The sequence below is a fragment of the Streptomyces sp. NPDC037290 genome (assembly GCF_055603245.1).
Map to the genome: position 1 here is coordinate 253163 of NZ_JBVJVZ010000005.1, position 99361 is coordinate 352523.

The window sequence follows — 99361 nt, forward strand, 5'->3', positions numbered from 1 at the left end:
ATGGCCCGATCCTAGCGAATGCTGACCTACGGGCCACTCGATGCGCGCTCATGGAGAAAGGAGGCTGAATGACGTGACTCAGACAAGCCCCGCCGCAGCCCCCGTCCAGGCCCCGCCCGCCCGGCGCCGCCGCGTGCACCGCGCCTGGTTCGTCGCCGCCGTCACCTTCGTCACGATCATCGGCGCGGCCGCCTTCCGTTCCCTGCCCGGCCTGCTCATCGATCCGCTGCACCAGGAGTTCGGCTGGTCGCGCGGCACGATCGGCGCGGCCGTCTCCCTCAACCTCGCGCTCTACGGCCTCACCGCCCCCTTCGCGGCCGCGCTGATGGACCGCTTCGGCATCCGCCGGGTGGTCGCCGGCGCGCTGACCGTGATCGCCGCCGGCTCCGGCCTCACCGTGTGGATGACGGCGGCCTGGCAGCTGTGGCTGTGCTGGGGCCTGCTGGTGGGCCTGGGGTCGGGTTCGATGGCCCTCGCGTTCGCCGCGACGGTCACCAACCGCTGGTTCACCGAGCGCCGCGGCCTGGTCAGCGGCATCCTCACCGCCGCGTCCGCCTCCGGCCAGCTGATCTTCCTGCCGGTGCTGTCCTGGCTGACCGAGCACCACGGCTGGCGCCCGGCCGCCGTGACGGTCGCCCTGGCCGCCCTCGCCGTCGTCCCCTTCGTGTGGATCCTGCTGCGCGACCACCCGGCCGACATCGGCCAGAGGCCTTACGGCGCACGGGAGTTCATACCCAAGCCCGCGCCGGTCACGGGCGCCGCCCGCCGCACCCTGAAGGTGCTCTCGTCCTCCGCCCGCACCGGGACCTTCTGGCTGCTCGCCGGCACCTTCGCGATCTGCGGCGCCTCCACCAACGGCCTGGTCCAGACCCACTTCGTGCCCGCCGAGCACGACCACGGCATGCCCGTCACGACGGCGGCCTCGCTGCTCGCGGTGGTGGGCGTGTTCGACGTGGCCGGCACGATCGCCTCCGGCTGGTTCACCGACCGCTTCGAACCGCGCCGCCTGCTGGCGGTGTACTACGCCCTGCGGGGCGTCTCCCTGGTCTTCCTCCCCATGCTCCTCGGCCCCGCGGTCCACCCCCCGATGCTCTTCTTCATCGTCTTCTACGGCCTCGACTGGGTGGCGACCGTGCCGCCGACGCTGGCCCTGTGCCGCGAGCAGTACGGCGAGGACAGCGCCATCGTCTTCGGCTGGGTGCTCGCCTCCCACCAGGTCGGCGCGGCCCTCGTCGCCTATCTCGGCGGCCTCGCCCGCGACGTCTTCGGCTCCTACGACCTCGTCTGGTACGCCTCCGGCACGCTGTGCGCGGCGGCGGCCCTGATGTCCCTGGTGATCCGCCGCAGCCCGGTCGCGCTCGCGCCGGCCGTATCCTGAAGGCAGGCTTGCAGAAAGGGAAGTTGATGACACTCGGCATGGTCCTCGGCGACGCGTTCCTCGTGCCCGCCCACGCAGGAACACACCCCCGAGGAGCATGCCGTGTCCCTGGTCCACCGGACCGACAGCGAACCCTTTTCCGCCCGCTGGCACTCTGAGAGCGGATTCCCGCCGCCCCGCCGGCTGATCGTCGCGGACAACCGCATCCGCGCCACCACCGCGTACCGCCACGCCTGTGAGGGCACGGCGCTGCTGTGGCGGGGCGACTACCACGGCGCCCGCCACCTGCTGGCCGCGCTGTCCCGCCGCATCGACCGCAAGGCACCGGGGCCGGCGCCCACACCGGCCGGGACCGCACCCGGACCGTCACCCTCGCGGGCCGCCGCCTTCCACCGCCACCGCCGGTTCCGCGCCCACCGGGCCCGGACCCTCGGCCGCCTGCTGGTCCTCCTGGAAGCGGACCACAGCCTCGCCCTGCGCCGCGCCCCCGACGTCCGCCGCGCCTGCGCCGACGCCTACGGCGCGCCCGACGGCCCCACCCTCGTCCCACTCCGGGAACTGCTGGGCGTGCTGGGCGCGAGCCAGTGGCGCGAGAAGGGCGTCCCCGTCCCGGCCCTCGGCGCAGGCGCCCGAATCCACCCGCACTACGGTGTCTTCGCCCCCGTACGCGGCGAATACGTCGACCTCGTCACCGAGGCACCGCTGCCCGCAGCCGCTACGGCAACCGACGCCGGCTGTGCGGTGTCCGGCAGGTGCGTCAGCCCGAACGCGCCGCGCGGTACCGCCTTCGACCTGGGCACCGGCACCGGTGTGCTGGCCGCCGTGCTGGCCCGGCGCGGCGTGCGCCGGGTCATCGCGACCGACCTCAGCCCACGGGCCCGCGCCTGTGCCACGGACAACCTCACCCGCCTCGGCCTCACGGACCGGGTCACGGTCACCGGCCCGGACCTGTACCCGCCCGGCCGGGCCGCGCTGGTCGTCTGCAACCCGCCCTGGCTCCCGGCGCGCCCCGCCTCCACCCTCGACCAGGGCGTCTACGACCCCGGCGGCGCCATGCTGCACGCCTTCCTCGCGGGCCTGCCCGCACATCTGGAACCCGGCGGCGAGGGCTGGCTGATCCTCTCCGACCTGGCCGAACACCTGGGCCTGCGCACCCGCGCCGAGCTGCTCGGGGCGATCGAGGAGGCGGGCCTGAGAGTGCTGGCCCGCACGGACACCCGCCCCCGCCACCCCCGCGCGACCGACCCGAACGACCCCCTGCACCCGGCCCGCGCGAGGGAGGTGACATCACTGTGGCGCCTGGCGCCGCGCTGACCTCCGGCTCAGCCCGTCCGCCGACCGACGACCAACAGATGCGAACTCGCCGCCAGCAGCTCCGGGTACGGCTCGGCCATGCGTGCCGCAGTCAGCGCCGATGCGAACAGAGCCGTGTCCCGGAAGTCGCCGCCGGTGTTCCGCTCGGCCGCCGCGAGCATGGACCAGGCCGGGCCTTCGATCCCGAAGACCTCGGCGTCGTCGAACCCGGCGGCGGTCACTTCGTCGCGCAGTTGCTCGCCACTGTGGAAGTAGGCCGCTGTGAACGCCTTTCTCCCGTCGTGGGTCTGGGATGCGAGGATCTGGCTGATGCTCTTCTGCATCGGTTCTTTGTGGAGGTGTGCGAACGCGGCGTGCTCGAAGAGACTGGAGTACCGGTTGATGCCGGCCGCTGCCAGCACACCGCCCGGCTTGAGCACGCGGTAGGCCTCGGCGAGCGCCCGCTCGCGGTCGGCACGGTCGATCAGGTGGTACAGCGGGCCGAGCAGCAGAACGACATCGACCGAACCGTCCCCGGCGGTGAGCTCGCGCGCATCGCCGACTTCGACAGTGGCGCCGGAATTCTCGGCCTGTTCGACGTGCCGTGGGATCGGGTCGACGAGATGAACGTCGTAACCGTCCCTGACCAGCCATCGGGCATGGGCGCCGGGGCCGCCGCCGACATCGAGAACGCGGGCCGGTGGCGTTGGCAGATACCGGCGCAGCAACTCCTGGGTGCGCACCATCTCCAGGCATCCGTCGGCCGTGGTGCTCAGCCTGTCCGCCTCGTCGACGGTCTCGGTGTAGAACCTCACGATCTCCGGCGCTAGCTCGGGGAGTGTCATGAGGGCATTCTGGTTCCCGAGCAGTGGACCAGTCCAGTGATCGGAAACATGCCTTATGCCCCTCCTGAAGTACGAGCAGATCGCCGACGATCTACGGGCCCGGATCGCGTCGGGTGAGTACGGCCCTGGCGACATCCTGCCGTCAGGGCGCGATCTCGCCGAACAGTGGGGCGTGTCCAGGGCCACTGTGGTCAAGGCGTACGACGTGCTGAGGGCGGATGGTCTGGTCGAGGCCAGGCAAGGCACCGGATTCACGGTCGTGGAGACACCGGTCGCGCGGCCCGCGGGCGGTCGGCGGACCGGTTCCAGTCGCGTTGCGGGCGGTGCGCCGTACCGGCGGCTGGGCATGCCCGACCGGCGCGTCCCGCCCGCGCACGTGGTGGAAGCTCTCCGTCTCCAACCCGGCGAGACCGCGCTGCGTCGTATGCGTCTGGTGCTGTTGGACGACGGCTCGCCGGGGACGGTCGTCACCGCCTGGTTCCCGCCCGATATCGCCGATGCGGCTCCCCGCCTGGCGTTGCCGGGCCCGATCGCCGAGGGCACCACGCACTACGTGCGCCGCGAAACCGGCCGTTCGCCCTGCGAAGGCGTCGATGTCACCACGGTCCGCCTGGCCAGTAACGAGGAGGCCCGCCTGTTGGAGGTCGAACAGCCGGCAGCCGTGGCTGTTGTGGTTCACACGGCCTATGACCAGGATCATCTTCCGCTGGTGTGCGAAGAGGGCGTCACTCCGTCACCCGTCTTCGAGGAGGTCGAGACATACCCGATGGGGTAGTGGCTCACTCAAGCGGCTTGACTGGACCGGTCCACCGGTCCAGTCTCTTTTTGGCGCTACGTCAGCACGCCGCGAAAGCGGGCGTGTTGTGACCGGCTGCCGACATGACGAAGCCCGGCGACCGCTGACACGGACCCGGGCGCGGCCAACGCTGCTGAGGAGCGTCGACATGGCGAACGTTACCGCCTCACCTGATGCCGTCCCGCGGGGCGGCATGACGATCCGGATCTACACCGTGAACCGCTACGGCACTGTCATCGCGGAGCGCGGCACGGTCAACGTCCTGCCCAGCGACGGGCCTCCGCCACTGAGCACGGCGCTTCCTGCGTGCGGCTGCGCGGGCTGCCGTAGGACTCGGGCAGCCGAGCAGTGAACGCCACGGCCGAGAGCGGCAATGCCACCGTGCCCCTGGACATCGGAACGATCCGCGAGACGGCGGCCATCTTGCTGGGCCCCGACGACGTGCCTGACGCGCTGCCTCCAGCCCCATGCGAGCTGGACACACTCACCGCCATGCTGCGCGGTCACATGGAACTGCTGATCCCCGAGGTGGAGGCGAAAGCCGGGCGACTGCTGCGGGACAGCGCTCTGCGGCACTGCGCGCTCGCCTGCGTCGGTGAAGCGAGGAGAAAGGTGCGGCTCGGAGACGGCTGCACGCCTCCTGTCCGCGTGGCCGTGGCGCGGAAGCTCGCCCGGTGTGTCAGAGCCCTGTGCGATCACTACGAGAACCTGGACGTCGAGCAGTCTTGATGCGCGGCCGTGAAGGCGATCGCCGGCCTGCTCGCGCACGCGGCGCTCGTCTCGGCCCCCGGCCCTCGCCCTGGTGCTGGCGCGGACGCCTGACTGAATCACCCCCATGGCGACCGCAGGGTCAGGGTCGCATCCGACAAACGCCTCTCCCTGTCGTGTGTCGGAAGGCACGGCGGGAGGGAGCGTCGCGGTGCAGCTCTACCGGTCGGTGAGGCGCGCGGGGCGGCTTCCTGCCCATGCCGGCGATTTACCAGCGGGTCGGACGGTGGGAGTCGGCGATGTAGGTGATCTGGTCCGGCGCCCCGGCGACCGGGCCGGCCCGCGGTGATCCGCCGTACATGGCAGGCCAGGGCCTGGTTGGCGCTGTGGGCGGCCAGAACGGGCGGAAACACGATCTCGTTGGCGTGATGCGCTGTCGCTGCGACGGCCGCGTCGACCTTCGGGCGTCTAAGGCATCGCCATCGGTGCGGGCCGCGAAGGACGGCCTTCCCTGGTGGCTGGCTGAGCCGAGGCCCGATGCGCCTCGTCCCCGTGGCCTTTGGCTCGACACGACGCTGCCATGAGGATCTTCGTGCGATAGAACGGAGATCTGATCGCCCACGCTTCCGGGCGAGCGAACGCGGAGGGATTCTGTGGGACTGCGGCCGGACTTGAAGTTGATCGTGGATGGCATGATCAAGGCGTCCATGGGCATGGTGGACACGGTCATGGTCGGCACCCGGGACACCGCCATCGCCCTCTTCCACGAACTCGACCGGCAGCACGGCATGGCCGGCGACGACGATGCGGGACGCGCGTTCGCGAAGGTGTACAAGTCTGCGGCAGCCACAACGCTGGACAAGATCGGCTTCAGCGCTTATGTGATGGGTGAGACCGGTAAGGGGCTGATGCGTACGTCCCGCGAGTTCATGGCACGGGAAAGCAGCGTTGCCTCCGCGATTCTCGGCCAGCAGGTGGATCTGACCGACGGTATGGGCGATCCCGGAGCGGACTGCTCGGAGAGCTTCCTCGGGCTGGGGCAGGAGCTTCCGGAGGTTGTCGGTGACACCGCGTGGTACGACCAGTACGCTCCCGCTGGGATGAGTGACCGTTTCCGCGGCTCGCCGGAGAAGCTGCGGGACGTGGCGGGCACCTGGCGCCGGGGTGCGAAGCTGATGACGCGCTTTCTGGAGGACGCGCAGGCCTGCGCTCACACCGCTGACAAGGCCCACTCCGGCCAGGCCGCTGACGCGTTCCGCAGCTACTTCAAGGGGTTCGTCGGCTTCGCCGCCCCGCCCGAGCAGGCTCACGCGGACGAGCCGCTGGTCGCGAATCTGGTGGCCGCCTGCACCCAGCTCGCCAAGGCGTGCGACCGGTACGCCGATCACGTCGAGTCGGCCAAGGTGAAGATCACCGATGACCGGGCGAACATCTTCCACGTGGACATGCCCTGGGACTCTCCCATGTTCGGCGGCAACGGTGACGACGGCGGCCTCCACGACACCGTGCTGAATGATCCGTGGATCCACCGACTCGGCGATGTGGCTCACGCCCTGGACACCTCCGAGAAGCGCGTCAAACTCCCCCACGGTTCGGACGATCCACCCGGCCTCCCTGGCCTGCCGTTTCTACCGGTCCCCGAACCGGTACCCGTGCCCTTGGCACTCGCGTCGTACAAGGGTGGCCTGCCGGGCGTCGTACCCGCCGTCTACCGGGACCCCGACCCCAACATTCTGCACAGGGACCCGCTGCCGCCGGCGCAGGGCACCACCCAGTTGCTCAGCGTCGCCGACCGGAAGGCGTTCGTGACGTGGGTGAACACGCTTCGGCCCATGGGATTCGGCGGGAGGCCCGATGCAGCAGATCCCGCCAACGCCTACCAGCTGCGGACCGCTGGCTATCCCGAGCGGCTCATTCCGCTGCCCGTCGACGCCCGGAAGGGCGCCATCGCAGCGGATGGCATGCGGCCGGACGATGGCTACATGGTCGATGCCAAGTACGTGAAGGGCACCGACGACGAGTGCAAGAAGAACTCGTTTCGTACGCCGGACACTTTCGCCCTCGAAGACAAATATGACGAGAACGGCAAGAAGAAGTGGAGCCCGAAGGACATCCTCGTCGGCAAGGACGAGAAGGAACTGAACGACTACCGGCTGGCCATGAAGGAGCACAAGCAGATCCGCGGCCTGGAGATCATCACCAACGACAATGACTCGGCCGCCTACTGGCAGACGCTCATGGCGGCAAACAATGTCAAGGGAACCTCCCGGTACGTGCCCTAGACCCGAACGCGAACGATGAAGGACGCCTCCTGCTGTGGACCTCGACGAATACCAGACGACCTACCTGCTCTACGCACCCGTCAAGAATCCCGCCGGCTGGAACCTCGAACTGGCCGCGTTCGGTGCCGCGCTCGACGTCGCGTTCCACGACGTCCGCTACGAGACCGAGCAGGGCCGCCAACTGCGGCTGTGTTTCTGGGCCGTGTCGGATGACGGAATCGTGTTCGACGGTTTCGCCACCAACGAAGGCCGGGACACGGTCGTTCTCACGGACAACACCGCCGCTGAAGCAGCCGTCTTCATCGCCTGGCTCCGCGACACGTTCCTGCCCGCACCGGACCTGATCCGCTTCACCTCGGAGCCCGCCGTAGAGCGGGGCATCGAGTCGGACTGGCGCATGCCCGCGACTGGAGACGTGGCGAGCATCGCTGAGGAACTGAAGCACCACATCCAGGTTGTCGAAGGCTGACCGGCGAGCGGTGCGGCGCATTCCTGGGGCCGGTGAGTCGCCCAGTGCCTGCTGAATCTCCTCGACGCGCCAGGGCTTGGGGAGGTGGGAGGACCCGCCGACCAGGTCCAGCAGTTCCCTGGCGCGTTTCGCCCGGTCGGTGTCGGCATGGGCGGGTCACATGCTGATCCGGGCGAACCGCCCCTGGTGGAACAGCAGTGGCTCGGCCGGTTCCGCCGTGCCGAGGGCCTCCACCCGGCCCACCACGATCAGGTGGTCGCCCCCGGTGTGCACGGCGTGGATCGTGCAGTCGATCCAGGCGGCGGCACCGGTCAGGCGGGGGGAGCCGGAGACGGGCGCACCGTCGTAGGCCACACCTGCGAACTTGTCCGCGCCGCTCACCGCGAAGGCCCGGCACAGGTCGGCCTGGTCGGCGTTGAGGACATTGACGCAGAAGACGCCCGCCTGGGCGATGCGGGGCCAGGTGGTCGACGTGCGGCCCACCATGAAGCAGACCAGGGGCGGTTCGAGGGAGAGGGAGGCGAAGGACTGGCAGGCGAAGCCGGCGGGGGGCGCCGCGGGATCCGCCGCCGGTGCGGTGATCACTGTCACTCCGCTCGCGAAGCCGCCCAGTACCCGCCGGAACTCGGCCGGCTCGACCGGCGCCCGCTCGTCCTCGCCCACGCACCGCAACTCCGGGCGTGGCAAAGGCTCCACGGCCCTTGGGCCCAGGTACCGGACGGCGGCGGCCGCCGCCCCTGCGTGTCCCATCATGCCGTCCATTGAAGCTGACTAGGCGTCAGATAGGAAGGTGCGGGAGAGCCTCGTACGGGCACTTCGTAGGCTGCGGGCATGGGGTGGGAAAAGGGACGGGAAGGGCTCCGGGGCGCGGGGGCGGCGCTTCGGGCCTCGGTGAGTGATCTGGCCGCCGCGATCCCCGTGAACGCGGCGCAACTGCCCGCGGCCGGGCTGCTGTGGTGGATCCGGACCACCAGCCAGGACCAGTACGGCACCGGCTCCGGCGGCGCGTTCGGGATCCTCTGTCCGCTGGTCTTCGCGCCGCTGCTGCTGCCGTTGCTGGGCCTGTTCGTCTCCGTCGTGCTGACACTTCCCGCGGCCCTGCTGGTCCGGCCGGTGCTCAGGTGGTCCGGCGGACCGGAGTGGGCCTGCCGCACGGTCGCGGCAGCGGCCACGGCCGTCGGCTGGGGCGTGGTGACGACGGCACTCCTCGGCTGGCCGTTCGTCACCACGGCCTCGTTCCTCACCGCCCTCGGCCTGCTGCCCGCGCTCGGCATCGCCTACGTCCGCACGCGCTCCTGGTCGAGGTGGGGCCTGTGGTGGCGCTCGGCCCTCGCCTGCGCCGGCATCTTCGCCCTGACGCTCGGCGGCGGACTCGCGGCCTCCGCGACCGGCCTCATCCCCCGGTACGAGCCCCCCGAGCCGACCCCCGCACAGCTCACCGGAGTCTGGCGCGGCGACCAGGGCGCCTGGCTGCGCCTGGGGCCCGGCGGCCGGGCCGAGGCCCGCGGGCTTCCCGCCGAAGCCACGGACAGCGACTCGTCGGCCACGCACCACCTGGACCACGTGGTCTGCACGGGCTTCGGCACCTGGAGGTCCGACCCCGGCACGGACGACACCGACCGCCCCGGAATCCTCCTCCACCTCGACGGCGACTGCGGTGAGGACACCCGCTGGTCCGTCAGCGGCACCGAGGACGCCCTCCAGCTGTACGTCCTCTTCGGCGACCCGGACGCGGGCACCCTGAGGACACTGGACCGAGTCGGCTGACCCTCACCGCCCCCGGAACCGGGCCCCCCGCCGCTCCGCGAACGCCCGCAGGCCCTCCTGGGCGTCCTCGGTCGTCATGTTGATCTCCTGGGCCCAGGCCTCCGCCGCGAAGGCGGTGGTGCGGTCCGTGTCGAGGGAGGCGTTCACCAGGTGTTTGGTGAGGGACAGGGCGCGGGTGGGGGCGCAGGCCAGGCGGGTCGCCCACTCGCGGGCCGTCTTCGGCAGGTCGGCGTCGGGGACGACCCTGTTGACCAGGCCCAGGCGTTCCGCGTCCGGTGCCGGGAGCGCGTCGCCGAAGAACATCAGCTCCTTCGCCCGGTGCGGGCCCAGCAGGCGGGGCAGCAGGTACGCGCCGCCGGCGTCCGGCACCAGGCCCCGTCGTACGAACACCTCGATGAAGCGGGCCGACTCGGCGGCCAGAACCAGGTCGCAGGCGAACGCCAGATGCGCGCCGAGGCCCGCCGCCGTGCCGTTCACGGCGGCGATCACCGGCTTCTCGCAGTCCAGCACGGCCGCGATCAGGCGCTGGGCGCCCCGGCGGAGGACCCGGGCCACGTCGCCGGCCACTCTCTCCGCTCCCCCCGCACCGCCCCGCAGGTCCGCTCCCGCGCAGAATCCCCGCCCCCTGCCGGTCAGTACGACCGCCCTGACCTCCGGGTCGGCCGACGCCTCCGCGAGCACGTCGACCAGCCGGTCCCGCAGGGCCGGGGTGAGGGCGTTGAGGGCCTCCGGGCGGTTCAGGGTGAGGTGGGCGACCTGGCCGCTCCGCTCGGTCTCCAGCTCGCTCATCGGCACACCACCAGCGCGTCCAGCGCGACCGCGCCCTGCCCCCGCGGCAGCACCATCAGCGGGTTGATGTCCAGCTCGGCGACGGTGTCGCCCAGTTCGAGCGCCATGCGCTGGACCCGCAGGATCACCTCCACCAGCGCGTCCCGGTCGGCCGGCGGGCGGCCGCGGACGCCGTCCAGCAGGGCCCGGCCGCGGAGTTCGGCGAGCATGGTGCGGGCCTGGTCCTCGCCGAACGGGGGGACGCGTACGGCGGCGTCGTGCAGGACCTCCACCAGCACGCCGCCCAGGCCCACCGTCACCGTCGGACCGAAGAGGTCGTCGTGCGTCATCCCCACGACCGTCTCCACGCCCTGCTCCACCATCTGGCACACCAGGATCCCGTCCAGCGAGACCCCCTCGTAGCGGGCGATGTCGGTCAGTTCGCGGTAGGCGTCCCGGACCTGGCTGGCCGAGGTCAGGCCGATCTTCACCAGGCCGAGCTCGGTCTTGTGGGCGATCTGGGCACCGGACGCCTTCATCACCACCGGGTAGCCGACCTGTGCGGCGGCGCGTACGGCCCCCGCCGCGCTGGTCACCAGCTGCTCGCGCGGCACCCGGATGCCGTAGGCGCGCAGCAGCTGCTTGGCCGCGTGCTCGCTGAGCTGCTGGCCGGGCCGCATCAGCGCCTCGGCCTTGCGGAAGGAGGGGGACGGGATGCGCGGGGCCTCGTCGAAGGGGGAGTGGTAGTCGCTCACGAAGGCGTGGTGGCGCAGCCAGGCGCGGACGGCCGTCAGGCAGTTGCCCACCGTGCGGAAGGTCGCGACCCGGGAGGAGCCGAGCAGGACCTCGCGGTACGCCGTCTCCGTGCCGACCGGTGAGCCCCACACCACGCACACCAGCTTGTCGGTCTCCTCGGCCGCCGCCACCAGGTCCGCCACGAGCCTGTCGCTGAGGGGCGGGAAGGGGCCGGTGACCGGGCAGATCAGGACCCCGATCGACGGGTCGGCGAGGATCGCGTCGATGATCTTCCGGCCGCGCCGGTCGCCGACCGGGTGCCCCCCGTTGTCCACCGGATTGGCCACGTTCAGGTACTCCGGTATCCACTGGTGCAGTTCGGCCTGCCGCTCCTGGGTGAGCCTCGGCAGCCGCAGTCCGAGCCCGGCGGCCAGGTCGGCGACGTGGGCGCCGGTGCCGCCCGAGATCGAGTACACCGCGACCCCCTCCGCCAGCGGGGCCCGGGCCCGCGCCAACAGGGCGGCGGTGTCCTGGAGTTCGTCGAGGCCGTCGACGCGTACGACCCCGAACTGGCGCATCGCCGCGTCCACCACGTCGTCGGCGCCCGTGAGCTTGCCGGTGTGCGAGGCGGCCGTACGCGCGCCGGTTTCGGTGCGGCCGACCTTCACCGCGACCACCGGCACCCGGCGGCGGGCGGCGCGGTCGGCGGCCAGCAGGAAGGCGCGGCCGTCCTTGAGGCCCTCCACGTAACAGGCGATGGCGCCGACCTCGGGCTGCTCGGCGAAGTACGACAGGAAGTCGGCGGTCTCCAGGTCGGCCTCGTTGCCGGTGGGGGCCCAGTGCGAGAGCCGGATGCCCAGCTCCTGGAGGGCGAAGACGGGGCGGCCCTGGTGCCCGGACTGGGTGATCAGCGCGATGGCGGGCCCGTCGAGGTCGTCCCGGAAGTGCTCGAAGGCGTTCAGGTTGGTGTTGGGGCCGAGCAGGCGCAGACCCGAGCGGCTTACGGCGTCCGCGAGCCGCTGCTGCGCCTCGGCGCCCGCCTCGCCGGTCTCGGCGAACCCGGAGGCGAAGGCGACCGCGAACCTCACCTTGGCCTCCGCCAGTTCCTCGATCACCGGCAGCGGGTCGGCGACCAGCAGGACGGCCAGGTCGACCCGTTCGGGCAGCCCGGCGACGGAGGTGGCGCAGGGGATGCCGAAGACGGACGGGCGGGTCGGATGCACCGGGTGCACCCGGGCGCCGACGCGCTCGGCCCAGGCCAGCAGCTGCCGGGTGACCCCGGTGTTGGGCCGCCCCTCCGCGTCCGAGGCACCGATCACGGCCACCGACTCCGGCCGGAAGAAGCGGGTCAGGTCCGGTACGTCCGTGTACAGCGGGCGTCCGCTGACGTCGAGGTCGTCGACCCGGTCGTGGACGGCGGGTCCGGGCCGGTGCTCGCCGCAGGCGATGACCCGGGCCCGGCGGGAGTCGGTGGTGAGGGTGCCGTGGGTTGATCCAAGCATCGGTCCGCCCCGCTCCTGTGAGACAGCTCCAGTAAACTGACGCACTGTCAGATTACTGAACTGACGCAATGTCAGGAATGGGTCGGACCCGCAAAGTTACCGGCTGGTGCGGAGCTGCTTGGCCGCCGCCTTCGCGATCCTCCCGGCGTCGAGCGCCACCTCCCGGAGCATCCCGCTGATCGGGTTGGTGAACCCGGTGAAGTACAGGCCGGGCGCCTGCGGGGGCGTACGGCCGCCGTGCGCGACGGGCTTGCCGCGGTCGTCCAGCACCCCGAGATGCCCGACCAGACCCTCCAGCGCCCGCGTGTACCCGGTCGCCGCGATCACGGCGTCCGGCTCGATGCGGCTGCCGTCGGCGAGGACGACCTTCCCGGGTTTCCCGTCCTCGAAGGACTCGACGGCGGCCACGATCTCCACCTTGCCCTTGCGCACGGCGTCGATCAGGCCGACGTCCTGGACCGGGACGGCGCCCTGCCTGACCCTGGTGTACAGCCCGGTGTCCGGGCGGGGCAGGCCGTGGGCGGACAGGTCCGGCACCCCCACCTTCGCCTGGAGCCGGCACAGCCGGTCCACGAGCCCGACCGGCAGCCGCCGCACCAGCACGCCCGAGTACTGCGCGGGCCAGCCGAGCGTCGAGCGGCGCACGAGGTGCGGGACGGTACGGACGGCCAGGCGCACCCGCGCCGCCCCGCCCTCCACCAGGTCCACGGCGATCTCGGCGCCGGTGTTGCCGGCGCCGACGACCAGGACGTCCCGGCCGGCGTACGGCTCGGCATTGCGGTAGGCGCCGGCGTGCAGGAACTCCCCGCCGTAGTCCGCAAGGCCCGGCCAGTCGGGGATGCGCGGGGTGTGGTTGTAGCCGGTCGCGACGACCAGGGCGCTGCCGGTCAGCTGGCGCCCGCCGGAGGCGTGCAGCAGCCAGCCGGTGCCGTCCCCGGTGCGCTCGACGCGGAAGACCTCCACCCCGGTGACGATCTCCAGTTCGTGGTGCTCGGCGTACTTCTCCAGGTAGCGGACCACGTTGTCGCGGGAGACCCAGCGCCCGAACTTCCGGGGGATCTTCAGGCCCGGCAGGGTGGACAGCCGTCGGGTGGTGTGCAGATGCAGACGGTCGTAGTGGCCGCGCCAGGAGGCGCCCACCCGGTCGGCCTTCTCCAGGACCACGGCCCGTATGCCCCGGGCGCGCAGCGCGTGGGCGGCGGCCAGGCCGCCCGGACCGGCGCCGATGACATAGACGGGGCGGTCGGCGGGGGTGACGGAGAGGGGGACGGAAACGGAACGGGAGTCGGCCATGCTCGGAGCGTAATCACGCACTCCGTTGATGGGTCTCGGTCAAGACCGGAATTGGTTGCGGATTGATCACGGGTGTAGGAGGAATGGGTGGGGCCGATGGCGTAGGACACCTGGTTGTGGTGATACGGCGATCGGCCCACCCGTGGCTGCCTCCGGGCCTTGTGCCCACTCCGTGGGTGATTCGGGGGGACTCACCGGTGGGCATCCCCTGACATCTGACGTACCGTCAGATTCATGGACTCCATATGGCTGGACGGCGCCCAGTGGCTGGCGGTGCTGCGGATCGGTCTCGGTCTGTGGTGGCTGGAGAGCTGGCGGCACAAGGACAAGAAGGCCTGGTTCGAGCGCGGCAGCGGCATCGCGTGGGCGGCGGACGTGGCGGCGGAACACCGCTGGACGGTGGTGCGCAGGGGGTTCGAGACGGTGGTCAGGCCGTACCCGAAGCTGATGGCGTACCTCGTCGCCTACGCCGAACTCTCCCTCGGCCTCGGCCTGGTCCTCGGCTTCCTGACCCCGATCGCGTTGCTGGGCGGACTGCTGCTGAACGCGATCTACTTCGTGCTGATGATCCACGACTGGGCGGAACAGGGCCAGAACTCGATGATGGCGCTGATCTCGCTCGTCGGCTTCTTCGCGATGGCCTGGCAGAGCTGGTCGCTCGACGCGTGGCTGGGGTGGTTCTGATGGGCACGGCGCGCTACGACCTCCCCGAGCCCGACGCCTTCACTCGCCCCTACTGGGAGGCGGCCGCGCGGGGCCGGCTGCTGATCCGCCGCTGCGGGGCCTGCGGCCGGGCCCACCACTACCCGCGCGAGTTCTGCCCGTACTGCTGGAGCGAGGAGGTGACCTGGCAGGAGGCGAGCGGCCGTGCCGCGCTCTACACCTGGTCCACGGTCCACCGCAACGACCTGCCGCCCTTCGGCGCCCGCACCCCGTACGTGGCCGCGGTGGTCGACCTCGCGGAAGGCCCGCGGATGATGACGCAGGTGGTGGAGTGCGCGACGGAGGAACTGCGGGCCGGACTGCCGCTACGGGTGACGTTCGCGGAGGGGAAACCGGTGTTCCGCCCGGAGGGCTGAGCGCGCCGGTGGGAAAACCGGTGTCCCCTCCGGCGGTTCGCGCCGATCATGGGCCCTATGCGCCCTGACGGCTGGTATCTCACCGAAGACCTGGACGAGTTCCTCTCCCGCGCCGGCGGCTTCCTGCGCTCCCGTCCCGCCCTGCACACGGTCCCGCTGACGGTGACGGACGCACTGCGCCGCCGCGGGCTGCATCTCTACGGCGATCAGGCCCCCCTCTTCGGCCTGCTGGAAGCGGACGGCGGCACGGTGCGGGCCGCCCTGCTGCACACCCCGCCCTTTCCCGTCCACGTCACCGCGCTCACCCCGCGGGAGGCCGACGCCCTGGCGGCCCGGTACGCGGAGCTGGGCCGCCCACTCCCCGGAGTCTCGGGGCCGCAGGAGACGGCGGAGGCCTTCGCGGCGGCCTGGCAGCGGCACACCGGTACGGCGGTCGCCGTCGACAAGCGGCAACGGCTCTACCGGCTGGGCGAGTTGACCGCACCCTCGCCCGGGCCGCGGGGACGGGCGCGGATCGCCGGGCCGGCGGACCGGGAACTGCTGATCCGCTGGTTCGAGGAGTTCCGGGAGATCACCGGCGCCGTCGGCCAGGACGCGGGCAGCTGGGCCGACGCCCGTCTCTCCCACGGCGGCGTCACCTTCTGGGAAACCCACGACGGCACCCCGCTCGCCATGGCCGGAGCCACCCCCGAGACGGCCGGCCAGGTCCGCATCGCCCCCGTGTACACCCCCGCGGACCTGCGCGGACGCGGCTATGCGGGCGCGGCCACGGCGGAGGTGAGCCGGGCGGCGCGCGAGGCCGGGGCCGATGAGATCCTCCTCTTCACCGACCTCGACAACCCGACGAGCAACGGTCTGTACCAGCGCATCGGATACCGGCCGGTGGCGGACTTCACGGTGTGGAGGTTCGGGGGCGTCGAGGGGTGAGGCGGGGGAGACGGACGACCGACGGGGGGACAGCACGATGATCCTGGTGACCGGTGCGAGCGGAAGGGTCGGGAAGGCTCTCCTGGCGTGTCTTCGGACCGAGGGGGCGGCCGTACGGGCGGCCTACCGCGACCCGCGGGCCACGGCCCGGGAGATCGAGTCGGGCGGCCGGGCGGTGACCCTCGATCTCGCGAGGCCCGAGACGCTCGGACCGGCGCTCGACGGGATCGGGACCGTGTTCCTGCTCGGCGCGACGAGCGCCGCCCAGACGACGCACGAACTCAACATGGTCGAAGCCGCCCGTGCGGCGGGCGCCCGGGTGGTCAAGCTGTCGGTCTGGCGGGCCGACGAGGGACTCTCCCCGATCGCCCGGCTCCACCGGCCCGTCGAACGGGCACTGGCCGCGTCCGGTCTGCCCTGGACCGTCCTGCGGCCCAACTTCTATCTGCAGAACTTCCTGAGCCAGCCGTCCATCCGCGAGGCCGGGGAGTTCTCCCTGCCGCTGATCACCGCACCCATCAGCTTCGTCGACACCGGCGACATCGCCCGGGTCGCCGCGCGGGTACTCACCACCGAGGGCCATGACGGCCGCGTCTACGACCTCACCGGACCGCGGGCGCTGACCTACGCCGAGGCCGCGGAGGAGTTCTCCGCAGTCCTCGGCAGACCGGTGCGCTACGTGGGTGTGCCCGACGACCGGGCGCGCGCGGCCCTGCTCGGCCGCGGCATGCCCGAGTTCCACGCCGACGCCCTGATGGGCGTGGCCCGCGCCTACCGCGACGGCGGCGCCGAGACCGTCACGTCGACCGTCGCCGATCTCACCGGCTCCGCACCCCTGGGGTTCGCCGAGTTCGTACGCCGGAACCGCCACTCCTTCGAGTGAGGCCGGGCCCTGACCGCGCCCCGCCCGCGCCGGCCGTCACCACCAGGGCGATGGCCAGGCACTGTGCGGCCGAGGACCAGGAAGCCGACCAGGGCCGCGAAGGCCGCCGGCCCGGCGAGCGGGCGCCCCTCAGGGCCAGAGCAACGTCCTGCTCCAGCCGAACTCCGTCCTCCGGTACTCCAGGCGCACGTGTCGCCTCTCCGCCTCCCCCTGGAAGAACTCCACCGTCTGGGGGTGCAGTCGGTACAGGGTCCAGGTGGGGGACGGCTCGGCCGGGTTCTCGTGCGCCCGGTCCCACGCCGCCTGCGCCGCCTGCCGCAGCTCGTCCAGTGAGGACAGCTCCTCGCTCTGCCGGCCGGTGAGTGCCGCGGCCAGCGCACCCGTCGAGCGGGCGTGCAGATCCGCCTGGCTCTCCTGGACCGGGGCCGCCGACACCGGCCCGCGTACCCGCACCTGGCGGCCCAGCACCGGCCAGTAGAAGGCCAGGGCCGCGTACGGGTGTGCGCTCAGGGCCCGGCCCTTGCGGCTGGAGCGGTGCGTGGCGAAGGACCAGCCGTCCGCGTCGGCGCCGTGCAGCATCACGATCCGTACGTCCGGCTGCCCCGCCCGGTCCACCGTGGCCAGCGACATCGTGTGCGGCTCCGGCTGCCCCGCCGCCACCGCGTCCGCGAACCAGCTCGTGAACAGCGCCAGCGGGGTCGGCGGTGCCGTCTCAGGGTCGAAGGGGCGCAGCTCGGTCGCCCCGGGGGCCCAGACCCGCAGCGAGCGAAGCAGTTCGTGGAGATCCTTTTGTGCCATGGGGCCGAGTATCGCCCGGCGCCCCTCAGCCCCGGGACAGCACCACCGTCCCCGACGAGCAGAACCACCCTCCGGTCCCGGAGGCGACCCCGAGCCGTGGCAACGCGCCGTCCGCCGCCCGCACTTGACGCTCCCCGCACTCGCCCCGCAGCTGCCGTACCGCCTCCACCAGCAGGAACAGCCCGCGCATGCCGGGATGCTGGGCGGACAGGCCGCCCCCGTCCGTGTTCACCGGCAGCTCGCCGCCGCGCACCAGCAGCCGGCCCTTCTCCACGAACGCCCCGCCCTCGCCCTTCGCGCAGAAGCCCAGGTCCTCCAGGGTCACCAGCGTCATGTAGGTGAAGGCGTCGTAGATCTCCGCGAAGTCGATCTCGGCGGGGCGCACCCCGGCCCGCTCGAAGGCGAGGCGGCCGCTGACCGCCGCCGGGGACACCGTGAAGTCCGGCCACTCGGACATGGCCGCGTGCGAGACGTGCTCGCCGGTGCCGAGGATCCAGACCGGTGCCGTGCGACAGTCCCGTACGTACTCCTCGGCCGCCAGCAGGACCGCCGCGCCGCCGTCCGAGCGCAGGCAGCAGTGCAGCCGGGTGAAGGGGTCGGCGATCATCGGGCCGGCGAGGACGTCGTCGACCGTGACCGGGTCGCGGAACATCGCCTCCGGGTTCAGCGCCGCGTTGGCCCGGGCCTGGACCGCCACCTGGGCCAGCTGCTCGACGGTCGTGCCGTGTTCGATCATGTGGCGGCGGGCGGCCATCGCGTACTTGGCGATCAGGGTGTGGCCGTAGGGGACCTCGAACTGCAGGGGGCCGCGGGCGCCGAAGGAGAGGTCGCCCGTTCTGCGGCCCGCCCTGATGTCCGCCCGGGCCGTCGAGCCGTAGACGAGGAGGACGGCGTTCGCGTGGCCCGCGGCGATCGCGTCGGCCGCGTGCGCCGCCATGACCTCCCAGGTGGAGCCGCCGACCGAGGTGGAGTCCACCCAGGTGGGGTGCAGGCCCAGATACTCGGCCACCTCCACCGGGGCCAGCGTGCCGAGGCCCGCGGAGGCGAGGCCGTCGACCACCTCGCGGCCGAGACCGGCGTCCGCGAGGGCGCGGCGGGCCGCCTGCGCGTGCAGGGCGTAAGGGGTGGCGTCGTCGACGCGACCGCAGTCGGAGAGCGAGACGCCCACCACGGCGACTTTCCGGGTTCCCGGAGCCATCAGAGCCCACCTTCCCCTGTGCATATCGTTCCCGGACTCCTAATATGACGGCCCGTCAGATGCGGAGGGAAGAGCCATGGACACGCGCCTCACCGCCGAGCACGACGAGATCCGCCGCACCCTGCGCGAGCTGCTGCACAAACGGTGCGGCCCGGCCGAGCTGCGGGCGGCCGTCGACAGCCCGGCCGGACACGACCCCCTGCTGTGGTCCGCCCTCGCCGACCAGCTCGGCCTGCCGGGACTCGCCCTGCCCGAGCGGTACGGCGGCGTCGGCTGCTCGGTCACCGAACTGGCCCTCGCCTGCGAGGAGACCGGCCGCTGCCTCGCCCCCTCCCCGCTGCTGGCCACCTCCGTCCTCACCGCCCCGCTGATCCTCGCCCTCGGCACCGAGGCCCAGCGCGCCGAGCTGCTGCCCCGTCTGGCCGCCGGCACCCGCACCGCCGCCCTCGCCGTCCCCGGCCCCGCCCTGGCGACCGCGCTCGCCCTGACCGGTGACAACGGCGCCTTCCATGCCGGTGGCGGACGGGCCGGCGGGGTCCAGGCCCGGCGCGCCGACGGCGACTGGCGGTTGTACGGGCAGGTCGACCAGGTGCTGGACGGGCACAGCGCGGGACTGCTGCTCGTCGCCGCGCACACCGGCGGCTTCGCCCGGTCCCGGACCCTGCTGTTCCTGGTGGCCGGGGACGCGCCCGGGGTCGTACGGGCCCGGCAGACCGCGCTCGACGCCACCCGGCCGCAGGCGCGCGTCCAACTCCGCGACGTGCGGGCCGAACTGCTCGGGCAGGAGGACGCGGACGTGCTGCCCGCCCTCGCCGCCCTGGGGGACCCGGCCGCGGCCGTGCTCGCCTGCGAGGCGGTCGGGGCGGCCGACCGGGTGCTGGAGCGGACCGTGGAATACGTCGGGCAGCGCGAGCAGTTCGGGCGCCCCGTCGGGTCCTTCCAGGCGGTGAAGCACCGGCTGGCGGACGTGTACGTGGCGGTGCAGGCGGCGCGGTCCGCCGCGTACTACTCCGCGTGGGCGACCTCGCCGGCGGCGGCCTGCGGGGCGTCGGCCGGTGCCGGGCCGGCGCTCGCCCAGGCGCTGGAGGCGTTGCGCACGGCCGCCGCCGAGGGGATCCAGCTGCACGGCGGGATCGGGTTCACCTGGGAGCACGACGCGCAGCTGTACTTCAAGCGGGCGGCCGGGGACGAGCTGCTGTTCGGGCCCGTGCACCGGCTGCGGGACCGGGCCGCCGAGGCCGCCGGTCTCTTCGCGGGCGGCGGGGCGGCGGTCTGATGGCCGGCCTCGGTGTGCGGTGCGTGCAGCGGGTGTCGTCCACCCGGGTCTTCGCGAGGGTCGCCCCGCATGTGGTGCCGGCGCTCGACCGGGCCGTGCACCGGCTCACCCGGGGCCGGTTCCTGCTCAGCGCCCAGCTGCTGCCCGGGGTGATCCTCACCTCCACCGGCGCCCGCAGCGGGTTGCTCCGCAGGACTCCGCTGGCCTGTATGCCCGAGAGCGACGGCGGGGGCTGGCTGCTGGTCGGCTCCAACTTCGGCCGCACCGGCCACCCGGCCTGGACGCACAACCTGCTCGCCCATCCGGAGGCTTCGATCAGCTGGAAGGGCCGGGACGTCCCGGTCACGGCGCGTCTCCTCACGGGTGGGGAACGGGCGGCGGCCTGGACGGCACTCCTGGAGTTCTGGCCGCCCTACGCCACCTACCAGGCCCGGGTGACGAGGCAGATCCGCCTCTTCCGGCTCACCCCGACGCCCTGAAGGGGTGCGGGGAACCGCCCCGGCCCCCCTCACCGCGACGCCCTACGGGGCGCGGGGAGCCGCGCGAGCGGCCGCGACGGTGCCGCAGCCGCTCGGCGGCAGGTCATCGCGCCCCTGCCGCGCTAGAACGCGGCCAGGCGCTCCACCAGGAGCAGCGCCCCGATCCCCAGCATCGCCGCGCCGGACGTACGTGTCACCGCCCGGGCCGCGGCCGGTCGCGCGGAGAGCAGCGCACGCGACAACGCGCCGACGGTGAGGTAGACCGCGGCGCAGCAGGCCATGTGCAGCAGGCCCAGGGCCGCAGTCTGGGCGGCCACGGGCAGGTGGGTGCCGCGCAGCGTGAGGAACTGGGGGAGGACGGAGAGGTAGAGCAGCAGGCCCTTGGGGTTCAGGCCGCTGATCGTGGCGCCGCGCAGGAAGAGCCTGCGGTCGTCCCCGGTCCCGTCCCCCGCGCCCGGCACCGCCGGGCGGCGCAGCACACCCCAGCCGAGCCACAGCAGGTACCCCGCGCCCGCCACCGTCAGCGCCGTCAGCAGCTTGGGCGAGCCCGCCACCAGGACCGCGAGGCCCGCCGTCGCCAGGGCCGTGTGCAGGGCGTAGCCGCAGACCAGGCCGGCCACCGCGCGCGGCACCGAGCCGCGACGCAGGGCGGTCGTGATGACGTACGCCCAGTCGGCGCCCGGTACGCACACCAGCAGCAGGTCCACGGCGAGGAAGGAGAAGAGCAGTCCCGAATCCATGCTGGGGACATTAGGCGTGAATGGTCCGAAAGTGTTCCCGAAGTTTGCCTGCCACCACGTCTTCTGGGGGAAGATCTGCCTCATGGATGACGTTGACCGGAAAATCCTTGCCGAGCTGCAGCAGGACGGGCGGCTGACCGTGACGGAGCTGGCCGCGCGGGTGCGGCTCAGCGTCTCGCCCTGCCACCGGCGACTGCGTGAGCTGGAACGGTCCGGTGCCATCCAGGGGTACCGGGCGGTGGTGGACGCGGCCGCTCTCGGCCTGAACTTCGAGGCGCTGGTCTTCGTGTCCATGCGGCAGGAGGACCGGGACACGGTCGCCGAGTTCGAGCGGGCGGTCGGCGAGCTGGAGCACGTGCTCGACGCCCAGCGGCTGTTCGGCGAGCCCGACTACCTGCTCCGGGTGGCCACCGCCGACCTCGCGGCCTTCCAGCGGCTGTACGACGAGCGGCTCGCCACCCTGCCCGGGGTGCAGCGGCTGACGTCGACGCTGGTGATGAAGCACGTCGTACGGGATCGCCCGCTGCCCGCGTGAAGTGGTGCACAGCAGAGCGGGCGGCGGCTCACCACAGGTGAACCACCGCCCGCCAGACAGGACTTGGGAACGAGGAAAAGGTGTGTGCGCGGGGGCCGCGTTACTTGCTCGGCTTCTTCCCGGTCACGCCCAGGTGGACCAACAGCGCGAGGTTCGGCTTGAGTTCGGCCTGCTTCACGCCCCACGACGAGAAGCCCTTCTGGTGCGCCGCCACCGCCGCGAGCATCGCGACCAGCGAGCCGGCCACCGCCGCCGGGTTCACGTCCTTGTCGACCCGGCCCTTGGCCTGCAGCTCGGCGATGGATTCCGCGAGGGAGTTGTTCACCGAGTTCAGGATCTTCATACGGAGTTTGTAGAACCGTTTGTCCCCCTCGGCGGCCCCGAGGTCGACCACCCGCAGGATCGCGTCGTTCCTGCGCCAGAACTCCAGGAATCCGTCCACGAGTTCCTGCGCGGTCTGCCATCCCGACTTCCCGGCCCAGGACCGGCCCTCGAGCAGTTCGGTCAATCCCGCGCCCTCGGTCGCCATTTGCTCGGCGATCTCCAGGACGGCGCCCTCGACGTCCGGGAAGTACTGGTAGAAGGTCGCGGGCGAAGTGCCCGCCTTCCGGGCGACATCGATGACCTTGACGTCCCGGTAGGGGGAGGAGCTGAGCATCTCGCTGAGGCAGTCGAGCAGCTTCTGCCGGGTCGCCTGCCCACGCCGGCCGGCCACGCGGCCGTCGACGGTACGCACTTGTCCTGTCATGCCGTCAGCTTACCGAGGGGTGATCGGAGCGCGATTCGGCCGACTGCAAATGGGGTGCATGGGTGCGCTGAGGGTGGTGTGCCTGGTCTGCGGGGTGCGCGCGGCCCGGTTACTTTGACGACATGGCCGAAAACAGGGCATCCGGGAATGAAGAGGCCGAAGAGGCGGGAGAGGTGTACGGGGAGGGTGTGCCCTGCTGGGTGGACGCCCAGCTCGCCGACGTCGAGGCCGGCAAGCGGTTCTACGGTGAGCTCTTCGGGTGGACCTTCGAGGCCGCCTACGGCTCCTCGGTGTGGGCCCTGCTGGAGGGGGCGCCGGTCGCCTCGCTGGCCCCCAAGATCGACGGCCGTATGCCCACCGTCTGGACGGTGTCCTTCGCGACCCCGGACGCCGAGGCCCTCGGCCGGCGGATCACCGCGGCCGGCGGGCAGGTGGTCATGGCCCCGTTCCCGGTGGGCGACCTCGGGATCGCCGCCCTCGCCACCGACCCCGAGGGTGCGGTGTTCGGCCTGTGGCAGCCTGGGCGCCACCGCGGCTTCGGCCGTCGGCACGAGCCCGGCACCTTCGTCTGGGCCGAGCTGTACGCCCGCGACACCGCCGCCGCCAACGCCTTCTACGGCGGCCTCTTCCACGACGCCCTCTTCGGCGCCGGCGCCGAACCCGACTTCGGCCGCGCCGACGTCACCGAGGTGTTCGCGGCCGAGATGCCCCCGCACCTCCTCGCCCACTTCGGGGTCGCGGACCTCGACGCCGGCGTAGGAGCCGTACAGCGGCTCGGCGGCCGGGTGCAGGCGCCACCCTTTGAGACGTCGTACGGGCACGTGGCCGTCGTCACCGACAATCAGGGGGCGTCGTTCGCACTACTGCAGCGCTGATTCGTCCGCTTTGGACGGATTAATGGGGAGACACCCCTATTCTCACCCGGTTCGCAACCAGCCGCCCGGCCAGGAAGAATCAGGGTGCGTGCCGCCACGGCGGTGCGGTGGTGAGACGCTGCACTTCGGTCGCGTACATATGTGGGTGGCGCGGCTCGTACGGGGAGGTGGCAGGCAAGTGGTGGATCAGCTGACGCAGCACGATCCGCGGCGGATCGGGCCGTTCGAGGTGCTGGGCCGGCTGGGCGCCGGCGGCATGGGGCTGGTCTATCTCGCGCGCTCGGCGTCCGGCCGGCGCGTCGCGATCAAGACGGTGCGCACCGAGCTGGCCGAGGACCAGCTGTTCCGCGTCCGCTTCACCCGCGAGGTGGAGGCGGCCCGGGCGGTCTCCGGCTTCTACACGGCGGCCGTGGTCGACGCCGACCCGCGCGCCGCCGTGCCCTGGCTCGCGACCGCGTACGTGCCCGCGCCCTCCCTCGAGGAGATAGTGAACGACTGCGGGCCGCTCCCGGCCCAGGCCGTGCGCTGGCTCGCGGCGGGCGTGGCCGAAGCCCTCCAGTCCATCCACGGCGCGGGGCTGGTCCACCGCGACCTGAAGCCGTCCAACGTACTCGTGGTCGAGGACGGACCCCGGGTGATCGACTTCGGTATCGCATCCGGCGTCTCGAACACCCGCCTGACCATGACGAACGTCGCCGTCGGCACCCCCGCCTACATGTCCCCGGAGCAGGCCAAGGACTCCCGGAGCGTCACCGGCGCCAGCGATGTCTTCTCCCTCGGCTCCATGCTGGTCTTCGCGGCCACCGGTCACCCGCCCTTCCACGGCGCCAACCCGGTCGAGACCGTCTTCATGCTGTTGCGGGAGGGCCCGGACCTCACCGGTCTGCCCGACGAGCTGCGCCCGCTCATCGAGGTCTGCATGCAGATGGAGGCCTCCGCGCGGCCCAGCCCGGCCGACCTGCAGGCCCAGCTGGCGCCCCATCTCTTCGGCTCCGGCTCCGACGACAGCGGCACCGCCTCCGCCTGGCTGCCGGAGAAGGCGGTCGCCCTCATCGAGGCCCGCCGCGGCGGGCGCCCCGCCGTCAAGCCGGCCCCGGTCGCGACCGGCGGCCCGAGCGGAGGCCCGCGCAGCGGCGGCCGCTCCGCCGTGCCCCCGCCGCCCCCGTACGATCCGCCCGTCCCCGTCGGCACCCCCGACAACGGACCGGTCCGGCTGGCCGGCGCCCAGGTGCCCATCGGCCCCGGCCCGCGCGTCGCCGACGCCCGCGCCGCCGCCGTCAAGGCACCCCCGCCGGAGGCCGGCCTGGTCGCCAGCTGGTCCCGCCCGCGCCCCGGCGTCGCCGGCGTCGACCCTGCCGTGGTCCCTGCCGTACCGGCCGCCCCGCCCCAGCCGCCGGAGACGGCGAGCGGCTGGCGGCCCTGGCGGTTCCGCATGTCCAACGAGGTCTGGGGCACCCCCGCCGTCGACGGCGACCTGGTCTACGTCACCTCCTTCGAGGTGCACGCCCTGGACGTGGGCACCGGCCGCCGCCGTTTCAAGACGAGGGACGTGGCCTGGTCGATGGCCGTGGCGGACGGCCGCGTCCACGCCTCCGACGGCCCGACCCTGTTCGCCCTGGACGCCCGCGAGGGCACCGACCTGTGGCGGCTGTCCACGGACGCCTGGGTGTACTCCCTCAAGGCCGACCGCGGCACGGTCGTCACCGGCACCCGGGGCGGCGGCGTGCAGGCCTGGGAGGCGTCGGGCGGCCAGAAACTGTGGGAGATCAGCGGCTGCCAGACCGACTTCGAGTCCCCCGAGGCCGGACCGCTCGTGCACGACGGCACGGTCTACGTCTGGCAGGACGCCCGGCTGCGCGCCCTCGAGGCCCGCACCGGTGAGGAGCGCTGGTCGTACCCGGTGGGCGACGCCGCGTCCTGCGGCGGTGTGCCCGTCCGCCTCGCCCCGGCGCCCGACGGCTACGTCTACGTCTCGGCCGGCACCCGCGTCCTCGCCATCGAGGCGGCCAGCGGCATGGTGCGCTGGCACTTCGAGGCGCCCGCGGTCTTCCTCTGCCCGCCCGCCTTCACCCCCGGCCCCGCGGTGACGGGCGGCGGCGTGTACCTCGCCGACTACCTCGGCACGGTCTACGCCCTCGACGCCACCGACGGCCGGGACCGCTGGCGCATCGCCACCGAGGCCCGCTCCTCCGTCGAGCCGGTACTCGTGGCGGCCGGGCACGTCCATGTCGGCAGCGGCAAGGGCCTGTACACCCTGGACGCGGTCACGGGCACGCCCAAGTGGCGCTTCCAGGCGGGCGGTGACGTGGTGGGCGCGCCCGCGGTGGCCGAGGGCCGCATCCACTTCGGCTCCACGGACCACCTCCTGTACACGCTGAAGGCCGACGACGGCCGGCTGAGGTGGAAGCTGGCGACGGGCGGCGAGATCACCGGGTCCCCTGTCGTCAAGGACGGCGTGGTGTACGCGTGCAGCAAGGACCGGTGCGTGTACGCGCTGGACGCGGAGAAGGGCACGGGGACGGCGCGGACCGCATAGCCGGGGCGGGCGTGACGGCCGTCGTACCGGTGTGTCACGGAAGGGCTCCAGACGGCGGCCGTCCCAGGGCTGACGCTACCCCCGGCGCACAGCGGCCGCCAGGCGGTGTCGCCCGGTCGGTAAGGTCATGTGCATGCCCATGTCGACACGGACGCGCACGCTCAGGTTCACGGCCGTACTGACCCTCGTGGTCCTCAGCCTGACCGGCTTCTCCAGCGGACGGCACCACAGCCGCCACGGCGGCTCGGGCGGCGGGGGCGGGTGCAGCAGCTCCCACCAGGACCACGACACCTCCACGTCGTCCGGCTCGGGGGGCGGGTCGTACGACGAGGACAGCGCGGGCGGTACGACGGGCAGCGCGAGCGGCGGCACCCGCCACCGCCGGCCCACGCACCGCCCCACCCCCACGCCGTCCGGCACCGGCAGCGGCACCCCTCTGGTGGACGGCACGACGCGGCTGATCAGCTGCGCGACCGAGCAGAAGCCGTACGCGACGGTGCGGGTCACCAACCCGAACGGCCGCCGGGCCGGCTTCGACGTCCAGGTCACCTTCATGGCCGACAGCACGTCCATGCTCACCTCGCGGCACACGCGGGTCTCCGTACCGGCCCACGGCACGAACACGGCCAGGGTCCCGTTCGACAAGAGCAACCTCGACCTGCTCGACCACTGCGAGGCGGACCCGAGGGCCCGGCTCGGCCATTAGGGCCTGTCCGGCGGATCATGCCGGAGTCGCGGGGCATGGCACGCTCGACCGCGCCGACACGGCACCGTTGCCCGGAGCCGGCCTGATCCGCCGGACAGGCCCTGGGCCCCGATCCGCCGGACAGTCCCTAGCGCAGCCGGAACTCCCTGTGCCTCCCCGTGAACAGCTCCGCCTGCCGCTCGGCCGGCAGGTTGCCGAGGGCGACGAGATGCGGGGCCTGGGCGAACGCCTGGGCCAGAGCGGCCTCCCTGGCCGCCCACAGCGCCCGCACCGTCCCCTGCACCCCCTGCGCCGGATACCCGGCGATGACGGTGGCGCAGCGCACGGCGGCCGCCAACGCCCCGCCCTCCTCGGTGACTTCGGAGACCAGTCCGATCTCGTGGGCCCGCCGGGCGGACATCCGCTCGGCGGTCCCCATGAGCATCGTCCGGGCCGCCTCCCCGTACGGCATCCGAGCGGCCATCAGCATCGACTCATAGGCGCTGACCATGCCGTACGAGGTGTGCGGATCGAAGAACACGGCCGTCGGGTCGGCGACGACGAACTCGCACTCGCCCAGCAGATAGAAGGCACCCCCGCACGCCATCCCCCGCACGGCGGCCACCACCGGCTTCCACAGGTCGTTCGCCTTGGGCCCGATCCGCAGCAGCGGATCGTCCTGCGAGTACGGCGACGAGGGCTGCGGCACGACGACGTCCCGGTCGATCCCCGTGCAAAAGGCCCGCTCCCCGCTCCCGGTGAGCACGACGGCCCGCACCCCGTCGTCGAACCGCAACCGCCCCCAGACCGCCGTGAGTTCCTCCACCATCTCCAGATCGACGGAGTTGAGCCGTTCGGGCCGCTCCAGCGTGACGACGGCGACCCCGCTGTCCTTGTCGGCGTCGACCCGTACCGTGCTCACGCGAGCACCCACTGCGGCAGCCCGTCGTCACGGAAGACGACCTGCACCCGGGCACCGACCCTGAGGCGCCTGGGATCAAGCGAGTCGAGGCGTGCTCCGGCGTGGCTGACCACATGGCCGACCAGCCGGATCCGCGGGTGCTCCGCCAGTTCCACCACGACGACGTTGTACGGCGCCTGCTCGGCGTAGTCGGGCAGCAGCGGAGGATGCGGCACGACGTACGACCAGATCCGGCCGCGCCCGTCGGTGAGCCGCCACTCGCTCGCGAAGGACTGGCAGTGCGGGCAGCAGGGGCGGGGCGGGAAGCGGGGCTCGTGGCAGTCGCGGCAGGCCTGGACGCGCAGCTCACCGCGGGCGGCGTACTCCCAGAAGGGGGCGCCGTCGGTGTCGGTGACGGGGGTCAGCATGATCAGCTCCTCAGTTCCTCAGAAGCAGGGCGGAGGTGGGCACGCCCTCGCCGGCCGTGACCAGACAGGTGGCGGCGCCGGGCACCTGGGCGGTGCTGGTCCCGCGCAGCTGCCTCACCCCTTCGTTGATGAGGTTGAAGCCGTGCACATAGGCCTCGCTGAGCCCGCCGCCGCTGGTGTTGAGGGGCAGCCGCCCCCCGGTCTCCAGGGCCCCGCCCTCCGTGAAGGCGCCCCCTTCCCCGCGCCCGCAGAAGCCGTACCCCTCCAGCGAGAGCGGGACGAGGGCGGTGAAGGCGTCGTAGATCTGCGCCACGTCGACGTCCTCCGGCGTGAAGTCGGCGTGCTTCCACAGATGCCGGGCGGCGGTCCAGGCGGGGCCGGTGAGGGGGTCGTCGTTCCAGTAGTTGACCATGCCGTGGTGTTGGGCGGGCAGCCCCTGGGCGGCCGAGTGGACGTACACGGGTCTGGTGCGGCAGTCCCGGGCACGCTCCTTGGACACCAGGACACAGGCGAGGGCCCCGTCCGTCTCCAGGCAGTTGTCGAAGAGGCAGAGCGGCTCGCTGATCCAGCGGGAGGTCATGTACATCTCGCGGGTGAGCGGCCGTTCGTACATGACGGCGGCCGGGTTCTGGTTGGCCCGGTTCCGGCAGGCGAGGGCGATGTTGAACAGGTGGTCCCGGGTTGCCCCGTACTCATGCATGTAGCGACGGGTGAGCATGGCGATCTCGTCGGCGGGCCGGAGGAGCCCGAAGGGCCGGGTCCACTGGGCCGGAGTTGGCAGCTGCACGGTGGTGTTGGTCCAGGGCCGCGGCCCGCTGCCCCGCTTCCGTGACCGCCACGCCACCCCGACGGTGGCCTGCCCGCAGGCGATGGCGGCGGCGAGATGCGCGACGGTGGCACAGGACCCGCCACCCCCGTACCCCACCTTGCTGAAGAAGGTGAGGTCCCCGAACCCCACCGCCTTCGCCAGCTCCACCTCGTCCGTCTCCTCCATGGTGTAGGAGGCGAGTGCGTCCACCTCACCGGGCGCGATCCCCGCGTCGTCGAGCGCGGCGAGCACGGCCCGGCAGGCGAGCGTCTTCTCGTCCTCGGGCAGCTGCTTGGCGAACGCGGTCTGCCCGATCCCGACGACGGCGGTGGCGTCCTTCAGTCCGGCTGCTGCCATGGCGTCCCCCTCGTAGCGTCCTGACAGTACGTCAGATTACAGCTAATCTGACGGTCAGTCAGCAATGCGGTACGCAGGGGGCCTGTGATGAGCGACTGGGACACCATCCCTGATCTGGTCCGGTGGTCGGCCGAGCGGTACGCGGACAAGGAGGCGGTGGTCGAGGGCCGCACCAGGGTCACGTACGCCGAACTGGGCGCGCGGGTGGAGCGCGCGGCGGCGGCCTGCCTGGCGAGCGGACTGAAGGCCGGCGACCGGGTCGCCGTCTGGGCCCCCAACTCCCTGGACTGGATCGTCTCCGCCCTGGGCGCGGTCACGGCGGGCGGGGTCCTCGTCCCGCTGAACACCCGCTTCAAGGGCGCCGAGGCGGCGGACGTACTGCGCCGCAGCGGGGCCCGTCTGCTCTTCGTCACGGGCACGTTCCTGGGCACGTCGTACGTGGCGAGCCTGCGCAGGGCGGCGGGGGAGGGGGCTCCCGGACTCCCGGACGCCCGGGGCCCGCTGCCCGGCCTGCCGGAACTGGAGGAGGTGGTGGTCCTGTCGGAGGACGCACCGCCGGACTTCCGCACGTGGAAGGACTTCCTGGCGGCGGGGGAGGGGGTCCCTCCGTCCGAAGTGGACGCCAGACGCCGGAAGTTGGAGGGCGGGGCGCTCTCCGACATCATCTACACGTCGGGTACGACCGGCCGCCCCAAGGGCGCGATGATCACCCACGCCCAGACCCTCCGGGCCTACGAGATCTGGGCCGGCCTGGCAGGACTCCGGCCCGACGACCGCTACCTGATCGTCAACCCCTTCTTCCACACCTTCGGCTACAAGGCCGGGGTGATCGCCTGCCTGATGCGCGGGGCGACGATGATCCCGCAACCGGTGTTCAACGTGGAGACGGCACTGGCGAACATCGCGGCGGAACGTGTCTCGGTCCTCCCCGGCCCACCCACCCTGCACCAGCAACTCCTGGACCACCCGAGCCGTGACGCCCACGACCTGTCGGCACTCCGGCTGGTGGTGACGGGCGCCGCTGTCGTGCCGCTGCTCCTGGTGGAACGCCTGCGCGGTGAACTGGGCGTGGACACGGTCCTCACGGCGTACGGCCTCTCGGAGGCGAGCGGCATCGTCACGATGTGCCGGCGCGGAGACGCCCCGTCGGTCATCGCGTCCACCTCCGGCCGGGCGATCCCGGGAACGGAGCTACGGCTGGTGGACACCACGGGCACGCCGGTCGGCCCCGGTGAGGCGGGCGAGATCCTGGTCCGCGGCTTCAACGTCATGCGCGGCTACTACGACGACCCGGCGGCGACGGCCGAGGCGATCTCCCCGGAGGGCTGGCTCCGCACCGGCGACGTGGGCGTCCTGGACGAGCTGGGCAACCTGCGCATCACGGACCGCATCAAGGACATGTTCATCGTCGGCGGCTTCAACGCCTACCCGGCAGAGATAGAGCAACTGCTCGGCACCCACCCGGACGTGTCCGACGTGGCGGTGATCGGCGTCCCCGACCCCCGCCTCGGCGAGGTCGCCAGGGCGTACGTGGTCCGCAGACCGGGCTCGATCCTCACGTCGGACGACCTGATCGCCTGGTCCCGCCGCGAGATGGCGAACTACAAGGTGCCGAGAACGGTGGAGTTCGTGGGGGAGCTGCCTCGCAACGCGAGCGGGAAGGTGGTGAAGGGGGTTTTGCGGGGGAGAGGGTGAAGGGGAGGGCGGGGTGCTGGACCGAGGCGGCGTTGACGGGGTGCTGTGGGGGCCGCCACACCAGCCCCAGGGGCACGGCAAGCCGAGCAATTGGCAGACTTGGGCCAGCCTGCGAGAGCTGACCCGCCGTCCATTGAGGACGAGAGCGCCCAAAGATGCCAACCTCCGCCGTCCCGCCTTCGGGGCCCTCAGCTGCCAGGACCCCGCGCCGCCAGGCCGACCTTCGAGAGCTGCGATCCCCCCAACCAGCCGACCGGGCGGGACCTGCGGTCACGGGGAATCGCCGGCCAGAGCAGCCAGGGTGGCCCTGATCTCCTCGGCCATGTACTCAGGGCGGTGGAAAACGTCCTCGGCGCTGAAGCGCAGGAGGCTGCGGATCTCCGGACACCTCAGGATCTGGTTGAAGCGGGCGACGTCCCTTCGATGGGCGTCCCGAGTTCCGTGGTAGGCGTACCCCTCGATCTCCACCGCCAGCCCCGCCGCCCGGAACAGGAAGTCGACGACGCGGCGACTGCCGTCGGGGGTGCATAGCTCCGCCTGGCTCTCGGGGCGCAGATCGGCGTCGTACATGCGCAGTCGGGCAACCGTCTCGGCGGGGGAATCGGCGAGCGGGTCGGCCAGGAGCAGCCAGTTCCGGGCTCGGACCGACCCTTGCAAGGTCGTCTCAAGCGCCGCAGCGATCTCGTCCAGCTTGGTGAGCGGTGCGCGACGGACCCGCCCGGCCCTGCGGTACGTCAGCGCCGAGTCCACGGCGACGATCGCCTCGTCCCTGGGGCCGCGCCGGAGCAGGTCGGCGAGCGTGCGGGTGGGGCTGGTGAGCCGTAACCCCTGCCGTTCCACCACGTCCCTCGGGCTGAGCGGTATCCGGTGTACGTGCACGCCGTCGCTCACACCCCGGATGGTGAGCCGCGGGTCGATGAACTCCAGCGGCCCCTTGCGGCTGCCCCCGAGCATCTCGACCCGCCAGAGGGCAGCCGCTGAACCGTGGCTCACGATCAGCCGGGGTTCGCGGAGCAGCACGGCGCGGAGGTGAGTGAGCAGGTCCGGGTCCCGCCCCGGCTCGGCCCAGGCGCCCTGCCGCAGCCGGGTCCAGCCCTCTGCCCGCAGCACACGTGTGAGGCTTCGCCGGGGCCAGCCGGCCTCCACGGCACGTGAGGTGAGCAGCACACCCCGGTCCGCCAGCGCCCTCAACTCCGTCCGCTTCACCCGGGCAAGATCGCAGAATCCACGACTTGCCGCATGGCCTGTGGATAACCGGGCGGGGTCAGCCCTTGAGGCTGGAGTACGGGTCCGCCCTGGGGCCTTCTTCGAGCGGAGGGCAAGACGGTGTGGTGCGCGCTCGGCGTTCACAGAACCTGACTGCCCCTGGACACACCTCGGCCGCGACGGCTCCCCCTCGGCGCCGTCGCGGCCGGTCCCCCGTCGTGAGTGAGGTCTTACGCCTTCTCGGAGCCGGCGTGGTTCTCCGCGGGCTTCAGGATGTCCCCCGCCACCAGGCCGGCGTGGTTCTCGAGCGGCTTGATGGTCTCGCTGCCCGTCGTGCTGCCGGCGTGGTTCTCCAGGGGCTTGGTGGTGGAGCCGTCGTCCGGGTTGCCGGCGTGGTTCTCCAGGGTGGTGATCTCGTTCTTCTTCGAGGTCTCGCTCATCGTCGGCAACTTTCTGTCCGCGTCCTGAAAGGGTGTTTGATCCGTCCGGCGACTCCCCCGAGGGCCGCCGGACGGAATTCGAGGCCGTCACCCTAACGGTGAGACCAAGTGCCGTCTCGTCTGGCCCCCCGCCGCGACGAACCGGCACTCATGAGGATGGCGAGTGGCGATAAACAAACAATGAACGTCACGCCTGGCGGTTCGTCAGGCCGCGGTGGCCGGTGCGAGGAGTGCCCTCACCTGTTCCGCCTCAGCGGCACCTGACCGCTCATGCTCGACGAGAGCTTCACGCCAGCACGCGCGTGCGCGGTCCGTTTGACCTAGGCGGTTGAGCGCTTGCCCCAGCGTCGTCAGCACGTTGGCTCGCATCCAATCACCTCCGATGACCTGAAGGGCGAGAGCCTGCTCGGCGTGGCGTGCCGCCAGGGCGTACTGGCCGGACGCCAGGTGTGCCTCGGAGATACGGAAGTTGGCAGTCCCCTCCCAGAGGCGCTGCCTGTTCTCCTGGAACAGCCGGAGTGCCTCGTGCAGTTGCTCCAGCGCCTCGGTGCCACGACCCGCGGCGTTCAGCGCGATTCCCAGAGCGAGCCGGGCGTTTGCGACGCGCAGCGTCAGACCCAACTGGTCGTAGATGGCCAGCCCCTGCCTCGCGAGCTCCACAGCGCCTTCCAGCCGCCCGAGTTTGACGTAGATACGGGACAGATTGCACAAGGCGCTGGCTTCACCCGGCAGATTCCCGTCGGCACGGTAGTTGGTGATCGCCTCTTGCAGGTGCCGTTCGCCGTCGTCGTTCCGGCCCTGGTAGAGGGCGATGATCCCGCGGTCGTTGGGGGCCCAGCATCGGGGTGCGAGATCGCCCGCGGTCTGTGCCAGCAGGATGGCCAGCCGGGCTTCCTCGTCGGCCTGGCCGAATTTGTCGGAGACCAGCAGTGCGTTCGTCAGCGCCGTACGCGCACGGCCCTCCGCCCGTTGGTCGCCCGCGTCACGGGCCGTGTCCCGCACGGCGACAGCGGTCGTTTCGTACTGGTGGGAGTTCGCGCCGGATTCAGTCAGGTCCTTGGCCACCCACAGCAGATCAACAGACCGCCTCAGCATTCCCTGCCCGGCGCTCTGGCGAACACAGGCCAGCAGGCAGTCGCCCTCGGCGTGCAGCCAGTCGACAGCGGCCTTGGAATCGGCGAAGGACAGGCCGGGGTGCTGCGTGGGCTCGAGGTGGTCCACCAGCCGGTCCCCCGGCCGCTCGATCGCATAGACCCCCGCCGCCGTAGCCAGATAGAAGTCCAGCAGCCGGGACATCGCGGCCTCCCGTTCGCTGGGCGGCTGTTCGTCCCGTTCCGCGCACGCACGCGCGTAGAGCCGGACCAGGTCGTGGAAGCGGTAGCGGCCCGGTGCTGCGGATTCCAGCAGGGACGTGTCCACCAGGGATTCGAGGAGGTCCTCCGTCTCCTCCACCGGGAGGTCCAGGACCGCTGCCGCGGCCGCCAGGGAGATGTCCGGGCCGTCGGCCAGGCCGAGCAGCCGGAACGCCCTCGCCTGGGGCGGCTCCAGCTGGCCGTAGCCGAGCTCGAAGGTGGCCTTGACCGCCAGGTCACCGGCCTGCAGTTCGTCCAGGCGGCGGCGCTCGTCCGCGAGCTTCGCCGCCAGGACCGAGACCGTCCAGGTGCGGCGGGCGGCGAGCCGGGAGGCCGCGATGCGGATCGCCAGCGGGAGGAAGCCGCAGGCCGCGACGACGTCCAGGGCGGACTCACGCTCCGCCGCCACCCGCTCCTCGCCCACGATCCTCGTGAAGAGGGCGAGGGCCTCCTCCGGGGACATCACGTCCAGGTCCACCAGGTGGGCCCCGGCCAGGTCGACCATGCGGACCCGGGAGGTCACGAGTGCCGCGCAGCCCTCCGTGCCGGGGAGCAGCGGGCGTACCTGTGCCGCGTCCTTCGCGTTGTCCAGCAGCACCAGGACCCGGCGGTCGTCCAGGACCGAGCGGTACAGGGCCGCCCGTTCGTCCAGGGAGTCGGGGATCGCCGAGTCCGCCGTGCCCAGGGCGCGCAGGAAGGAGCCGAGGACGGTCTCGGGCTCCGCCGGGCGGGGGCCTGCGCCCTGCAGGTCGACGTACAGCTGGCCGTCGGGGAAGACCGCCCGTGCCCGGTGGGCCACGTGCACCGCCAGGGTCGTCTTGCCGACGCCGCCGATGCCGGCCAGTGCCGAGACCGCCATCACCCGGCCCCCGGCGTCCGGGGACGCCGACGCCAGCACCTCGCTCAGTTCGGACACGAGGGACGAGCGGCCCGTGAAGTCGGTGACCGAGGCGGGGAGCTGGGCCGGGCGGACCGGGACCGACGCGGGTTCCGTCGCCGGGGCCGACGGCTCCGCCAGCGCCGGGTCGGCCTGGAGGATGCGTTGCTGCAGTTCCCGCAGGCCCGGGCGCGGGTCCACGCCCAGTTCCTCGGCCAGGAGGCGGCGGGTGTCGGCGTAGACCGCCAGCGCCTCCGCCTGCCTCCCGCTCCTGTACAGCGCCAGCATCAGCAGCTCGCGCAGCCGTTCCCGGAGCGGGTGCGCCGCCGTGAGCGCCGTCAGTTCCGACACCGCCTCCGCGTGGCAGCCCTGTTCCAGGTCCATGTCCAGGCGGGACTCCAGCAGGCCGAGGCGCCACTCCTCCAGGCGGACCCGCTGGGCCTCGGCGTACGGGCCGGGGACGCCGGCCAGGGCCTCGCCGTCCCAGAGGGAGAGGGCCCGGTTCAGCAGCTCCCGGGCCCGGCACAGGTCGCCGGCCGCCCGTGCCTTCTCCGTCTGTGCCGCCAGGTCCTGCGCGACCGCCAGGTCCAGCGCGCCCTCGCCCGGTGAACGCACCGCGTAGCCGCCGGACTCGCTGACCAGCACACCGGGGTCCAGGATCTTCCGCAACCTGGACGCGTACGTACGCACCGCCGCCAGCGCCTGCGACGGGGGTTCGCTGCCCCACACCGCGTCGATCAGCTCCGGTGCCGTCGCCGTACGGCCCTCGCGCAGCAGCAGGGCGGCCAGCAGGGCGCGCTGCTGGGGGGAGCCCGTGCTGAGCTGCTCCTCACCGCGCCAGGCCCGCACCGGACCGAGCACGCCGAACCGCAGCGCCTCCTGGCCCGTGACGGTCACGGAGCCGGGACGCCGCTGCTCAGGCACTCGCGGCCCACCATCCATGCGTTCGTCCCCCTCGGCATCACGAACAACCCCGTCAGTTTGCCTTGTTCGGGCCGGTTCCGTCAGCCGGGGGAGGCGTCGATCACAGGGCGGCGCTTCGCGGTACACAAACCCCTCACACCCTCTTCGCAAGCCATCGGCCCGGCAGCAGTAGCTGACGGGTCGTCAGATCGGCGCTACCGTGAGGCCATGGAGACCACACAGTTCCCGCTGATCATCTCCGTCGACGACCACACCGTGGAGCCCGCCACCGTCTGGCAGGACCGGTTGCCGGGGAAGTACCTCGACGTCGGGCCCCGGATCGTGCGCGCTCCGCTGCAGGAGATGACCTTCCTGGGCGGGCGGTTCAAACCGGTGATGGGCGCACCCGGCAGCAGCGACGGGCCCGTCGGTGACTGGTGGGTGTACGAGGACCTCCAGCGGCCCCTCACCCGGCTCGACACCGCCGTCGGGTGCGCCAGGGACGAGGTCAAGCTGGAGGTCATCACCTACGAGCAGATGCGGGCGGGGTCGTACGACGTGACCGCCCGGCTCGCCGACATGGACGTCAACCACGTCCAGTCCGCGCTCTGCTTCCCCACCTTCCCCCGCTTCTGCGGCCAGACCTTCACGGAGGCGGCGGACAAGGACCTCGCGCTGCTCTGTGTCCGCGCCTACAACGACTGGATGGTGGAGGAGTGGTGCGGGCCGGACGCGCACGGCCGGCTCATACCGCTCACCCTCATTCCCCTCTGGGACGCCGAGCTGGCCGCGGCCGAGGTGCGGCGCAACGCCGAGCGTGGCGTGCGGGCCGTCGCCTTCTCCGAGATACCGCCGCACCTGGGCCTGCCCTCCGTCCACACCGACGACTGGGACCCGTTCCTCGCGGCCTGCGACGAGACCGGCACGGTCGTCGCCATGCACATCGGCTCCAGCAGCCGGATGCCCTCCACCTCCGCCGACGCCCCTCCCGCCGTCGGCTCCACCATCACCTTCGCCAACTGCTGCTTCTCGATGGTCGACTGGCTGATGAGCGGGAAGTTCGAGCGGTTCCCGAACCTCAGGGTCATGTACGCCGAGGGGCAGATCGGGTGGATTCCGTACATCCTCGAACGGGCCGACGTGGTGTGGGAGGAGAACCGGGGGTGGGGCGGGGTCGCCGGCAAGGTCACCCGGCCGCCGTCCGAGCTGTTCGCCGGGCACGTCTACGGCTGCTTCTTCGACGACGCCTTCGGGCTCAGGAGCCTGGACGCCATCGGGGTCGGCAACGTCCTGTACGAGACCGACTACCCGCACTCCGACTCCACCTGGCCGAAGTCCCGCGAGGTCGGCGAGGCGCAGATGGGACATCTGGCCGGGGACGTGGTCGAGCGGATCGTGCGCGGGAACGCCATCGAGCTGCTGGGGCTCACCCCGGAAGGGCTGTGGCGGTGAGCACCCTGGCGTACGGCATCCAGCTGCCCGTCCAGGCGCAGAGCGCCCTGTTCGCGGAGGGCTGGGAGGCCGGGGCCGGGCCCGCGGACCTGGTGGCCGTCGCCCGGGCCGTGGAGGGTGCCGGGTTCGACTATCTCGCCTGCTGCGACCACGTGGCCGTGCCGCGCCGGCTCGCCCCGGCCATGGGGACGGTCTGGTACGACCCCGTCGCCACCCTCGCCCACCTCGCCGCCGTGACCGAGCGCGTCCGGCTGCTCAGCCATGTGGCCGTGGTGGGGCTGCGGCACCCCCTCGTCACCGCCAAGCAGTACGCCACCCTCGACCACCTCTCCGGCGGCCGGCTGGTCCTCGGGGTCGGGGCCGGGCACGTGCGGGAGGAGTTCGAGGTGCTCGGGGCCGACTTCGAGCGGCGGGGGGCCGTGCTGGACGAGGTGGTCGACGCGCTGCGGGCCGCGCTCGGTCCGGAGGAGTTCCCCGAGCACCACGGGAAGGCCTACGACTTCGCCGGGCTCGGCCAGCGGCCCCGGCCCGCACAGGCCTGTGTCCCGCTCTGGGTCGGCGGCTCCTCTCCCGCCGCCGTGCGCCGGGCCGCGCTGAAGGGCGACGGCTGGCTGCCGCAGGGGGATCCGCGGGACCGGTTGCCCGCCCAGATCGCCCGACTGCGGCAGCTGCGTGAACAGGCCGGGGTCGAGGCGCCGTTCACCGTGGGCGCGATCGCCGAGCCGCTGTACGTCGGGCGGGCCGGCTGGGACGTCGGGCGGCGGACCCTCACCGGGCCGCCGGAGGAGATCGCCGAGTCGCTGCGGGCCTACCGGGCGATGGGCGTGGACCAGGTCCAGGTGCGGTTCCGCAGCCGGAGCCGGGCCGAACTCGTCGAGCAGATCGGGCTGTTCGGGGCGGAGGTCGCGCCCCGGCTGAACTGAGGAGGAGTCCATGGGCAAGCTGGACGGGCGGGTCGTCATCGTCACCGGGGCGGCGCGCGGACAGGGCGAGCAGGAGGCGCGGCTGTTCCGGGCGGAGGGCGCGCGGGTGGTCGTCGCCGATGTGCTGGACGACCAGGGGGAGGCCCTGGCCAAGGAGATAGGCGCGCTGTACGTCCATCTCGACGTCGGCACCGAGGAGGGCTGGCGGGAAGCGGTCGGAGTCGTCAAGGAGGCGTACGGGCGCGTCGACGGGCTGGTGAACAACGCGGGCATCCTGCGGTTCAACGCCCTCGTGGACACCCCGCTGGACGAGTTCATGCAGGTCGTACAGGTCAACCAGGTCGGCTGTTTCCTGGGGATGAAGGCGGTGGTGCCACAGATGGCCGACGGGGGGACCATCGTGAACACCGCCTCCTACACGGCCATGACCGGCATGGCGGCCGTGGGGACCTATGCCGCCACCAAGCACGCCGTGCTGGGGCTGACCCGGGTGGCCGCGCTGGAGCTGGCCGGGCGGGGGATCCGCGTGAACGCGATCTGCCCGGGCGCCATCGACACCCCGATGTCCAACCCGGCCCGGCTGGACCCGGACGCCGACCCGGAGGAGATGAGCCGGGCGCTGGACGAGCTGTACCGCAAGCTCGTGCCGCTCGGGCGGGTCGGGCGGCCGGAGGAGGTGGCCCGGCTGGCGCTGTTCCTCACCTCGCAGGATTCGTCGTACATCACCGGGCAGCCGTTCGTGATCGACGGCGGTTGGCTCGCGGGCGTCTCCGTCATCTGACTCATCGTCAGCTATTGACGCTCCTGGTCCTCGGTGCGACAGTCGGCCGACAGACGATATCTGACGAGGCGTCAGAAAAGCTGGGGAAGGTGAACCGCCTTGGAATTCGGGCTCTTTGTACAGGGATACGTGGGCAAGCGCGCCGAGACCGACCCGCTGGCCGAGCACAAGGCGCTGATGGAGGAGACCGAGTACGTCATCCAGGCGGACAAGTCCGGCTTCAAGTACGCCTGGGCCTCCGAGCACCACTTCCTGGAGGAGTACTCGCACCTGTCGGCCAACGACGTGTTCCTGGGGTACCTGGCGCACGCCACGGAGCGGATCCATCTGGGATCGGGGATCTTCAACCCCCTGGCCCAGGTCAACCACCCGGTGAAGGTCGCCGAGAAGGTCGCCATGCTGGACCACCTCAGCGAGGGGCGCTTCGAGTTCGGCAGCGGACGGGGCGCCGGCAGCCACGAGATCCTCGGGTTCATACCGGGTGTGACCGACATGAACTACACCAAGGAGATCTGGGAGGAGACGATCGCCGAGTTCCCGAAGATGTGGCTCCAGGACGAGTACGCCGGCTTCCAGGGCAAGCACTGGCAGCTGCCGCCGCGCAAGGTCCTGCCCAAGCCGTACGGGAAGTCGCACCCGGCGATGTGGTACGCGGCCGGGTCGCCGCCGTCGTACGCCATGGCCGCGAAGAAGGGGCTCGGTGTGCTCGGCTTCAGCATCCAGAAGGTCTCCGACATGGAGTGGGTGCTGGAGCAGTACAAGACGGCGGTCGTGAACGCGGAGCCGGCGGGGGACTTCGTCAACGACAACGTGATGGTGACGACGACCGCGATCTGTGCGCCGACGCACGCGGAGGCGATCGAGATCGCGGTCAACGGAGGGCTGCACTATCTGCCCTCGCTGGTCTTCCGGTACCACGACACCTTCCCCCGGCCCGAGGGCTTCCCCGTGTGGCCGGAGACGCTGCCCCGGTACACGCCGGAGTTCGTGGAGCTGCTCGTCGAGGAGGAGCTGCTGATCTGCGGCGATCCGGACGAGGTGCTGCGGCAGTGCAAGCGGTGGGAGCAGGCGGGGGCGGACCAGCTGAGCTTCGGGTTGCCGGTCGGAGTGCCGAAGGAGGAGACGCTGCAGACGATCCGGCTGATCGGGGAGCACGTGATTCCCAGGATCGACACGGATCCGGTCCACCGGACTTCGCGGTTCCGGGCAGCGGTCGCCTCGTAAGCGCCGCTGCGGGGCGCGGGTTGTGCGTGGCTGGTCGTGCCCGCGCGGCGGAGCCGCACATCGATACAGCCCCGCGCCCCTCAGGCAGGCATCCCGCACGTGTCTCAAGGAGTTGCCGCATGTTTGATCACGTCATCCGCGGGGCGACCGTCGTCGACGGGACCGGTGCGCCCGCCCGCACCGCCGACGTCGGCGTACGGGACGGCCGTATCGCCCGCGTCGGCCGGATCACCGAAGCCTCCCGCACCACCGAGGACGCCGCCGGCCTCGTCCTCACCCCCGGCTTCGTCGACCCCCACACCCACTACGACGCCCAGCTCTTCTGGGACCCGTACGCCACCCCGTCCCTCAACCACGGGGTGACGACGGTCGCCGCCGGGAACTGCGGATTCACCCTCGCGCCGCTCAACCCCGCCCGTCCCGAGGACGCCGACTACACGCGCCGCATGATGTCCAAGGTGGAGGGGATGTCCCTGGTGGCGCTGGAGGAGGGGGCGCCCTGGAGCTGGCACTCCTTCGGGGAGTACCTGGACGCCCTGGAGGGGCGGATCGCCGTCAACGCGGGGTTCATGGTCGGGCACTGCGCCCTGCGGCGGCACGTGATGGGGCCGGACGCGGTCGGCGGGCAGCCCACCGAGGAGCAGCTGAACCGGATCGTGGGGCTGTTGCACGAGGCCATGGACGCCGGGGCCTGGGGGCTGTCCACCACCCAGTCGTCCACCCACTCCGACGGGGACGGGCGGCCCGTCGCCTCCCGGCACGCGCGGCCGGAGGAGCTGCTGGCCCTCTCCCGCGCCGTCGGCGAGCACGAGGGGACCCAGATCGAGGCGATCGTCGCCGGCTGCCTGGACCAGTTCGACGACGACGAGATCGACCTGCTCGTGGAGATGAGCGCGGTGGCCGGGCGGCCGCTCAACTGGAACGTGCTCACCGTCGACGCGGCCGTACCGGAGCGGGTGCCGCGGCAGCTCAGCGCGAGTGAGCGGGCCCGGAAGGCCGGCGGGCGGGTGGTGGCGCTCACCATGCCCATCCTCACGCCGATGAACATGTCCCTGGGCACGTTCTGCGCCCTCAACCTGATCCCGGGGTGGGGGCCGGTCCTCGGGCTGCCGGTGCCGGAGCGGATCGCCCGGCTGCGGGACCCCGCCGTGCGGGAGCAGATGCTGGGACGGGCCCGGTCGAAGGAGGCGGGCGTCTTCCGGCGGCTGGCGAACTTCGGCCGGTACGTCATCGGGGACACCTACAGCGAGGCCAACCACGGACTCACCGGCAGGGTGGTCGGGGACATCGCGGCCGAACGCGGGCAGGAGCCCTTCGCCTGTCTGGTGGAGATCTGCGCCAACGACGACCTCCGTACGGTGCTGTGGCCGATGCCCACCGACAACGACCCGGCGTCCTGGGCGCTGCGCGCCGAGACCTGGCAGCACGAGGACGTACTGCTCGGCGGCTCCGACGCGGGCGCGCACCTGGACCGCATGTGCGGGGCGCCGTACACCACCCGGTTCCTCGGGGACTGTCTGCGCGGCCGCAGGCTGGTCGGCCTGGAGCGTGCCGTGCAGATGCTGACCGACGATCCGGCGCGGCTGTTCGGGCTGCGGGAGCGCGGCCGGATCCAGGAGGGCTGGCATGCCGACCTGGTCCTCCTCGACCCGGAGCGGATCGACGCCGGGCAGGCGCGGCTGGTGCACGACCTGCCGGGTGACAGTCCCCGCCTGGACTCCCGGGCGATCGGGGTGCGGGCCGTGTGGGTCAACGGCGTCGAGGCGATCCGGGACGACGTGGTGACCGGGGCCGTACCGGGCCGGGTGCTGCGGTCGGGGACCGACACGCGGACGGTGAGCACCCGGTGAGCGACGCGCGGCGGCTGTTCGTCGGCGGGGCCTGGGTGGAGCCGGACGGCGGGCACTACCCGGTGACCGACCCGGCCACCGAGGAGACCGTCGGCTGGGCTCCGGAGGCCTCGCCGGAGCAGGCGCGGGCGGCCTGCGCGGCGGCCCGGGAGGCGCTCGGGGCGTGGTCGCGGACCCGGCCCGAGGAGCGGGCGGCGGTGCTGGGCCGGGCGGCCGGCATCATCCGTGACCGGATGGATCCGTACACCGAGCTGGCCCGCGCGGAGACCGGCGCTACCACCGGGACCGCCCGGGCGATGCAGGTCGGGGTGGCCGCCGCCCGGTTCCGCCGGTACGCGAGCGTGGAGCCCGCCGAGTGGGCGATCGCGCCGCAGATCAACGAGGCCGGGCCGATGGGGCGGGCCGCCGTGATGGGCGCCCTGGCGGTACGGCAGCCGGTCGGCGTCGTCACCTGCGTCACCTCCTACAACAACCCGTGGGCCAACCCGGCCGGCAAGGTCGCGCCCGCCCTCGCCATGGGCAACACGGTGGTCGTGAAGCCCGCCCCGCAGGATCCGCTGTCCGTGTACCGGATGGCGGAGGCGCTGCAGGCGGCCGGGGCACCGCCCGGGGTGGTGAACGTCGTCTCCGGGCGTTCCACGGAGGTCGGGGAGGCCGCCGTCGCGTCCCCCGACGTCGACATGGTCAGCTTCACCGGCTCCACGGCCGTCGGCCGGCGGATCGCCGAGGTGTGCGGGCGGGACATGAAACGCCAGCTGATGGAGCTGGGCGGCAAGGGCGCGGCGCTCGTGTTCGACGACGCGGACATGGCCTCCGCCGTCGCCGGTATCGGTACGACGTTCTCCTTCTACAGCGGGCAGATCTGCACGGCACCGACCCGGGTGCTGGCCCAGCGCGGCGTGTACGAGCGGCTGGTGGAGCAACTGGCGGCATACGCCCGCCGGTTGAAGGTCGGTGATCCCCGGGAGGCGGACACGGTCGTCGGGCCGGTGATCTCGGCCGAGCACCGGGCGCGGGTCGAGTCGTACGTCGAGCTCGGCCGGAAGGAGGGCGCGTCGGTGGTCACGGGCGGTGAACGGCCGCCGTGCGACAGCGGCTTCTATGTGGCGCCGACCCTCCTCGCCGACTGCACCAGCGACATGCGGGTGGTCCGGGAGGAGATCTTCGGGCCGGTCGTCGTGGTGGTCCCGTTCGACGACGAGGAGGAGGGGATCGCCCTCGCCAACGACTCCGAGTACGGCCTCATCGACTACGTCTGGTCCGGCGACGTGGCCCGGGCCTTCCGGGTGGCCCGTCAGCTGCGCGCCGGCGGCGTCGGCATCAACACCGTCGGCCGCAACATGGAGGCCCCGTTCGGCGGCTTCAAGAAGAGCGGCGTGGGCCGCGACGTGGGCTCGTACGCCCTGCACGCGTACAGCGAGGTGCAGGCGATCGTCTGGCCGGGGTGAGAGGAAAGGATCCCTCCAGGCCGGCTCAGACCTCCAGATCCACCCGCACCGTCAGCAGATCCGTGCCGAACGCCCGTACCGCCGCGCTGTTGAAGCGGGGCAGGGTGCGCAGGCGGGCCACCGGGTCGTCGTCGGGGAGGAGGTGGGCGGTGCCGTGGTGCCAGCGGCCGGCGACGCGGACGCGGACCCTCGGGTCGGCCTGGATGTTGCGGACGTACTGGGACTTGTGGCCGAACTCGGAGACCAGCCAGAAGGAGTCGCCGACCCTGCGGCCGCCCACCGGGGTCTGCCGGGGCAGGCCGGAACTGCGGCCCGTCGTCTCCAGAAGGGTCTGGAACGGCAGCCGCCGGTTGAGCGGGTTGGCGATGTGCCGCTGGAAGGCGGTCACCACGCGGTGCTTGCGGTCTGCGGGGGCTGACATGCTGGTCGCTCTCCTGGTGTGACGTCACGGCGGCGTGGCGGGGAGGGTGTGTCGGCTTGGTGCAGGGCCTGTGGCCCACGACTTTCCGCCAACTGTCGCGTGTTAGCCTCCCCCGCAGTTGTGATCATTGCAATGGGGGAGCCTGATGGGCGCGTCTTCGGACGGCTACACGGTGAAGTCCGGGATGTCCGGACAGGCGAACGAACTGGACGCCGCGGGCGACGACGCCGGGAAGATCCGCGAGGCCATCCAGCCCGGCATGTGCTACATGGACGACGCGCTCGGCGGCCCGGACGCCGCCGCGGCGTTCAACGCGTACGCCGCCGCCTGGGAGGCGGAGGTCAAGGCCCTGGAGTCGGCGCTGCACGAACTCGCCGGCAAGGTACGGCTGTCGAAGGGCGCGTACCACGGCAGCGACAGCCTCGTCGGCACGAGCGTCCACAGCGTGGCCGTCGGGGACAGCAACCTCATCAGCACCATGCCCGCCCACGCCGATCGCCCGTCGGCGCTGGCCGGTTACTGAGGGGGCCGGCGATGACCGAGTCCACGGGCGACCGCCGCACGCGGCTGGGCGAGCTGTGCAAGACGATTGCCGGCGCCGACAGCAAGAACGACCTGATCGACGCCATCAACGACGCGCTCGCCGTCTCCGCCCCGGTCGGCAACACGGCGACCCTGGAGTCCCTGGGCAAGCTGTACCAGAAGCAGGACCTGGAGGACCTCTACAAGCGCGTCGACCGGGTGGCCAAAAAAGGCCTGCCGGACGTCTGGGCCGGGAACACGAGTGTTCTCGCCTCGGACGCGGTGGCCGCCGCCGGCGGGCCGTCAACGCGGTGGACCGGGCCTGCTACGGCGGCGGACAGGCGCTGCTCACGTTCGCCGACGCCCTCAAGGACGCCCAGAGCCAGGACAGCGACGGACGGGAGACGCTGCGCGAGGCACTCGGGATACTCGGCAGCAAGGACGGCTGGTTCGACGACCTCTACGAGGACGACGACGAGGAGGCCGTCCGGCTGAAGGCCCGTTCCCTCGCCTCCCTGGGCGCCGACGACATGCACAAGGCCGCGATCGCCGCCGATGACGCTGCCCACGCCGTCGCCAGGGACCTGAACAGGTGGACCGCCGAGGCCCGCATGCGCAAGCTGGGCATCGGCAACCTGACCGCCGTCGACAAGCTGATACTGGCCGAGACCAGCTCCGTCGACGGCGACCCCGTGCTGAACGAGATCCTCACCGCGCACGACCTGGATCGCGCCGGCCGGCGCATGGACGGGCTGAGCGCCGCCGACCGGGCCGCCATGGACCGGATGCTGGCCGGGTCGGACAGCCCGCAGGAGCGGGCGTATCTGATGAAGGCCCTGGCCGCCGGGCACAGCGTGGCGGAGATCGAGCAGTTCCAGGGCAAGATCCAGGGCCACGACCCGGAGTGGCTGCGCAGGCATCTCACGCCGGTCGTCACCGAGGTGGACAGCATGGACGACGAGGGCCTGGCGTCCGACGGCTCCAACAACAACAAGGACTACGTCACCTTCGACGGGCAGCGGTGGATCCAGGGCGGCGACGGCAAGGAGGGCACCTGTGTGGCCTCGTCCACCGTCACCGCCCGCGCCATCGTCGACCCCCTCTACGCCCTCGGCCTGACGGGCGGCCCCAGCGGGCAGGAGGACGACGCCGGGGCCTTCAAGCGGCGCCTGGTGGCCGAACAGCACCGGCTGCACACGGAGGGCCACGGCGGCGACCACTGGGAGGGCATGGGCCCCGACGGGCAGGAGCACATCGACGACAGCACCATCGGCGCCGCCACCGGCGACGACTACCAGCGCCACGACCTGGGGGGCGCCGCCGACCGCAAGGCGGTGCTGACCGATGTCGAGAAGGCGGTCGCGGACGGCCGCCCGGTCCCCGTCGACGTCCAGGGCAAGGACGGCGCCCACGCGATGACCATCATCGCCCAGGAGGGCGACAAGCTGCAGGTCTACAACCCCTGGGGCACGACGACCTGGGTCAGCGAGAACGACTTCATCAACGGACACATGGGCAAGGCAGCGGACAGTGGACTCAACGACGCGTACAGCGTGTACATCCCGACGGCCAAGTAGGCGCAGCGTCCTGCGTCGGGGCAGGGCGGCGGGCGGCGCCGCCCTGGCGGTCGCGCTGCTCACGCTCGTCGCGGGCTGCGGGTCCGGCACCGACGAGCCCGCCACCGTCGCCCACCCCACCGGCAGCCCCCGCATCAGCGCGAAGGTCGGGGAGCGCTTCACGCTCACCGTCCACCAGAACGCCTCCACCCGTGAGCACTGGTACCTCTCCGACCCCAGGCCCGACGCCGCCGTGGTCCGCGAGCGCGAGCAGCACAGCACTCAGGGCTCCCGCGCCAAGCACATGGACGGCGCCGGCAGCAGCCTCACCTTCACCTTCGAGGCCACCGGCAAGGGCAGCACCCGGATCGTGCTGACCCACTGCACGTTCGCCACCACCTGCGACGAGGACGGCGGCGGCACCCCGGCGCCGGCGTCGACCGCACCGTACCGGCAGTCCGCGCCGGAGCGCGTCACCTACACCGTCACCGTCCGCTGAGCCGGCCGACACCACCGACACCGGAACATGAACCCCGCATCGAACCCCGCCCCGCACCCTCCGGACCGCACCGACGACGAGCTGGCCCGGCTCGACATCTCCGTCCTGCTCCGCTACGGCCTCACAGCACCGCCCGGCCCCCGGCGCACCGCCCTGTTCGGCGACGGCGTCGCGGGCGCGGCCGTGCTGCTCGACCGCCTCGGCACCCAGCCGCGCTCGGTGGCCTTCCTCGCCGACACCGTCCGTGCCGGCGGCCTCGCCTACGCCGCCGGGCTCGCCGAGCCGCTGCCGCGCCCGGAGGCGGCGGCTGTCGTACGCGACTGGCTGGCTGCCGGCACCGAGCTGGCGGCCGGTGTCGCCGCCGACGACACCGCCGCCCGCTGGCTGCGTGCCGTGGCGACGGTCATCGAACTGCGCCGGCGGACGAGGCCCGCGGGAAGCTGACCGGGAAGACCGCGTCCGCCGGCCAGTTGGTGGGCTCCAGCAGGCCGTAGCCGCAGCAGATCAAGCAGCCCCGAGGAAGACCGGGTTGGTGAGGGCGGCCGGCGCCCCCGGCACCGGTCCCGCCGCCGTCTCGTGCCGTAGCTCCGCGCGCACGTACGCCGCGTAGGCGGGGGTGGTCTGCCACTCGACGGTGCCCGTGCCCGACACCGGCAGCGGGTCGCTGGTGAACAGCACGCCCTGGTCGGTGACGAAGCGGACGGAGCAGCGCGGGGCGCCCGAGACCTCCAGCCGGACCGTCACGGGCGTGTCGGCGGCCACGGCCAGTCGCTCGCCGATGCCCGCCCGCTGCCCGCGCCCGCCGGTCACCGTGAAGGCGAGGGTGACGTTCTTCGACTCGGCCACGTACGAGCGTCCCGCGCGGATGCCTTCCTGGATGGCCTCCCGGGTCAGGTCGTCGGCGAGCACGACCGTCTGGGGACTGCCGACGGCGTCCGGGTCGCGGTGGGCGTCGCTGTTGCCCATCGCCGGGAGCCAGGCCCGTCCCTGCCGCACGGAGGCGACCAGCTGGTTGTCCCAGTCGGCCAGCGTCACCTCGTCGTCCGGGGTGTAGGGGCCGTTCCACACCTCCACGGCGTCCGCCTCGCCGAAGCCGAACTTCCAGCCGCAGCCGACACAGGTGGCGTGCGGGTGGGCGGGGACGACCAGGCCGCCGGCCCGGCGGATGTCCCGCGCGAAACGGGCCCAGCGGTTGTCCCGGGCCCGGTAGCGCCAGTCCACGAACGTGCCGGGCTCGGTGCCGAGGGCCAGCACGTGGCCGTTGCGGGTGGTGACCTCCTCGCCGAGCATGATCAGGAGGTCGTCACCGGCCTGGTCCGCCCAGTGGGGGTGCGCGGAGTGGGTGTTGTGGTCCGAGGAGTTGATGAAGTCCAGGCCCGCCGCCCACGCGAGGGCCGCGATCTCGGCCGGGGTGCGGCGGCCGTCGGAGTACCAGGAGTGCAGGTGGCAGTCCCCCCGGTACCAGTCACGGCCCCGCCCCTTGGCCCGGGAGGGCGGGTACACCGGCCGCGGGGTCTCACCCGCCTCGCCGTAGGTCAGCGTGATCGTCAGCTCGTACGTCAGGCCCTGGGGCGCCACCGTGTAGGGGCCGAGCGCGACGTACCAGGTGCCCTCCCGCACCGGGCCGGGGATGTAGCCGGGCGTGGCGTCGTCGGCGCGGACGAAGAACTCCGTGCGGGCGCCGCCCGACCAGCCCCGGAATCCCCGGCCGCCCAGCTCGGTGCCCCGCTCGTCGAAGAGTCCGATGTCGAGTGCGTTGCCCTGGGTGCCGGCCGGGACCGGCGGCTTGTCGTAGGTGTAGGAGACCTTGATCTCCCGTACGCCGGCGGGAACTTCGACCGGTACGTACACGAAGTCGGGGGAGCCGGGTGGCAGGGTGCCGTGTGCCGTCCGGGTCTCCTGGCGCTGACCGTCCGCCGCTGCGAAGCTCACGCTTCCCAACGTAAGGGCAGCGGCGGCGCCCGTCACGAACAGCGTGCGTCTGCCGATGCCGTGTGCCTGGTCGGTGTCTTCACCCATGGTGGTCACTCTCCCGTCGGGGCGTGAACTGCCGTGGAAGGGAAGGGAATTGGCAGACGACTATGTGTCATGCACGCGACGTCACGGCAAGAGGGCAAGGGGGTGAACAGGACAGGGAAAGGCCGACCAGTCGGTATGGACAGGGGCGGCCCGGCCCGCTACAGATGGGCCATGCGCATCGCCGTCACCATCTTCCTCACCGACGAGACCATCGGGCCGGTGCGACTCGCCCGCGAACTCGAGCAGCGCGGCTACGCCGGCCTCTACCTCCCCGAGCACACCCACATCCCCGTGGAGCGCGCGACACCGTACCCGGCCGGCGGCGACCTGCCCCGCGAGTACGGCCGCACCCTCGACCCCTTCGTCGCCCTCGGCCAGGCCGCGGCCGTCACCGAGCGCCTCGGCCTCGGCACGGGCGTCACCCTGGTCGCCCAGCACGACCCCATCGCCCTGGCCAAGCAGATCGCCACCCTCGACCACCTCTCCGGCGGCCGTCTCACCCTCGGTCTCGGCTACGGCTGGAACGTCGAGGAGGCAGCCGACCACGGCGTGGAGTGGCGCACGCGCCGCGAACTGGTCCGGGACCGGGTGCGGCTCATGCAGGCCCTGTGGGCCGGGGAACCGACCTCCTACGACGGCGAGTACGCCGCCGTACGGGCCAGCCACGCGCACCCCAAGCCCGTACGGAAACCGCGCGGCCCGGTCACCGGCCCCCGCACCCTCGTCGGCGGCGCCGCCGGGCCGAAGCTGTTCGCGCACATCGCCGAGTACGCCGACGGCTGGCTGCCGATCGGCGGCCGGGGCCTGACCGAGTCCCTGCCGGTACTGCGCTCGGCCTGGGCGGACGCGGGGCGCGACCCGGCCGGGCTGCAGGTGGTCCCGTACGCGGTCCAGCCCACCCCGGGCAAGCTGGCCCATTACGCGGAGTTGGGCATCGAGGAGGCCGTACTGCAGTTGCCGCCGGCGGGGGAGGCGGAGGTGCTGGGGGTGCTGGACGAGTACGGAAGCTTTCTGTAGGCCGGGCTTCCGGTGGCCGGGCGTAGCCCCTTGCTCTGATCACCCCGAACGTATGGTTGAGGGATGACGACTTCCGCGACCTCCGGAACCGGACCGACCGAGAACTCCCTGCGTCGCGCCCTCAAACGCGCCCGGGACGGCGTCGCCCTCGACGTCGCCGAGGCGGCGGTGCTGCTCCAGGCCCGCGGCGAGGACCTGACCGACCTCACCGCGTCCGCCGCCCGGGTACGCGACGCGGGTCTCGAACAGGCGGGCCGGCCCGGCGTCATCACGTACTCGAAGAGCGTCTTCATCCCCCTGACCCGGCTGTGCCGGGACAAGTGCCACTACTGCACGTTCGTCACCGTCCCCGGCAAACTGCGCCGCGCCGGCCACGGAATGTTCATGTCCCCGGACGAGGTGCTGGACATCGCCCGCAAGGGCGCCGCCCTCGGCTGCAAGGAAGCCCTGATCACCCTGGGCGACAAGCCGGAGGACCGCTGGCCCGAGGCGCGCGAGTGGCTCGACGCGCACGGTTACGACGACACCATCGCCTACGTCCGTGCCATCTCCATCCGCATCCTGGAGGAGACGGGCCTCCTGCCCCACCTCAACCCGGGCGTGATGACGTGGACGGACTTCCAGCGCCTCAAGCCGGTGGCCCCCTCCATGGGCATGATGCTGGAGACGACCGCGACCCGCCTGTGGTCCGAGCCCGGCGGCCCGCACCACGGCTCCCCCGACAAGGAACCGGCCGTACGGCTGCGGGTGCTGGAGGACGCCGGCCGCTCCTCCGTCCCCTTCACCTCGGGCCTGCTGATCGGCATCGGGGAGACGTACGAGGAGCGCGCCGAGTCGATCTTCGCCCTCCGCAAGGTCTCCCGGGCCTACCACGGCATCCAGGAGCTGATCATCCAGAACTTCCGCGCCAAGCCGGACACGGCGATGCGCGGCATGCCGGACGCCGAACTGGACGACCTGGTCGCCACGGTGGCCGTGGCCCGGCACATCCTGGGCCCCTCCGCCTGTCTGCAGGCCCCGCCGAACCTGGTCGACAGCGAGTACGAGCGGCTGATCGGCGCGGGCATCGACGACTGGGGCGGGGTGTCACCCCTGACCATCGACCACGTCAACCCCGAACGCCCCTGGCCCCAGATCGAGGAACTGGCCGCGAAGTCGGCCGCGGCGGGCTTCGTCCTGCGTGAACGCCTCTGCGTCTACCCGGAGTTCGTCCGCCGTGGCGAACCCTGGCTGGACCCGCGGCTGCGCCCCCACGTGAGCGCGCTGGCCGACCCGGCGACGGGCCTCGCCCTCCCGGACGCGCCGGTCGAGGGCCGCCCGTGGCAGGAGCCGGAGGAGTCCTTCGCGCCGGCCGGCCGCACCGACCTGCACCGCACGATCGACACCGAGGGCCGCACCGCCGACCGGCGCGACGACTTCGACGAGGTGTACGGCGACTGGGAGGCGCTGCGCGAGGCGGCCGCCCCCGGCATGGCGCCCGAGCGCATCGACACCGACGTACGGCAGGCGCTGCGCACCGCGGCCGACGACCCGACGCGCCTGACCGACGCCGAGGCCCTGGCCCTCCTCCACGCGGACGGCCCGGCGCTGGACGCGCTGTGCCGGGTGGCCGACGACGTGCGCCGGGCGGCGGTCGGCGACGACGTGACGTACATCGTCACCCGCAACATCAACTTCACCAACGTCTGCTACACCGGCTGCCGCTTCTGCGCCTTCGCGCAGCGCAGGACGGACGCGGACGCGTACACGCTCTCCCTCGCACAGGTCGCGGACCGCGCCCAGCAGGCCTGGGACGTGGGCGCGGTCGAGGTGTGCATGCAGGGCGGCATCCACCCGGACCTGCCCGGGACGGCGTACTTCGACATCGCGAAGGCGGTGAAGTCCCGCGTCCCGGGCATGCACGTGCACGCCTTCTCCCCGATGGAGGTGGTGAACGGCGCGACCAGGACGGGCATGTCCATCCGCGAGTGGCTGACGGCCGCCAAGGAGTCCGGCCTGGACACCATTCCCGGCACGGCGGCGGAGATCCTGGACGACGAGGTCCGCTGGGTGCTGACCAAGGGCAAGCTGCCCACGGCCACCTGGATCGAGGTGGTGAAGACGGCCCACGAGCTGGGCATCCGCTCCTCCTCGACGATGATGTACGGCCATGTCGACCAGCCCCGCCACTGGCTCGGCCACCTGCGCACGCTGGCCCGCATCCAGCGCGAGACGGGCGGCTTCACGGAGTTCGTCACCCTCCCCTTCATCCACACGAACGCGCCGGTGTACCTGGCGGGCATCGCCAGGCCGGGCCCGACGACGAGGGACAACCGGGCGGTGACGGCGATGGCCCGTCTGCTCCTGCACCCCTGGATTCCCAACATCCAGACAAGCTGGGTCAAACTGGGCACAGAGGGTGCGGCGGAGATGCTGCGCTCCGGCGCAAACGACCTCGGCGGGACCCTGATGGAGGAGACGATCTCCCGCATGGCGGGCTCGTCGTACGGCTCGTACAAGTCGGTCCGCGACCTGGTGGCCGTGGCCGAGGCGGCCGGCCGCCCGGCGAAGCCGCGCACCACGCTCTACGGCGCGGTCCCGGAGGAACGGCAGCGGGCCGCGGAGGCCTCCGACGGCCACCTGCCGGATCTGCTCCCCGTCCTGGACTGAGTACGATGATCCGACCCCTGACCTGAGAAGGGGCCCCGTAGCGGAGGAGATGCGTCCCGTGGCTGCCCGACTGCCCTCGTGGGCCTGGGTCACCGGTCTGACGGCGGGAGCGACCGCGGTCGTCGTCGCCCTCGCCGTGCAGGCGGACCACGGGCCGCATCCCACGGCCGCCGTGGCCGAGCCGCACGCGTCGGCGTCGGCGGGCGCCCACGCGTCCCCCGCACCCCACTCCCCGGCGCCGCCCGCCCTGCCGGCCGCGTCGGGCGCGGGGCGCCGGATCGTCTACTCGCTCACCGAGAAGCGGGTGTGGCTGGTCGACGCGGCGGGGAAGCCGGCCCGCACGTTCCCGGTGTGGCCGGGCACGGTGAGCCCGCAGCCCGGCCGCTACTCGATCACCCTGCGCACCCCGTCCCTCAAGGGCTCGGACGGCGTCGAGATCGAGCACGTCATGTACTTCACCAAGACCGAGGGCGTGAACATAGCCTTCTCCAACGCCCTGGACGGCTCCTCGCCGCCGCCGGCGGACGGCAAGAAGCTGGGCGGCATCCGGATGCACAAGGAGGACGGCGCCGCCCTGTGGTCCTTCGGCGATCAGGGCACCAGGGTGGCGGTCGTCAGCTAGCCGGCCCCTGCCGGGCGGGCAACTGGTTGACGATCAGGGCGACTCCGCTGAGCAGGAAGATCCGGGTCGCGGCCTCCAGTCCGTTCCAGGTCTTGGACTGCCACATCGAGAACCACTCACCGCCGATCGCGATGAACCCGGCCCCGAAGAGCAGCACCAGCATCAGCAACCCGTAGGTGGAGACGCGCCGGGCGACGTCGTCCTTCCGCCACGCCCACAGCCAGGTCCCCCAGATCAGCACCAGGGCGGCCACGGTCTCCCACACGATGATCGCGACGTACGCCGTGTCCTGGAGCGCGGTACTGGTGACGGCCCGCCACATCAGATCCGGGTCCTTGAACGTGGTGTCCATCGCCAGCACATGCCGTACGAACTGCTGGTTCGTCCCGAAGTCGGTGATGTTCCCGAGGGCGACCAGGGCGATGTAGAGGGCGAGTATGCCGGTGAGCACACCGGCGGCCAGGCCGAGGCCGGAGTTACGTGTGGGGGTGGTGGTCATGGCTGAATTCTCCCTCGGCGAGGGCCCGGTCAGCGCGTGGGCATTGCGCCAGAATGATCCGAGCACGCTACGCCGAGTGAGCGGCGAAGCCGAGGAACTCCGTCCAGGTGGCGCCGTTGACGGCGAGTTGGGTGCCGTCGTCGGTCTTGGAGTCGCGGATGTGGACGGCGGCGGGGGTTATGGCTACTTCGACGCAGTCGGGGCCGTCAGCGCTGCTGTAGCTGCTCTTGAACCACGTCAGCGTGGAGGTGGTCATGCTTCGTCTCCCAGCACTTTCTCGATGAACGCCATCGACTCCCGGGGCGGGAGAGCCTGTGCTCGGATCATTCCATAGCGCATGTCGAGGATCTGTACTTCCCGGGGGTCGCTGACCACTCTGCTGTGCAACTGGACTTCCAAGTGTCCCAGTGTCTTGCCGCTGCGGAGCTTCAGCAGTCGGATGGGTCCGCTCAGCCCGGCATGATCCTGCCGGTCCGTAGGCATCACCTGGATCTCCACATGTGGCAACTTGCCGACATCCAGGAGGTGTTCCAGCTGCCGACGTAGAACCGCTTTGCCCCCGACCGGCCTTCGCAGGGTCACCTCCTCCTGAACGAACGTGATCAGCGGGCGCGGCACCCGGGCGAAGACTGACTTCCGCGCCATGCGCGCTGCGACGAGCCGCTCGATCTCGTCCTCCGTGTACGACGGACGCCGCAGCGTGTACACCGCCTGGGCGTACTCAGCCGTCTGCAACAAGCCATGGATGTGGGAGCTGACGTAAGCCCCCATCTCAACGGCCTCGTCCTCCAGCTTCTTCAGGTCCCGGACCTTCTTCGGATACCGGGCCTTCTCCACGTCCTCCTTCATCGCGGCCAGCTTCCCGCCCGCGCCCAGCACTTCGTCTGCCGCGTCGAGGAACTCGGGCTGCGGTGTACGCACGGCGCGCTCCACCGCCGACACCAGATCTGCGCCGTACCCGATCCGCGCCCCCAACTCCCCCTGATGCAGCCCGGCGGCCTCGCGCCACAGCCTGATCTGCCGCCCGACCGCCCTGAGTACGGCCTCGGCCTCCTCGTCCTCCACCCTCGCCCTTCCTCACGTACGTGCCGTATGAGCACGCCGGCCACCCGGCCAGTCACGCTGCGTACCGTGGTCGTCGCTGTTCAGAGTAGGGAGGGACGGCCACGCTGGGTGACGTGAATGAGAAAACCTGCCTCAGGATCCAGCTCGACTCCGTATCGAGGTGACCGGCCCCCGGGGCGACCGGGTCCCGTGTCTCCCCGACCCGGTGGCCGAGGGGTGCATGGGCCGAACTCGTACCGGGTCGCGGCGGTCCATGACCCGGTGGTTCCCGACCCCAAAAGACCAAAGGACCGGGGAAAGAACCGAACCCACCCCCACCGCCCCCGTCGCTCACTCGCCGGAGTGAATATGCCCAACGCAAGTGGCGCGGCAGGGCAGTTGTGGTGCAGCGTCAGGGACGACAACACGTCCACACATGCATCGGCCCCCGCCGGGACTGGCATCCCAGTGCGAGGGCCTGATCACCGAGGAAGAGGAAACCTTCCCGATGACTGACAAGCAGCCTAACGTGCCCGCGCGTCCGAGGACCCGCCGTTCCTCCGGTGTCACCCACGTGAACGAACCCCACCACGACAACTTCACCGTGGTCGGCAATCACCTGGCCCAGCATCCCGAGCTGTCCCTGGTGGCCATCGGCCTGGCCCTGCACATCCAGTCGTTGCCGGAGGGCGCACCGATCGGCATCAAGACGCTGGCGGCGAAGTTCCCCGAGGGTGAGATCCGGATCGCGGCGGCCCTGCGCGAGCTGGAGGAACACGGATACCTCGCGCGCCCCAGGGAGCGTCTTCAATCGGGGCAAGTGACGACCCGGACGATCTCGTACAACAAGCCGAGGGCCGCGCTGGCAGCCGCGGCCCCGGTTGCCCCCGAGCCCGCCGCCGCTCCGAAGGCTCCCGCGCCACCCGGCGGGGCCACCGAACTGCTCGCCGGGCTCCGGGCCCATGACTCCCGTCTGCTCCTGACCGAACGGGACGTCCAGCGCCTGGCACCGGCCGTCTCCGAGTGGCTGGAGCGAGGAGTACCACCCACCGCCCTGGTGCGCACCCTGACGAGCGGCCTGCCCCAGGACCCGATCAAGCACCCGGCGGCCTTCCTGCGACACCGCCTCACCGCCCAACTGCCGCCCCACCTCCCGGCCGCGCCACCCCGCCCGGCACAGCACCGCCCATCGCCCCTCCAGACCTGCGACGGCTGCGACCGGGCCTTCCGCGCCCCTGGACCGGGCCGGTGCCGCGACTGCCGTATGTCGTCCGCGGCCGTGGCATGAACGCCGCGTCACCGTCCTACCGTCGAGTCCACCGGTACCGTACGAGGACTGAGCCACTCGCACCGAAGGTCACCGTGAGCGCCCAGACCGACGGCCCGTACGGACCGCTGATCCCCATGCCCGAGCTGACGCCGGACGCGTTGCGGGCGGCGGTCGCGCGCATCGCTCCGAGTCGGATTCCGGCGCTGACGCAGCACCTCTTCGAGGCCACGACCAACGCCCAGCAGACCCAGAGTCTCGCGCCGCTGCGTGCCTTCGTCCTCCCCCAGAGGGGGTACCCCCACCTGGGCCGTGTTCATCGCCATCGAACGGCATCCGGACCGGACTGCGCGCCTGCGCGAACTGGAGCGCATCGTGGATGCCGGGGAGCAGGACCCCGCGGCGGCCATCGCGGAGATCCGCGCGATCCGCGAGGCGGCCGAGGCGGAGGCCGGGCTGTGACGGACGGGGCCTGGGACTACAACCCGAGCGCCGAGTACGTCACCGGAGGGCTCCCGCCGGGAGCCGTGGCGGAGGTGGAGCGGCTCGCGACCGAGCCGGCCGCCCTGGGTCACGACGCCGTCAAGGTGGGTCGGCCGATCGACCGCGAGGGCGGGCTCCGCGAGTTCGACATCCTCGGCGGCCGCGGTTTCATCAGCTTCCTCGCCGTGCCCCGCCACGAGTGCGTCTACGTCTGCAATGTGACCTGGTACGGCTGACCCGCACTGGCGGCAGGGGTCAGCGCACCGCCTCGCCCGTCACCACCGGCCGTACCTTCGTCAGCAGCAGGTTCAGGAACTGGTCGGGGTGGCGGAACGACGCGAAGTGGCTCGCCTCGGGGATGAGGGCGAAGTCCTTCAGCGGGGCGGTGAGAGCCTCGTAGAAGCGGCGGGCCGGTTCCGGTGGGGTGAGGACGTCGCTCTCGCCCTGGAACAGGAAGACGGGGAGGCGGAAGGCGGTGCCCTCGGCGTACTCGTCGATCCTCATCGCCTGGGGGCCCAGCGGCTCCGAGAAGGTCTGGGCCTTCAGGTAGGCCCGCAGGTCGCGCAGGGTGTGGAGCGGGGAGAACCACAGGGAGCGGATCACGACCGTCTTCATGGTGTCGTAGGTCAGGGGGTCGGTCGTGACCACCGTCTTCGCGTACTCCGCCCACTCGTGGGCCGACCAGGCGGCGCGGTCCGGCCCCATCGCCGTCATCTGCGCCAGCTGCTTCTTCTTGCCCGCCTCCGCCAGGCGGGCCAGCAGCTCCTCGTAGCCGGAGGTGTCCCGGCCGCCCGCGACGATGTTCTGGTCGGTGCCGATGTACGCCGAGTACCGCTCGGGGTGGTTGCGGGCCAGCCGGAGGCCGGTGACCGTGCCGAAGCTGTTGGCGAGCAGGACGAGCCTGTCCACGCCCATGCGGGTGCGGATGTGGTCCGTGACCTCCAGGGCGTCCTGGTAGAGGCGGTCGAGGGTCAGCTCACCCTGGCCCTCGGGGCCGCCCGCCGTGAAGGTCCGGCCGGCGCCGCGCATGTCCCAGCGGACGATCGTGAAGTGCCGCTCCCAGGCGCGGGTGCGCGACATGAAGATGAGGTTGGAGGAGCCGGGGCCGCCGTGGATCTCCAGGATCACGGGGTTCGTCCGGTCCTCGCCGCGGATGGAGATCCACTGGTCGATGCCGCCGATGCGGACGTACGAGGACTCGTCGATGCCGAGGGGCGTGGTGATCGCCAGCTTCTTGGCGAGGGCGCGGCGCTTCAGGGCGCGGTAGGTGAGCAGCATGGTGTTCCCCCTAAACTGTTTACTGCGTCAGCTGTTGTGCTTACGGTATATACAGTTGTTCGGCGGAGTCAACCGGCTACCGCACCCACGTCGACGGAAGGGGTCTCATGGCGGGACGGAACAAGGAACAGCAGCAGGACGGGCCCCGCGACGCCCGGGCGGCCCTCGCGCTGTTGTGGGGCGAGCAGGAGAAGCCCACCCGCGGGCCCAAGCCGAAGCTCACCCCGCAGCGCATCGCCGCGGCCGCCGCCGAACTCGCCGACGCCGAGGGGCTGGACGCGGTGTCCATGAGCAAGGTGGCGGGCGGCTTCGGGGTCTCGGCGATGGCGCTGTACCGGTACGTCCCCGGCAAGGCCGAGCTCGTCGAGCTGATGGTCGAGTCGGTGCTGGCGAAGGCGCCGGATCTGTCGGGGGTACGGGAGGGCGACTGGCGGGCGGCCGTACGGGAGTGGACACGGCAGTGCGCACGCGTCTACGCGGCCCACCCCTGGCTGCTCGGCGCCACCGCGATGCGCCGCCAGATCATGGGGCCCTGCCAGCTGCGGTGGCTGGACGCGGCGCTCGCCGCCCTGGAGCCGACCGGTCTGGACGGCGGCCGGCGCCACCAGGTCTTCCTGCTGCTCATCGGTCTCGTCCGCAACCTCGCCCAGCAGCACAGCGACCACGACGAGGAGCGGGACCAGGAGTGGAACCGGCTCTCGGGCGAACTGCTCGCCCGGCACGCCGACCGCTTCCCGGCCCTCGCCAAGGCCGTCGCCGAGGGGGCCTTCGAGGCGGGCGGCCCCGATCCGCTGGAGTTCGGGCTGGACCGGATTCTCGACGGGGTCGAAGCGCTCGTAGCTGGGCGGGAATGACCGGCGGGGGGTGATTTGCCCCTGTGAACGGACCGTTCGCCGTCGATTACAGTGCCTAGCGTCGTACGGACGGACGATGCCGTGAGGAGGTCTCGATGAGTGCGACGTCCGGCGCCGTCTGGGGCCGAGCCGAGCAGCAGGACTTCCGCAGCAGGGTGCGCGGCACCCTGCTCGGGGCCGCCGTGGGCGACGCGCTGGGCGGGCCCGCCGATCCGCTGTCCCTGGAGGAGATCCGGGCCGCCTACGGCCCCGAGGGCCTGCTCGACCTAGCCTTCGGACACGGGCGGCGCGGCACCGTCACCCACCACACCCAGCTCACGCTGTTCACCGTCGACGGGCTGATACGCGCCCAGGTACGGCGGGACACCGGCGCCTGGCATCCGCCGACCGATCTGCACCGGGCCTATCTGCGCTGGGCGGCGACCCAGCGGGACTGGGGACCCGACGAGCGCCGCAAGGACGACGGCTGGCTCGCGCGGGAGGAGTGGCTGTACGCCCGCCGCGAGCCGACCCGGGCGCTGCTCGTCGGGTTCGGCGACGAGACCATGGGCACGCTGGAGTCACCGAGGAATCCCGGGGAGCTGGGCCCGGAGGCCGTGGCCCGGTCGGCGCCGTTCGGGCTGCTGGTCGGCTGGGAGCCGCAGCTGGTCGCGCAGCTGGCGGTGGAGTGCGCGGCCCAGAGCCACGGGCACCCGATCGCCTACCTCTCGGCGGGCGCGTACGCCGTGATCGTGCACGCGCTGGCGCGCGGCGAGAGCCTGGACGGCGCCGTGCAGCGGGCCCTCGCCCTGCTCGCCGCCCGGCCGGGCCATCAACCCGTCTCGGACGCCCTGCAGCATGCCCTGGGGGCGGTGCGGCAGGGGATTCCCAGCCCGACGCGGGTGGAGGAGCTGGCGGGCGACGGTACGGCGGACGGGCTGCTGGCGGCGTCCGTGTACTGCGCGCTGGTGGGGGAGGACGTACGGCACGGGCTGTGTCTGGCCGTGAACCAGAGCGGGCCGTCGGCGGCGGCGGGCGCGCTGACCGGTGGTCTCCTCGGCGCCCTGCACGGCGAGACGGCCCTCCCGCCGGGATGGCTGGTGGAGCTGGAGGGCCGTCCCACGGTGCTGGAACTCGCCGACGACTTCGCGATGGAGATGACCCAGGGACCCGCGCTGCACGGTCCCGCGGGGTCCACGCCGGGGTGGCTGGCCCGCTACCCGCGGGCGTGAGCCGGATGACCGCGGGAGTGCGTCCGCCCATGGGAAGCGTCAGCGCCCTGTACCGGTACCCGGTGAAGTCCATGCTCGGTCAGGCACTGACCGACGCGCTGGTCACCGGACGCGGGCTGCACGGAGACCGGGCGGCCGCCGTCCTCGACGAGGCGGGCACGGTCGGCAGCGCCAAACACCCCCGTAAATGGGGCCCGTTGCTCACCTGCCGCGGCAGGACGGCCGCCGACCTGACGATCACCGTGGAACTGCCGGACGGAACGGTCCTGCCCGTCGGCAGCCCCCACCTCGACGCCCGGTTGTCCGCACTGCTGGGCCGTCGTGTCGCCGTGTCCGCCACCCCGCCGGACCACGGGGGCACCCTGGAGCGGGCCGTCCCCGACTACCACGGCGGGCTCCCCGACCGGCTGCGCGCCACCGCGTCGACCGACACCACCGGTACGGCCATCACCTCCGGCAGCGTGGCACCGGGAACGTTCTTCGACTTCGGCACGGTCCACCTCGTCACCACCGCGACCCTGGCCCGGCTGCGCTCCGCCTGCCCGGCCGGGGACTTCGACCCCCGCCGCTTCCGCCCCAACCTCGTCATCGACACCGCATCGGAGGCGGGTTTCGTCGAGGACGCCTGGATCGGCACCCACCTGCGCGTCGGCGAGGCCGTCCTGCGCCCCCGGGTGCCCACACCCCGCTGTGTGGTCCCCACCCTCGGCCAGGACGGCCTCCCACCCGACCCCCGCATCATGCGCACCGTCGCGAGCGAGCACCGCGTACCGGTCTTCGACCTCGGCCGGCTCGCCTGCGTCGGCGTGTACCTGGACGTCGTGGAACCCGGCCCGGTGCGCGTCGGCGACCCGGTCACCCGAGCGAACGGCTCCTGATCAGCACCACCGTGCGGACAGCGGCGCCGCGGTTTCCCGGGGGCGTGGGGGTCCCGCCCGCCAGGTGCCCGCCGCCAGGTGCCGGGCGGGACTGCCCCAGGCCGCTCGGGCGGGGCCTGCGGGCGGGCGGTCCCGCGCGGTGGCGCGGCGGGCGGCCACGGCGTGCAGCACGGCCAGCACCGCGGCGAGTTCATCGGCGTCGGCGCTGCCGCGCACCAGCCGCACGGTGAGCGGCGGCGAGGGCTGTGCGGCACTCATACCGGCTGGTTCCCGTGCTTGCGCTCGGGCAGCCGGGCGTGCTTGGCGCGCAGCATCCGCAGCGACCTGATCAGTACCTCCCGGGTGCGCCGGGGATCGATGACGTCGTCGACGAGGCCCCGTTCGGCCGCGTAGTACGGGTGCATCAGTTCCTCCTTGTACTCCGCGACGCGCCGCGCCCGGGCGAGGTCCGGGTCGTCGGCGGCGGCGATCTCCCGGCGGAAGACGACATTGGCGGCGCCCTCGGCGCCCATCACGGCGATCTCGTTGGTGGGCCAGGCGAAGGACAGGTCGCAGCCGATGGAACGGGAGTCCATGACGATGTAGGCGCCGCCGTACGCCTTGCGCAGCACCACGGAGATTCTGGGCACGGTGGCGTTGCAGTACGCGTACAGCAGTTTCGCGCCGCGCCGGATGATCCCGTCGTGCTCCTGGTCGGTGCCGGGCAGGAAGCCCGGTACGTCCACCAGGGTCACCAGCGGGATGTTGAACGCGTCGCAGAACTGCACGAACCGGGCGCCCTTCTCGGAGGCCGCGATGTCCAGGGCGCCGGCGCTCGCCAGCGGCTGGTTGGCGACGACGCCGACGACCTGGCCGCCGAGCCGGGCCAGGGCGACGATCAGGTTGGGCGCCCAGCGCTCGTACAGCTCGAAGAAGTCGCCGTCGTCGACGACCTCCTCGATCACCCGGCGCATGTCGTACGCCTGGTGCGGGCCGGCCGGGACCAGGTCGAGCAGGGCGTCACCGCTGCGGTCGACGGGGTCGTCGCTCACCTCGTCGGGCGGCAGCTCGCGGTTGTTGGCGGGCAGCAGCGACAGCAGGTGGCGCACGTCCTGGAGGCACGACTCCTCGTCGTCGTGCAGGAAGGCGGAGACGCCGGAGCGCGCCGAGTGCACGTCGGCGCCGCCGAGTTCGTCGTGGCCGACCCGCTCGCCGGTGACGGCGTGCACCACGTCGGGACCGGTGATGTACATCTGCGCGGTGCCGCGCACCATGAACACGAAGTCGGTGAGGGCGGGCGAGTATGCCGCGCCGCCGGCGCACGGGCCGAGGATCACACTGATCTGCGGGATCACCCCGGAGCAGCGCACGTTGCGGGTGAAGATGCCGCCGTACCCGGCGAGCGCGGTCACCCCTTCCTGGATACGGGCGCCCGCCCCGTCGCTGAGCGCGACCAGGGGCGCCCCGGCGGCCTCGGCCATGTCCATGATCTTGTGGATCTTCTGGGCGTGGGCTTCGCCGAGCGCGCCGCCGAAGACCCGGAAGTCGTGTCCGTACACGAAGACCTGGCGGCCGTCGACGGTGCCCCAGCCGGTGACGACGCCGTCGCCGTGCGGCTTCTTCGCCTCCAGGCCGAAGCCGGTGGCCCGGTGCCGGCGCAGGCCCTCGACCTCGGTGAACGAGCCCTTGTCCAGCAGGAGCCCGAGGCGTTCGCGGACGGCGAGCTTGCCGCGGGCGTGCTGCCGCTCGGTGGCCGCCGGATCGGGCCCCGCCGCCAATCGCTCCTGGAAGGAGGCCAGTTCGCCCAGGCGCTCGTGCATGGAGGGCGCGGTCTGCATCGGGAACTCCCTTTCTACACAGCGGAATGCAGGTATCGGCCCACGCTAGGCGGACGGCCTGCCCGGAAAACAGGACGCGCGTCGGAAGTGCAATTCCCCGGAGTCTTTGGAGACAAGCCGGCCGCGTCCATGAGAAATACCTTCAGAAACACTTGGAACGTTTCCGCGTCTCCCTGGTTGCATTCCCCGTCCGAGCCCTCCCGCAGGTCGTTAACTTCGGTTTCCGGTACGTCGAGAGGAGTCGCGATGGCAGAACCCGCACCGATGTCCACGTCCCTGTCCGCCCGCCAGGTCGCGGTGATCGCCGATCCGTTCCCGGTCTCCCGCACCGCCGTGGCCTCACTGCTCCGCCACTCCGGCGCGGTCGACGACGCACAGGAGGCGCCGACCCGGCAGGACGCGCTCGACCTGGTACGCCGGCTGGGGGCGGACATCCTGGTGACCGAGGTCGATCTGACGGCCCGGGGCGACGGCGTGCAGCTGTGTCAGCAGGTCAAGGGCCTCGCCCGGCCGCCGACCGTGCTGATGTTCACCGGCGCCGACGACCCCGCGGTGATCGCCGCCTGCCTGGCCGGCGGGGCCGACGGCTTCGTCCACCGCACGGCGTCGCCGGAGCGGCTCGTACGGGCCGTGGAGGCCCTCGCGGCAGGACGGTCCGTCTGGTACCTGCGCGAGCACGCCCAGGGTGCCCCGGCCGGCGACGCACCGCTGCGCGTCGCCGGGATGACCGCTCGCGAGCAGCAGATCCTCGGCCTGCTGCTGAGCCGGTACTCGAACGACGAGATAGCCGCCGAGCTCCATCTGGCCCGGCAGACCGTCAAGAACCACGTCAGCAGCGTCCTCGGCAAGCTCGGCGTGGCGAACCGGCGTGAGCTGCTGGCCGGCCGGGGCGCACTCGCCGCCGCCTGCTGACGCCGGGCGGTACGAAAGAAGGAGCCGGACGGGACACGTCCGGCTCCTTCCGTCTGCAACGGGATCGACGGGATCAGCAGAGCGGGCCGCCGGCGACGTACAGGACCTGGCCGGAGACGAAGCCCGCCTGCTCGCTGACGAAGAAGGAGACGGCCTGGGCGACGTCGTCGGGCGTGCCGACCCGCCGCACCGGGATCCCGGCGGCGCCCCTCTCCTTGAACTGCTCGAAGGTGATGCCCATCCGCTCGGCCGTGGCGGCGGTCATGTCGGTCGCGATGAAGCCGGGTGCCACGGCGTTGGCGGTGATCCCGAACTTGCCGAGCTCCAGGGCGAGGGTCTTGGTGAAGCCCTGCAGACCGGCCTTGGCCGCCGCGTAGTTGGCCTGGCCGCGGTTGCCGAGCGCGGAGGACGAGGAGAGGTTGACGATCCGGCCGAAGCCCGCGTCCACCATGTGCTTCTGCGTGGCGCGCGCCATCAGGAACGCGCCCCGCAGATGGACGTCCATGACGGTGTCCCAGTCGGCGCCGGTCATCTTGAACAGCAGGTTGTCCCGCAGGACGCCCGCGTTGTTGACGAGGACGGTCGGCGCGCCGAGCCGGCCGGCCACCTCGTCGACGGCGGCGGCCACCTGCGCCTCGTCGCGGACGTCCGCCCCGACGGCCAGCGCCTGGCCGCCACCGGAGGTGATGCGCTCCACGGTACGGGCGCAGGCCGACGCGTCCAGGTCGAGCACCGCGACCGCGTACCCGTCGGCGGCGAGACGTACGGCGGTGGCCGCTCCGATACCGCGGGCCGCTCCGGTCACGACGGCGGTGCGCTGCTGGGTGGTGGACATCAAGTCACTGCCTTTCGGGGAAGGTTCGGCGGTCCGGTTGTAGTTCCTCCGTTATTCCCCGGGAATTTAGTCATTCCGTACCGTGCGGCGAGGCCCGGTGTCTCCAACGAAACACGGTGCGGGCACCTAGGAGTCATTCTCCTTGAAAGCACGTCCGGGTGCGGCCTAGCGTTTTCGTCATACCGAGGCCGCCGCCGAAAAAATGGTGGGGCCGGAATTCAGCACACTCCCCCGGAGGTTGGACATGCCCATCGTGACCGTGCAGCAGGGCCCGCGCGACGTCGAGCTCAAGCGTGACCTGGTCGCCCGCATCACGGACGCCTTCGTCGACGCCTACAAGATCCCCGCGGAGACGGTCCAGGTGTGGATCCAGGAGGTCCCGGCGGACAGCTGGGGCGCCGCGGGCAAGCTCACCGCCGACAACTGACCCTCCCCCTTCCCCCTTCCCCCGGTCACGGTCCCGGACGCCTTCGTCGGCGCCGGGACCGTGGCGTACGGACACCCCTTCCCCAGCCCCGGCAGAAACGGAGAGCACCGTGCGGGACAGCACGACGACGACCATGCCGCCGCCCGCCGCCCTCGACGGCATCGACCCCGAGCGCCTCGCGCACTGGCTCGACCTCCACCTGCCGGGCCGCGGCCCGCTGGGCGAGGTGCGGCCCCTGGCCGGCGGGCGGTCCAACCTGACGTACCGGCTCTCCTGGGGCGGGCACAGCCTGGTGCTGCGCCGGCCCCCGCTCGGCCATGTCCTCGCCACCGCGCACGACATGGCGCGCGAGTACCGGGTGCTGCGGGCGCTCGGCCCGATGGGCGTGCCCGTGCCACGGACCTACGCGCTGTGCGAGGACCCGGACGTACTCGGTGCCCCGTTCTACGTGATGGGCCTCGCCGAGGGCATCACCTACCGCAGCGACGCGGAACTCGCGCCGCTCGGACCGCGGTCGGCCGAGCGCACCACCCATGCGCTGGTCGACACGCTGGCCCGTCTGCACCGGGTGGACCCGGAGCAGGCGGGCCTCGGTGACTTCGGCCGCCCGGAGGGCTTCATGGCCCGGCAGGTACGGCGCTGGCGCCGCCAGTGGGACGCCTCGCGCACCCGGGACGTGGAGGGCGCGGACGCGCTCAACGACCGTCTCGCGGCGAGCTGTCCGCCCTCGGGGGCGGTGGCGGTCGTACACGGCGACTACAAGCTCGACAACGTGCTGCTCGACCGGGCGGACCCGGGCCGGGTCACCGCGGTGCTCGACTGGGAGATGTCCACGCTCGGCGACCCGCTGGCCGACCTGGGAATGCTCTGCATGTACTGGGACGGCTTCGCCGGCATCGCCCGCTCGCCGGTCGCCTCACCCGGCACGCTGCCCGGCTGGCCCGGCCGCGACGCGCTGGTCGAGCGGTACGCCACGCACCGCACGGCCGGGCTCGAACGGCTCGGCTGGTACACGGCGTTCGCCTTCTACAAGATCGCGGCGATCCTGGAGGGCATCCACTGCCGCACCGTGCAGGGCCTCACCGTCGGCGAGGAGTCCGCGAACCTCGCCGACGCCGTCCCGCTGCTCGTGGCCCGCGGCCACGAGGCCCTGGACGCCGCCCGCTGAGACCGTCCCCGCTGACCCTGACCTCCTCACCCTGCAACGGAGTTGCCTGATGGATTTCGCGTACGACGCCCTGACCGAAGAGCTGCGCGCCAGGATGCTCGCCTTCCTGAACGAACACGTGCTGCCCGCTGAGCCCGTCTTCCACGCCCAGCACGCCGCCGGCCACCCATGGGGGCGGCCCCAGGTGCTGCGGGACCTCAAGGACGAGGCGCGCCGGCAGGGCCTGTGGAACCTGTTCCTGCCCGACGAGCGGTTCGGCGCGGGGCTGACCAATCTGCAGTACGCGCCGCTCGCCGAGATCACCGGACGCAGCCCCTTCATCGCGCCGGAGGCCGTCAACTGCGCGGCCCCCGACACCGGCAACATGGAGGTGCTGGCCCTGTTCGGCACCCCCGAGCAGCAGGACCGCTGGCTCAAGCCGCTGCTCGACGGCTCGATCCGGTCGGCGTTCTGCATGACGGAGCCGGAGGTCGCCTCCTCGGACGCCGCGAACATCGCCACCCGCATCGAACGGGACGGCGACAGCTACGTCATCAACGGCCGCAAGTGGTGGTCGTCGGGGGCGATGGCGCCGGAGTGCGAGCTGCTGGTCGTGATGGGCAAGACAGACCCGGACGGGCCGCGTCACCGGCAGCAGTCGATGATCCTGGTGCCGCGGGACACCCCCGGGGTGCGCGTCGAGCGCGGCGTGCACGTCTTCGGCTACACCGACGGGCCGCACGGCGGGCACGGCGAGGTCGTCTTCGACAACGTCCGGGTGCCGGCCCGGAACATCATCGCGGGGGAGGGCGAGGGCTTCGCCATCGCCCAGGCCCGCCTCGGGCCCGGCCGCATCCACCACTGCATGCGGCTGATCGGCATGGCCGAGCGCGCGTTCGACCTCATGTGCGAGCGCACCAGCCGCCGGGTCGCCTTCGGCCGGCCCCTCGCCGAGCAGGGTGTGGTCCGAGAGTGGATCGCCGAGGCGCGCGTGCGCATCGAACAGGCCCGGCTGCTCGTGCTGAAGACGGCCTACCTGATGGACACGATCGGCAACAAGGGGGCCCACACCGAGATCCAGGCCATCAAGATCGCGGTGCCCGCGATGGCCGAGTGGGTCATCGACAAGGCCATCCAGGCACACGGCGGCGGCGGGGTCTCCCAGGACTTCCCGCTGGCGGAACTGTGGGCCCACGCCCGCACCCTGCGGCTGGCCGACGGTCCCGACGAGGTGCACCGTGCCTCACTGGCCCGCCGCGAACTGCGCCGCTACCGAGACGCGTAGGGCTCCGCCCGGTCCGCCGCTTCCCCACCGAGCCGGACTCCCGCACCACCTGAGGGTGACGCGGAAGTCCGGCTCGATGCTGTGCGCCGGGTGCCGGGTGCCGGGTGCCCGGTGTCGGGTGCCTGGTGCTGGGTGTCGGGTGTCAGGGTGCCGATGTCGGGGGCGAGGCCGTATTCCGGTGGCAGGTGTCGGCGTGGGCCTTCAGTCCCAGGCCACCCGGCCGAGCAAGCTCGCCGTCCACACCGAACCTGCGTGCCGTCACCAGCCTGCGTGGCACCCGCACCCGCGCCGGCCCCCGCACCCGCACCCGCGCCGGCCCCCGCACCCACACCCACACCCACAACGACACACGACACCGGCACCGCACATGCCACAGCGACCTGGCGGGGCCAGGTCGCTGGAGCGGGGGCGGGGGCCGGGCCGGCCCGGGCGGTGGGGTCAGCGGGCGGCCCCCGCGGGGGTGTGTCCGAACAGACCGGAGCCGTTCAGCCAGGCGGGGAGCCCGCTGTCGTCGAGCCGTCCGCACCAGGCGACGACCCCGTCGGCGCGCACCACCACGGCCGCCTCGGAGCGGGAGCCCAGCGCCGAGCGCACCGCGGGCGAGGGCACCCGTACGACGTCCAGACCGGGATGTGTGTCCCACCGGGCCGTCAGCCGGTCGGCGGTCGCCGACGAGGAGGGGGCGAGCAGCAGCAGGCAAGGACGCGCGGGATCGAGCAGCCCATGGAGCCACCGCCCGTCGGGCAACCGCACATCGGGCAGCCGTAGCCCCGCCCGCAGCCTGCCGTGGCGCTGCTGCGTCCCGGGGTAGGCGAGCGTGAGCTGGGCCTGGCGGGGCACGACGATCCGGTCGAGCAGCCCGGCGGCCTGGGCGATCCCGATCGCGACGTCACGCAGCCGGCGCCGCCACCCCTTCAGCATCCACAGCCGGGTCTGCAGATCGGTGTCGTCCACCACGCCCTGGGCCACGTGCCGGCGCTCGCGGGCCCAGTCGTCGAGCACGGTCGGCTGCTGCGCGCCGCCCACCACCTGTGCCAGCCTCCAGCCCAGCGAAGAGGCGTCCTCCAGGCCGGTGTTGAGGCCCTGGCCCCCCGCAGGACTGTGGATGTGGGCCGCGTCCCCGGCGATCAGCACCCGGCCGGTGCGGAAGTCCTCCGCGGCCCGGCGGTGGACCCGGAACACTCCGGTGCGCGGCTCGCCCAGCAGACGCAGCGGCACCGGGCAGCGTGCGGCCGCGGCCTCCTGCACGAGGCGCCGGGCGTCGTCGACCGGCGTGTCGGGGGCGACGCTCACGAAGACCCGGTACAGGCCGCCCGGCAGCCCGACCACCACCAGGACGCCGGACGGGGTCATGAAGTAGTGCGCCTCGTCGTGCGCGAGAGGCGTCTCGCACTCCCCGTCGGCCAGCAGGAACTGCTGGGGGTAGGACGCGCCGGCGAAGGGGACGCCGAGGGCCTTGCGCACCGTGCTGTGCGCGCCGTCGCAGCCCACGAGCCAGGAGCACGACTCGGTCCAGGACGTGCCGCCCGCGGACAGCTCCAGATCCACACCGTCCGCCGTCTGGCTCAGGTTCGCCAGCCGCACCCCGAACTCGATCTTTCCGCCCAGGGCCTCGAACCGGTCCCGCAGCACCGCCTCGGTCTCTTCCTGGGGCAGGGACAACGCGTAGGGGTAGCGGGTGCCGGAGAGCTTGTCGAAGCGGGTGCGGGCCAGCCTGCGGCCCCCGGAGTGGTAGTTCTGCGCCCGGATGACGTGTCCGCGCGCCACGATCTCGTCCGCCACCTTGATCCTGCCGAGGGCCTCTATGCCCCGGGGCCACATGATGATGGCCTTGGCGTGGGGGTGCGGACGCTCCTCCTGCTCGATGACCCGTACGGCGACGCCCCGCTGCAGGAGGTCCGCCCCGAGGGTCAGGCCGACCGGTCCGGCGCCGACAATCACCACGTCCGATGGCTGTGTCATGGTCGTCTCCTCCCTTCCTTGTCAGACCAGGGCCGGCTGCTCGGCCTGGCTCCCGGAGCCGGACCGCGTCGCCTCCTCGGCCGCGGGCGCCTTGTGCCGTGCGCCGACGACGGCCACCAGCACGGTCACGGCCGCGCAGAAGACGGCCATGGTCCACAGCGCCCAGTGCAGGCCGTCGGTGTAGGCGCTGCTCGCGATGGCGCGGAAGGAACCGCGCATCCCGCTCGGCACGGTGGCGGCCGGGGCGTCGAGCTGCCCCTGGTTCACCAGGGCGGCCAGCGCGGCGGGGTCGTGCGCGTACCGGCCGGGGAAGGCGTCGAGGCGGTGGCCGAGCTGCATGCGGGTGAAGGTCACCAGCAGCATGCCGACGACGGCGATCGCCACGGCCTCACCGCCCAGGCGCATCGTGTTGAACATGCCCGCCGCCATGCCGGCCCGGGACGGTTCCACGCTGGAGACGGCCGCGCCGTCCTGCACGCCGAAGGCGATGCCGACGCCGATCCCGATGACCAGGAAGGGGCCGAGGGTGGCCCAGTTGCTGATGCCGGGTTCGATGACCGTCAGCCAGGCCACGCCGAGGGCCGGCAGGCCGACCGACACGGTCACCAGGTGCCGTACCGGGATCCAGCGCTGGAGGTAGCCGGTGATCAGCGGGAAGAAGATGGTGGGCACGGTGACCATCAGCAGGTCTACGCCGGCGTGCATGGTGGTCTGCGCGTTGACGGCGGTCAGATAGCTCGGCAGGTAGACCAGCAGCGGCGTGAAGCCGGCGACCATGGCCACGGCGGCGGCGCACAGCGAGGCGAACCGGGGCTGGCGCAGCAGGGAGAGGTCGGCCATCGGGCGCTCCTGGCTGCGTTCGGCGACGACGAAGGCGACGAACAGGACGAGGCAGGCGATGAACCCGCTGACGACCAGCCAGTGATCCCAGCCCAGTTCGGGGCCTTCGAGGAGTGCCGCGATCAGCGCGGCCAGGGCGCAGGTGAGGGTGCTGGTGCCGGCCCAGTCGACCCGGGTGGCCTCCGGGTCACGCGACTCCGGCAGCAGGCCGGACAGGGCGACGACGACGCCACCGACGATCGCGGGGACCAGGAAGATCGCCCGCCAGCCGAAGGCGGTCGACAGGGCACCGGAGACGAACGGCCCGAACGCCTGGCCGATGCCGACGGCCGTGCCGAAGAGGCCGAACGCCTTGGCGCGGGCCGGGCCGGTGAAGATCTGGGCGAGCAGCGCGCTGCCGGAGGTGAGGACGGCGGCCGCGCCCACGCCGGCCACGGCCCGGGCCGCGTCCAGCAGGACGATCCCGCCCGAGAGCGCGGAGACGAGCGACGCCCCCGCGAAGACGGCGCTGCCGACGGCGAAGACCTTCCGGCGGCCGAACCGGTCCGCGAAGGCTCCGGTGGCGAGCATGAAGCTGGCGAACGTCAGGTCATAGCCGTTCACGATCCACTGGCCGGCGGAAAGGCTGTTGTGGAAATCGCTCGCCACGCCCGGCATCGAAATGGAGGCGCCCGTCAGTGAGATCGGGAGAAGAAAGCAGGCGAGTACGACAATTCCGAGACTGAGTGTGGGGTGTCGTACGTCGGAAGGTGAGGTGTCCGTCATCGTATTCCTTGTCGTTGGCGGAGTACCGGCGGGGGGACCGCGGGGGACCTCACCAAGCTACGGACGCGCGACGCGGCGGGGAATTCCTCTTTGGGCGACCCCCGGTGTCACTTTCGAAACCCCTCCGCCCGGCCCGGTACCGGCAGTACCGGATTCCCGGTGAAAGAGTACCCGGCGGCCCATGGCAGAGCATTTCGCGGCTCCTAGTGTTTTCGGCATGACGAACAGTGAATTCGAGATACACCCATCGGCGAGTTCGGCGTCGTCCTTCCTGGCGTCGGGCAACGAGCGCATCGTGGTCACGGGAATCGGTGTCGTTCTTCCGAACACCTCCTCGGTCGACCAGTTCTGGGCGAACATCTCGGGCGGCAGGTCCCAGGTGGGCCGGCTCACCCGGTTCGACGGCGCGCAGGCGGGACTGCCGGTGTACGCGGCGGCCGAGATCAACGGCTTCGACCACCACCCCTTCCTGCCGGAGCTGACGGACGCGCACGCAGCCAAGTACTCGCGGGAGATCCTCATCGGCATGTCGGCGGTCGCCGAGGCCCGCAGGGACGCCGGGCTCGCCGAGGGCGCACTCGACCCGCGCCGCCTCGGCATCATCATGTCCTCCTCCCGGGGGCCGTTCGCCTGGTGGCGCGACGTGCTCACCGGCGCCGACCCGGACGCCTTCGGCGACAAGGGCGCGATGTTCCGCGGCCTGCCCGGCTGCCCCGCCACCCTGTCGGCCATCTACACCGGCGCCCAGGGCCTGGTCACCACCGTCAGCAACGCCTGCGTCGGCGGCCACCAGGCCGTCCAGCTGGCGCTGCGCGAACTGCGCTCCGGCGCCGCGGACGCCATGCTGGTCGGCGGTCACGAGTTCCCGATCCTGCCGGAGGTCGCCGCCTGCTACCGGGCGATGGGCCACGGGGTGATCTCCTCCGAGCGCGACGACCCGAGCCGCGCGGTGCGCCCCTACAGCGACGACCGCGAGGGCTTCGCGCTCGGCGAGGGCTCCGTCGTGCTGTGCCTGGAGCGGGAGTCGGTCGCGAAGGCGCGCGGCGCCCGGATCTACTCCGAGATCCTCTCGGCCGCCTCCCTCAACGAGGCCGCCCACCCCACCACCATGGACCTGACCGGCAAGGTCACCGCCTCGGTCATCGAGGACGCCCTGGCCGACGCGGGCCGCAGCGCCGACGAGGTCGACTACTTCTGCGCGCACGGCACCGCCACCCGCTACAACGACATCGCCGAGTCGCGTGCGCTGCGTGCCCTGTACCCGGAGCGCAGCGCGTCGAAGCTGCCGCCGCTGAGCTCCAACAAGCCCATCTACGGCCACACGTTCGGCCTGGCGGGCATCATCAACGTCGCCGCGACCAGCCTGATGATCCACCACCGGACGATCGCGCCCACCATCAACTTCACCGCGCCCGACCCCGAGTGCGACCACGACCACGTCTTCGAGGGCCCGCGCCCGGCGGACGTCGGCCTCGCGGTGTCCATGTCGTTCGCCTTCGGCAGCCAGACCGCCGTCGTCGCGCTGGGAGCCCCGTCATGAGCCGGCCCCTGATCGCCGCCGACGTGGACGAACTGGTCCGCGCCCTGGTGCGGCCCGGCGACCACGTCCACCTGGCCGGCACCCCGTCCCGCCCCAACGCGCTCACCTACGCCCTGTGCCGGGCCTTCGGCGCGGACGGCCGCCTCACGGTGTCCACCACCGCCGTGCACTCCTCGGCCCACGCACTCGCGCTGTCCGGCGTCGCACACAAGGTCATCGCCGGTTTCGCCGGGGACACCTACCCCTCGCCCCGCCCCAACCCGCTCTACGCGGACCTGGACAAGGGCGAACCGTTCACCTTCGAGGCCTGGTCGCTGCTCAGTTACGTACAGCGGCTGATCGCCGGCGCCCAGGGCGCCCCCTACGCGGTCACCGGTTCGCTGGCCGGCACGGATCTCGCCGAGGGCAAGCCGGACGTGCTGCACCGGGTGCCCGACCCGGCCCGCCCGGGCCAGGAGGTCACCCTGCTCGCGCCGCTGCGCCCCGACGTGACGCTCGTGCACGGCGTGATCGCCGACGAGGACGGCAACATCGCGCTGGTGCCGCCGCTCGGCGAGGGCGCCTGGGCCGCCTACGCCGCCGAGCGCGGGGTCATCGCCTCCGTCGAGAAGATCGTCAGCCGCGAGGAGCTGCGTGCCGTCAACGACCGCGTGCTGATCCCCGGCCAGCGGGTCCTGGGCCTGACCGAGGCGCCGCTGGGCGCCCACCCGCAGGCCCTGCGCACCGGCCGGCTGGCCGGAGTGGAAGGCTACCTGGACGACTACGCCTTCCTCGAGGAGATCGTCGCCTCCTGCCACGGCGAGGAGCGCGGCAGGGACTGGTACCGGACCTGGGTCACCGGACCCGGCTCGCACGAGGAGTACGTGCGGCGCCTCGGTGCCGGCCGGCGTGCCGCGCTGCGGGTTCCGCCGGCCACGGCGGACGACGACTACGACGCCGACATCGAGGCCTGGGCGGAGATCTACCGCTGCGAGAAGGAGGCCGTCGCACGGGTGTCGCCCGCACGGGAGGGCCGGCCGGCCGCCGTCACGCCCGCCGTCGCCACGCCCGCCGCGGCCGGTGCGTCCCCCGAGCCCGTCGACCCGCCTGTCGCCTCCCGCCAGGAACGCCTGATCGTGCTCGGCGCCCGCGCCGTCGCCGACCGGGTGCGGGAGCACGGTTACGACACCCTGCTCGCCGGGATCGGCACCTCGCACATGGCGGCCTGGCTCGCGGCCGAACTGCTGCGGCCCGGCGGACACGACGTCAAGGTCGTGGCGGAGCTCGGCATGTACGGCTTCCGGCCCGAAGGCGGTGACACCTTCCTGTTCAGCCTGCTGCACGCGCCGTCCAGCGAGATGCTGGCCGGCATCCCGGAGATCCTCGGCGGCATGGTCGCGGCCAACCCCCGGGCGCTGGGTGTCCTGGCCGCCGCCGAGATCGACGAGAGCGGCACGATCAACACCAGCCGCGGCGGGGACGGCCGCTGGCTGACCGGGTCGGGCGGCGCCAACGACATCGCCTCCTCCACCGACTGCGTGGTGATCGCCCCGTCGTCGCGCCGCCGCTATGTCACCGAGGTCGGCTACCGCACCAGCCCCGGCCACCGCATCCGCGAAGTGGTCAGCGACTTCGGCCGCTTCGTCCGGGACGGCGCCGAAGGCGGCTTCCGCCTCGCGACCTGGCTTCCCGCCGACGGGGCGGGCGACGACGGCGACGGCCCGTACGAGCTGTCCCGCCAGGCCGCCCGGGCCGTGGCGGCCCGCACCTCCTGGACCGCCGACACCTCCCGCGTCACCGCGGAGAAGCCGGTGACGGCCGAGGAGCTGACCCTGCTGCGCGCCCTCGACCCGGACGGCCGTTTCCGCTGACGTCCCCTCGCGCCGCACACCCCGTACACGCCCCCAGGGGCACGGGGGACCGCACGACCCGTCACACCGGACCGCAGCCGCCCCACAGCATCCCGCACCACCCACCCACGCAAGGAGCCCGACCATGCACACGCGCACCGAAGCCCGCACCTGGACCGGATCCGGCCTGAAGTTCTCCGGCCTCGGCCACTACTTCCCGCGCCACCACCGCAGTCACGAGGGCGAGGTCACCATCGGCGGCCGCACCTACCCGCCCGAGGCCGCGGCCGAACTGGGCGTGCGCGCCCTCCATGTCGCCGCCGAGGACGAGACGCTGGAGTTCATGGCGGTCCAGGCCGCGAACTCGGCGCTGGCGCACGCCGGTCACGAGGCCGGGGACCTGGACCTGGTGGTCCTGGCCAACTGGACGGACCGGCAGTGGATACCGGAGATAGCGCCAGGGGTGGCGGCCGCGCTCGGCGCCCACGGCGCCCTCGCCTTCGACGTCTGCGGCGCCTGCACCGGCTTCGTGCACGGCGTGCAGACGGCAGCCTCGATGCTGACCGCGCACCCCGGCTGGAAGCGGGCCGTCGTCGTGGCCGCCGACCGGTTCACCCGCCGCGCCCGCCCCGGCACCCGTGGCCAGCTGGTCTTCGGCGACGCGGCCGGCGCGGTGGTCCTGGAGAAGGGCGACCCGGACGACCCGAGCGGGCTGATCGACTCGGTCCTCGACTGCGACGCGTCCGAGGCGGACACGGTCGCCGCCCGCGCCCCCGAGGGCTTCCTGCGGCCGAAGCCGGAGCTCATCGACCTGGCGGTCCGCTCCAGCCTGAAGGTCGCCGACAACGTCCTCACCCGCAACGAGCTGAAGACCGCCGACATCGACTGGCTCGTGCCGCACCCCGGCAACAACGCCATCCACGCCGGCGTACGCGACGGCCTCGACCTGGAGCCGGCCAGGTTCCTCACCAACTTCGCGGAGCGCGGCAACACGGGGTGCGCCTCGATCCCGATCGCGTTGTCCGAGTTCTTCGAGAGCGGCGTCATCAGGAGCGGTGACCTGGTGCTGTCCACCGCCGTCGGCTCCGGCTGGTACTACGGCGGCCTTCTCTACCGCCTGTGACCCCTCCCTCCCCTCTTCCCCCTCCCTCGAACTCCAAGGATCCGGTCATGAGTCCCACGTTCCCCGCCCCCTCCCCGTCCCTGGCCGTCTGGACCGACTTCGGAGGTGTGCTGACCCCGCCGGTCGATGTCACCTTCAGCCAGTTCGCCGACCGCGTCGGCGTCCCGCTGTGGGCGCTGAAGGAGTCGATGCGCCTGGTGGGGGAGAAGTACGGCACCGACTCGATGGGTGTCATCGACATACCGCTGATGGACGAGGCGTCCTGGTCGGGCGAGCTGGAGGACGTCCTCGGCGGCACCTTCGGGCTCGTCGCCGACCTGGAGAACTTCGGCGACCGCTGGTTCGCCGGACGCCCCGCCAACAAGGTCTGGGCCGCGCATCTGGAGACCTTCCGGGCCCGGGGCGCGTTCGTCGGTCTGCTCTCCAACCTTCCGCCGTCGTGGGAGCGGCACCGCCGCTTCATGATCGACGACTCGCACTTCGACGACATCGTCTGCTCCTACGCCGTGGGCAGCCGCAAGCCCGACCCCGAGATCTTCCGGCTCGCCGCCGAGCGGGCCGGACTCCCGCCCCACCAGTGCGTGCTCGTGGACGACCTGGAGAAGAACGTGGCGGGCGCCGTCGCCGCCGGCTGGCAGGCCGTGCACTTCCGTGACGCCGACCAGGCCGCCCGCCAGGTCGCGGGCCTCCTCGACGCGGCCACCCCGGTCACCGCCTGACCCCGCACCGCACGCCCCCTCGACCACCTCACAGGAGCCCGACATGTCCGTACTGCCCCTGCCCGTCAAGCCGGCCCGGACCACCGGCGCGGCCCAGATCCTCTCCACCCAGCGCACGCTGTCCCGTCGCCTGGTCCACCGCTCGGCGCTCGCCGAGGTGTTCCTCACCGACTTCCAGTCCGTCGACGAGAACACCTTCCGGGCAGCCGCCCAACTGCCGCCGCGCCACTTCTACTACAGCGACCACACCGGCCGTCCCGCGATGCACGACCCGCTCGCGGTGTTCGAGAGCGTGCGCCAGATGCTGCTGTGCGCGATGCACCTGCAGCACGACGCCGGCCACGACACCAAGTCCATCACCGCGACGGCCTCCATGGAGATCACCGACCTCGAGCCGCTCCTGGTCCGCGGGCCGCTGGACCTGCTCCTGCTCGGCAGCGTGGAACTCGCCAAGGAGTACCAGGGCGCCATCTCGCGGGTGGTGCACCGGGTGCGGGTCATGGTCGGCGAGCGGCAGGCGGGCGTCATCACCGTCGACACCGCGCAGCGCCCCGACGGCGTGTACGAGAAGCTGCGCATGAGCCACCGGTCCACCCCGCCGCCCTACTCCGACACCCTGTCCGCCCACACCGACGGCGTCGCCCCGCCGCCCTGGCTGGTGGGGCGTGAGCAGGCGGAGAACGTGGTCCTGGAGAACGCCCACGCGAAGGACGGGGCCCTGCACGCGCGGCTGCGCGTCCCGGTCGCCCACCCCAGCATGTTCGAGCACGCCCAGGACCACGTGCCGGGCCCGGTGATGATGGAGGCCGCCCGACAGGCCTCGCTGCTGCTCGCCGCCGACCAGGAGGGCCTGACCCCGTCCGGGCTCTATCTGCAGTACGTGAGCGCCGAGTACCTGCGCTTCGCGGAGCTGGACAGCGACATCACGGTGGTCACCCGGCGGCAGCCGGACCCGGTGGACGGCGGCCGGTGGACCGAGATCGCCTTCGTCCAGCAGGACGAGGACGTCGCCCGGATGCGGGTCCGCCTGGGCAGCACCCGCGGCACCGGAGCCGTCGATGCGCGCTGACACGTCCGCCCGGCCGGCGTCACCGGCCCGCCGCCCCGCCCACCGGGCCGGGGACCCCGGCGGCCCGGCCGCGGCCGGCGCCACCGCCGAACCGCCCGAGCCCCGCGACCGGGACGTCGTACGCCCCGGAGATCTGCCCGTCCTGTCCACCACCGGCGCCGGGCCGACCCGGTCGGCCGCGATCATGGAGGTGTCCTCCCCGTGACGAACCCAACCGCTCCCGCCCCCGTGGAGGACCCGACCGCGCCGTTCCGGCTGGACGGCCGGGTGGCCGTGGTGACCGGGGCCTCCAGCGGTATCGGCGCCCATGTGGCGCGGCTGCTGAGCGCGGCGGGCGCCAGGGTGGCGCTGGCCGCGCGCCGGGAGGCCCCGCTCAAGGAGCTGGCCGGTGAACTGCCCGGCTCGCTCGCCGTGCCCTGCGACGTGACCCGGGCCGAGGACCGCGAGCGCCTGGTCCGCACGGTCACCCGGGAGCTCGGCCCGATCGACGTCCTCGTCAACAACGCGGGCCTGTCGGAGACGGTCCCCGCGGAGACGCAGACCGTGGAGAGTTTCGGCGCCATCCTGGAGGTGAACCTGACGGCGGTGTTCGCGCTGAGCCAGGCCGTCGGCAGGGGCATGCTGGAACGCGGCCGGGGTTCCGTCATCAACATCGCCTCCATCTACGGGATGGTGGCCAGCGGCAGTCTTCCGCAGGCCGCCTACACCGCGTCCAAGGGCGGGGTGGTGAACCTGACCCGGGAGCTCGCCGCCGAGTGGGGCGCGCGGGGCGTGCGGGTGAACGCGCTGTGCCCGGGCTGGTTCTGGTCGGAGATGACCGAGTCGATGCTCGGCAGCGACAAGGGGCGGGCGTGGGTGGAACGCCGTACCCCGATGCGCCGGGCCGGCCGGCTCAGCGAGCTGAACGGGGCGTTGCTGCTGCTCGCCTCGGACGCCGGCTCGTACGTCACGGGGGCCGCCGTTCCGGTCGACGGCGGCTACCTGGCGCTCTGAGGGGCTCCGGCGGCCCGCCGCGTACCCCTTCGGAGGCACGCGGCGGTCCTCGAAGAGGGAATGGCCCGCGCAGGTACGCGCTCATAGCATCGACAGGGCGCGGGGAGGGGACCGAGCCGAGCGCCGGTCACCCGGACAGTCCCGGGAACGCGCAGCCGCCCGGCCATCCCCCGCCCGGGACGGCTGCGACCGGCAGGCCGCCTCTCCCCGCGTCTTCCCCTGGCCGCCGCCTCGTCGCCCGCGGTCCTTGTTTTTCGCATCCCACGGAGGGCACCCATCGTGAGCACGTCTGTCTCCACCGGTCGTTTCCAAGGCCGGGTCGCCCTGGTCACCGGGGCGAGCCGGGGCATCGGTCTCGCCGTCGCCGAACGGCTGGTCGCCGAGGGGGCCCGGGTCTGCGTCACCGCCCGCTCCGCCGGGCCGCTGGCCGACGCCGTCGAGCGCCTCGGCGGTCCCCGGCACGCCGTGGCCGTCGCGGGCCGGGCGGACGACGCCGGCCACCAGGCCGAGGCCGTCGAGCGCACGGTGGCCGCCTTCGGGCGGCTGGACGTACTGGTCAACAACACCGGGATCAACCCGGTGTTCGGCCCCGTCCTCGACCTGGAGGAGTCCGCGTGGCGCAAGGTGTTCGACGTCAATGTGCTGGCGGCCCTGGGCTGGCTGCGCCGCGCTCGTGAGGCGTGGATGGGTGAGCACGGCGGCAGCGTGGTGAACATGACCGCCGTGGCGGGCCTGAAGCCGGCGACCGGGATCGGCGTCTACGGCGCCAGCAAGGCCGCGCTGATCCACCTCACCGAGCAGCTGGGCCAGGAACTCGGGCCGCGCATCCGCGTCAACGCGGTGGCGCCCGCCCTGGTCAAGACCCGTTTCGCCGCGAAGCTCTACGAGGACCGCGAGCAGGAGCTCACCGCGGACTACGCGCTGGGGCGGCTGGGCACGCCGGAGGACATCGCCGCGGCGGTCGCCCATCTGGCCTCGGACGACGCCGCCTGGGTGACCGGCCAGACCCTCGTCGTGGACGGCGGACTGTCGTCCGTCGGCGGAGGGATATGACCGAAGGGCCGGCCGGCCGAGGCGTCGTCCCCTCCCTGCCCATGGCCGGCTCAGCCGGCCATGGGCAGGGAGGGCTTGGTGCGGGGGCGGATGAGCTGGAGTGAGGCCGCCTTGTTCACGGCGTCCAGGCGGGAGACCGCGTCGAGCTTGTCGAAGATCTTGCGCAGATGGCGCTTGACGGTGCCTTCGGTGATGCCCAGCCGGGCCCCTATCTGCCGGTTGCTCAGGGCCTCGGCCACGAGGGTGAGCACCTCGATCTCGCGCTCGGAGATCACCGCGGCCCCCTGGCCGGCTCCCTGGGCGGGGGAGGCGAGCGGCGGCACGGACACGGTGACCACGGTGCGCCCACCGCCGGACCGCTCCCGGATGGCCGCGATCAGGGTCTGGCGGCTGGCGCTCTTGTGCAGGTAGCCGCGGACTCCGAGGGCCAGCAACTGACGGACGAGCGCCGGGTGGTCGTCCATGCTCAGGACGATGATGCGCAGCTGGGGCTGGCGCTCCAGCAGCCTGCGCACGGTGGCCCCCGGATCCTCGTTGTGCGGCATCTGGACGTCGAGCAGGGCGACGTCGGGCCGTAGCCGCGCGGTGGCCTGCAGCGCGGAGGCCGCGTCACCGACGTCCGCGACCACCTCGAAGTCCGGTTCGGCCCGCAGGAGTTCGCACAGCGCCTCGCGCAGCAGCGTGTGGTCGTCCGCGACCAGGATGCGGGTCGTGGTGTCAGTCATGGCAGGCCTTCCTCTGCTTGATGGGGACCCAGCAAGTGATGCGGGTGCCGCGTCCGGGGGCGGTGGTGAGGGTGGTGACACCCCCGAGCGCACGGATCCGTTCCCGCATGCCGAGCAGTCCGTTGGTCGAACCGTGTGCGCCGACGGTGGCGGGGTCGAAGCCGTCACCGTCGTCGGCGACCGAGGCGTGCAGACCCTCGGTGTCCCACGTGACGTGGACGGCGATGCGCCGGGCACGCGCGTGGGCCAGGGCGTTGCGCAGGGCCTCGCGGAGGGTGAGGAAGACGGCGTCCCCCGTCGCGGACGGCAGCGCGAGGGCCGGGCCGTCGATCCGCAGGTCCACCCATGGCTCGCTGAGCTCCATGGACCGCAGGAAGTCACGCAGTGCGGTCTCCAGCGGGACGGAGCCGGCCACCGGCCGTGCGTCGCGCAGCGCCGAGGTCATCCGACGGGTCGCGTACAGCACGTCCACGACGGCGGCCCGCACCTGCTCCAGTCGGGCAACGGTGTCCTGGTCGAACCCCGTTGCCGTGGTCTCCAGCATCTCCAGGCGCCGCAGCGCCAGCGCGAGTCCGCTGCCGATCCGGTCGTGGACCTCACGTGCCAGCAGTTCCCGGACATCTGAGTCGGTGTCCCTCACTGGGTCCTCACTTTCCCCCGTTGGCTTGTCCAGTGCTCCTTACACCTCATGAGAATACAGAGCGCTCTCTTTGTTTACTACCGAGAGTGGGCCTCGCCGGGTACACGTCGGGTAAAGAAAACCGAGAGATCGCTTTACTTTGCGGCGGGTGCCGCGGCGATGCCGTGGCACAGGAGGGGCCACAGCCGCGCCATGGCGGCCGCAGCCCCCGGCGGGTGCTCCCGCCCCTGGGGCGTGCGCGGATGCACCTCGACGGCGGTGAGCAGGTGTGTCACCAGCCCGGCCACCGCGGGCGGGTGGGCGTCGTGATGCAACTCCCCTGCCGCTTCCGCCTCTTTGAGCAGCCGGCGCAGCGCGGGCAGCCAGGAGGAGTGCCAGCCCGGTTCGATGTCCGGCCGCTCCCGGGCCAGCAGGGAGGCGGCGCGTACGACGGCGTCCTCGTCCAGGAGCCGGGCGAGCGCCAGCAGCAGTGCGCCGACGGCCTGCAGCGGGGAGGCCTGTGCGTCGTCCGACGTGTCCGCGACCCGCTCGCGGGCGGTGGTCGCGGCCTGCTCGACGATGGCCTCGGCCAGTTCGCTCTTGCTCGCGAAGTGAAAGGTCAGCGCCCCCATGGAGACCCGGGCGGACTTGCTGATCGCCATCAGGGTGGCCCCGTTGTAGCCCTTGTCGTCCACGACATCGGCAGCGGCCTCGATGAGGGCTTCGCGGGTACGCGTCGCCCTGGCCTGCGTTGCCATGCGCCCTCCAGTGATCTCAGGCGGACCGACCGTCCTGGGGAGGACGGTATCCAGATCCTGACATCAAATCAAAGAGATCGCTCTCTATTCTAGAGGGAGGCGATGCGGCACGCGGAAGCCGCCGCCCCCGGGTGGAACCCGGGGGCGGCGGCTGTCGTCACGGAGCCCTCATGGGGCGGCGGCGGGGCGCCCGACGCGGGGCGCCGGCAGTGGGGCCGGTCAGCCTCCGCCCGGTCAGTTTCCGCCCGGCCGGCATCCGCTGCCGGCGTACGCGCCCGAGCGCCGGTACCAGGAGGCGGCACCGGCGAGCCGCTCCAGCGGGCCCGGCCCGGGATCGGTGTCCAGCAGGTCCCAGATCCGGTCGCTGCGGTAGAAGTGGTCCCTGCCCAGCAGGTCCAACTGCCGCTCCCCCCAACGGCCCGGGGTCCGGGCGAGCAGGGCGCGGCACTCGGCCCAGTCGGCGTCGCCGTGCGCGGGTGCGGCGAGCCCGAGTCCGCTCAGGGTCTCGCGGAGCCGGCCGCTGGAGACCGGTACGGGATGGGCGGCGTGATGCACTCCCCGCACCGGGGAGCTCGCGGTGGCGGCGGCCGCGGCCAGCCGGGCCAGGTCGCCCACGTCCACGAGGGAGAGCAGTCCCGTCCCACCCGCCCACTCGGGCGGGACGCGCTCGGTGAGTTCGGCGAACGCCGGGACGACCCAGCGGTCCCCCTCGCCGAGCACCAGGTTGGGCCGCAGGACGAGCGCGCCGGCCGCGAGGGCCGGGCGTTCGGCGGCGAGGCGGCTGCGGCTCGCCGCGGAGACCGGTTCGGCGTCGGCGCCGTCGACGTCGATCCCGCGGTGCGGACCCGCGCCGTACACCGCGGCCGTGGAGAAGTGGACGATCCGGTCGACACCGGCCTGACGTGCCGCCGCCATGACGGCGGTGGTCCCCTCCAGGTTCACCGCCACGCACTGCCGGGCGTCGGCGCCCACGTACGAGACGGCATGGACGACGGCGTCGACTCCCTCGAACGCACGGGACAGGGACGCCGCGTCGGTGACGTCGGCCCGGACGTGTTCCACGGCGTCGTCGCCCGGCCGTCCGGCGGTGCCGCGCACCAGTGCGCGGACCCGCACGGGACGTACGCCGGGACCCCGCCGGGTGATCAGCCGGCGCAGCACCGCGGAGCCGATGAAGCCCGTGGAACCGGTCACGGCGACGGTCCAGGGTCTCACTGGGCGGTCTCCGGCCCCGGTGTGCCGAAGCCGAGGGTGTCGATCACCTCGGGAGCGGCGACCGCGGGCAGGAAGTACCGCCACAGTTCGACGATCCGTTCCCGCAGGTCCTCGTGCCCCGTGCTGATCTGGGAGAGCAGCTGGGTCCCGCTGTAGGCACCCACCAGCACCCGGGCGAAGCCGGCCGGGTCCACTCCGGGGCGCAGCTCGCCGAGCGCTTCGGCGACGATGAGCTCCTCCTTGAACCGGGTGATCCACAGCTGGTAGGCGGCGTCGTCCTGGATGCCGAAGGCACCCTGTTCGACGGCCAGTCGCACGCCGGCCCGCAGCAGGACGTTGCGCTGCAGCTCCTGGGCCAGTTCGAGGGTGAGGTCGATCAGGTGCTGGAGCCCGCTCCGGCCGCCCAGTTCGGGCAGGTCCGCGGCCTGTTCGGCCATGACCGCCTTGGCCAGGTCCTCCTTGGAGCCGAAGTGGAAGTACAGGGCTCCCATGGTGGACCCGGCCCGCTTGATGATCTTGGTGGTGCTCGTGCCGGTGTACCCCCGGAGGTCGAACTCCTCCGCAGCCGCCCTGATGAGGGCCGCCCTGGTCCGCACCGCGCGCTCCTGCTGAGGCTGCGCCACTGGCCCCTCTTTCCATCAAATAAACAGAGTGCTCTCTAGGTTATACGTCACGCACCGTGACTCTCGCAACTCGGCGACGGCAGCCGCGCAACTTGAGTAGTCCATGATCGACACTTTGCACTCCCTTGAGACTCAACAAACAGAGCACTCTTTATGTTTGAGGGGCGGCGGCCGCTGCAACGGCCGCAGCACTCACATACGTCTTAGGGGGATTCCGTATGTCCAGCACCATTCAGCGCGTCCACACCACCGCCCCTACGTGGGCACCGGTGACCCAGGAGCAGGTGCACAAGCACACCGCCTCCGAGGTACTTCTGACGTCGTGGTGCCAGCGCGGGAACGACGCCTTCACCGTTCTGGCCGACTGGCCGCAGAACCACAGCTTCTACGGGCCGCGGCACGGCCTGCACGACCCGATGCTGGTGGCCGAGTCGGTCCGCCAGTGCATACCGCTGCTCAGCCATGTCGCCTACGACGCCCCGGCGGGACACCGCCAGTCCTGGAGCCACTTCAGCTTCGCGCTGACCCCCGCCGCCCTGGCCGCCGGCCCCGGCCCGGCCGAGGTCGAACTCCGAGTCACCTGCCAGGACGTCGTCCGGCGCATGGGCCGGCTGGCCTCGTTGCGGATGCAGGTCGACGTGGTGCGCGACGGTGTCCGGGTCGGTACCACCCAGAGCCGGTTCGCCAACCACGCCCCCGCGGTCTACCGACGCCTGCGGGGGGCCTACGCGGACCTCGGCGGCGCCGTGGCCCGCGCCCTGCCGCTGCCTCCGCCGGCCGCCCCCACGCAGGTCGCGCGCGAGGACTTCGCCGACGTCGTGCTCTCGCCGACCGACTCCCCCCGGCGCAGCCAGATGCGCGTCGACCTCAACCACCCCGTGCTCTTCGACCACCCGGTCGACCACGCCCCCGGCATGCTGCTCCTCGAGGCGGCACGCCAGGCCGCCCACTCGGTGGTGCAGCAGTCGGCGGCGGTCATCGCCATGGACGTGGTGTTCTCCCGGTACGCCGAACTCGACGCGCCCTGCTGGATCCACACCGACCCGCTCCCGGCGGACCGGCCCGGCCGGCACCGGGTCCTGATCACCGCCGTCCAGAACGACATCTGTGTCTTCTCCAGCCTCACCACTCTGGTGAGCCTGCCGGTGAGCTGAGCTCAGCCGAGCCGAGCCGAGCAGGGTGAGCGAGCGGCGGTCTACAAGGGCTGGTGGGGCGTTCCCACGATGTCGTCGCGCGCGCCGGCCGGCACCGGCACGGCCGCCACCGCGTCCCCGTCGGTGTTGACCCTCTCGATGATCGCGAGACGCTCCGGCGTGTCCTCCGGCTTCGCGTACCCGATGGCGACGTAGAGGACGAGGGACACCGCCAGCGGCACCGACACCTGGTACTGCAGCGGCACGCCACCGGAGACGTGCCCGTTGATGGGGTAGTTGACCAGCCAGAACGCCAGCAGTCCGGCCGCCCAGCTGGTCAGCGCCGCCGTGGGGCCGGAGCGGCGGAAGGGGCGGAGCAGACCCAGCATCATCGGGATCGCGATCGGGCCCATCAGACCGGCCACCCACTTGATGACGACCGTGATGATGTCCTTGAAGGCGGGGGAGTTGACCTGGGTGGCCACCGCCATGGACAGGGCCAGGAAGACGACCGTCGTGACGCGGGCCGCGATCAGCCCCGAGCGCTGTCCCCACGCCCGCGCACGAGCGGACACCACCGGCGCCACGTCCCGCGTGAACACCGCCGCGATCGCGTTGGCGTCGGAGGAGCACATGGCCATCGTGTGGGAGAAGAAACCGACGATGACCAGGCCCAACAGGCCATGCGGCAGCAGCTGTTCGGTCATCAGGCCGTAGGAGTCGGAGCCGTCCGGCTTCTGGGCGTGGACCAGCAGCGGGGACATCCACATGGGGAAGAACAGCACGACCGGCCAGACCAGCCACAGCACCGACGACAGCCGGGCCGACCGCTCGGCCTCGCGCGCGCTGCCCGTCGCCATGTAGCGCTGCGCCTGGTTGAGCATGCCGCCGTTGTACTCGAAGAGCTTGATGAAGAGGAAGGCGAGGAGGAACACCGTGCCGTAGGGGCCGACCAGCGGCTTGCCGTGGCCGTGCAGCGCCGGCTGGTTCCAGGCGTCGAGGAAGCCGATGTGCTTGTCGCTCAGCTTCAGGACCACGGCGACGAACATCGAGACGCCGGCGAGCAACTGGATGACGAACTGGCCGAGTTCGGTCAGCGCGTCCGCCCACAGGCCGCCGATCGTGCAGTACACGGCGGTGATCGCGCCGGTGATGAGGATGCCCTGGTTCAACGAGACGCCCGTGAACACCGACAGCAGCGTGGCGATCGCCGCCCACTTGGCGCCCACGTCCACGATCTTCAGCAGCATCCCGGACCAGGCGAGGGCCTGCTGGGTCGGGAGGTTGTAACGGTTCTTCAGGTACTCCAGCGGGGAGGCCACCTGGAGCCGGGAGCGCAGTCGGTTGACGCGCGGCGCGAACAGCTTCGACCCGACGGCGATGCCGAGCGCGATGGGGAAGGACCAGGTGACGAAGGAGGTGACGCCGTAGGTGTAGGCGATACCCGCGTACCCGGTGAACATGACCGCGCTGTAGCCCGACATGTGGTGCGAGATGCCGGACAGCCACCAGGGCATCCTGCCGCCGGCCGTGAAGAAGTCGGAGACGTTGTCCACGCGCTTGTGCGACCAGACGCCGATCGCGACCATCACACCGAAGTAGCCGATGAGTACGGCCCAGTCGAGACTGTTCATGTGCTCGATCGTGGGTGCGGTCACATGAACACGACAAGCAAGGAGAGGGTCAAGTCGCGGTAAAATCGTTCGGTTTGATGACCGCAGTTCACCTACATGAACTCATCCCTGAATGCACCACCCTGCGGCGCGAGAGGGGTCACCGCATCAGCTCCCCCGCGTTGACCAGCAGGGACTGCCCGGTGATGGCCCGGGCGCGGTCCGAGGACAGGAACACCGCGGCATCCGCCACATCCCCGTCGGTCGCCAGCTCCGGCAGCGCCATCCGCTGTGTCAGCCGCCCCAGTACCTCCGCCTCCGGCACCCCTTCCGTCCGCGCGGTGAACTGGACGTACGCCTGCACCGGCGGTCCCCACATCCAGCCGGGCAGCACGGTGTTGACCCGGATCCGGTGCGGCCCCAGTTCCCGCGCCAGCGAGTACATCGCGCTGGTCAGCGCCCCCTTCGAGGCGGCGTACGCGGCCTGCTTCACCTGGGAGGGCGCGGCGACGGCCGACTGTGTCCCGACGAAGACCACCGAACCGCCCCCGCCCGCCCTCAGCGCCGGCAGGCACGCCCGGGTCATCCGCAGGGTGCCCAGCAGGTTCACGTCGATGACCGACTGCCAGGTCGCGAAGTCCGCGTCCTCGATGCCGCCGAAGTGGGAGTCCCAGGCCGCGACGTGGACCACCGCCTCGATGCCGCCGAACCGCTCCACCGCCAGGGCCGCCAGCGCCGCGCACTGGTCCTCGTCGGTGATGTCCGCCGTCCGGTACGCCGTGCGCGTGCCGGCCGGGTCGATCTCGGCGGCGCTCTTGGCGAGGTTCGCCTCGGTGCGCGCCCCGAGCACCGCGTTCCCGCCGTCCCGTACGACGGCCGCGGCGACCTGGTGGCCGAGACCGGCGCCGACTCCCGAGACGACGACGGTCTTGCCTGCGAGCAGGGACATCGGTGCCTCCCGCGGTATGGCGCTTTATCTGATGGAGCGTCAGAGTATGGGTCACGGCAGGAAAGGGGAACCGTATGAGCGACGAGACCCGCAGCGAGCTGTACGGCGAGCTCGCCGCCGTGGGCCCGTACGGCGTGCACCCGGGCCACGCCCTGATCACCATGGTCGAGCCGCACCCCGGCCACGAGTACGCCTACAACCGCTGGTACGAGGACGACCACTACTACGCCGGCGCGATGGCCATGCCCTGGATGTACGCGGGCCGCCGCTGGGTGGCGACCCGGGACCTGCAGCTGCTGCGCCACCCGGAGAAGTCGGCCGTCGCCCAGCCGGTCACCGCCGGCTGCTACCTCTCCACCTACTGGATCACCGACGGGCGCTACGCCGACCACATGAGGTGGACCGTCGCCGTCAACAGGCGCCTGGGCCGCGACGCCCGGGTCTACCACGACCGCACCCACGTCTTCACGGCCTTCCAGGACCACGAGACGACGGTGTACCGGGACGGCGCGGCGGGCCCCCGGGACTTCCACGCCCTCGACCACCCGTACGCCGGGCTGGTGCTGGAGGTGATCGACAGCGAGTCGGCCGGGCAGCGGGCCGAGCTGCTCCGGTGGCTGCGCGGCCGGCACCTGCCCAGGCGGCTGTCCGGCTCCCCGGCCGCGATGGTCACCGTGTTCCGGCCCACCCCGCTGCCCGGCGACCGCATGACCTACGTCCGGCAGGTCGAGGGCGTGGACACCCGGCTGACCCTGCTGTGGTTCCTGCAGAGCGACCCGCGGGAGTGCTGGGCGGACCACTTCACCGGGCTGGACACGGACGTCTCCGGCTCCGGGCTGGGCCGGGTGGAGCTGGTGGCGCCCTTCATCCCGACGATCCCGGGCACGGACACCTACGTGGACCGGCTGCGCTGAGGCTCAGGGTGACTTGAGGGCGTCCGGGCAGGGCGTGCCCCGGGGCAGCTGGTACGGCGCGGCCAGCCGGTAGGTGCCGGGCTTCGGCGCCAGCAGCATGGTCCACTTGTCGCCCTTGGCGTCCTCCGGCGTCTCCATCAGGCACCCGTTGGCGTTGACGTACGTCTTCGCCCTCGTCTCCTGCGGCGCCTTCAGGCTCTTGCCGTGCGCGTCGACGATGCTCAGCCACGGCGAGTACGGGATCCGGATCAGGATCCGCCCGGCCTTGCGCACCCGCAGTGTCATCTCGCCCTGCCCGGCGCGGTCCACCACGGCGTCGGGCTCGGCGAGCGGCGTCGCATCCGTCATCCGGAACAGCTGCCAGTTGGCGTCGCCCCAGACCTGCTTCAGATACGGCATACCGCGCCGGAGCAGTTGCCGCTCGCGCTCGCCGCCGTCGCCGTCCGGGTCGTCCTTCGGCAGGACGACGAAGTGGACGGCCCAGCGCTGGAGCCACTCATGGTAGTTAGCCGAGTTGAGAGTGTCGTCGTAGAAGAGCGGGTTGCGCTCCATGTCCGCCTGCCGGTTCCAGCCCCGGGCCAGGTTGACGTACGGCGCGAGCGCGGACGCCTCGCGGTGCGAGCGGGCCGGGACGACCTCGACGCGGCCCTTCTCGGCGCCGGCCTTCTGCAGCTGGTGGACGAGCGGGGCCAGCTCCCGCGCCCACGCGGCCGGCCTCGTGTGGATGATGTCGTCGACCGTCTTGAAGCCGATCCAGCCGGTGAACCCGAGGAACGCGAGCACGGTCGCGTACCACCTGCGCGACTTCGGCACGGTGAACGGCAGCGCGGCCACCAGCGTCGCCCCGGCGAACAGCATCGGCAGCCGGGAGATGTTCGACCCGATCTGCGAGTTGATCAGCCACACCAGGACCACGCCGACGCTGTAGACGGCGGCGGTCAGCCGGACGGTCACCCACTCCTTCGGCGCCAGGAACAGGCACAGCAGCCCGTACAGCAGGGGGAGGATCACCGAGCCGATCGTCATCGGCTGGGTGCCGGAGAAGGGGAAGAGGAAGTAGGAGGCGGCGACCACCGCCGTCGGGGCGAGCCCCAGCGCCCAGGCGCCCGGCCGTCGCTTCTGCAGGAACAGGGCGGCCGCGACCAGGCCCACGAACAGCCCCGAGACGGGCGAGGCCATGGTGGAGAGACCGGCCAGTGGGGCGGCCACCGTCGCCTTCGCCCAGCGTTTGTACCGCCATCGGTACGGCCAGCAGAAGACGGCCGCGACGGCGCCGAGCGCGAACATCGTGCCGAGACCGAAGGTCACCCGGCCCGAGATCGCGTTGCACAGCAGCGCGAAGACCCCGGCGAGGGAGGTCCACAGCGGGTTCCGCACGGCCCGGCTGCGGATCATGACCAGCGTCAGCAGGCCCGCCGAGACGGTCCCGGCGATCATCATCGTCGTACGGACGCCGAGGACGGCCATCAGGTACGGCGACACCACGCTGTACGACACCGGGTGCATGCCGCCGTACCAGGCGAGGTTGTACGCCGAGTCCGGGTGCCGGCCGACGAACTCCGCCCAGGCGTCCTGGGCCGCGAGATCACCGCCGCTGTTCGCGAACGTGAAGAACCAGATGATGTGCAGGACACCCGCGAGGGCCGTCATGGACAGCACGGGGTGGGCGAGCAGCCGCTGGCGGAGGGGCTCGGCCGCGGCGAGGAGACGCGCGGGTCCGCGCGGGGGGACGACGGGACGATCACTGTCGGCAGGACCGTCCGGCAGGCCGGTGCGGCCGTCCGGGAGGTCGGTGCGACGCTCCGGATCAGCTGTGGACAGACGTATTCGCGGGCCGGATCCCGGGCCCGGATCGGCGTCGTCGGCGCGTGTCGGCTCCGCTGTGGCCACCTGAAGGCACTCCCCGTGTCCCGTCTTTTGTTCTCGGCCGTGTTCCATGGTCTTTCCGGCCGCTTCCCGTCCAGTTCGCGGCCGTGTCCCGCTGACCGCCGACCTGCCCCGATTCGTGACGCTAGCACGCGCGTCTTTTCACGGCGCGGCGCGCCCGTCGCGGGGCCCCTGGGCGGGGCGCCGCGAACGGGGCGCGGGGCGGTTTGGCGGTGGTGCGGTCAGCCCAGACGGGTCAGCTTGGCGCCGAACCCGGGCTCGGCCAGATCCTTCTGCAGGGCCACCGGGACCTTGACCGCGCCGGCCGAGCCGTCACCCACGGTGAGGGTGCCGACCTCCGTGCCGGCCTTCGCCGTGTGCGGCACCTCGCCCGGGGAGAAGGACAGCTTCACCCGCAGCCCCGGCCAGCCGGCCGCCGTCACGTCCTTGGTGGCGACCACCGGGGTACGGCCGCCGAGGCCGTCGTCGACGTACCCGACGACGGCGCCCTTCTTCAGGATCGTCGCCGACGTCAGCGCGCCCTGCCCGGCGCGGATCAGCTGGTCGGCGGCGTTCACCGCCCCGGTGAGGATGGAGTGGTCCTTGGGGTCCGCGGGCTGGCGGATCACGGCGCCGACGATGGTCCGCGTCTCGCCGCCGACGTCCTGCTTCGCCGCGAAGACCAGGTTGCCGAGGGCGGAGCTGGTGGTGCCCGTCTTGATCCCGACGACGTTGTTGCGTCCGACCAGACGGTTCCAGTTGGGGTGGTTGTCCCCCTTGTAGTCGTTGTACGACATCATCGCCGCGACCTCCCGGAAGGCGGGCACGGTCATCGCGGCCTTGGCCAGCTTCACCTGGTCCACGGCCGTGCTGACGGTCGAGTCCGTCAGGCCCGAGGGGTCGGTGTACGTCGTGTTCGTCATGCCGAGGTCCTTGGCGGCGGCATTCATCTTCGCCACGAACGCCTTCTCGGAACCGGCGTCCCAGCGGGCCAGCAGCCGGGCGACGTTGTTCGCGGAGGCGATGAGGATGCCCTCCAGGGCCTCGCGCTGGGAGATCGAGTCACCGGCGGTGACGCTGACCGTGGACTCCTGGCCCGCGTTCGACTGCTGCTCGGCAGGCTTGTCGATCTTTATCTTGGGGCCGTCCGCGCCGGACTTGAGGGGGTGGTCGCGCAGCACGAGGTACGCGGTCATCACCTTCGCGACACTCGCGATCGGCACGGGCTTCTGGGTGCCGGAGGAGCCGAAGGTACCGATGCCCTGCACGTCCAGGGCGGCCTGGCCGTCGGACGGCCACGGTATGTCCACCTTGCCGCCGGTGAAGGTGTACTCGGGCTTCGCCGTGAGGCCGAGCGTGGGCCGGGGGAGCGGGCGGAAGGTCTGTACGACCGCGAAGACGACCGCCAGGAGCAGGACCAGGGGGGTCCAGATCTTGACCCGGCGCACGAGCGTGCGGACCGAGGTCTCCGGGGGCGGCGGCGTGTTCGTCAGCTCCGCGAGGAGGTCCAGCGGGGGCTTCGGGGGAAGCGGCTGCTGGGTGGTGCGCTCGGGACCGACCTGGGGGACGGGGGTGGTGGCGTCCGGCTTGGCGGCCGGGGCGATGTCGTTCTTGAGCGCGACGAACTTGCTGGTGCGCTCGGGGTCGGACTCGGGGGCCTTCGGTGTCTTCGGGGCGTCCGGCTTGCTGCCGAGCTTGAGCATGGTCGTCGGCTGGTCGACCTGCGGAGCCGGCTTGGGGGGTATCGCCTTGAAGACGGTGGTGGGGTGGTCGACGGCATCCTGCGGAGCTTCGGCGCCCTCCGCCTCGGCTTCGCCTTCGGCGCCCTCGCCCTCGCCCTCGCCCTCGGCCTTGGCTTCGGTGTTCGTCTCCTCCGCCTCGGCTTCGCCTTCGGCGTCGGTCTCGTTCCCACCCGCACCACCCGTGCGGGTTTCGTTGTCGGCTGCGGGTGGCCCCTGTGGGGTGTCGTCGCCGTCGGCGTCCTCGGACTCCTCGGCACCGGCGGCGGCCTTGGAGCCGGCCTCGTCCTCGGGTTCGGCGGCGTCGGCCTTCTGCGACGTGGCGTCGGCCTTCTCCGGCTTGGCTTCGGCGTCGGCCGTCTCTGTCTTCGCTTCGGCTTCGGCCTTCTCCGGCTCGGCTTCACCGTCGGCTTCGGCGTCGGCCTTCTCTGTCTTGGCTTCGGCGTCGGCCTTCTCCGGCTCGGCTTCGGCTTCGGCGTCGGCCTTCTCCGGCTCGGCTTCGGCTTCGGCGTCGGCCTTCTCCGGCTCGGCTTCGGCTTCGGCTTCTGCGTCGGCTGTTTCTGGCTTCGCGTCAGCGTCAGGGGTGACGGCCGAGTCGGCTGCGGAGTCGGCGGCAGCCTCCGGCTGCGGTTCCGCAGCCGGCTGTTCGCTGTCCTCGTCCGTGGCCGCCGAGTTGTCCTCAGGGATGTCCGCGGCGCGAACCCACGCCGAGACCGCCTCGCGGAGGGCGTTGTCCTCCTCGGGGGTTTCCTGGGACTTCCCGTCACGTACCGACAGGATCTTCGTCGCGGTGTCCACGCCGCTCGACGAGGAATCCTTTTCGCGGGAGACCGCGAGGCGCGGATCGCGGGCCTCGGGAACCGGACCCGAGCTCCCCGACGTCGGTTCTGCCGACGACTGACGCTGCTTCGACCTGTCGGGGGACTCGCCCGCCACCGATGCCTCCTCCTGCGCCGCACGCCCACGCGCGCGCCCTGTCCGAACCATGTACCAGTGTCCTGTGTGAGGGCTTGGCCCCTGCGGTAGACGAGAACGACATACCTACCGGTTCCCTCACGAACCGGTCACGCACCCTCGACAGACCAATGTGAGAGGGGTCACCCTGTCATTCATCCACGCGGGGAGGCATGGATGGGCAGGAGCCGCAGAACACTTCCGGAGGAGCTTCTGCTGCTGGCACTGGACCCGGCCACGGGTACCACTGCGCAGCCGCAGTCGCTCGACCTCGGTCTGGCCGGTGCACAGCTAGTGGAGCTGGCGCTGGCCGGACGGATAGCCCCAGACGGGGATCGTATCGCCGTGGTGGTGCCACGGCCGACTGGAGATCCGACTTTGGACTGCGCGTTGGAGTTGCTGCGACGGCGTGGCGCTCCCGTGCGGGCTGTTCACTGGATCGGCGGACCTCGCCTGGGGCTCCGTCAGACCTACCTCTCGCATCTGGAGCGCTGCGGCATGGTGCACGCCGTGGCCGGTCAGATGTGCGGGGTGCTGCCGACGACTCGCTATCAGGCGACGGACAACGAGATCAGCCGGGAGATCCGAGCCCGGCTGGACTCCGCGATCCGCACCGGCGTACCGCCGGACCCGCGGACCGCGGCGCTCGCCGCCCTGGCGCACGCCGTCGGACTCGGCAAGCACCTGTATCCGGGGAACGAGGGCAGGTCCTCGCGGTCCCGGTTGCGGGATCTGATCCGGCATGACCCCATGGGCGGTCTTGTCGCGCATGCCGTGATGGACGTGCAGAACGGTGCGGCCGCGCAGCCGCGCCGTGGACCGGCCGCCACCGGTCGGCAGGGTGCGGCCGGTGCCAGGCCCGCGGCGGAACCCGCGCGCGGGGTTCCGATGCAGCCGCACCGCGGATCCATGGCCCGCGCCGTGGCCCACTGAGCCGTAACCCGGTCCCCACAAGCCGGTTCGGGAGCCGCTGGTCAGAGCGGGGCGGCGAGATCCTTCCTCGGGTCTCGCCGTCCCGCTCGACTGCGTCCGGGTACCCCATCGGGTGGCGAGCCGTGGCGAACTGACGCGTACGCGCCGCATATCCACCATTTCCCAGCGGTAGAAAGCACCTTGGTGGCAGTCTGCTCAACAGCAGATACAGAAAGTGCTAAACAACAGGCAGGCAGCCGGAGGTGCACGTCCCGTGGCGTCCAATGTCAATCCCACCGTCAGGCGGCGCCGGCTGGGCCAGGAGCTGCGCAGGCTCCGCGAGCTCAAGGGCATGACGGCCGAGGAAGTGGCCGAGCGACTGCTCGTGTCCCAGTCGAAGATCAGTCGGCTGGAGAACGGGCGCAGAAGTATCAGTCAGCGCGATGTGCGTGATCTGTGCGGGGTCTACGAGGTCGAGGACCAGCGGATCGTCGACTCGTTGATGGAGATGGCCCGGGACTCGCGGCAGCAGGGGTGGTGGCACACCTTCGGGGACATCCCGTACAGCGTCTACATCGGTCTGGAGACCGACGCCGAGTCGCTGCGGGTGTACGAACCGCAGCTGGTCACCGGTCTGCTGCAGACCCGTGCCTATGCGGAGGCCCTGGTGCAGGGCGCGCTGCCGGAGACGTCGACCGCCGAGATCGAGAAGCGCGTGCAGGTCCGCATGCGCCGACAGGAACGTATCACCGCCGAGGGCAACCCGCTCCGGCTGTGGGTGGTGCTCGACGAGGCCGCGCTGCGCCGGGTCGTCGGCAGCAAGCTGGTGATGCGCGAGCAGCTGGAGCATCTGATCGAGATGTCCCAGCTGCCGCACGTCACCGTGCAGGTGCTGCCGTTCGAGGTGGGGGCGCATCCGGGGCTCAACGGGCAGTACGCGATCCTGGAGTTCACCGACGCGGCCGACTCCAGTGTGGTGTACCTGGAGGGTGTCACCAGCGACTTGTACCTGGAGAAGGCCCAGGACGTGCAGAAGTACGCCGTGATGTACGAGCATCTGCGGGCACAGTCCCTCAATGTGGAGCAATCCCGGCAGTACATTGCGAAGGTGGCCAAGCAGTACGCCGAATGAGGGTGTGTCACAGAGGGCGCCGGATCGTACACCGTCGGTCCGCTCCAGTGGAAGGCCCCTCTGGAATATGCCATCCGGTTGAGTGAACGACTACTCCAGCAGGGGCGGTTGCCCGGTAGCGTCGATCACGCCAATCAGACGACAAGGTTGGCGTGAACCGCACTACCGCAACTCGCAACAGGAGTGGACATGGCACTGATTCAGGGCGCTTCGGAGACGTGGATGAAGTCCTCCTATTCCGCGGGCAACGGCGCCTGCGTCGAGGTCAAGTCGCCCACCAACGCCGCCGAGCTCGCCGTCCGTGACTCCAAGGTCCTCGAAGGCCCGGTCCTGGCCTTCCCCGCCGGCGCGTGGAACGCCTTCGTGGCCTCGGTCAAGGCCTAGGGGGCCCTCCCTGACCTTCGTCCGTAGAGACTCCCCGACGAAGACAACTTCACAAGCACCACCAGAAGAGCCCTCTCGACCAGTCGCCGTCCTTGCCGAGAGGGCACTTTCTGTTCGGGGACACGGTCACCCGTCGGCGGCGCCGGCCGTCACCGCACCGGGAACGCCACGTCGCACACCGCGTCCTGCGGGCCCGCCGCGTTCCAGTCCGCGAAGTAGATCTCGCGGCAGGGGCCGGCCGTCTCCAGGCCCTCGCCCGCCGTCCACTGCTCCACCGCCTCGAAGGCGGCCTGGATCTGGGGGTGCGCCACCTGGGCCTTGGTGATCCGGGTGTAGGCCAGCCGGGCCGCCGGCTCCACCCGTACCACCGTCTTCCAGGCCCGCCCCTGGCCGGCGGCCCACGCCCGGGCCGCCGCCTCGTCCGCCACCGGTACGCACGCCTCGGCCGGGCCGTCGCTCTCCATCGACACCTCGGAGTGGTAGACCACGAACGGCGCGCCCGCCATGCCCCCGCACTCCCGTGCCGCCGCCTCCAGCCGGCCCAGCGACGCGCCGATCCACGTCGGCAGCTCGTCGGCCAGGGTGTGCCGTGACTCGGTGATCACCACCTGCGCCGGCACGTCCACGGTCTCGATCACGAACTTCCCGTACATCTCGGAGCTCCTCCCCGACAGTCGTCCACGGAGGTACTCGGCGAGCGTCCGCTGCCCCGCCACCCGGGTCTCCACGTCCGCCCAGTAGGCGGCGAGCCGGCCGGCGGCCTCGGTGCCCTCGGCGCCGAGCACCCAGGCGATCCGGGCGAGCGGCATGTCCAGCTGCCGCAGCAGGGCCACCAGACGGGCGCGCTCGACCTGGCCGGCCCGGTAGTAGCGGTAGCCGGTGGCCTCGTCGACGTGCGCGGGGGCCAGCAGGCCGAGGCGGTCGTACAGGCGCAGCGCCTTGGCCGAGAGCCGGGACCGCGCGGCGAACGCGCCGATGGTGAGCAGGTCGTCGTCCACGGTCTCATCCTCCGTCACCGGGCGGATCCGTCCCGCCCGGCGAGGAGGACGCTCGTCCCTGCCCCAGGGGCAAGGTCAAGCCGGACTCAGGCGAGCTGGGCCTCGATGGCCGTCACGACCTCGTCCGACTCCGGCTCGGTCTGCGGCGAGAAGCGGGCGACGACCGTGCCGTCGCGGCCGATCAGGAACTTCTCGAAGTTCCAGCGGATGTCACCGCTGTGGCCCTCCGCGTCCGCGAAGCCGACGAGGCGCTCGTACAGCGGGTGCCGGGCCTCGCCGTTCACCTCGACCTTCTCGGTGAGCGGGAAGGTCACGCCGTACGTCGCCGAGCAGAACTCGGCGATCTCCTCGGCGGTGCCGGGCTCCTGTCCGAGGAACTGGTTGCAGGGCACGCCGAGCACGGTGAAGCCGCGTGCGGCGTAGCGTTCCTGCAGCTTCTCCAGGCCCGTGTACTGGGGGGTGAGGCCGCACTTGGAGGCGACGTTGACGATGAGGACCGCCTTGCCGGCGTACTGGGCCAGGTCTGCGGGGCCGCCGGTGAGGGCGTCGATGTCGGTGTTCAGAACGTTCGTCATGGGGGGAGCCTAGACGCCCCGGGGGGTGCCGGGACCGGCCGCCGGGTGGCTGCGGCCTCGCCCTGGCCCCCGCCCCGGTGCCTCCACCAGGACGTCACCGGCCGCCGTCCTCGCGTACAGCACCGAGCGCCCCGCCCTGCGCCGCTCCACCAGCCCCGCTTCCCGCAGCACCTTCAGATGGCGGCCCACCGAGCCCAGCCCCTGCCCGGTCACCGCGGTCAGCTGGGTGGTGCTCATGGGGGAGGCGAGGAGGACCAGGACCTCGGCGCGGGCCGCTCCGAGCAGGGCGTCCAGACCGGTCGGCACGGTCCGGTCGCCGACGTCGGCCAGGGCGCCCGCGCACGGGTAGACGGCCGCGTAGCGCACCCCGTCCTCCCAGGCCACCCAGCCCGACCGCTGGACCGTCACCGGGACGAAGACCAGTTCGGCGCCGGAGATCTCCCGGGGCGGGTACTCGTGCAGGTTGATCTGGAGGCGGTTCTCGCCGAGCCACCTGGTGGACCCGGGGCGCAGCGCGTCGAGCACGCTCACCCAGCCGCCCCGGCTCACCTGCGCGGTCCGCGCGACCACGTCCGCCTCCAGCACCCGTCGGCGCCGTTCCCAGGACGGCCGTACGGTCTGCTCCCACACCCACTCCAGGAGTACGGCCGCCCGCTCGGGCAGGTCGTCGCGGTCCAGTTCGGCGGGGAGCGGGCCGGCGAGGGACGTGCGCAGATGACCGCGGGCCGCGTCCGGCGGGGCCGCGCGCACGCGGGCCACCTCGTCCGGGAACCGCTCGCCGTCCCGGGGCGTCGGCGTCAGGAAGTCGGCGATCCAGTTCCGGCCGAGGCCCGCCCGTACCAGCCGCGCCGTCACCGGGTCGGCCCGCAGGCGCGCCCGGTAGGCGGGCAGATGGGCGCGCAGCCACTGCTGCTCACCGGGGTGCGCGGCGCCCTGCGCGTGCAGCAGCTTGAGGCAGGCGAAGGTCTCGGCGAGCGGTGAGACGACGAACCGGCTGTGGGCGAGCGTGTCCGCGTTGAGCTGCCACCAGCCCACCTCGGCACCCCCCTTACGGCAGTGAGACCTTTCGCTCCGGTGCGAAACAATAACGAGCCGTGTGCGGGCCGCCCGAGACTCCCGGACATGACCGGCTACCGATCCCTGTTCCGCACCCCGGAGTTCACCCCGCTCTTTCTCGGCGCCGCCGCGCAGACCGCCGCGGGCACCGTCGGCGGCCTCGCCCTCGGCACGCTCGTGTACCGGACGACCGGATCGCCGCTGCTGTCGGCGGTGAGCATGTTCGGCCCGTCCCTGGCGCAGGTGCTGGGCGCGACGGTGCTGCTCTCCGGTGCCGACCGGCTGCCTCCCCGCAGGGCCCTCACCGGCATCTCGCTCGCCTTCGCCGCCGCCACGGCCGGCCAGGCGCTGCCCGGGCTGCCGACCGGGGCGCTGTTCGCCGTCGTGCTCGCCGTCGGGGTGATCGGCTCGCTCGGCGGCGGGGTCCGCTGGGGGCTGCTGAACGAGGTGCTCAGCAAGGACGGCTATCTGGCGGGGCGCTCGCTGTTCAACATGATGAGCGGGCTCATGCAGATCGCCGGGTTCGCCACCGGGGGTGCCCTGCTCGCCGTGGTCTCCCCGCGCGTGTGCCTGCTGCTGGCGGCGGTGCTGTACGTCACCGCGGCGGTGGTGCTGCGGCTCGGGCTGACCGCCCGGCCGCCCCGGGCCGCGGGACGCCCCTCCGTCTCGGCGACCTGGCGCACCAACGCCCTGCTGTGGTCGTCCCGTCCGCGCCGCCTCACCTATCTGGGCCTGTGGCTGCCCAACGGGCTGGTCGTCGGCTGCGAGTCGCTGTACGTGTCGTACGCCCCGCACGCCGCCGGCACACTGTTCGCCTGCGGTGCGCTCGGCATGTTCGCCGGGGACGTGACCGTCGGCCGGCTGCTGGCCCCCGCCGTACGGCGCCGGCTGGCGACCCCGCTCCTGCTGCTGCTCGCCGTGCCGTACCTGGTGTTCTCGGCGCGTCCGCCGCTGCCCGTGGCGGTGGTGTGCGTGGCCCTCGCCTCCGCCGGGTTCGGTGCGAGCCTGGTGCAGCAGGAACGGCTGATGGAGCTGACGCCGGGCGAACTGGCCGGTCAGGCACTGGGGTTGCACTCGGCGGGGATGCTGACCCTGCAGGGGGTGAGCGCGGCGCTCGCCGGGGCGGTCGCGCAGGTCACCTCGCCCGCCCTGGGGATGACGGTGATGGCGGCGGGCTCGGTGTGCGTGACGCTGGCGTTGGCTACGGCTGGTCGTCGCTCTCCCGCGCCGGAGCCGGAGCCTGCCGGGGCACGTTGAGGTCGGCGTCGATCTTCTGCACCGCTCGGTCGAAGTAGCGCAGCAGCTCGACCGGGAAGGGCATGACGAGCGTCGAGTTCTTCTCGGCGGCCACCTCCACGACGGTCTGCAGGAGGCGCAGCTGCATCGCCTCGGGCGTGTCGGACATGATCCGGGACGCGTTGGCGAGCTGCTGCGCGGCCTGGAACTCGCCGTCGGCGGTGATGACCCTGGCCCGCCGCTCCCGCTCGGCCTCGGCCTGGCGGGACATGGACCGCTTGAGCGACTCCGGCAGCTGGACGTCCTTGATCTCGACGCGGTCGATGTGGACGCCCCACCCGGCGGCCGGGCTGTCGATCATCAGGGCCAGGCCCTCGTGCAGCCGCTCCCGGTCGGAGAGCAGGTCGTCGAGGTCGCTCTTGCCGATGATGGAGCGCAGCGAGGACTGGGCGACCTGGCCGACCGCGAAGACGTAGTCCTGGACCTCGATGGCCGCGCGCACCGGGTCGGTCACCCGGAAGTAGACGACGGCGTCGACCTTCACGGACACGTTGTCCCGGGTGATGCCCTCCTGGGTGGGCACCGGCATGGTCACGACCTGCACGTTCACCTTGCGCATCCGGTCGGCGAAGGGGATGAGGAAGGTGACGCCGGGCTGCCGGTGCGCCGGCAGCGCCTTGCCCCAGCGGAACACCACCCCGCGCTCCACCTGGTTGACGACCCGCATCCCGCTCTTCAGCACGAACAGCAGGAGCAGTACTACGACGACCACTGCGACGACGGTGCCTTCCATGGCACTCCCATCTCCGACGCGTTCTTCCGTCCGGTACAGGACAACCGGGAGGACACCGTGGCGGGGGCGGACGGATGCGGCCGGGGCGTCAGGGAAACGTAAAGAAAGCCGGGCACCCGGCTGACCGGGCCTCCAGTGGGCCTGGAGCGGGACCGGGCAGCGTGGGGGTAGTCGGGCCGCCGGAGTCGGGTGGCCGTTGTCACTGAGGGGAGACGCCGTGTCCCAGGCGGTCAGGAATACGTATGCGCAGGTCTCCGGGGAGGTCTACGCCGAGGTCCGGACGTTCTACGCACGGCAGATGCGCCGCGTCGACGCGCTGGACATCGAGGGGTTCGCCGCCACGTTCACCGAGGACGGCGAGGTCGTGCACGCGGGCGGGCACGTGCAGCGCGGGCGCGAGGAGATGCTCGCGGGGATGCGGGCCGCGCTGCCGCGCTACCGCGACATCGCGGTACGGCACTGGTTCGACCACGTGCTGATCGAGCCGGACCCGGTCGACGAGGACACCCTGCGCGTGTCGTACTACTCGCTCGTCACCCAGACCGACCGCGAGGGCAACGTCGCCTTCGAGCCGACCTTCACCGTCGAGGACGAGCTGGTGCGCCGCGACGGCGCGCTCTACACCAGGCGCCGGGTGATCCACCGCGACGCCCCGGTGGAGCCGCCCGTGCACGCCGGCTGAGGCCTCGGGCTCCCACGGCGAACGGGGAGGGGGGGGGGGGGGGGGGGGGGGGGGGGGGGGGGGGGTGTGTTGGGTGGTTGGGGGGTGGGGAGGGGAGGGGGGGGTGGCGA

Annotated in this window: 96 protein-coding genes and 1 pseudogene (1 of these 97 only partly in view); 57 read left to right on the forward strand and 40 right to left on the reverse strand. The window is 72.1% G+C overall.

Annotated features, from left to right (window positions below):
- Positions 1-2 carry a 2-nt sliver of a GlxA family transcriptional regulator gene (locus tag ACZ7HQ_RS19795; protein WP_470991188.1) on the reverse strand. Its footprint begins 1012 nt before the window's first position, so a 2-nt sliver of its 1014-nt coding sequence is all that appears in the window; only part of the start codon is in view: it crosses the left edge, with 2 bases visible at positions 1-2; its stop codon lies off the left edge, out of view.
- A 71-nt stretch (positions 3-73) separates the two neighbouring features.
- Between ACZ7HQ_RS19795 and ACZ7HQ_RS19800 the strand changes: the two genes are divergently transcribed.
- Together ACZ7HQ_RS19800 and ACZ7HQ_RS19805 are read left to right on the forward strand one after the other, a co-directional pair.
- The gene (locus tag ACZ7HQ_RS19800) at positions 74-1378 is read left to right on the forward strand and encodes an MFS transporter (RefSeq protein WP_470991191.1); all 1305 of its coding nucleotides are present in this window, start codon (positions 74-76) and stop codon (positions 1376-1378) included.
- A gap of 102 nt (positions 1379-1480) precedes the next feature.
- The gene (locus ACZ7HQ_RS19805; protein WP_470991194.1) at positions 1481-2692 is read left to right on the forward strand and encodes a methyltransferase; all 1212 of its coding nucleotides are present in this window, start codon (positions 1481-1483) and stop codon (positions 2690-2692) included.
- Positions 2693-2700: 8 nt separating this feature from the next.
- Here ACZ7HQ_RS19805 and ACZ7HQ_RS19810 read toward each other — a convergent pair whose 3' ends face one another.
- On the reverse strand, positions 2701-3516 hold the full coding sequence (locus ACZ7HQ_RS19810) for a class I SAM-dependent methyltransferase (RefSeq protein ID WP_470991196.1): 816 nt from the start codon (positions 3514-3516) through the stop codon (positions 2701-2703).
- 55 nt (positions 3517-3571) lie between these two features.
- Between ACZ7HQ_RS19810 and ACZ7HQ_RS19815 the strand changes: the two genes are divergently transcribed.
- The 5 genes from ACZ7HQ_RS19815 to ACZ7HQ_RS19835 all read left to right on the forward strand — a co-directional run bounded on the left by ACZ7HQ_RS19815 (position 3572) and on the right by ACZ7HQ_RS19835 (position 7771).
- Positions 3572-4291 (forward strand): GntR family transcriptional regulator, encoded by a 720-nt coding sequence (locus ACZ7HQ_RS19815; protein WP_470991198.1) that lies wholly within the window; start codon positions 3572-3574, stop codon positions 4289-4291.
- A gap of 169 nt (positions 4292-4460) precedes the next feature.
- Complete coding sequence (locus tag ACZ7HQ_RS19820; RefSeq protein ID WP_470991200.1) at positions 4461-4664, forward strand: hypothetical protein; 204 nt, start codon at positions 4461-4463, stop codon at positions 4662-4664.
- Entirely contained in the window at positions 4661-5041 is a 381-nt protein-coding gene (locus ACZ7HQ_RS19825; protein ID WP_470991202.1) for a DUF6415 family natural product biosynthesis protein, read from the forward strand. Before ACZ7HQ_RS19820 ends, ACZ7HQ_RS19825 begins: the two co-directional genes overlap by 4 nt.
- A gap of 671 nt (positions 5042-5712) precedes the next feature.
- The gene (locus ACZ7HQ_RS19830) at positions 5713-7302 is read left to right on the forward strand and encodes a restriction endonuclease fold toxin-2 domain-containing protein (RefSeq protein WP_470991204.1); all 1590 of its coding nucleotides are present in this window, start codon (positions 5713-5715) and stop codon (positions 7300-7302) included.
- 34 nt (positions 7303-7336) lie between these two features.
- Entirely contained in the window at positions 7337-7771 is a 435-nt protein-coding gene (locus tag ACZ7HQ_RS19835) for a hypothetical protein (protein ID WP_470991206.1), read from the forward strand.
- Positions 7772-7927: 156 nt separating this feature from the next.
- Here ACZ7HQ_RS19835 and ACZ7HQ_RS19840 read toward each other — a convergent pair whose 3' ends face one another.
- A complete protein-coding gene (locus ACZ7HQ_RS19840; protein WP_470992227.1) occupies positions 7928-8521 on the reverse strand; it encodes a flavin reductase family protein in 594 nt (197 codons plus the stop codon).
- Between the two features lie 81 nt (positions 8522-8602).
- Here ACZ7HQ_RS19840 and ACZ7HQ_RS19845 point away from each other — a divergent pair, with 81 nt between their 5' ends.
- On the forward strand, positions 8603-9538 hold the full coding sequence (locus ACZ7HQ_RS19845) for a hypothetical protein (RefSeq protein WP_470991208.1): 936 nt from the start codon (positions 8603-8605) through the stop codon (positions 9536-9538).
- Positions 9539-9541: 3 nt separating this feature from the next.
- Here the strand turns inward: ACZ7HQ_RS19845 and ACZ7HQ_RS19850 are convergent, their stop codons facing one another.
- From ACZ7HQ_RS19850 to ACZ7HQ_RS19860, 3 genes are all read right to left on the reverse strand, one after another.
- On the reverse strand, positions 9542-10327 hold the full coding sequence (locus ACZ7HQ_RS19850; protein ID WP_470991210.1) for an enoyl-CoA hydratase/isomerase family protein: 786 nt from the start codon (positions 10325-10327) through the stop codon (positions 9542-9544).
- Positions 10324-12543, reverse strand: coding sequence for an acetate--CoA ligase family protein (locus tag ACZ7HQ_RS19855; protein WP_470991212.1), 2220 nt, complete (start codon positions 12541-12543; stop codon positions 10324-10326). Before ACZ7HQ_RS19855 ends, ACZ7HQ_RS19850 begins: the two co-directional genes overlap by 4 nt.
- A 96-nt stretch (positions 12544-12639) precedes the next feature.
- Positions 12640-13836, reverse strand: a complete 1197-nt coding sequence (locus ACZ7HQ_RS19860) for a flavin-containing monooxygenase (RefSeq protein WP_470991214.1) — start codon at positions 13834-13836, stop codon at positions 12640-12642.
- Between the two features lie 234 nt (positions 13837-14070).
- Between ACZ7HQ_RS19860 and ACZ7HQ_RS19865 the strand changes: the two genes are divergently transcribed.
- Genes ACZ7HQ_RS19865 through ACZ7HQ_RS19880 form a run of 4 tightly spaced genes read left to right on the forward strand, consistent with a single transcriptional unit; the run spans position 14071 to position 16725 of the window.
- Complete coding sequence (locus tag ACZ7HQ_RS19865; RefSeq protein ID WP_470991216.1) at positions 14071-14520, forward strand: DoxX family membrane protein; 450 nt, start codon at positions 14071-14073, stop codon at positions 14518-14520.
- Positions 14520-14915 (forward strand): Zn-ribbon domain-containing OB-fold protein, encoded by a 396-nt coding sequence (locus ACZ7HQ_RS19870; protein WP_470991218.1) that lies wholly within the window; start codon positions 14520-14522, stop codon positions 14913-14915. Before ACZ7HQ_RS19865 ends, ACZ7HQ_RS19870 begins: the two co-directional genes overlap by 1 nt.
- 57 nt (positions 14916-14972) lie before the next feature.
- Positions 14973-15842 (forward strand): GNAT family N-acetyltransferase, encoded by an 870-nt coding sequence (locus tag ACZ7HQ_RS19875; RefSeq protein ID WP_470991220.1) that lies wholly within the window; start codon positions 14973-14975, stop codon positions 15840-15842.
- Positions 15843-15879: 37 nt separating this feature from the next.
- Positions 15880-16725, forward strand: coding sequence for an NmrA family NAD(P)-binding protein (locus ACZ7HQ_RS19880; RefSeq protein WP_470991222.1), 846 nt, complete (start codon positions 15880-15882; stop codon positions 16723-16725).
- 129 nt (positions 16726-16854) lie between these two features.
- On the opposite strand, the gene ACZ7HQ_RS19885 is transcribed toward ACZ7HQ_RS19880, so the two are convergent.
- The gene (locus ACZ7HQ_RS19885; protein WP_470991224.1) at positions 16855-17523 is read right to left on the reverse strand and encodes a pyridoxine/pyridoxamine 5'-phosphate oxidase; all 669 of its coding nucleotides are present in this window, start codon (positions 17521-17523) and stop codon (positions 16855-16857) included.
- A 25-nt stretch (positions 17524-17548) separates the two neighbouring features.
- Positions 17549-18721 carry a thiolase C-terminal domain-containing protein gene (locus tag ACZ7HQ_RS19890; RefSeq protein ID WP_470991226.1) on the reverse strand — a complete coding sequence of 391 codons (1173 nt, stop codon included), beginning with the start codon at positions 18719-18721 and terminating at the stop codon, positions 17549-17551.
- A gap of 76 nt (positions 18722-18797) precedes the next feature.
- Between ACZ7HQ_RS19890 and ACZ7HQ_RS19895 the strand changes: the two genes are divergently transcribed.
- Positions 18798-19997, forward strand: a complete 1200-nt coding sequence (locus ACZ7HQ_RS19895) for an acyl-CoA dehydrogenase family protein (protein ID WP_470991228.1) — start codon at positions 18798-18800, stop codon at positions 19995-19997.
- Positions 19997-20476: a nitroreductase family deazaflavin-dependent oxidoreductase gene (locus tag ACZ7HQ_RS19900; protein ID WP_470991230.1), complete on the forward strand. Its 480-nt coding sequence runs from the start codon at positions 19997-19999 to the stop codon at positions 20474-20476. Before ACZ7HQ_RS19895 ends, ACZ7HQ_RS19900 begins: the two co-directional genes overlap by 1 nt.
- Positions 20477-20598: 122 nt before the next feature.
- On the opposite strand, the gene ACZ7HQ_RS19905 is transcribed toward ACZ7HQ_RS19900, so the two are convergent.
- Positions 20599-21216, reverse strand: a complete 618-nt coding sequence (locus ACZ7HQ_RS19905; protein ID WP_470991232.1) for a LysE family translocator — start codon at positions 21214-21216, stop codon at positions 20599-20601.
- 82 nt (positions 21217-21298) lie between these two features.
- On the opposite strand from ACZ7HQ_RS19905, the gene ACZ7HQ_RS19910 reads away from it, so the two are divergent.
- Positions 21299-21751: an Lrp/AsnC family transcriptional regulator gene (locus ACZ7HQ_RS19910; RefSeq protein ID WP_055710012.1), complete on the forward strand. Its 453-nt coding sequence runs from the start codon at positions 21299-21301 to the stop codon at positions 21749-21751.
- 100 nt (positions 21752-21851) lie between these two features.
- Here the strand turns inward: ACZ7HQ_RS19910 and ACZ7HQ_RS19915 are convergent, their stop codons facing one another.
- On the reverse strand, positions 21852-22487 hold the full coding sequence (locus ACZ7HQ_RS19915; RefSeq protein WP_470992230.1) for a TetR family transcriptional regulator: 636 nt from the start codon (positions 22485-22487) through the stop codon (positions 21852-21854).
- Between the two features lie 134 nt (positions 22488-22621).
- Between ACZ7HQ_RS19915 and kbpA the strand changes: the two genes are divergently transcribed.
- The 3 genes from kbpA to ACZ7HQ_RS19930 all read left to right on the forward strand — a co-directional run bounded on the left by kbpA (position 22622) and on the right by ACZ7HQ_RS19930 (position 26616).
- Positions 22622-23374, forward strand: a complete 753-nt coding sequence (gene kbpA / locus ACZ7HQ_RS19920; RefSeq protein WP_470991234.1) for an AfsK-binding protein KbpA — start codon at positions 22622-22624, stop codon at positions 23372-23374.
- A gap of 178 nt (positions 23375-23552) precedes the next feature.
- Positions 23553-25910 carry a protein serine/threonine kinase AfsK gene (gene afsK, locus ACZ7HQ_RS19925; RefSeq protein ID WP_470991236.1) on the forward strand — a complete coding sequence of 786 codons (2358 nt, stop codon included), beginning with the start codon at positions 23553-23555 and terminating at the stop codon, positions 25908-25910.
- 133 nt (positions 25911-26043) lie between these two features.
- Positions 26044-26616 (forward strand): hypothetical protein, encoded by a 573-nt coding sequence (locus ACZ7HQ_RS19930; protein ID WP_470991238.1) that lies wholly within the window; start codon positions 26044-26046, stop codon positions 26614-26616.
- 127 nt (positions 26617-26743) lie between these two features.
- Here the strand turns inward: ACZ7HQ_RS19930 and ACZ7HQ_RS19935 are convergent, their stop codons facing one another.
- The 3 genes from ACZ7HQ_RS19935 to ACZ7HQ_RS19945 are packed head-to-tail and all read right to left on the reverse strand — an operon-like array spanning position 26744 to position 29089.
- Positions 26744-27517, reverse strand: a complete 774-nt coding sequence (locus ACZ7HQ_RS19935) for an enoyl-CoA hydratase/isomerase family protein (RefSeq protein ID WP_470991240.1) — start codon at positions 27515-27517, stop codon at positions 26744-26746.
- Positions 27514-27924 carry a Zn-ribbon domain-containing OB-fold protein gene (locus tag ACZ7HQ_RS19940; RefSeq protein WP_470991242.1) on the reverse strand — a complete coding sequence of 137 codons (411 nt, stop codon included), beginning with the start codon at positions 27922-27924 and terminating at the stop codon, positions 27514-27516. Before ACZ7HQ_RS19940 ends, ACZ7HQ_RS19935 begins: the two co-directional genes overlap by 4 nt.
- 10 nt (positions 27925-27934) lie before the next feature.
- Positions 27935-29089, reverse strand: coding sequence for a lipid-transfer protein (locus ACZ7HQ_RS19945; RefSeq protein ID WP_470991244.1), 1155 nt, complete (start codon positions 29087-29089; stop codon positions 27935-27937).
- 87 nt (positions 29090-29176) lie between these two features.
- Between ACZ7HQ_RS19945 and ACZ7HQ_RS19950 the strand changes: the two genes are divergently transcribed.
- Positions 29177-30784, forward strand: coding sequence for a FadD3 family acyl-CoA ligase (locus ACZ7HQ_RS19950; protein ID WP_470991246.1), 1608 nt, complete (start codon positions 29177-29179; stop codon positions 30782-30784).
- Between the two features lie 270 nt (positions 30785-31054).
- Here the strand turns inward: ACZ7HQ_RS19950 and ACZ7HQ_RS19955 are convergent, their stop codons facing one another.
- From ACZ7HQ_RS19955 to afsR, 3 genes are all read right to left on the reverse strand, one after another.
- A complete protein-coding gene (locus tag ACZ7HQ_RS19955; protein ID WP_470991248.1) occupies positions 31055-31990 on the reverse strand; it encodes a hypothetical protein in 936 nt (311 codons plus the stop codon).
- A 230-nt stretch (positions 31991-32220) separates the two neighbouring features.
- Positions 32221-32430 carry a hypothetical protein gene (locus ACZ7HQ_RS19960; protein ID WP_470991250.1) on the reverse strand — a complete coding sequence of 70 codons (210 nt, stop codon included), beginning with the start codon at positions 32428-32430 and terminating at the stop codon, positions 32221-32223.
- Between the two features lie 204 nt (positions 32431-32634).
- Positions 32635-35601, reverse strand: a complete 2967-nt coding sequence (afsR, locus tag ACZ7HQ_RS19965; protein ID WP_470991252.1) for an SARP-family global regulator AfsR — start codon at positions 35599-35601, stop codon at positions 32635-32637.
- Between the two features lie 189 nt (positions 35602-35790).
- Here afsR and ACZ7HQ_RS19970 point away from each other — a divergent pair, with 189 nt between their 5' ends.
- The 6 genes from ACZ7HQ_RS19970 to ACZ7HQ_RS19995 all read left to right on the forward strand — a co-directional run bounded on the left by ACZ7HQ_RS19970 (position 35791) and on the right by ACZ7HQ_RS19995 (position 43240).
- Positions 35791-37014: an amidohydrolase family protein gene (locus ACZ7HQ_RS19970; RefSeq protein WP_470991254.1), complete on the forward strand. Its 1224-nt coding sequence runs from the start codon at positions 35791-35793 to the stop codon at positions 37012-37014.
- Between the two features lie 5 nt (positions 37015-37019).
- The gene (locus tag ACZ7HQ_RS19975) at positions 37020-37937 is read left to right on the forward strand and encodes an LLM class F420-dependent oxidoreductase (protein ID WP_470992232.1); all 918 of its coding nucleotides are present in this window, start codon (positions 37020-37022) and stop codon (positions 37935-37937) included.
- A gap of 10 nt (positions 37938-37947) precedes the next feature.
- Entirely contained in the window at positions 37948-38718 is a 771-nt protein-coding gene (locus tag ACZ7HQ_RS19980; protein ID WP_470991256.1) for an SDR family NAD(P)-dependent oxidoreductase, read from the forward strand.
- Positions 38719-38817: 99 nt separating this feature from the next.
- The gene (locus tag ACZ7HQ_RS19985; RefSeq protein WP_470991258.1) at positions 38818-39942 is read left to right on the forward strand and encodes an LLM class flavin-dependent oxidoreductase; all 1125 of its coding nucleotides are present in this window, start codon (positions 38818-38820) and stop codon (positions 39940-39942) included.
- A 119-nt stretch (positions 39943-40061) separates the two neighbouring features.
- On the forward strand, positions 40062-41792 hold the full coding sequence (locus ACZ7HQ_RS19990) for an N-acyl-D-amino-acid deacylase family protein (protein WP_470991260.1): 1731 nt from the start codon (positions 40062-40064) through the stop codon (positions 41790-41792).
- Positions 41789-43240 carry an aldehyde dehydrogenase family protein gene (locus ACZ7HQ_RS19995; RefSeq protein WP_470991262.1) on the forward strand — a complete coding sequence of 484 codons (1452 nt, stop codon included), beginning with the start codon at positions 41789-41791 and terminating at the stop codon, positions 43238-43240. Before ACZ7HQ_RS19990 ends, ACZ7HQ_RS19995 begins: the two co-directional genes overlap by 4 nt.
- Before the next feature lie 25 nt (positions 43241-43265).
- Here the strand turns inward: ACZ7HQ_RS19995 and ACZ7HQ_RS20000 are convergent, their stop codons facing one another.
- Positions 43266-43661: a nitroreductase/quinone reductase family protein gene (locus tag ACZ7HQ_RS20000; RefSeq protein ID WP_470991264.1), complete on the reverse strand. Its 396-nt coding sequence runs from the start codon at positions 43659-43661 to the stop codon at positions 43266-43268.
- Between the two features lie 145 nt (positions 43662-43806).
- Here ACZ7HQ_RS20000 and ACZ7HQ_RS20005 point away from each other — a divergent pair, with 145 nt between their 5' ends.
- The 4 genes from ACZ7HQ_RS20005 (at position 43807) to ACZ7HQ_RS20020 (ending at position 46682) form a co-directional block, all read left to right on the forward strand.
- Complete coding sequence (locus tag ACZ7HQ_RS20005) at positions 43807-44184, forward strand: hypothetical protein (protein ID WP_470991266.1); 378 nt, start codon at positions 43807-43809, stop codon at positions 44182-44184.
- Positions 44185-44494: 310 nt separating this feature from the next.
- Complete coding sequence (locus ACZ7HQ_RS20010) at positions 44495-45760, forward strand: peptidoglycan-binding protein (RefSeq protein WP_470991268.1); 1266 nt, start codon at positions 44495-44497, stop codon at positions 45758-45760.
- A complete protein-coding gene (locus ACZ7HQ_RS20015) occupies positions 45714-46238 on the forward strand; it encodes a protease inhibitor I42 family protein (protein WP_470991270.1) in 525 nt (174 codons plus the stop codon). The genes ACZ7HQ_RS20010 and ACZ7HQ_RS20015 overlap by 47 nt, the downstream gene beginning before the upstream one ends.
- A gap of 27 nt (positions 46239-46265) precedes the next feature.
- Complete coding sequence (locus ACZ7HQ_RS20020) at positions 46266-46682, forward strand: hypothetical protein (RefSeq protein ID WP_470991272.1); 417 nt, start codon at positions 46266-46268, stop codon at positions 46680-46682.
- 60 nt (positions 46683-46742) lie between these two features.
- On the opposite strand, the gene ACZ7HQ_RS20025 is transcribed toward ACZ7HQ_RS20020, so the two are convergent.
- A complete protein-coding gene (locus ACZ7HQ_RS20025) occupies positions 46743-48257 on the reverse strand; it encodes a CehA/McbA family metallohydrolase (protein ID WP_470991274.1) in 1515 nt (504 codons plus the stop codon).
- 171 nt (positions 48258-48428) lie between these two features.
- On the opposite strand from ACZ7HQ_RS20025, the gene ACZ7HQ_RS20030 reads away from it, so the two are divergent.
- The 3 genes from ACZ7HQ_RS20030 (at position 48429) to ACZ7HQ_RS20040 (ending at position 52545) form a co-directional block, all read left to right on the forward strand.
- Positions 48429-49274: an LLM class F420-dependent oxidoreductase gene (locus ACZ7HQ_RS20030; RefSeq protein WP_470991276.1), complete on the forward strand. Its 846-nt coding sequence runs from the start codon at positions 48429-48431 to the stop codon at positions 49272-49274.
- A 63-nt stretch (positions 49275-49337) separates the two neighbouring features.
- Positions 49338-51923, forward strand: a complete 2586-nt coding sequence (locus ACZ7HQ_RS20035; protein WP_470991278.1) for a bifunctional FO biosynthesis protein CofGH — start codon at positions 49338-49340, stop codon at positions 51921-51923.
- Positions 51924-51981: 58 nt separating this feature from the next.
- A complete protein-coding gene (locus ACZ7HQ_RS20040) occupies positions 51982-52545 on the forward strand; it encodes a L,D-transpeptidase family protein (protein ID WP_470991280.1) in 564 nt (187 codons plus the stop codon).
- Here the strand turns inward: ACZ7HQ_RS20040 and ACZ7HQ_RS20045 are convergent.
- The 3 genes from ACZ7HQ_RS20045 to ACZ7HQ_RS20055 form a co-directional block, all read right to left on the reverse strand.
- Positions 52538-53044 (reverse strand): DUF2165 domain-containing protein, encoded by a 507-nt coding sequence (locus tag ACZ7HQ_RS20045; protein WP_470991282.1) that lies wholly within the window; start codon positions 53042-53044, stop codon positions 52538-52540. The genes ACZ7HQ_RS20040 and ACZ7HQ_RS20045 overlap by 8 nt on opposite strands.
- A 67-nt stretch (positions 53045-53111) precedes the next feature.
- Positions 53112-53300, reverse strand: a complete 189-nt coding sequence (locus ACZ7HQ_RS20050; protein ID WP_470991284.1) for a DUF397 domain-containing protein — start codon at positions 53298-53300, stop codon at positions 53112-53114.
- Complete coding sequence (locus ACZ7HQ_RS20055) at positions 53297-54109, reverse strand: helix-turn-helix domain-containing protein (protein WP_470991286.1); 813 nt, start codon at positions 54107-54109, stop codon at positions 53297-53299. The genes ACZ7HQ_RS20050 and ACZ7HQ_RS20055 overlap by 4 nt, the downstream gene beginning before the upstream one ends.
- Before the next feature lie 487 nt (positions 54110-54596).
- Here ACZ7HQ_RS20055 and ACZ7HQ_RS20060 point away from each other — a divergent pair, with 487 nt between their 5' ends.
- The 3 genes from ACZ7HQ_RS20060 (at position 54597) to ACZ7HQ_RS20070 (ending at position 56074) form a co-directional block, all read left to right on the forward strand.
- The gene (locus ACZ7HQ_RS20060) at positions 54597-55376 is read left to right on the forward strand and encodes a helix-turn-helix domain-containing protein (RefSeq protein ID WP_470991288.1); all 780 of its coding nucleotides are present in this window, start codon (positions 54597-54599) and stop codon (positions 55374-55376) included.
- A 291-nt stretch (positions 55377-55667) separates the two neighbouring features.
- The gene (locus ACZ7HQ_RS20065) at positions 55668-55817 is read left to right on the forward strand and encodes a hypothetical protein (RefSeq protein ID WP_470991290.1); all 150 of its coding nucleotides are present in this window, start codon (positions 55668-55670) and stop codon (positions 55815-55817) included.
- A complete protein-coding gene (locus tag ACZ7HQ_RS20070; protein ID WP_470991292.1) occupies positions 55814-56074 on the forward strand; it encodes a hypothetical protein in 261 nt (86 codons plus the stop codon). Before ACZ7HQ_RS20065 ends, ACZ7HQ_RS20070 begins: the two co-directional genes overlap by 4 nt.
- Positions 56075-56093: 19 nt before the next feature.
- On the opposite strand, the gene ACZ7HQ_RS20075 is transcribed toward ACZ7HQ_RS20070, so the two are convergent.
- The gene (locus tag ACZ7HQ_RS20075) at positions 56094-57116 is read right to left on the reverse strand and encodes an alpha/beta fold hydrolase (protein WP_470991293.1); all 1023 of its coding nucleotides are present in this window, start codon (positions 57114-57116) and stop codon (positions 56094-56096) included.
- 107 nt (positions 57117-57223) lie between these two features.
- Here ACZ7HQ_RS20075 and ACZ7HQ_RS20080 point away from each other — a divergent pair, with 107 nt between their 5' ends.
- From ACZ7HQ_RS20080 to ACZ7HQ_RS20090, 3 genes are all read left to right on the forward strand, one after another.
- Positions 57224-57970 carry a TetR/AcrR family transcriptional regulator gene (locus tag ACZ7HQ_RS20080; protein WP_470991295.1) on the forward strand — a complete coding sequence of 249 codons (747 nt, stop codon included), beginning with the start codon at positions 57224-57226 and terminating at the stop codon, positions 57968-57970.
- Between the two features lie 95 nt (positions 57971-58065).
- A complete protein-coding gene (locus ACZ7HQ_RS20085) occupies positions 58066-59181 on the forward strand; it encodes an ADP-ribosylglycohydrolase family protein (protein WP_470991297.1) in 1116 nt (371 codons plus the stop codon).
- Positions 59182-59210: 29 nt separating this feature from the next.
- On the forward strand, positions 59211-60059 hold the full coding sequence (locus tag ACZ7HQ_RS20090) for an MOSC domain-containing protein (RefSeq protein ID WP_470991299.1): 849 nt from the start codon (positions 59211-59213) through the stop codon (positions 60057-60059).
- Here ACZ7HQ_RS20090 and ACZ7HQ_RS20095 read toward each other — a convergent pair whose 3' ends face one another.
- Positions 60060-60317 (reverse strand): acyl-CoA carboxylase epsilon subunit, encoded by a 258-nt coding sequence (locus ACZ7HQ_RS20095; protein WP_470991301.1) that lies wholly within the window; start codon positions 60315-60317, stop codon positions 60060-60062. It lies immediately after the preceding gene.
- Positions 60314-61858, reverse strand: coding sequence for an acyl-CoA carboxylase subunit beta (locus tag ACZ7HQ_RS20100; protein WP_470992235.1), 1545 nt, complete (start codon positions 61856-61858; stop codon positions 60314-60316). Before ACZ7HQ_RS20100 ends, ACZ7HQ_RS20095 begins: the two co-directional genes overlap by 4 nt.
- Before the next feature lie 264 nt (positions 61859-62122).
- Between ACZ7HQ_RS20100 and ACZ7HQ_RS20105 the strand changes: the two genes are divergently transcribed.
- Positions 62123-62788, forward strand: a complete 666-nt coding sequence (locus ACZ7HQ_RS20105) for a LuxR C-terminal-related transcriptional regulator (protein WP_470991303.1) — start codon at positions 62123-62125, stop codon at positions 62786-62788.
- 73 nt (positions 62789-62861) lie between these two features.
- On the opposite strand, the gene fabG is transcribed toward ACZ7HQ_RS20105, so the two are convergent.
- Positions 62862-63623 carry a 3-oxoacyl-ACP reductase FabG gene (fabG, locus tag ACZ7HQ_RS20110; protein ID WP_470991305.1) on the reverse strand — a complete coding sequence of 254 codons (762 nt, stop codon included), beginning with the start codon at positions 63621-63623 and terminating at the stop codon, positions 62862-62864.
- A 193-nt stretch (positions 63624-63816) separates the two neighbouring features.
- Here fabG and dmpI point away from each other — a divergent pair.
- The 3 genes and pseudogenes from dmpI to ACZ7HQ_RS20125 form a co-directional block, all read left to right on the forward strand.
- Positions 63817-64050 (forward strand): annotated as a pseudogene (gene dmpI, locus ACZ7HQ_RS20115) (4-oxalocrotonate tautomerase DmpI); the annotation flags it as partial.
- A gap of 133 nt (positions 64051-64183) precedes the next feature.
- On the forward strand, positions 64184-65218 hold the full coding sequence (locus ACZ7HQ_RS20120; RefSeq protein WP_470992238.1) for a phosphotransferase family protein: 1035 nt from the start codon (positions 64184-64186) through the stop codon (positions 65216-65218).
- 49 nt (positions 65219-65267) lie between these two features.
- Positions 65268-66482, forward strand: coding sequence for an acyl-CoA dehydrogenase family protein (locus tag ACZ7HQ_RS20125; RefSeq protein WP_470991307.1), 1215 nt, complete (start codon positions 65268-65270; stop codon positions 66480-66482).
- A 438-nt stretch (positions 66483-66920) separates the two neighbouring features.
- On the opposite strand, the gene ACZ7HQ_RS20130 is transcribed toward ACZ7HQ_RS20125, so the two are convergent.
- On the reverse strand, positions 66921-68444 hold the full coding sequence (locus tag ACZ7HQ_RS20130) for an FAD-dependent monooxygenase (protein ID WP_470991309.1): 1524 nt from the start codon (positions 68442-68444) through the stop codon (positions 66921-66923).
- A gap of 21 nt (positions 68445-68465) precedes the next feature.
- Complete coding sequence (locus ACZ7HQ_RS20135) at positions 68466-70049, reverse strand: MFS transporter (RefSeq protein WP_470991311.1); 1584 nt, start codon at positions 70047-70049, stop codon at positions 68466-68468.
- Positions 70050-70266: 217 nt separating this feature from the next.
- On the opposite strand from ACZ7HQ_RS20135, the gene ACZ7HQ_RS20140 reads away from it, so the two are divergent.
- The 8 genes from ACZ7HQ_RS20140 (at position 70267) to ACZ7HQ_RS20175 (ending at position 78375) form a co-directional block, all read left to right on the forward strand.
- Complete coding sequence (locus tag ACZ7HQ_RS20140) at positions 70267-71589, forward strand: beta-ketoacyl-[acyl-carrier-protein] synthase family protein (RefSeq protein ID WP_470991313.1); 1323 nt, start codon at positions 70267-70269, stop codon at positions 71587-71589.
- Entirely contained in the window at positions 71586-73439 is a 1854-nt protein-coding gene (locus ACZ7HQ_RS20145; protein WP_470991315.1) for a CoA-transferase, read from the forward strand. The genes ACZ7HQ_RS20140 and ACZ7HQ_RS20145 overlap by 4 nt, the downstream gene beginning before the upstream one ends.
- Before the next feature lie 124 nt (positions 73440-73563).
- Complete coding sequence (locus tag ACZ7HQ_RS20150) at positions 73564-74541, forward strand: ketoacyl-ACP synthase III (protein WP_470991317.1); 978 nt, start codon at positions 73564-73566, stop codon at positions 74539-74541.
- Positions 74542-74588: 47 nt separating this feature from the next.
- Positions 74589-75260 carry an HAD-IA family hydrolase gene (locus tag ACZ7HQ_RS20155; RefSeq protein WP_470991319.1) on the forward strand — a complete coding sequence of 224 codons (672 nt, stop codon included), beginning with the start codon at positions 74589-74591 and terminating at the stop codon, positions 75258-75260.
- Between the two features lie 43 nt (positions 75261-75303).
- On the forward strand, positions 75304-76329 hold the full coding sequence (locus tag ACZ7HQ_RS20160; RefSeq protein ID WP_470991321.1) for an AfsA-related hotdog domain-containing protein: 1026 nt from the start codon (positions 75304-75306) through the stop codon (positions 76327-76329).
- Positions 76319-76534, forward strand: coding sequence for a hypothetical protein (locus ACZ7HQ_RS20165; protein ID WP_470991323.1), 216 nt, complete (start codon positions 76319-76321; stop codon positions 76532-76534). Before ACZ7HQ_RS20160 ends, ACZ7HQ_RS20165 begins: the two co-directional genes overlap by 11 nt.
- Positions 76531-77322 (forward strand): SDR family NAD(P)-dependent oxidoreductase, encoded by a 792-nt coding sequence (locus tag ACZ7HQ_RS20170; protein WP_470991325.1) that lies wholly within the window; start codon positions 76531-76533, stop codon positions 77320-77322. The genes ACZ7HQ_RS20165 and ACZ7HQ_RS20170 overlap by 4 nt, the downstream gene beginning before the upstream one ends.
- Positions 77323-77601: 279 nt before the next feature.
- Positions 77602-78375 (forward strand): SDR family oxidoreductase, encoded by a 774-nt coding sequence (locus ACZ7HQ_RS20175; RefSeq protein WP_470991327.1) that lies wholly within the window; start codon positions 77602-77604, stop codon positions 78373-78375.
- A gap of 50 nt (positions 78376-78425) precedes the next feature.
- Here ACZ7HQ_RS20175 and ACZ7HQ_RS20180 read toward each other — a convergent pair whose 3' ends face one another.
- The 5 genes from ACZ7HQ_RS20180 to ACZ7HQ_RS20200 all read right to left on the reverse strand — a co-directional run bounded on the left by ACZ7HQ_RS20180 (position 78426) and on the right by ACZ7HQ_RS20200 (position 82315).
- Positions 78426-79100, reverse strand: coding sequence for a response regulator transcription factor (locus ACZ7HQ_RS20180; protein ID WP_470991330.1), 675 nt, complete (start codon positions 79098-79100; stop codon positions 78426-78428).
- Positions 79093-79740: a sensor histidine kinase gene (locus ACZ7HQ_RS20185; protein ID WP_470991333.1), complete on the reverse strand. Its 648-nt coding sequence runs from the start codon at positions 79738-79740 to the stop codon at positions 79093-79095. Before ACZ7HQ_RS20185 ends, ACZ7HQ_RS20180 begins: the two co-directional genes overlap by 8 nt.
- Positions 79741-79874: 134 nt before the next feature.
- On the reverse strand, positions 79875-80477 hold the full coding sequence (locus tag ACZ7HQ_RS20190) for a TetR family transcriptional regulator (RefSeq protein ID WP_470991336.1): 603 nt from the start codon (positions 80475-80477) through the stop codon (positions 79875-79877).
- A gap of 234 nt (positions 80478-80711) precedes the next feature.
- A complete protein-coding gene (locus ACZ7HQ_RS20195; RefSeq protein WP_470991339.1) occupies positions 80712-81692 on the reverse strand; it encodes an NAD-dependent epimerase/dehydratase family protein in 981 nt (326 codons plus the stop codon).
- The gene (locus ACZ7HQ_RS20200; protein WP_470991342.1) at positions 81689-82315 is read right to left on the reverse strand and encodes a ScbR family autoregulator-binding transcription factor; all 627 of its coding nucleotides are present in this window, start codon (positions 82313-82315) and stop codon (positions 81689-81691) included. The genes ACZ7HQ_RS20195 and ACZ7HQ_RS20200 overlap by 4 nt, the downstream gene beginning before the upstream one ends.
- 218 nt (positions 82316-82533) lie before the next feature.
- Here ACZ7HQ_RS20200 and ACZ7HQ_RS20205 point away from each other — a divergent pair, with 218 nt between their 5' ends.
- Entirely contained in the window at positions 82534-83469 is a 936-nt protein-coding gene (locus ACZ7HQ_RS20205; RefSeq protein ID WP_470991345.1) for a ScbA/BarX family gamma-butyrolactone biosynthesis protein, read from the forward strand.
- 41 nt (positions 83470-83510) lie between these two features.
- On the opposite strand, the gene ACZ7HQ_RS20210 is transcribed toward ACZ7HQ_RS20205, so the two are convergent.
- A complete protein-coding gene (locus tag ACZ7HQ_RS20210; protein WP_470991348.1) occupies positions 83511-85082 on the reverse strand; it encodes a sodium:solute symporter family protein in 1572 nt (523 codons plus the stop codon).
- 139 nt (positions 85083-85221) lie between these two features.
- Positions 85222-86010: an SDR family oxidoreductase gene (locus ACZ7HQ_RS20215; protein WP_470991353.1), complete on the reverse strand. Its 789-nt coding sequence runs from the start codon at positions 86008-86010 to the stop codon at positions 85222-85224.
- A 74-nt stretch (positions 86011-86084) separates the two neighbouring features.
- On the opposite strand from ACZ7HQ_RS20215, the gene ACZ7HQ_RS20220 reads away from it, so the two are divergent.
- Complete coding sequence (locus ACZ7HQ_RS20220) at positions 86085-86924, forward strand: hypothetical protein (protein WP_470991356.1); 840 nt, start codon at positions 86085-86087, stop codon at positions 86922-86924.
- 3 nt (positions 86925-86927) lie between these two features.
- Here ACZ7HQ_RS20220 and ACZ7HQ_RS20225 read toward each other — a convergent pair whose 3' ends face one another.
- Positions 86928-88814: an MFS transporter gene (locus ACZ7HQ_RS20225; RefSeq protein WP_470991359.1), complete on the reverse strand. Its 1887-nt coding sequence runs from the start codon at positions 88812-88814 to the stop codon at positions 86928-86930.
- 218 nt (positions 88815-89032) lie between these two features.
- Positions 89033-91516 carry a D-alanyl-D-alanine carboxypeptidase gene (locus ACZ7HQ_RS20230; protein ID WP_470991361.1) on the reverse strand — a complete coding sequence of 828 codons (2484 nt, stop codon included), beginning with the start codon at positions 91514-91516 and terminating at the stop codon, positions 89033-89035.
- A gap of 144 nt (positions 91517-91660) precedes the next feature.
- On the opposite strand from ACZ7HQ_RS20230, the gene ACZ7HQ_RS20235 reads away from it, so the two are divergent.
- The 3 genes from ACZ7HQ_RS20235 to ACZ7HQ_RS20245 all read left to right on the forward strand — a co-directional run bounded on the left by ACZ7HQ_RS20235 (position 91661) and on the right by ACZ7HQ_RS20245 (position 93911).
- Positions 91661-92416 (forward strand): GOLPH3/VPS74 family protein, encoded by a 756-nt coding sequence (locus ACZ7HQ_RS20235; protein WP_470991363.1) that lies wholly within the window; start codon positions 91661-91663, stop codon positions 92414-92416.
- A gap of 253 nt (positions 92417-92669) precedes the next feature.
- Positions 92670-93527 carry a helix-turn-helix domain-containing protein gene (locus tag ACZ7HQ_RS20240; protein ID WP_470991365.1) on the forward strand — a complete coding sequence of 286 codons (858 nt, stop codon included), beginning with the start codon at positions 92670-92672 and terminating at the stop codon, positions 93525-93527.
- Between the two features lie 189 nt (positions 93528-93716).
- Entirely contained in the window at positions 93717-93911 is a 195-nt protein-coding gene (locus ACZ7HQ_RS20245; protein ID WP_470991367.1) for a DUF397 domain-containing protein, read from the forward strand.
- 149 nt (positions 93912-94060) lie between these two features.
- On the opposite strand, the gene ACZ7HQ_RS20250 is transcribed toward ACZ7HQ_RS20245, so the two are convergent.
- The 3 genes from ACZ7HQ_RS20250 to ACZ7HQ_RS20260 form a co-directional block, all read right to left on the reverse strand.
- Entirely contained in the window at positions 94061-94927 is an 867-nt protein-coding gene (locus ACZ7HQ_RS20250) for a MerR family transcriptional regulator (RefSeq protein ID WP_470991369.1), read from the reverse strand.
- 68 nt (positions 94928-94995) lie between these two features.
- Positions 94996-95484: a glutathione peroxidase gene (locus ACZ7HQ_RS20255; RefSeq protein ID WP_470991370.1), complete on the reverse strand. Its 489-nt coding sequence runs from the start codon at positions 95482-95484 to the stop codon at positions 94996-94998.
- 9 nt (positions 95485-95493) lie between these two features.
- Positions 95494-96519 carry a winged helix-turn-helix domain-containing protein gene (locus ACZ7HQ_RS20260; RefSeq protein ID WP_470991372.1) on the reverse strand — a complete coding sequence of 342 codons (1026 nt, stop codon included), beginning with the start codon at positions 96517-96519 and terminating at the stop codon, positions 95494-95496.
- Positions 96520-96606: 87 nt separating this feature from the next.
- On the opposite strand from ACZ7HQ_RS20260, the gene ACZ7HQ_RS20265 reads away from it, so the two are divergent.
- On the forward strand, positions 96607-97797 hold the full coding sequence (locus tag ACZ7HQ_RS20265; protein WP_470991374.1) for an MFS transporter: 1191 nt from the start codon (positions 96607-96609) through the stop codon (positions 97795-97797).
- Here ACZ7HQ_RS20265 and ACZ7HQ_RS20270 read toward each other — a convergent pair.
- Positions 97742-98569, reverse strand: coding sequence for a slipin family protein (locus tag ACZ7HQ_RS20270; protein ID WP_470991377.1), 828 nt, complete (start codon positions 98567-98569; stop codon positions 97742-97744). The genes ACZ7HQ_RS20265 and ACZ7HQ_RS20270 overlap by 56 nt on opposite strands.
- A 217-nt stretch (positions 98570-98786) precedes the next feature.
- Here ACZ7HQ_RS20270 and ACZ7HQ_RS20275 point away from each other — a divergent pair, with 217 nt between their 5' ends.
- On the forward strand, positions 98787-99251 hold the full coding sequence (locus tag ACZ7HQ_RS20275; protein WP_470991380.1) for a nuclear transport factor 2 family protein: 465 nt from the start codon (positions 98787-98789) through the stop codon (positions 99249-99251).
- Positions 99252-99361 lie beyond the last annotated feature (110 nt).

Excerpts from the sequence above, each read along its gene's own strand:
- ACZ7HQ_RS19845 (WP_470991208.1), top strand. The coding sequence starts at position 8,603 with ATGGGGTGGGAAAAGGGACGGGAAGGGCTCCGGGGCGCGGGGGCGGCG.
- ACZ7HQ_RS20230 (WP_470991361.1), bottom strand. The coding sequence starts at position 91,516 with ATGGTTCGGACAGGGCGCGCGCGTGGGCGTGCGGCGCAGGAGGAGGCA.
- ACZ7HQ_RS19890 (WP_470991226.1), bottom strand. The coding sequence starts at position 18,721 with ATGGCTCCGGGAACCCGGAAAGTCGCCGTGGTGGGCGTCTCGCTCTCC.
- ACZ7HQ_RS19970 (WP_470991254.1), top strand. The coding sequence starts at position 35,791 with ATGGAGACCACACAGTTCCCGCTGATCATCTCCGTCGACGACCACACC.
- ACZ7HQ_RS20025 (WP_470991274.1), bottom strand. The coding sequence starts at position 48,257 with ATGGGTGAAGACACCGACCAGGCACACGGCATCGGCAGACGCACGCTG.
- ACZ7HQ_RS20150 (WP_470991317.1), top strand. The coding sequence starts at position 73,564 with ATGCACACGCGCACCGAAGCCCGCACCTGGACCGGATCCGGCCTGAAG.
- ACZ7HQ_RS20145 (WP_470991315.1), top strand. The coding sequence starts at position 71,586 with ATGAGCCGGCCCCTGATCGCCGCCGACGTGGACGAACTGGTCCGCGCC.
- ACZ7HQ_RS20060 (WP_470991288.1), top strand. The coding sequence starts at position 54,597 with ATGACTGACAAGCAGCCTAACGTGCCCGCGCGTCCGAGGACCCGCCGT.
- ACZ7HQ_RS20140 (WP_470991313.1), top strand. The coding sequence starts at position 70,267 with ATGACGAACAGTGAATTCGAGATACACCCATCGGCGAGTTCGGCGTCG.
- ACZ7HQ_RS20235 (WP_470991363.1), top strand. The coding sequence starts at position 91,661 with ATGGGCAGGAGCCGCAGAACACTTCCGGAGGAGCTTCTGCTGCTGGCA.
- ACZ7HQ_RS20205 (WP_470991345.1), top strand. The coding sequence starts at position 82,534 with ATGTCCAGCACCATTCAGCGCGTCCACACCACCGCCCCTACGTGGGCA.
- ACZ7HQ_RS19900 (WP_470991230.1), top strand. The coding sequence starts at position 19,997 with ATGGCCGGCCTCGGTGTGCGGTGCGTGCAGCGGGTGTCGTCCACCCGG.
- ACZ7HQ_RS19810 (WP_470991196.1), bottom strand. The coding sequence starts at position 3,516 with ATGACACTCCCCGAGCTAGCGCCGGAGATCGTGAGGTTCTACACCGAG.
- ACZ7HQ_RS20165 (WP_470991323.1), top strand. The coding sequence starts at position 76,319 with ATGCGCGCTGACACGTCCGCCCGGCCGGCGTCACCGGCCCGCCGCCCC.
- ACZ7HQ_RS19950 (WP_470991246.1), top strand. The coding sequence starts at position 29,177 with ATGAGCGACTGGGACACCATCCCTGATCTGGTCCGGTGGTCGGCCGAG.
- ACZ7HQ_RS19945 (WP_470991244.1), bottom strand. The coding sequence starts at position 29,089 with ATGGCAGCAGCCGGACTGAAGGACGCCACCGCCGTCGTCGGGATCGGG.
- ACZ7HQ_RS20105 (WP_470991303.1), top strand. The coding sequence starts at position 62,123 with ATGGCAGAACCCGCACCGATGTCCACGTCCCTGTCCGCCCGCCAGGTC.
- ACZ7HQ_RS20155 (WP_470991319.1), top strand. The coding sequence starts at position 74,589 with ATGAGTCCCACGTTCCCCGCCCCCTCCCCGTCCCTGGCCGTCTGGACC.
- ACZ7HQ_RS20085 (WP_470991297.1), top strand. The coding sequence starts at position 58,066 with ATGAGTGCGACGTCCGGCGCCGTCTGGGGCCGAGCCGAGCAGCAGGAC.
- ACZ7HQ_RS19830 (WP_470991204.1), top strand. The coding sequence starts at position 5,713 with ATGATCAAGGCGTCCATGGGCATGGTGGACACGGTCATGGTCGGCACC.
- ACZ7HQ_RS20030 (WP_470991276.1), top strand. The coding sequence starts at position 48,429 with ATGCGCATCGCCGTCACCATCTTCCTCACCGACGAGACCATCGGGCCG.
- ACZ7HQ_RS19855 (WP_470991212.1), bottom strand. The coding sequence starts at position 12,543 with ATGCTTGGATCAACCCACGGCACCCTCACCACCGACTCCCGCCGGGCC.
- ACZ7HQ_RS20000 (WP_470991264.1), bottom strand. The coding sequence starts at position 43,661 with ATGTCAGCCCCCGCAGACCGCAAGCACCGCGTGGTGACCGCCTTCCAG.
- ACZ7HQ_RS20095 (WP_470991301.1), bottom strand. The coding sequence starts at position 60,317 with ATGAGTGCCGCACAGCCCTCGCCGCCGCTCACCGTGCGGCTGGTGCGC.
- ACZ7HQ_RS20035 (WP_470991278.1), top strand. The coding sequence starts at position 49,338 with ATGACGACTTCCGCGACCTCCGGAACCGGACCGACCGAGAACTCCCTG.
- ACZ7HQ_RS19870 (WP_470991218.1), top strand. The coding sequence starts at position 14,520 with ATGGGCACGGCGCGCTACGACCTCCCCGAGCCCGACGCCTTCACTCGC.
- ACZ7HQ_RS19850 (WP_470991210.1), bottom strand. The coding sequence starts at position 10,327 with ATGAGCGAGCTGGAGACCGAGCGGAGCGGCCAGGTCGCCCACCTCACC.
- ACZ7HQ_RS20130 (WP_470991309.1), bottom strand. The coding sequence starts at position 68,444 with ATGACACAGCCATCGGACGTGGTGATTGTCGGCGCCGGACCGGTCGGC.
- ACZ7HQ_RS20215 (WP_470991353.1), bottom strand. The coding sequence starts at position 86,010 with ATGTCCCTGCTCGCAGGCAAGACCGTCGTCGTCTCGGGAGTCGGCGCC.
- ACZ7HQ_RS20270 (WP_470991377.1), bottom strand. The coding sequence starts at position 98,569 with ATGGAAGGCACCGTCGTCGCAGTGGTCGTCGTAGTACTGCTCCTGCTG.
- kbpA (WP_470991234.1), top strand. The coding sequence starts at position 22,622 with ATGGCCGAAAACAGGGCATCCGGGAATGAAGAGGCCGAAGAGGCGGGA.
- ACZ7HQ_RS20125 (WP_470991307.1), top strand. The coding sequence starts at position 65,268 with ATGGATTTCGCGTACGACGCCCTGACCGAAGAGCTGCGCGCCAGGATG.
- ACZ7HQ_RS19910 (WP_055710012.1), top strand. The coding sequence starts at position 21,299 with ATGGATGACGTTGACCGGAAAATCCTTGCCGAGCTGCAGCAGGACGGG.
- fabG (WP_470991305.1), bottom strand. The coding sequence starts at position 63,623 with ATGTCCACCACCCAGCAGCGCACCGCCGTCGTGACCGGAGCGGCCCGC.
- ACZ7HQ_RS19880 (WP_470991222.1), top strand. The coding sequence starts at position 15,880 with ATGATCCTGGTGACCGGTGCGAGCGGAAGGGTCGGGAAGGCTCTCCTG.
- ACZ7HQ_RS20220 (WP_470991356.1), top strand. The coding sequence starts at position 86,085 with ATGAGCGACGAGACCCGCAGCGAGCTGTACGGCGAGCTCGCCGCCGTG.
- ACZ7HQ_RS19885 (WP_470991224.1), bottom strand. The coding sequence starts at position 17,523 with ATGGCACAAAAGGATCTCCACGAACTGCTTCGCTCGCTGCGGGTCTGG.
- ACZ7HQ_RS20090 (WP_470991299.1), top strand. The coding sequence starts at position 59,211 with ATGGGAAGCGTCAGCGCCCTGTACCGGTACCCGGTGAAGTCCATGCTC.
- ACZ7HQ_RS19875 (WP_470991220.1), top strand. The coding sequence starts at position 14,973 with ATGCGCCCTGACGGCTGGTATCTCACCGAAGACCTGGACGAGTTCCTC.
- ACZ7HQ_RS20100 (WP_470992235.1), bottom strand. The coding sequence starts at position 61,858 with ATGCACGAGCGCCTGGGCGAACTGGCCTCCTTCCAGGAGCGATTGGCG.
- ACZ7HQ_RS20045 (WP_470991282.1), bottom strand. The coding sequence starts at position 53,044 with ATGACCACCACCCCCACACGTAACTCCGGCCTCGGCCTGGCCGCCGGT.
- ACZ7HQ_RS19865 (WP_470991216.1), top strand. The coding sequence starts at position 14,071 with ATGGACTCCATATGGCTGGACGGCGCCCAGTGGCTGGCGGTGCTGCGG.
- ACZ7HQ_RS20050 (WP_470991284.1), bottom strand. The coding sequence starts at position 53,300 with ATGACCACCTCCACGCTGACGTGGTTCAAGAGCAGCTACAGCAGCGCT.
- ACZ7HQ_RS20160 (WP_470991321.1), top strand. The coding sequence starts at position 75,304 with ATGTCCGTACTGCCCCTGCCCGTCAAGCCGGCCCGGACCACCGGCGCG.
- ACZ7HQ_RS19960 (WP_470991250.1), bottom strand. The coding sequence starts at position 32,430 with ATGAGCGAGACCTCGAAGAAGAACGAGATCACCACCCTGGAGAACCAC.
- ACZ7HQ_RS20005 (WP_470991266.1), top strand. The coding sequence starts at position 43,807 with ATGGGCGCGTCTTCGGACGGCTACACGGTGAAGTCCGGGATGTCCGGA.
- ACZ7HQ_RS20255 (WP_470991370.1), bottom strand. The coding sequence starts at position 95,484 with ATGACGAACGTTCTGAACACCGACATCGACGCCCTCACCGGCGGCCCC.
- ACZ7HQ_RS20180 (WP_470991330.1), bottom strand. The coding sequence starts at position 79,100 with ATGACTGACACCACGACCCGCATCCTGGTCGCGGACGACCACACGCTG.
- ACZ7HQ_RS20020 (WP_470991272.1), top strand. The coding sequence starts at position 46,266 with ATGAACCCCGCATCGAACCCCGCCCCGCACCCTCCGGACCGCACCGAC.
- ACZ7HQ_RS19820 (WP_470991200.1), top strand. The coding sequence starts at position 4,461 with ATGGCGAACGTTACCGCCTCACCTGATGCCGTCCCGCGGGGCGGCATG.
- ACZ7HQ_RS19860 (WP_470991214.1), bottom strand. The coding sequence starts at position 13,836 with ATGGCCGACTCCCGTTCCGTTTCCGTCCCCCTCTCCGTCACCCCCGCC.
- ACZ7HQ_RS20245 (WP_470991367.1), top strand. The coding sequence starts at position 93,717 with ATGGCACTGATTCAGGGCGCTTCGGAGACGTGGATGAAGTCCTCCTAT.
- ACZ7HQ_RS19940 (WP_470991242.1), bottom strand. The coding sequence starts at position 27,924 with ATGCTGACCCCCGTCACCGACACCGACGGCGCCCCCTTCTGGGAGTAC.
- ACZ7HQ_RS19840 (WP_470992227.1), bottom strand. The coding sequence starts at position 8,521 with ATGGGACACGCAGGGGCGGCGGCCGCCGCCGTCCGGTACCTGGGCCCA.
- ACZ7HQ_RS20135 (WP_470991311.1), bottom strand. The coding sequence starts at position 70,049 with ATGACGGACACCTCACCTTCCGACGTACGACACCCCACACTCAGTCTC.
- ACZ7HQ_RS20080 (WP_470991295.1), top strand. The coding sequence starts at position 57,224 with ATGGCGGGACGGAACAAGGAACAGCAGCAGGACGGGCCCCGCGACGCC.
- ACZ7HQ_RS20210 (WP_470991348.1), bottom strand. The coding sequence starts at position 85,082 with ATGAACAGTCTCGACTGGGCCGTACTCATCGGCTACTTCGGTGTGATG.
- ACZ7HQ_RS19930 (WP_470991238.1), top strand. The coding sequence starts at position 26,044 with ATGCCCATGTCGACACGGACGCGCACGCTCAGGTTCACGGCCGTACTG.
- ACZ7HQ_RS20120 (WP_470992238.1), top strand. The coding sequence starts at position 64,184 with ATGCCGCCGCCCGCCGCCCTCGACGGCATCGACCCCGAGCGCCTCGCG.
- ACZ7HQ_RS20265 (WP_470991374.1), top strand. The coding sequence starts at position 96,607 with ATGACCGGCTACCGATCCCTGTTCCGCACCCCGGAGTTCACCCCGCTC.
- ACZ7HQ_RS20075 (WP_470991293.1), bottom strand. The coding sequence starts at position 57,116 with ATGCTGCTCACCTACCGCGCCCTGAAGCGCCGCGCCCTCGCCAAGAAG.
- ACZ7HQ_RS20190 (WP_470991336.1), bottom strand. The coding sequence starts at position 80,477 with ATGGCAACGCAGGCCAGGGCGACGCGTACCCGCGAAGCCCTCATCGAG.
- ACZ7HQ_RS19990 (WP_470991260.1), top strand. The coding sequence starts at position 40,062 with ATGTTTGATCACGTCATCCGCGGGGCGACCGTCGTCGACGGGACCGGT.
- afsR (WP_470991252.1), bottom strand. The coding sequence starts at position 35,601 with ATGGATGGTGGGCCGCGAGTGCCTGAGCAGCGGCGTCCCGGCTCCGTG.
- ACZ7HQ_RS19905 (WP_470991232.1), bottom strand. The coding sequence starts at position 21,216 with ATGGATTCGGGACTGCTCTTCTCCTTCCTCGCCGTGGACCTGCTGCTG.
- ACZ7HQ_RS19815 (WP_470991198.1), top strand. The coding sequence starts at position 3,572 with ATGCCCCTCCTGAAGTACGAGCAGATCGCCGACGATCTACGGGCCCGG.
- ACZ7HQ_RS19895 (WP_470991228.1), top strand. The coding sequence starts at position 18,798 with ATGGACACGCGCCTCACCGCCGAGCACGACGAGATCCGCCGCACCCTG.
- ACZ7HQ_RS19980 (WP_470991256.1), top strand. The coding sequence starts at position 37,948 with ATGGGCAAGCTGGACGGGCGGGTCGTCATCGTCACCGGGGCGGCGCGC.